At 50.4% G+C, this 86310-nt stretch carries 85 protein-coding genes, 2 pseudogenes and 1 other annotated feature (1 of these 88 running past the window's edge); of the genes and pseudogenes, 56 read left to right on the top strand and 31 right to left on the bottom strand.

The window, feature by feature from the left end; all coding sequences use genetic code 11:
* Nucleotides 1–198: 198 nt before the first annotated feature.
* Together H9644_RS12190 and mdtD are read left to right on the top strand one after the other, a co-directional pair.
* Nucleotides 199–891, top strand: a complete 693-nt coding sequence (locus H9644_RS12190) for a FadR/GntR family transcriptional regulator (protein WP_064525886.1) — start codon at nt 199–201, stop codon at nt 889–891.
* A gap of 22 nt (nt 892–913) precedes the next feature.
* Nucleotides 914–2341 (top strand): multidrug transporter subunit MdtD, encoded by a 1428-nt coding sequence (gene mdtD / locus H9644_RS12185; RefSeq protein WP_064525888.1) that lies wholly within the window; start codon nt 914–916, stop codon nt 2339–2341.
* On the opposite strand, the gene rbsR is transcribed toward mdtD, so the two are convergent.
* The 7 genes from rbsR to kup form a co-directional block, all read right to left on the bottom strand.
* Nucleotides 2307–3299, bottom strand: coding sequence for a ribose operon transcriptional repressor RbsR (rbsR, locus tag H9644_RS12180; protein WP_074399415.1), 993 nt, complete (start codon nt 3297–3299; stop codon nt 2307–2309). The genes mdtD and rbsR overlap by 35 nt on opposite strands.
* Nucleotides 3300–3302: 3 nt before the next feature.
* Nucleotides 3303–4232 carry a ribokinase gene (rbsK, locus tag H9644_RS12175; protein ID WP_064526096.1) on the bottom strand — a complete coding sequence of 310 codons (930 nt, stop codon included), beginning with the start codon at nt 4230–4232 and terminating at the stop codon, nt 3303–3305.
* Nucleotides 4233–4357: 125 nt separating this feature from the next.
* Nucleotides 4358–5248, bottom strand: coding sequence for a ribose ABC transporter substrate-binding protein RbsB (gene rbsB, locus H9644_RS12170; protein WP_001056273.1), 891 nt, complete (start codon nt 5246–5248; stop codon nt 4358–4360).
* A 24-nt stretch (nt 5249–5272) separates the two neighbouring features.
* Nucleotides 5273–6238, bottom strand: a complete 966-nt coding sequence (gene rbsC, locus H9644_RS12165) for a ribose ABC transporter permease (RefSeq protein WP_000211858.1) — start codon at nt 6236–6238, stop codon at nt 5273–5275.
* A 4-nt stretch (nt 6239–6242) separates the two neighbouring features.
* Entirely contained in the window at nt 6243–7748 is a 1506-nt protein-coding gene (rbsA, locus tag H9644_RS12160) for a ribose ABC transporter ATP-binding protein RbsA (RefSeq protein WP_064525894.1), read from the bottom strand.
* 7 nt (nt 7749–7755) lie between these two features.
* Nucleotides 7756–8175, bottom strand: a complete 420-nt coding sequence (gene rbsD / locus H9644_RS12155; protein WP_105289510.1) for a D-ribose pyranase — start codon at nt 8173–8175, stop codon at nt 7756–7758.
* 168 nt (nt 8176–8343) lie between these two features.
* Entirely contained in the window at nt 8344–10212 is a 1869-nt protein-coding gene (gene kup / locus H9644_RS12150; protein WP_000102319.1) for a low affinity potassium transporter Kup, read from the bottom strand.
* 222 nt (nt 10213–10434) lie between these two features.
* Here kup and ravA point away from each other — a divergent pair, with 222 nt between their 5' ends.
* Together ravA and viaA are read left to right on the top strand one after the other, a co-directional pair.
* Complete coding sequence (ravA, locus tag H9644_RS12145; RefSeq protein ID WP_064525897.1) at nt 10435–11931, top strand: ATPase RavA; 1497 nt, start codon at nt 10435–10437, stop codon at nt 11929–11931.
* Complete coding sequence (viaA, locus tag H9644_RS12140) at nt 11925–13376, top strand: ATPase RavA stimulator ViaA (RefSeq protein ID WP_064525899.1); 1452 nt, start codon at nt 11925–11927, stop codon at nt 13374–13376. The genes ravA and viaA overlap by 7 nt, the downstream gene beginning before the upstream one ends.
* A 4-nt stretch (nt 13377–13380) precedes the next feature.
* Here viaA and asnA read toward each other — a convergent pair whose 3' ends face one another.
* Nucleotides 13381–14373, bottom strand: coding sequence for an aspartate--ammonia ligase (asnA, locus tag H9644_RS12135; RefSeq protein WP_000845136.1), 993 nt, complete (start codon nt 14371–14373; stop codon nt 13381–13383).
* 151 nt (nt 14374–14524) lie between these two features.
* On the opposite strand from asnA, the gene asnC reads away from it, so the two are divergent.
* The 24 genes from asnC (at nt 14525) to phoU (ending at nt 39834) form a co-directional block, all read left to right on the top strand.
* On the top strand, nt 14525–14983 hold the full coding sequence (gene asnC / locus H9644_RS12130) for a transcriptional regulator AsnC (RefSeq protein WP_000432970.1): 459 nt from the start codon (nt 14525–14527) through the stop codon (nt 14981–14983).
* Between the two features lie 89 nt (nt 14984–15072).
* On the top strand, nt 15073–15516 hold the full coding sequence (gene mioC, locus H9644_RS12125; protein WP_064525903.1) for an FMN-binding protein MioC: 444 nt from the start codon (nt 15073–15075) through the stop codon (nt 15514–15516).
* Nucleotides 15517–15894: 378 nt separating this feature from the next.
* Complete coding sequence (gene mnmG, locus H9644_RS12120; RefSeq protein WP_191774703.1) at nt 15895–17784, top strand: tRNA uridine-5-carboxymethylaminomethyl(34) synthesis enzyme MnmG; 1890 nt, start codon at nt 15895–15897, stop codon at nt 17782–17784.
* A 63-nt stretch (nt 17785–17847) separates the two neighbouring features.
* Complete coding sequence (gene rsmG / locus H9644_RS12115; protein ID WP_191774701.1) at nt 17848–18471, top strand: 16S rRNA (guanine(527)-N(7))-methyltransferase RsmG; 624 nt, start codon at nt 17848–17850, stop codon at nt 18469–18471.
* Nucleotides 18472–19087: 616 nt separating this feature from the next.
* Nucleotides 19088–19468 carry a F0F1 ATP synthase subunit I gene (gene atpI, locus H9644_RS12110; protein ID WP_064525906.1) on the top strand — a complete coding sequence of 127 codons (381 nt, stop codon included), beginning with the start codon at nt 19088–19090 and terminating at the stop codon, nt 19466–19468.
* An 8-nt stretch (nt 19469–19476) separates the two neighbouring features.
* Nucleotides 19477–20292 carry a F0F1 ATP synthase subunit A gene (gene atpB / locus H9644_RS12105; RefSeq protein ID WP_064525908.1) on the top strand — a complete coding sequence of 272 codons (816 nt, stop codon included), beginning with the start codon at nt 19477–19479 and terminating at the stop codon, nt 20290–20292.
* Between the two features lie 46 nt (nt 20293–20338).
* Entirely contained in the window at nt 20339–20578 is a 240-nt protein-coding gene (gene atpE / locus H9644_RS12100; RefSeq protein WP_000429386.1) for a F0F1 ATP synthase subunit C, read from the top strand.
* Between the two features lie 61 nt (nt 20579–20639).
* A complete protein-coding gene (atpF, locus tag H9644_RS12095) occupies nt 20640–21110 on the top strand; it encodes a F0F1 ATP synthase subunit B (protein ID WP_001052219.1) in 471 nt (156 codons plus the stop codon).
* A gap of 14 nt (nt 21111–21124) precedes the next feature.
* Nucleotides 21125–21658 (top strand): F0F1 ATP synthase subunit delta, encoded by a 534-nt coding sequence (gene atpH, locus H9644_RS12090; protein WP_001288583.1) that lies wholly within the window; start codon nt 21125–21127, stop codon nt 21656–21658.
* Between the two features lie 12 nt (nt 21659–21670).
* Entirely contained in the window at nt 21671–23212 is a 1542-nt protein-coding gene (atpA, locus tag H9644_RS12085; RefSeq protein WP_001176745.1) for a F0F1 ATP synthase subunit alpha, read from the top strand.
* A gap of 50 nt (nt 23213–23262) precedes the next feature.
* The gene (gene atpG, locus H9644_RS12080; RefSeq protein WP_000896498.1) at nt 23263–24126 is read left to right on the top strand and encodes a F0F1 ATP synthase subunit gamma; all 864 of its coding nucleotides are present in this window, start codon (nt 23263–23265) and stop codon (nt 24124–24126) included.
* A 26-nt stretch (nt 24127–24152) separates the two neighbouring features.
* On the top strand, nt 24153–25535 hold the full coding sequence (atpD, locus tag H9644_RS12075; protein ID WP_000190506.1) for a F0F1 ATP synthase subunit beta: 1383 nt from the start codon (nt 24153–24155) through the stop codon (nt 25533–25535).
* A gap of 20 nt (nt 25536–25555) precedes the next feature.
* A complete protein-coding gene (locus tag H9644_RS12070; RefSeq protein ID WP_191774698.1) occupies nt 25556–25975 on the top strand; it encodes a F0F1 ATP synthase subunit epsilon in 420 nt (139 codons plus the stop codon).
* Nucleotides 25976–26360: 385 nt separating this feature from the next.
* The gene (glmU, locus tag H9644_RS12065) at nt 26361–27731 is read left to right on the top strand and encodes a bifunctional UDP-N-acetylglucosamine diphosphorylase/glucosamine-1-phosphate N-acetyltransferase GlmU (protein ID WP_064525914.1); all 1371 of its coding nucleotides are present in this window, start codon (nt 26361–26363) and stop codon (nt 27729–27731) included.
* A gap of 162 nt (nt 27732–27893) precedes the next feature.
* The gene (gene glmS / locus H9644_RS12060) at nt 27894–29723 is read left to right on the top strand and encodes a glutamine--fructose-6-phosphate transaminase (isomerizing) (protein ID WP_064525915.1); all 1830 of its coding nucleotides are present in this window, start codon (nt 27894–27896) and stop codon (nt 29721–29723) included.
* A 308-nt stretch (nt 29724–30031) separates the two neighbouring features.
* Nucleotides 30032–30604, top strand: coding sequence for a long polar fimbria major subunit LpfA-O113 (gene lpfA-O113 / locus H9644_RS12055; RefSeq protein WP_064525917.1), 573 nt, complete (start codon nt 30032–30034; stop codon nt 30602–30604).
* Nucleotides 30605–30650: 46 nt separating this feature from the next.
* Nucleotides 30651–31382 carry a long polar fimbrial chaperone LpfB-O113 gene (gene lpfB-O113, locus H9644_RS12050; protein WP_191774696.1) on the top strand — a complete coding sequence of 244 codons (732 nt, stop codon included), beginning with the start codon at nt 30651–30653 and terminating at the stop codon, nt 31380–31382.
* 24 nt (nt 31383–31406) lie between these two features.
* Entirely contained in the window at nt 31407–33929 is a 2523-nt protein-coding gene (lpfC-O113, locus tag H9644_RS12045) for a long polar fimbrial usher protein LpfC-O113 (RefSeq protein ID WP_191774694.1), read from the top strand.
* 10 nt (nt 33930–33939) lie between these two features.
* Nucleotides 33940–35007: a fimbrial protein gene (locus H9644_RS12040; protein ID WP_064525923.1), complete on the top strand. Its 1068-nt coding sequence runs from the start codon at nt 33940–33942 to the stop codon at nt 35005–35007.
* A 247-nt stretch (nt 35008–35254) separates the two neighbouring features.
* Nucleotides 35255–36295 carry a phosphate ABC transporter substrate-binding protein PstS gene (pstS, locus tag H9644_RS12035; protein WP_191774692.1) on the top strand — a complete coding sequence of 347 codons (1041 nt, stop codon included), beginning with the start codon at nt 35255–35257 and terminating at the stop codon, nt 36293–36295.
* An 85-nt stretch (nt 36296–36380) separates the two neighbouring features.
* Nucleotides 36381–37340, top strand: a complete 960-nt coding sequence (gene pstC, locus H9644_RS12030) for a phosphate ABC transporter permease PstC (RefSeq protein ID WP_000741620.1) — start codon at nt 36381–36383, stop codon at nt 37338–37340.
* The gene (gene pstA / locus H9644_RS12025; RefSeq protein ID WP_001251991.1) at nt 37340–38230 is read left to right on the top strand and encodes a phosphate ABC transporter permease PstA; all 891 of its coding nucleotides are present in this window, start codon (nt 37340–37342) and stop codon (nt 38228–38230) included. Before pstC ends, pstA begins: the two co-directional genes overlap by 1 nt.
* A gap of 90 nt (nt 38231–38320) precedes the next feature.
* Entirely contained in the window at nt 38321–39094 is a 774-nt protein-coding gene (gene pstB, locus H9644_RS12020) for a phosphate ABC transporter ATP-binding protein PstB (protein ID WP_000063126.1), read from the top strand.
* Between the two features lie 14 nt (nt 39095–39108).
* The gene (gene phoU / locus H9644_RS12015; RefSeq protein ID WP_064525926.1) at nt 39109–39834 is read left to right on the top strand and encodes a phosphate signaling complex protein PhoU; all 726 of its coding nucleotides are present in this window, start codon (nt 39109–39111) and stop codon (nt 39832–39834) included.
* A gap of 94 nt (nt 39835–39928) precedes the next feature.
* Here phoU and yieH read toward each other — a convergent pair whose 3' ends face one another.
* Nucleotides 39929–40594, bottom strand: coding sequence for a 6-phosphogluconate phosphatase (gene yieH / locus H9644_RS12010; protein ID WP_191774690.1), 666 nt, complete (start codon nt 40592–40594; stop codon nt 39929–39931).
* 166 nt (nt 40595–40760) lie between these two features.
* Here yieH and adeP point away from each other — a divergent pair, with 166 nt between their 5' ends.
* Entirely contained in the window at nt 40761–42098 is a 1338-nt protein-coding gene (gene adeP / locus H9644_RS12005; RefSeq protein WP_064525932.1) for an adenine permease AdeP, read from the top strand.
* Between the two features lie 54 nt (nt 42099–42152).
* Here adeP and yieF read toward each other — a convergent pair whose 3' ends face one another.
* The 13 genes from yieF to H9644_RS11940 all read right to left on the bottom strand — a co-directional run bounded on the left by yieF (nt 42153) and on the right by H9644_RS11940 (nt 53497).
* Entirely contained in the window at nt 42153–42719 is a 567-nt protein-coding gene (yieF, locus tag H9644_RS12000; protein ID WP_064525934.1) for a class I chromate reductase YieF, read from the bottom strand.
* A 21-nt stretch (nt 42720–42740) separates the two neighbouring features.
* Entirely contained in the window at nt 42741–43490 is a 750-nt protein-coding gene (locus H9644_RS11995) for a 4'-phosphopantetheinyl transferase family protein (RefSeq protein WP_191774688.1), read from the bottom strand.
* Between the two features lie 155 nt (nt 43491–43645).
* Nucleotides 43646–44605, bottom strand: a complete 960-nt coding sequence (yidZ, locus tag H9644_RS11990) for an HTH-type transcriptional regulator YidZ (RefSeq protein ID WP_064525938.1) — start codon at nt 44603–44605, stop codon at nt 43646–43648.
* Nucleotides 44580–45755, bottom strand: a complete 1176-nt coding sequence (mdtL, locus tag H9644_RS11985) for a multidrug efflux MFS transporter MdtL (protein WP_191774686.1) — start codon at nt 45753–45755, stop codon at nt 44580–44582. Before mdtL ends, yidZ begins: the two co-directional genes overlap by 26 nt.
* A 281-nt stretch (nt 45756–46036) precedes the next feature.
* Nucleotides 46037–47284 (bottom strand): low affinity tryptophan permease TnaB, encoded by a 1248-nt coding sequence (gene tnaB, locus H9644_RS11980; protein ID WP_191774684.1) that lies wholly within the window; start codon nt 47282–47284, stop codon nt 46037–46039.
* Nucleotides 47285–47375: 91 nt separating this feature from the next.
* Nucleotides 47376–48791, bottom strand: coding sequence for a tryptophanase (gene tnaA, locus H9644_RS11975; RefSeq protein WP_010347274.1), 1416 nt, complete (start codon nt 48789–48791; stop codon nt 47376–47378).
* A gap of 222 nt (nt 48792–49013) precedes the next feature.
* Nucleotides 49014–49088, bottom strand: coding sequence for a tryptophanase leader peptide (gene tnaC / locus H9644_RS11970; RefSeq protein ID WP_001364348.1), 75 nt, complete (start codon nt 49086–49088; stop codon nt 49014–49016).
* 242 nt (nt 49089–49330) lie between these two features.
* Entirely contained in the window at nt 49331–50695 is a 1365-nt protein-coding gene (gene mnmE / locus H9644_RS11965; RefSeq protein ID WP_064525944.1) for a tRNA uridine-5-carboxymethylaminomethyl(34) synthesis GTPase MnmE, read from the bottom strand.
* 105 nt (nt 50696–50800) lie between these two features.
* Entirely contained in the window at nt 50801–52447 is a 1647-nt protein-coding gene (gene yidC / locus H9644_RS11960) for a membrane protein insertase YidC (RefSeq protein ID WP_064525945.1), read from the bottom strand.
* A gap of 2 nt (nt 52448–52449) precedes the next feature.
* Nucleotides 52450–52707, bottom strand: a complete 258-nt coding sequence (gene yidD, locus H9644_RS11955) for a membrane protein insertion efficiency factor YidD (protein WP_001307474.1) — start codon at nt 52705–52707, stop codon at nt 52450–52452.
* A complete protein-coding gene (gene rnpA, locus H9644_RS11950; RefSeq protein WP_000239730.1) occupies nt 52671–53030 on the bottom strand; it encodes a ribonuclease P protein component in 360 nt (119 codons plus the stop codon). Before rnpA ends, yidD begins: the two co-directional genes overlap by 37 nt.
* A 16-nt stretch (nt 53031–53046) precedes the next feature.
* Nucleotides 53047–53187 (bottom strand): 50S ribosomal protein L34, encoded by a 141-nt coding sequence (gene rpmH, locus H9644_RS11945; RefSeq protein WP_000831330.1) that lies wholly within the window; start codon nt 53185–53187, stop codon nt 53047–53049.
* A 238-nt stretch (nt 53188–53425) separates the two neighbouring features.
* On the bottom strand, nt 53426–53497 hold the full coding sequence (locus H9644_RS11940) for a hypothetical protein (RefSeq protein ID WP_123057980.1): 72 nt from the start codon (nt 53495–53497) through the stop codon (nt 53426–53428).
* A gap of 296 nt (nt 53498–53793) precedes the next feature.
* On the opposite strand from H9644_RS11940, the gene dnaA reads away from it, so the two are divergent.
* From dnaA to gyrB, 5 genes are read left to right on the top strand one after another with little or no spacing between them, the layout of a single operon-like run.
* Nucleotides 53794–55194, top strand: a complete 1401-nt coding sequence (gene dnaA / locus H9644_RS11935) for a chromosomal replication initiator protein DnaA (protein WP_000059100.1) — start codon at nt 53794–53796, stop codon at nt 55192–55194.
* A gap of 4 nt (nt 55195–55198) precedes the next feature.
* Complete coding sequence (gene dnaN, locus H9644_RS11930) at nt 55199–56299, top strand: DNA polymerase III subunit beta (protein WP_000673456.1); 1101 nt, start codon at nt 55199–55201, stop codon at nt 56297–56299.
* 40 nt (nt 56300–56339) lie between these two features.
* Nucleotides 56340–56984 carry a DNA gyrase subunit B family protein gene (locus tag H9644_RS11925; protein WP_064525950.1) on the top strand — a complete coding sequence of 215 codons (645 nt, stop codon included), beginning with the start codon at nt 56340–56342 and terminating at the stop codon, nt 56982–56984.
* Complete coding sequence (gene recF / locus H9644_RS11920; RefSeq protein WP_064525957.1) at nt 56984–58057, top strand: DNA replication/repair protein RecF; 1074 nt, start codon at nt 56984–56986, stop codon at nt 58055–58057. Before H9644_RS11925 ends, recF begins: the two co-directional genes overlap by 1 nt.
* Before the next feature lie 28 nt (nt 58058–58085).
* Entirely contained in the window at nt 58086–60500 is a 2415-nt protein-coding gene (gyrB, locus tag H9644_RS11915; RefSeq protein ID WP_064525959.1) for a DNA topoisomerase (ATP-hydrolyzing) subunit B, read from the top strand.
* Nucleotides 60501–60866: 366 nt separating this feature from the next.
* On the opposite strand, the gene H9644_RS11910 is transcribed toward gyrB, so the two are convergent.
* A complete protein-coding gene (locus tag H9644_RS11910; protein WP_064525962.1) occupies nt 60867–61562 on the bottom strand; it encodes a YidX family protein in 696 nt (231 codons plus the stop codon).
* 410 nt (nt 61563–61972) lie between these two features.
* Here H9644_RS11910 and H9644_RS11905 point away from each other — a divergent pair, with 410 nt between their 5' ends.
* Together H9644_RS11905 and yidA are read left to right on the top strand one after the other, a co-directional pair.
* The gene (locus H9644_RS11905; RefSeq protein WP_064525964.1) at nt 61973–62371 is read left to right on the top strand and encodes a YidB family protein; all 399 of its coding nucleotides are present in this window, start codon (nt 61973–61975) and stop codon (nt 62369–62371) included.
* A 114-nt stretch (nt 62372–62485) separates the two neighbouring features.
* Nucleotides 62486–63298, top strand: coding sequence for a sugar-phosphatase (yidA, locus tag H9644_RS11900; RefSeq protein ID WP_191774682.1), 813 nt, complete (start codon nt 62486–62488; stop codon nt 63296–63298).
* A gap of 46 nt (nt 63299–63344) precedes the next feature.
* Here yidA and H9644_RS11895 read toward each other — a convergent pair whose 3' ends face one another.
* A complete protein-coding gene (locus H9644_RS11895; RefSeq protein ID WP_064525980.1) occupies nt 63345–64001 on the bottom strand; it encodes a YidX family protein in 657 nt (218 codons plus the stop codon).
* 277 nt (nt 64002–64278) lie between these two features.
* Between H9644_RS11895 and dgoR the strand changes: the two genes are divergently transcribed.
* The 5 genes and pseudogenes from dgoR to H9644_RS11870 all read left to right on the top strand — a co-directional run bounded on the left by dgoR (nt 64279) and on the right by H9644_RS11870 (nt 67720).
* The gene (gene dgoR, locus H9644_RS11890; protein WP_064525982.1) at nt 64279–64968 is read left to right on the top strand and encodes a D-galactonate utilization transcriptional regulator DgoR; all 690 of its coding nucleotides are present in this window, start codon (nt 64279–64281) and stop codon (nt 64966–64968) included.
* Nucleotides 64969–64996: 28 nt separating this feature from the next.
* Nucleotides 64997–65089 (top strand): annotated as a pseudogene (locus H9644_RS11885) (2-dehydro-3-deoxygalactonokinase); the annotation flags it as partial.
* Nucleotides 65089–65163: pseudogene (locus tag H9644_RS11880) on the top strand (2-dehydro-3-deoxy-6-phosphogalactonate aldolase); the annotation flags it as partial. The pseudogenes H9644_RS11885 and H9644_RS11880, both read left to right, overlap by 1 nt.
* On the top strand, nt 65160–66308 hold the full coding sequence (dgoD, locus tag H9644_RS11875) for a galactonate dehydratase (RefSeq protein WP_064525985.1): 1149 nt from the start codon (nt 65160–65162) through the stop codon (nt 66306–66308). The pseudogene H9644_RS11880 and the gene dgoD, both read left to right, overlap by 4 nt.
* Before the next feature lie 74 nt (nt 66309–66382).
* The gene (locus tag H9644_RS11870) at nt 66383–67720 is read left to right on the top strand and encodes an MFS transporter (protein WP_165383157.1); all 1338 of its coding nucleotides are present in this window, start codon (nt 66383–66385) and stop codon (nt 67718–67720) included.
* Here the strand turns inward: H9644_RS11870 and cbrA are convergent.
* Nucleotides 67681–68781, bottom strand: a complete 1101-nt coding sequence (gene cbrA / locus H9644_RS11865) for a colicin M resistance lipid reductase CbrA (protein WP_064526100.1) — start codon at nt 68779–68781, stop codon at nt 67681–67683. The genes H9644_RS11870 and cbrA overlap by 40 nt on opposite strands.
* 100 nt (nt 68782–68881) lie before the next feature.
* Between cbrA and H9644_RS11860 the strand changes: the two genes are divergently transcribed.
* Nucleotides 68882–70096, top strand: coding sequence for a DUF3748 domain-containing protein (locus H9644_RS11860; RefSeq protein ID WP_064525987.1), 1215 nt, complete (start codon nt 68882–68884; stop codon nt 70094–70096).
* Between the two features lies 1 nt (nt 70097).
* Here the strand turns inward: H9644_RS11860 and H9644_RS11855 are convergent, their stop codons facing one another.
* A complete protein-coding gene (locus H9644_RS11855; RefSeq protein ID WP_064525989.1) occupies nt 70098–70430 on the bottom strand; it encodes a YceK/YidQ family lipoprotein in 333 nt (110 codons plus the stop codon).
* Nucleotides 70431–70668: 238 nt separating this feature from the next.
* Nucleotides 70669–70741: a sequence feature (ROSE (Repression Of Heat Shock gene Expression) occurs in the 5'-region of heat shock genes and acts as an RNA thermometer to modulate expression.), on the top strand.
* Here H9644_RS11855 and ibpA point away from each other — a divergent pair.
* On the top strand, nt 70735–71148 hold the full coding sequence (gene ibpA, locus H9644_RS11850; protein ID WP_001243437.1) for a small heat shock chaperone IbpA: 414 nt from the start codon (nt 70735–70737) through the stop codon (nt 71146–71148). Its footprint overlaps the feature before it by 7 nt.
* A 110-nt stretch (nt 71149–71258) precedes the next feature.
* A complete protein-coding gene (gene ibpB, locus H9644_RS11845) occupies nt 71259–71687 on the top strand; it encodes a small heat shock chaperone IbpB (RefSeq protein WP_064526102.1) in 429 nt (142 codons plus the stop codon).
* 4 nt (nt 71688–71691) lie between these two features.
* Here ibpB and H9644_RS11840 read toward each other — a convergent pair whose 3' ends face one another.
* Nucleotides 71692–71841, bottom strand: a complete 150-nt coding sequence (locus tag H9644_RS11840) for a hypothetical protein (RefSeq protein WP_074399419.1) — start codon at nt 71839–71841, stop codon at nt 71692–71694.
* A 41-nt stretch (nt 71842–71882) separates the two neighbouring features.
* Here H9644_RS11840 and H9644_RS11835 point away from each other — a divergent pair, with 41 nt between their 5' ends.
* Nucleotides 71883–73544, top strand: coding sequence for a putative transporter (locus H9644_RS11835; protein WP_064526105.1), 1662 nt, complete (start codon nt 71883–71885; stop codon nt 73542–73544).
* 89 nt (nt 73545–73633) lie between these two features.
* On the opposite strand, the gene H9644_RS11830 is transcribed toward H9644_RS11835, so the two are convergent.
* Nucleotides 73634–74500, bottom strand: a complete 867-nt coding sequence (locus tag H9644_RS11830; RefSeq protein WP_191774680.1) for a helix-turn-helix transcriptional regulator — start codon at nt 74498–74500, stop codon at nt 73634–73636.
* A gap of 166 nt (nt 74501–74666) precedes the next feature.
* Between H9644_RS11830 and H9644_RS11825 the strand changes: the two genes are divergently transcribed.
* Nucleotides 74667–76382, top strand: coding sequence for a solute:sodium symporter family transporter (locus tag H9644_RS11825; RefSeq protein WP_191774678.1), 1716 nt, complete (start codon nt 74667–74669; stop codon nt 76380–76382).
* The gene (locus H9644_RS11820) at nt 76379–77872 is read left to right on the top strand and encodes a sulfatase-like hydrolase/transferase (protein ID WP_191774676.1); all 1494 of its coding nucleotides are present in this window, start codon (nt 76379–76381) and stop codon (nt 77870–77872) included. Before H9644_RS11825 ends, H9644_RS11820 begins: the two co-directional genes overlap by 4 nt.
* Before the next feature lie 46 nt (nt 77873–77918).
* Here H9644_RS11820 and yidI read toward each other — a convergent pair whose 3' ends face one another.
* Nucleotides 77919–78368: a protein YidI gene (yidI, locus tag H9644_RS11815; RefSeq protein ID WP_064525997.1), complete on the bottom strand. Its 450-nt coding sequence runs from the start codon at nt 78366–78368 to the stop codon at nt 77919–77921.
* 105 nt (nt 78369–78473) lie between these two features.
* On the opposite strand from yidI, the gene H9644_RS11810 reads away from it, so the two are divergent.
* The 3 genes from H9644_RS11810 to H9644_RS11800 are packed head-to-tail and all read left to right on the top strand — an operon-like array spanning nt 78474 to nt 79667.
* On the top strand, nt 78474–78821 hold the full coding sequence (locus tag H9644_RS11810) for a YidH family protein (RefSeq protein ID WP_000703955.1): 348 nt from the start codon (nt 78474–78476) through the stop codon (nt 78819–78821).
* Entirely contained in the window at nt 78811–79173 is a 363-nt protein-coding gene (locus tag H9644_RS11805) for a DUF202 domain-containing protein (protein ID WP_064525999.1), read from the top strand. Before H9644_RS11810 ends, H9644_RS11805 begins: the two co-directional genes overlap by 11 nt.
* Entirely contained in the window at nt 79170–79667 is a 498-nt protein-coding gene (locus H9644_RS11800; protein WP_105289498.1) for a radical SAM protein, read from the top strand. Before H9644_RS11805 ends, H9644_RS11800 begins: the two co-directional genes overlap by 4 nt.
* Nucleotides 79668–79674: 7 nt before the next feature.
* On the opposite strand, the gene emrD is transcribed toward H9644_RS11800, so the two are convergent.
* Together emrD and tisB are read right to left on the bottom strand one after the other, a co-directional pair.
* Nucleotides 79675–80859 carry a multidrug efflux MFS transporter EmrD gene (emrD, locus tag H9644_RS11795; protein WP_105289497.1) on the bottom strand — a complete coding sequence of 395 codons (1185 nt, stop codon included), beginning with the start codon at nt 80857–80859 and terminating at the stop codon, nt 79675–79677.
* 297 nt (nt 80860–81156) lie between these two features.
* Nucleotides 81157–81246, bottom strand: coding sequence for a type I toxin-antitoxin system toxin TisB (tisB, locus tag H9644_RS11790; RefSeq protein WP_000060506.1), 90 nt, complete (start codon nt 81244–81246; stop codon nt 81157–81159).
* Between the two features lie 563 nt (nt 81247–81809).
* Between tisB and ivbL the strand changes: the two genes are divergently transcribed.
* The 6 genes from ivbL to uhpC form a co-directional block, all read left to right on the top strand.
* The gene (gene ivbL, locus H9644_RS11785) at nt 81810–81908 is read left to right on the top strand and encodes an ilvB operon leader peptide IvbL (protein WP_016159932.1); all 99 of its coding nucleotides are present in this window, start codon (nt 81810–81812) and stop codon (nt 81906–81908) included.
* 105 nt (nt 81909–82013) lie between these two features.
* Nucleotides 82014–83702 (top strand): acetolactate synthase large subunit, encoded by a 1689-nt coding sequence (gene ilvB, locus H9644_RS11780; RefSeq protein WP_191774674.1) that lies wholly within the window; start codon nt 82014–82016, stop codon nt 83700–83702.
* A 3-nt stretch (nt 83703–83705) separates the two neighbouring features.
* Entirely contained in the window at nt 83706–83996 is a 291-nt protein-coding gene (gene ilvN, locus H9644_RS11775; RefSeq protein ID WP_001181706.1) for an acetolactate synthase small subunit, read from the top strand.
* A gap of 73 nt (nt 83997–84069) precedes the next feature.
* Nucleotides 84070–84660, top strand: a complete 591-nt coding sequence (gene uhpA, locus H9644_RS11770; RefSeq protein WP_064526009.1) for a transcriptional regulator UhpA — start codon at nt 84070–84072, stop codon at nt 84658–84660.
* Nucleotides 84660–86168, top strand: a complete 1509-nt coding sequence (gene uhpB, locus H9644_RS11765; RefSeq protein ID WP_064526011.1) for a signal transduction histidine-protein kinase/phosphatase UhpB — start codon at nt 84660–84662, stop codon at nt 86166–86168. Before uhpA ends, uhpB begins: the two co-directional genes overlap by 1 nt.
* A gap of 9 nt (nt 86169–86177) precedes the next feature.
* Nucleotides 86178–86310, top strand: partial view of an MFS transporter family glucose-6-phosphate receptor UhpC gene (gene uhpC, locus H9644_RS11760; protein ID WP_191774704.1) — the 5' portion only. It continues 1187 nt past the right edge of the window; the window shows 133 of its 1320 coding nt (coding positions 1–133); its start codon is at nt 86178–86180; its stop codon lies off the right edge, out of view.

Below are 86310 nucleotides of genomic sequence, written 5' to 3'. Positions count from 1 at the left end.
CCGTGTCAGTGGTGGCGCATTATAGGGAGTTATTCTGAGCTGACAAGAGGAAATTTAAAATAATTTTCCGAATGCGCGTTTTTTCAGCAAAACACCTGTAAGTGTGCCATAAAACAAGCAATTTGCCGTTTTTGCAACCGCAATCACACATCCAGGTGGCATACTAAAGAGGAATAAAAAGAAAAAGGAAGATAAGTAATGCCTTTAAGCGCACAACAGTTAGCTGCACAGAAAAACCTTTCATATGTTCTGGCTGAGAAGCTGGCACAACGAATCTTAAAAGGTGAATACGCACCTGGCGCCATTTTGCCAGGTGAAATTGAACTGGGTGAGCAATTTGGTGTGAGTCGTACTGCGGTACGCGAAGCGGTCAAGACGTTAACGGCAAAAGGGATGGTTTTACCGCGTCCACGAATTGGTACCCGGGTCATGCCACAATCCAACTGGAACTTTCTTGATCAGGAATTGCTCACCTGGTGGATGACAGAAGAGAACTTTCATCAGGTCATTGATCACTTTCTGGTTATGCGTATCTGTCTGGAGCCGCAAGCCTGTTTACTGGCTGCAACGGTGGGAACAGCAGAACAAAAGGCGCGTCTCAACACGCTAATGGCCGAAATGGTCGCATTAAAAGATAATTTTCGCCGAGAACGTTGGGTTGAGGTCGATATGGCCTGGCATGAGCACATCTATGAAATGAGCGCCAATCCGTTTTTGACCTCTTTCGCCTCACTATTCCATTCGGTTTATCACACTTACTTCACGTCAATAACCAGCGACACCGTGATAAAGCTGGATCTGCACCAGGCGATCGTCGATGCGATTATCCAAAGCGATGGCGACGCGGCATTTAAAGCTTGTAAGGCGCTGCTACACACTCCGGATAAGTGATAACCAGACAAAGGGACATTGAATGAGCGAGAAAAAGAAACTCAGTATGGCGGGTTTGCCATGGATTGCGGCAATGGCTTTCTTCATGCAGGCACTTGATGCCACTATCCTGAATACCGCCCTACCCGATATCGCTCATAGTCTTAATCGCTCCCCTCTCGCTATGCAATCAGCCATCATCAGTTACACGCTGACGGTGGCGATGCTTATTCCGGTCAGCGGATGGCTGGCCGATCGCTTCGGCACGCGCCGCATTTTTACCATTGCCGTTAGCTTGTTCACGTTGGGCTCTCTGGCCTGCGCACTCTCAAACTCGCTGCCACAACTGGTTGTCTTCCGTGTTATTCAGGGGATAGGCGGCGCAATGATGATGCCGGTCGCTCGCCTGGCGTTACTGCGCGCATACCCACGCAATGAACTTCTCCCCGTACTGAATTTTGTCGCCATGCCGGGTCTGGTAGGGCCGATTTTAGGGCCAGTTCTTGGGGGCATGTTGGTCACCTGGGCAACATGGCACTGGATCTTTTTAATCAATATCCCCATTGGTATTGCGGGCCTTCTCTACGCTCGCAAACATATGCCCAACTTCACCACAGCACGTCGAAAATTTGATATCACTGGTTTCTTACTGTTTGGTCTTAGCCTTGTGCTCTTCTCAAGTGGAATCGAGCTGTTTGGTGAGAAAATTGTTGAAACCTGGATTGCCTTGACAGTCATAGTAACCAGCATAGTGTTACTGCTTGTCTATATCCTCCATGCCCGACGCACACAAAACCCATTAATCTCATTAGATTTATTTAAAACACGCACCTTCTCGATCGGTATCGTTGGTAATATCGCAACCCGTCTGGGGACCGGCTGTGTACCATTTCTTATGCCATTGATGTTACAGGTAGGATTTGGTTATCAGGCGTTTATTGCCGGCTGCATGATGGCACCGATAGCGTTAGGCTCCATTATTGCAAAATCGATGGTTACGCAGATTTTACGGCGTCTGGGCTATCGCCATACGTTAGTGGGAATTACGGTGATTATTGGTCTGATGATCGCCCAGTTCTCATTGCAATCACAGGCAATGGCGATATGGATGCTAATTTTGCCGTTGTTTATTTTAGGGATGGCGATGTCGACGCAATTTACCGCGATGAATACCATAACACTTGCCGATCTGACAGATAACAACGCCAGTAGTGGTAACAGCGTCCTGGCGGTTACGCAACAGTTGTCGATCAGTCTAGGCGTTGCCGTTAGTGCAGCCGTTCTTCGCATTTATGAAGGGATGGAAGGCTCGACGATTATCGAACAATTCCACTATACGTTTATTACGATGGGGATTATCACGGTTGCTTCAGCAGCGATGTTCATGCTCCTGAAGGTTACTGATGGTAATAACTTGATTAAACGCCAGCAAAAATCTAAGCCGAGCCGCGCGCCATCAGTATCGGAGTAAGTTGTAATCGTTGTTGTTGTAAGGTTGGCTGCGCCATTCGGTGGATGAGTACATCAACCGCCAGCTCCCCCAGTTCATCTTTTGGCTGATGGATAGTGGTGAGCGGTGGCGTCATAAAGCTTGCCAATTCAATATCGTCATACCCAATCACCGCAATATCTTGCGGGACATGCAATCCAGCCTGGTACAACGCCTGGTAAACACCCACTGCCATTGCGTCATTTCCGGTAAAGACCGCCTGAGGACGCAGCGGATGTGATAACAGTTGACGCATGGCGTCAAACCCGCCGTTAAATTCAAAATCACCAGTCACTTCATAGCCATCGGGAATGTCGAGGCCAGCACGTTTCATCGCCGTCCGATAACCTTCCAGCCGCAAACGTGCAGGCGTTTTATCCAGAGGTCCGGTAATACAGGCGATACGAGTATGACCTTTGTCGATCAGATACTGCGTTGCTAAATCGCCCCCCAGCAATGAGTTATCCTGAATGAGATCGCTGTCACCATCGAACGGCGCCCAGTCCATCATCACGGTAGGCACTGTAGGATAACGTTGCATGATTTCACGCGAAGGCTGATGCGTTTCGGTGCAGAGTAACAGCAAGCCATCGACGCGTTTTTGCATCAGCGTTTCCAGATTACGATTCATTCGCTGCTCATCGCCTTCAGTATTACAAAGGACAAGACTATAGCCACGTTCGAAGCAACTGCGCTCAACACCACGCACCAGTTCAGAATAGAAAGGATTGGTACTGGCGGTGATCAACATGCCAATGGTATGTGTTTGATTAAGCTTGAGGCTACGCGCCAGGGCCGATGGCGCGTAATTGAGTTCTTTAATCGCCGCTTCAACTTTGGCGGTAATGGCTTCACTAACGAAGCGATCTTTATTGATGACGTGAGAAACTGTTGAGGTAGAAACGCCCGCCAGGCGGGCAACATCTTTCATTGTAGCCAAGCGTCACCTCTGCCTATCTAAAAACGCGTCGATCTCTTCACGCCACGGTACTGACGGTTGTGCGCCTTTACGCGTTACGGCAATAGCAGCGGCGGCATGAGCAAAACGAATCGCCTCTGGCAACGGTTTTTCTTCCAGCAACGCCGTGATTAACGCGCCGTTAAAAGTATCTCCGGCAGCAATGGTATCGACAGCCTGAACACGAAAACCAGGAACACGCTGACCTTCGCCATTCACGCTAGCCCACACGCCACGACTCCCTAAGGTAATCAGGACGGTACGGATACCTTTCTCATGCAGTACCTGCGCAGCTTTCGCCGCATCTTCATCATTTTCAACACGAATACCGGTAAGTTTTTCTGCTTCCGTTTCGTTTGGCGTAATGATGTCCACCAGCGCCAACAATTCATCGGGTAATTCGCGAGCCGGAGCCGGGTTAAGAGCAACGATAGTCTTATTTTGATGGGCAATTTTCGCTGCTGCCATCACACTTTCGAGTGGTGATTCCAGCTGCATTAATAATGCTGAGGCATTCGCAATACGCTCGCGTTGTGCTTCTACCAGCACAGGGGAAAGGGCAGCGTTAGCTCCAGAATGAATACCGATGACGTTCTCGCCTTCACTATTAACAAAAATCAGCGCTACACCTGTTGATTCACCGTTGATCACGCTTACAGGTGAAATATCAATGTTATCAGTAGCGAGCTGCTGGCGTACGCTCTCGCCAATGCTGTCATCACCAGTACAGGCTATAAACGAGATATTCGCGCCGCTACGCCCTGCTGCCACAGCCTGATTCGCACCTTTGCCGCCAAATGCGACTTGATAGTGGTTACCGGTTACGGTTTCGCCTGGAGTAGGAAAAGATTGAAGATTAAGGATATGGTCAGCATTAATGCTGCCAAGAACAACGAGGCTGCCTGCGTTTTGCATATTCGGGATGTCCATAAAATGCGCCACCGGGTTAGGGTGGCGCGTGCCCTGCTTTTCTTTATATTACACGTTCATCTGTCGATGACGTATTAATGCCACTATCAGGTTATAAAACCTGACTAAGACTACTGCTTAACAACCAGTTTCAGATCAACCGGATATTTCGCCTGAACTTTTTCGCCTTTCAGAACTTTATCAGCGGTTTCGACACCTTTTGCGCCAATCTGATCGGGTAACTGAGCGATAGTCGCTGCCAGTTTGCCATCATTTACTGCTTTTTCGCCATCAGGTGTACCGTCAAATCCGACGACCATCACATCTGATTTACCTGCAGTTTGCAGCGCACGCAGTGCGCCCAGCGCCATTTCATCGTTCTGCGCGAACACTGCCTGTACATCCGGATGAGCGGTCAGCAGGTTCTGCATTACGTTCAAACCTTTGGTGCGGTCGAAGTCTGCGGGCTGGCTGGCAAGGACGTTAAATTTGTGAGCAGCAACAGCCTGCTGGAAACCTTCGCCACGTTCACGAGCTGCGGATGTACCGGCAATGCCTTGCAGTTCGATAACTTTCGCACCTTCACCTGCTTTCTTCGCGATGTAATCACCTGCGATTTTACCGCCCAGTACGTTGTCAGAAGCAATATGGCTCACCACTTCGCCTTTCGTTGCCTGACGGTCAAGGGTGATAACCGGGATGTTCGCCTGGTTTGCCATCTTCACGGCGTTACCCACCGCGTCGGAGTCGGTCGGGTTAATCAGCAGAATTTTGGTGCCGCGAACGGTTAAGTCCTGCACGTTCGCCAGCTCTTTTGCGGGGTTGTTCTGGGAATCCAACACCACCAGGTTATAGCCGAGTTTATCTGCCTCTTTCTGCGCGCCATCTTTCAGCGATACAAAGAACGGGTTATTGAGCGTGGAAACCACCAGCGCAATGGTGTCTTTTGCCATTGCATTCGCACTAACGGTGGCGCTTAACGCAACAGCAGAAACCAGGGTAGCCAGTTTTTTCATGTTCATATTCAAGATGTCCTGTAGTCGTTATTACTGCTTTTTGTTGTCTACCAGCACCGCCAGCAAAATCACCACAGCTTTGACGATCATCTGGTAATAGGAGGAAACACCTAACAAATTCAATCCATTATTTAGGAAGCCAAGAATTAATGCGCCGATCAACGTCCCAACAATGCGACCTTTACCGCCCGCCAGACTCGTACCACCCAGAACCACTGCCGCAATGGCATCCAGTTCATAGCCCGTCCCCGCCGTCGGTTGCGCGGAGGAGAGGCGTGCCACTTCAATAATCCCAGCCAGCGACGCCAACAGACCACAAAGAGAATAGACGATGATTTTGATTTTATTGACGTTGATACCAGAAAGACGCGTTGCCGCTTCATTGCCGCCCAGCGCGTAGATGTAACGTCCCAAACGCGTGTGGTGCAGCATGTACCAGGCCGCGAGGAAGACAATCCCCATGATCCATACAGGCGTAGGTACACCCAGCGGACGACCAATACCAAACCAGCCAAACAGATCGGCGTTCTCGGTAAAGCCTGTATTCACCGGGCTACCGTTGGTGTAAACCATGGTCACACCACGCAGTAAAAGCATCATAACCAGCGTGGCGATAAACGCCTGGACGCGACCTTTCGCCACTATCACCCCGGTTACCGCGCCAATTGCGGCACCTAACGCGAGAGCGGCTGCGACAGCCACCAGTGCGTTAACTTCAATACCGACGATAGATGCAGCGACAGCGCCGGTCAGCGCCAACAGAGAACCTACAGACAGGTCGATGCCCGACGTCAGGATCACCAGCGTCATCCCGACCGCCATTATGGCGTTCACCGAGGTTTGCTGGAGAATATTGAATAAGTTATTGATGGTGAAAAAGTTCGGGCTTAACGTCGAGACAATCGCGATCAGCACCAGCAGAGCGATAAGCGATTTCTGCTCCATCAGCCACGCTTTCGTGAAATAACGGCGACCAGAGACAGTCTGGGTTGTCATTTTTTTACTCCTGATTCACGCGATTAAGCTTGCCCACAGCGGCAGCCATTAACACTTCCTGGGTGGCCTGCTCACGAGTAAATTCCCCGCTGAGATGCCCTTCATGCATGACGATGATGCGATCGCTCATGCCTAATACTTCTGGCATTTCCGATGACACCAGAATGATACTCAGGCCATCGGCTTTGAACTGGTTAATCAGCTGATAGATCTCTTTTTTCGCGCCGACATCTACGCCACGGGTAGGTTCATCAAGGATAAGCACTTTTGGGCGCGTCATCAGGCCACGGGCAATCGCCACCTTTTGCTGATTGCCACCGGAGAGCAGGCCAATCGCCTGTTCCATTGACGGCGTTTTCACATTGAACAGGCGAATAAAATCACTCACGGCCTGCTGTTCATCGGCATGCTTCAAACTGCCGCCAGTACGGCTGAAGTAGCGCAGCGCAGTCAGCGACATATTTTCTTTTACTGACATGCCCAGCACTAAACCGTCGCGTTTACGGTCTTCAGAGATATACACAATGCCGTTCGCCAGGCCATCCTGCGGTGAACGGGTAATAACTTCATGCCCATCCAGCGTGACATAGCCGCTGGTGCGCGGGAGGGCGCCGTAGAGCACTTTCATCAATTCGGTACGCCCCGCGCCCATCAAACCAGAGACGCCAAGGATTTCGCCATTGCGTAGGGTAAAAGAGACATTGTTAACACCAGGTCCGCAGAGATTATCGACTTTCAGGCGGATATCTCCCGGCACTTTGTCCAGGTGTGGATACTGCTCTTCCAGTTTGCGGCCCACCATCATCTCAATCAGCGAATCTTCGGTCAGTGATGCCACTTCACGCTCGGCAATAAATTGCCCGTCACGAAAAACGGTAACGTCATCGCAAATCTCGAAGATTTCTTTCATGCGGTGGGAAATATAGACAATGCCGCGCCCTTGCGATTTCAGCTCGCGAATGACCCGGAACAGGGATTCGGTTTCGGTATCAGTCAGCGCATCTGTCGGTTCATCCATAATGATGACTTTCGACTCAAAGCTTAATACCTTCGCGATTTCAACCATTTGCTGGTCACCGATCGAAAGATCACCCACCAGCTTGTCGCTTTTAAAACGCAGGTTAAGTTTTGCCAGCAATTTATCCGCTTCGGCATACATGGTTTTCCAGTCAATTTTGCCAAAGCGATTCACAAACTCACGACCGAGGAAAATGTTTTCCGCAATGGTCAACTGCGGGATCAGGTTCAGTTCCTGATGGATAATACCAATTCCGGCTTCCTGGGAAGATTTCGGCCCGGTAAACGTCGTTTCTTTACCCAACCATAAAAGCGTACCGGCATCGCGAGTATAGATACCGGTAAGCACTTTCATCATGGTGGATTTACCCGCGCCGTTTTCGCCTACCAGCGCCATCACGCGGCCCGGATAGACATTTAACGCGGCGCCCGAGAGGGCTTTTACGCCCGGGAAGGCTTTATCAATACCTTTAAGCTGTAGTAATGCTTCCATGACGGCCTCAGAACGTCACGCCAGCACAGAGAATGATATTCGCATACGGAGAACATTCTCCGCTGCGAATTACCGCCTGACTTTCGGCAGTTAGTTGTTTGAATTGTTCATGCGTGGTGTAACGAATTTCAATGGTGTTTCCCTGGTGTTGTTGCAGCTGCTCAAGGTGAGTGAGCAACGTTTCGTGGAGTTGCGGATTATGTTGTTTGATCTCTTCCGCAATAATGGCTGCCTCAACCTGCATTTCACTCGTAACAACTTCCAGCACCTGCATAAAAGAAGGTACACCCTGGGTTAATGCCATATCGATACGCGTTGTCGTTTTAGGGATGGGTAAACCAGCATCACACACCACCAGCGTATCGGTATGCCCCAGACGGGAGATCACCGATGAAATATCAGAATTAAGAACGGCGCCTTTTTTCATTTTTTTCTCCATCAGCGAAACGTTTCGCTGACCAGCAGTTTAATCCTGACTGAACAGAGAAAACCATCGCAACGTTACTGAAATGTGATCAACATCGAAACGTTTTACATCGTGATTAAGCATGAAAAACAAAAACGCCTCCTTTATGGAGAAAGGAGGCGTCTGGCGTTAGATTTCGACCTGAGTACCCAGCTCGATAACCCGGTTTGGTGGGATTTCAAACTGATCCGGTGCGCGCAGTGCATTACGCTGCAACAGCAAGTACAGTTTGCCACGCAAACGTAAGTACCACGGGCGTTTGCCGAGGATCAGCGACTCATGGGACATAAAGAATGAGGTTTCCATCATCCGGCAACTTAACCCTTCCAGGCCACAGCGGTGGAAGACTTCTTCCACGTTTGGTGTTTCCCGCCAGCCGTAGCTTGCCACCACGCGCCAGAAAGTGGGCGACAGTTGTTCAATCTGTACCCGACGGACATTATGGACATATGGCGCGTCTTCGGTACGCAGAGTTAACAGAATCACCCGCTCATGCAATACCTTGTTATGTTTCAAGTTATGCATCAGCGCAAAGGGAATGACATTGATTGCACGCGACATATACACCGCTGTTCCGGGAACGCGAACAGGCGGTGATTTCTCCAGCGAAGCAATCATCGCTTCCAGAGAATTACCATGTTCGTGCATCCGCCGCAGCAGGCGGAAACGCTCGCTCTTCCAGGTGGTCATCACGATAAACATCACCGTACCGAGGCTCAATGGCAACCAGCCGCCGGAAAGCAGTTTATCGAGGTTAGCGGTGAATAGCGGAATATCGACACAAAGGAAAGCAATCAGGATCAGCGCAACAAAATACTTGTTCCAGTGCCAGTTCTGACGCGCCACTGTCGTCGAAAGAATAGACGTCAGTACCATTGTTCCGGTCACCGCAATCCCGTACGCCGCCGCCAGGTTACTGGAGTGCTCAAAGCTAACAATCACAATCACTACTGCGACATAGAGCATCCAGTTCACAAACGGAATGTAGATTTGCCCTGACTCCATTTCAGAAGTGTGAATGATGCGCATCGGCGACAGATATCCCAGACGTACAGCCTGACGCGTCAACGAGAAGACGCCAGATATAACCGCCTGCGAAGCTATTACCGTCGCCAGTGCGGCGATTATCAGCAGCGGGATCAGCGCCCAGTCCGGAGCCAACAGGAAAAACGGGTTCTTAATCGCTTCCGGATTCTTTAGCAGCAATGCTCCCTGACCAAAGTAGTTAAGGGTCAAAGACGGCAATACGACAGTGAACCACGCCAGACGAATCGGGAACTTACCAAAATGCCCCATATCGGCATACAGCGCCTCGACACCGGTAATCGACAGCACCACCGCCCCTAATGCAATAAAGGAAACGGTTTTATATTCAAGGAAGAAATGCACCGCCCACATCGGATTCAGCGCATGCAGCACTTCCGGGTTAGCAATAATGCTACGTAACCCCAGCCCTGCCAGAATCAAAAACCAGGTCAGCATGATTGGCGCAAACAGCTTACCAACCATAGCAGTGCCATGTTTTTGAATCATAAACAGTAACGTGAGAACAATTATTGAGAGGGGAACTATCCAGGTATCCAGTTGCGGGGCGACGATTTCCAAACCTTCGATGGCAGACATCACCGAAATGGCGGGTGTTATGACGACTTCGCCATAGAAAAAGCTGCCGCCGATCAGCCCCATAATCACTAACATTGAGGTCGTTCGAGCCGACGTATTACGCCCGGCAAGCGACATCAACGTCAGAATCCCCCCTTCTCCGGCGTTATCCGCGCGCATCACGAAGGTAAGATATTTGATGGAAACCACAAAGATTAACAGCCAGAAAATCAGCGATAGAAAGCCAAACACGGCATCGCGTTCAACGCCAAAACCAAACTGGCCAGACAAACATTCACGAAGCGTATATAACGGGCTGGTACCAATATCGCCGTAGACAACTCCAATCGCCGCGAGGGTAATCGCGGGCAACGATTGCTTATTATCAGTGCTCATAGACTAGTCTTTCGTTGAAATATGAAATGTGTGCGTAGTCCCTTGGCCCACAAAAAAGCGTTCAGTATGCACGATTAACGGCAAAATCGTACTCCTAAATGCGGCCACATTAACCTGGCTCAAAGAAAAATAGCCGTCCTTTGAGACTATTTTTGCCACCAGCAAGAAACGTCTATACTCGCAGTTTACGCAGAACTTTTGACGAAAGGATGCCACTTCATTATGGCTCACCCTCACTTATTAGCGGAAAGAATTTCCCGTCTAAGCAGTTCGCTGGAAAAGGGGCTTTATGAGCGTAGTCACGCCATCCGCCTTTGTTTGTTAGCGGCATTAAGTGGTGAAAGCGTGTTCCTGCTTGGCCCACCAGGTATTGCTAAAAGTTTGATTGCCCGACGCTTAAAATTCGCCTTTCAGAATGCGCGCGATTTTGAATATCTGATGACCCGCTTCTCCACCCCGGAAGAAGTTTTTGGCCCCCTTTCCATTCAGGCGTTAAAAGATGAGGGACGCTATGAACGCTTAACCAGCGGTTACCTGCCGGAAGCAGAAATCGTCTTTCTGGATGAAATCTGGAAAGCTGGCCCTGCGATTCTTAATACCTTGCTAACCGCCATTAACGAACGTCAATTCCGTAACGGCGCCCATGTCGAAAAAATCCCGATGCGCTTGCTGGTGGCGGCCTCCAACGAATTGCCAGAAGCAGACAGCAGCCTGGAAGCATTATATGACCGAATGCTGATTCGTCTGTGGTTAGATAAAGTGCAGGATAAAGCGAATTTCCGCTCCATGCTGACCAATCAACAAGATGAAAATAACAATCCGGTTCCTGCCGCCTTGCAGGTCACAGATGAAGAATATGAACGCTGGCAGAAAGAGATTGGTGAAATTACGCTACCCGATCATGTATTTGAGCTGATTTTTACGCTTCGCCAGCAACTGGATAAACTACCGGATGCGCCTTACGTCTCCGATCGTCGCTGGAAAAAAGCGATCCGTTTATTACAAGCCTGCGCCTTTTTTAGTGGTCGTGAGTCAGTAGCCCCGGTTGATCTTATCTTGCTGAAAGATTGCCTGTGGTATGACGCACAAAGCCTGAATTTGATTCAACAACAGATAGACGTATTGATGACCGGTCACGCCTGGCAACAGCAAAGTATGTTGACGCGCCTGAGCGCGATTGTGCAGCTTCGCCTGCAACTCCAGCAACAGCAAAGCGATAAAACGGCCTTCACGGTGATTCGTCAGGGCGGCATGTTCACCCGTCGTCCGCAATACCAACTTCCAGCCGACGTTACCGCGTCCACGCTGACGTTGCTGCTGCAAAAACCATTAAAACTGCATGACATAGAAGTGGTTCATATTTCCTTTGAGCGCAGTGCACTGGAACAGTGGTTGAACAAAGGCGGTGAAATTCGCGGCAAACTGAACGGTATCGGTTTTGCCCAGAAGCTGAATTTAGAAGTTGATAGCGCCCAACATCTTGTTGTACGCGATGTGAGTTTGCAGGGGGCAACTCTGGCGCTGCCCGGCACATCGACGGAAGGTCTGCCTGGCGAAATAAAACAACAACTGGAAGAGCTTGAAAGCGACTGGCGTAAGCAACACGTTTTATTTAGCGAACAGCAAAAATGTCTGTTTATCCCTGGCGACTGGTTAGGTCGTATTGAAGCCAGCCTACAGGATGTCGGCGCCCAGATTCGCCAGGCGCAACAATGCTAACTCTGGATACGCTTAATGTAATGCTGGCCGTCAGCGAAGAGGGGTTGATCGAAGAAATGATCATCGCGCTGTTGGCATCACCGCAACTGGCGATCTTCTTTGAAAAATTCCCGCGCCTCAAGACTGCAATCACGGATGATATTCCCCGCTGGCGTGAGGTGCTGCGTAGCCGTCTGAAAGATGCGCGTGTCCCGCCAGAACTCACTGAAGAGGTCATGTGCTACCAGCAAAGCCAGCTTCTCTCCACGCCGCAGTTTATTGTGCAGCTACCGCAGATTCTGGACTTACTGCATCGTCTAAATTCTCCGTGGGGCGAACAAGCCCGACAGCTGGTTGATGCTAACAGCACTATCACTCCGTCATTGCACACGCTTTTTCTCCAGCGTTGGCGCTTAAGTCTGATCGTGCAAGCAACGACGTTAAATCAACAGTTATTAGAAGAAGAACGCGAACAACTGTTGAGCGAAGTTCAGGAACGCATGACGCTAAGTGGGCAACTAGAACCGATTCTGGCAGAAAACAACACCGCAGCCGGTCGTCTGTGGGATATGAGCGCCGGTCAGCTTAAACGCGGCGACTATCAGTTGATTGTAAAATACGGTGAATTTCTTAACGAACAGCCAGAACTGAAACGCCTGGCGGAACAGCTGGGACGTTCGCGGGAGGCCAAATCAATACCCCGCAACGATGCACAGATGGAAACCTTCCGCACCATGGTGCGCGAACCGGCAACCGTTCCTGAGCAGGTTGATGGCCTGCAACAAAGCGATGATATTTTACGCCTTCTGCCGCCGGAACTGGCGACGCTGGGCATCACTGAACTGGAATATGAATTTTATCGTCGGCTGGTGGAAAAACAGTTGCTCACCTATCGTCTGCACGGTGAAGCGTGGCGTGAAAAAGTGATCGAGCGTCCGGTGGTGCATAAAGATTACGACGAACAGCCGCGCGGGCCGTTTATTGTCTGCGTGGATACTTCCGGATCAATGGGCGGTTTTAATGAACAGTGTGCGAAAGCGTTCTGCCTGGCATTAATGCGCATAGCCCTCGCTGAAAATCGACGCTGCTATATTATGTTATTTTCCACCGAGATCGTCCGTTACGAGCTTTCAGGCCCGCAAGGTATTGAACAAGCGATCCGCTTTTTAAGTCAGCAGTTTCGTGGCGGCACCGATCTTGCCAGTTGTTTTCGCGCCATTATGGAACGCTTGCAAAGTCGGGAATGGTTTGACGCCGATGCGGTGGTGATTTCTGATTTTATCGCCCAGCGGTTGCCTGACGACGTGACAAGTAAAGTGAAAGAGTTGCAGCGGGTACATCAGCATCGCTTTCATGCCGTGGCGATGTCGGCACACGGCAAACCCGGCATCATGCGCATTTTCGATCATATCTGGCGCTTTGATACCGGGATGCGAAGCCGCCTGCTCAGACGCTGGCGGCGATAGACAATTACAGCAGGGAAGGGACGCTCTCGCGAACAGCTGCTGGCCATACACCGCACTGAACCTGGCCGATATGTGGCAGTTGCAGCAGCAGCATGGTCAAACGAGACTGGCCGATACCGCCGCCGATGGTCTGCGGCATTTCACCACGCAGCAGCGCCTGATGCCACTCCAGCTGCAGACGATCTTCATCCCCGGTCAGCGCCAGTTGATGCTTCAGCGTGTCGGCATCCACACGGATCCCCATGGAAGAAAGTTCAAACGCATCTTCCAGCACCGGGTTCCACACCAGAATATCGCCGTTCAGCCCTGCATGACCCAGCTCTGACGGAGTGCTCCAGTCATCATAATCCGGTGCGCGCACGTCGTGACGATGACCATCGCTCAACTTGCCGCCAATCCCGACGAGGAATACCGCGCCAAGATCTTTCGCAATCGCCCGCTCACGCCCTTTGGCGTCGAGATCCGGATAACGAGACAGTAATTCCTGGCTGTGTACGAAGTGGATCTGATCCGGCAGGAACGGTGCCAGACCAAACTCTTCGCTAACAGCTGCTTCGGTTGCTTTAATTCCCGCCCAGATCGCCTCTACTGTGCTTTTCAGAGTGGAGAATTGACGCTCACCGTCGCCCATTACGCGTTCCCAGTCCCACTGGTCAACATAGACCGAGTGAAGCGGGGAAAGACGGTCTTCATCGGGGCGAAGGGCTTTCATGTGCGTGTACAGCCCTTCGCCCACGCTGAAGTCGTGTTGCCCTAATGTCTGACGTTTCCACTTCGCCAGTGAATGAACCACTTCGAACTGGGCATCAGGCAGAGCTTTCACTTTTACCTGTACCGCTTTTTCACAGCCCGACAAGTTATCCTGCGTGCCATCCCCCACACGGCTAAGAATAGGCGCCTGGACTTCAATCAGCCCTAAGCGTTCTTCCAGTTGACGAGAAAAGTGAGATTTCACGAAGCTAATTTGACGTTGTTTGGCAATGTAAGCGGTTTTCATTTTTTATACTCCTGCGTCCTGTTGATTATGATTAAGCAACAAAAACCAGCACACATGCAATATTCATTCAATAAAAAGCCTCACTCACTTTTGATTCATTAAAAAAGAAAGCTAAAATAGAGTGAATCATCAATACACATAAGAAAATCCTATGGAAAATTATCTGATCGACAATCTGGACCGCGGCATCCTGGAAGCGTTAATGGGTAATGCACGCACTGCTTACGCCGAACTGGCGAAACAATTTGGCGTCAGTCCGGGAACGATTCACGTTCGTGTAGAGAAAATGAAGCAGGCGGGGATCATTACCGGCGCCCGTATCGACGTCAGCCCGAAACAGCTCGGTTATGACGTAGGCTGTTTTATCGGCATTATCCTGAAGAGCGCAAAAGACTATCCTTCCGCGCTGGCAAAGCTGGAAAGTCTCGACGAAGTCACCGAAGCCTATTACACAACCGGCCACTACAGCATCTTTATAAAAGTAATGTGCCGCTCGATCGACGCTCTCCAGCATGTACTTATCAACAAGATCCAAACAATTGATGAAATTCAGTCCACTGAGACATTGATCGTCCTGCAGAACCCGATCATGCGTACCATCAAGCCATGATCAGCTTTTTTAATCCCATACTTTTCCACAGGTAGATCCCAGCGCGTTCACAGCGTACAATACGCCACTCTTAATAAAGGTGGCGGTTTATGGCAGATATCACTCTTATCAGCGGCAGCACTCTCGGCGGTGCCGAATATGTAGCAGAACACCTGGCTGAAAAGCTGGAAGAGGCAGGTTTTACCACCGAAACGCTGCACGGTCCGCTGTTAGAAGATTTATCTGCCTCTGGGATCTGGCTGGTTATCAGCTCAACCCACGGTGCCGGAGACATTCCAGACAACCTTTCTCCTTTCTATGAAGCATTGCAGAAACAAAAGCCCGATCTTTCTGCGGTACGCTTTGGCACAATCGGCATTGGCAGTCGTGAATACGACACTTTTTGTGGGGCTATCGATAAACTCGAGGCTGAACTCAAAAATTCCGGTGCAAAACAGATTGGCGAAACACTGAAGATCAACATCCTTGATCATGACATTCCGGAAGATCCGGCAGAAGAATGGCTGGGTTCTTGGATTAATTTACTCAAATAAGTATACAGATCGTGCGATCTACTGTGGATAACTCTGGTAGGAAGCTTGGATCAACCGGTAGTTATCCAAAGAACAACTGTTGTTTAGTTTTTGAGTTGTGTATAACCCCTCATTCTGATCCCAGCTTATACTGTCCAGGATCACCGATCATTCACAGTTAATGATCCTTTCCAGGTTGTTGATCTTAAAAGCCGGATCCTTGTTATCCACAGGACAGGGCGATCCTAATAAGAGATCACAATAGAACAGATCTCTAAATAAATAGATCTTCTTTTTAATACCCAGGATCCCGGGGCTTTCTCAAGCCGACAAAGTTGAGTAGAATCCACGGCCCGGGCTTCAATCCATTTTCATACCGCGTTATGCGAGGCAATCACCATGTTTTATCCGGATCCTTTTGACGTCATCATCATTGGCGGGGGTCATGCAGGCACCGAGGCCGCGATGGCTGCGGCGCGTATGGGTCAACAGACTCTGCTTTTGACACACAATATCGACACTCTGGGGCAGATGAGCTGCAACCCGGCGATCGGCGGTATTGGGAAGGGACATCTGGTAAAAGAAGTGGATGCACTCGGCGGTCTGATGGCGAAAGCGATCGATCAGGCTGGTATCCAGTTTAGGATACTAAACGCCAGCAAAGGGCCGGCGGTTCGCGCCACCCGAGCTCAGGCGGATCGCGTGCTCTATCGTCAGGCAGTACGTACTGCGCTGGAGAATCAACCAAATCTGATGATCTTCCAGCAGGCGGTTGAGGATCTTATTGTCGAAAACGATCGCGTAGTCGGCGCTGTCACCCAGATGGGTCTTAAGTTCCGTGCTAAAGCTGTCGTGCTCACTGTCGGAACTTTCCTTGACGGTAAAATTCATATCGGTCTGGATAATTACAGCGGTGGCCGTGCTGGCGATCCGCCGTCCATTCCGCTCTCACGCCGTTTGCGTGAGCTTCCGCTGCGTGTTGGTCGCCTGAAAACCGGGACGCCGCCGCGTATCGATGCGCGCACTATCGACTTCAGCGTGCTGGCGCAACAGCATGGCGATAACCCAATGCCGGTGTTCTCGTTCATGGGCAATGCGGCCCAGCATCCCCAGCAGGTACCGTGTTATATCACCCATACCAACGAGAAAACCCATGACGTGATCCGTAGTAACCTTGATCGCAGTCCAATGTACGCAGGGGTGATCGAAGGTGTTGGCCCACGCTACTGCCCGTCGATCGAAGACAAAGTCATGCGCTTCGCCGACAGAAATCAGCATCAGATCTTCCTTGAACCGGAAGGGCTGACGTCTAACGAAATTTATCCGAACGGTATCTCCACCAGCCTGCCGTTCGATGTGCAGATGCAAATCGTCCGCTCCATGCAGGGGATGGAAAATGCGAAGATCGTGCGTCCTGGTTATGCCATCGAATATGACTTCTTCGATCCGCGTGACCTGAAACCAACGCTGGAGAGCAAGTTTATCCAGGGGCTGTTCTTTGCCGGGCAGATTAACGGCACTACTGGTTACGAAGAAGCCGCTGCGCAAGGTTTGCTGGCCGGTCTTAACGCCGCTCGCCTGTCTGCTGACAAAGAAGGTTGGGCTCCGGCTCGTTCTCAGGCGTATCTCGGCGTACTGGTCGATGATCTGTGCACTTTAGGAACCAAAGAACCGTATCGTATGTTTACCTCGCGCGCAGAATATCGTCTGATGCTGCGCGAAGATAACGCGGATCTGCGTTTGACTGAAATCGGTCGTGAACTGGGTCTGGTGGATGACGAACGCTGGGCGCGCTTTAACGAAAAGCTTGAGAACATCGAGCGTGAGCGTCAGCGTCTGAAATCGACCTGGATAACCCCGTCGGCGGAAGCTGCAGCAGAAGTGAATGCTCACCTGACTGCGCCGCTTTCCCGTGAAGCCAGTGGTGAAGATCTGCTGCGTCGTCCGGAAATGACGTATGAAAAATTAACCATGCTGACGCCGTTTTCCCCTGCGTTGACAGACGAACAGGCGGCGGAACAGGTTGAGATTCAGGTTAAATACGAAGGTTATATTGCGCGCCAGCAAGATGAGATCGAAAAGCAACAGCGTAACGAGAACACGCTGCTGCCTGCGACGCTGGATTACCGCCAGGTATCCGGTCTGTCTAACGAAGTGATCGCCAAACTCAACGATCACAAACCGGCCTCTATTGGTCAGGCTTCGCGTATTTCTGGCGTCACACCTGCGGCCATCTCCATTCTACTGGTGTGGCTGAAAAAACAGGGTATGCTGCGTCGTAGCGCATAACGCATTAAAAATGCCTGGTAAGCACCCGCTTACTGGGCAACGCATCAAGAACAGGTAATCACCGTGCTCAACAAACTCTCTTCACTGCTGCAAGACGCAGGAATTTCGCTTACCGATCACCAGAAAAATCAGCTTATTGCCTACGTAAATATGCTGCATAAATGGAATAAGGCATACAACCTGACTTCGGTCCGCGATCCTAACGAGATGCTGGTACGCCATATTCTCGACAGCATTGTCGTTGCACCATATCTGCAAGGTGAGCGTTTTATCGATGTGGGAACCGGACCGGGACTGCCTGGCATACCGCTTTCCATCGTGCGTCCTGAAGCCCATTTCACGCTGCTGGATAGCCTCGGTAAACGTGTGCGTTTCCTCCGTCAGGTGCAACATGAACTGAAACTGGAAAACATTGAACCGGTACAGAGCAGGGTAGAAGAGTTTCCGTCAGAGCCGCCATTTGATGGCGTAATTAGTCGTGCTTTTGCCTCTCTGAACGATATGGTGAGCTGGTGCCACCACCTTCCTGGTGAGCAGGGCCGTTTCTATGCGCTGAAAGGCCAAATGCCAGAAGATGAAATCGCTTTGTTGCCCGAAGAATATCAGGTCGAATCAGTGGTTAAACTTCAGGTTCCAGCCCTGGATGGCGAACGTCATCTGGTGGTGATTAAAGCAAATAAAATTTAATTTTTATCAAAAAAATAATAAAAAATTGACCGGTTAGACTGTTAACAACAACCAGGTTTTCTACTGATATAACTGGTTACATTTAACGCCACGTTCACTTTTTTGCATCAACAAGCTAACGTGGCTTTTTTTGGTAAGCAGAAAATAAGTCATTAGCGAAAATATCAGGCTGCTAAAAATCGGCGCTAATAACCATAATTTGCTGTTAAAATTTTATTAAGAATGTCAATGGCTAGTTTTTGTTGTGTAAATGTCATTTGTGAAAACAGTATCTGTTTTTAGACTGAAATATCAGAAGCTTGCAATGGCATCATTTGCCAAGTAAATAAATATGCTACGAGTGAACATGCTCGATATGTGATCTGAAGCACGCTTTACCACTAGTGTTTACGCGTTATTTACAGTTTTTCATGATCCACCACGGTTAGCAGAAAAGTCGCAATTGTATGCACTGGAAAAATATTTAAACATTTATTCACCTTTTGGCTACTTATTGTTTGAAATCACGGGGGCGCACCGTATAATTTGACCGCTTTTTGATGCTTGACTCTAAGCCTTAAAGAAAGTTTTATACGACACGCGGCATACCTCGAAGGGAGCAGGAGTGAAAAACGTGATGTCTGTGTCGCTCTTGAGTCGAAACGTTGCTCGGAAGCTTCTGCTCGTTCAGTTACTGGCGGCGATAGCAAGTGGATTGCTGTTCAGCCTCAAAGACCCCTTTTGGGGCATCTCTGCGTTAAGTGGAGGCCTGGCAGTCTTTCTGCCTAACGTTTTTTTTATGATATTTGCCTGGCGTCACCAGGCGCATACACCAGCGAAAGGCCGGGTGGCCTGGACGTTCGCTTTCGGCGAAGCTTTCAAAGTTCTGGCGATGTTGGTGTTACTGGTGGTGGCGTTGGCGGTTTTAAAGGCGGTATTCTTGCCGCTGATCGTTACGTGGGTTTTGGTGCTGGTGGTTCAGATACTGGCGCCGGCTGTAATTAACAACAAAGGGTAAAAGGCATCATGGCTTCAGAAAATATGACGCCGCAGGATTACATAGGACACCACCTGAATAACCTTCAGCTGGACCTGCGTACATTCTCGCTGGTGGATCCGCATAACCCCCCAGCCACCTTCTGGACAATTAATATTGACTCCATGTTCTTCTCGGTGGTGCTGGGTCTGTTGTTCCTGGTTTTATTCCGTAGCGTAGCCAAAAAGGCAACCAGCGGCGTGCCAGGTAAGTTTCAGACCGCGATTGAGCTGATAATCGGCTTTGTTAATGGTAGCGTGAAAGACATGTACCATGGCAAAAGCAAGCTGATTGCTCCGCTAGCCCTGACGATTTTCGTCTGGGTGTTCCTGATGAACCTGATGGATTTACTGCCTATCGATCTGCTGCCGTACATTGCTGAACATGTACTGGGTCTGCCGGCACTGCGTGTGGTTCCGTCTGCGGACGTGAACGTAACGCTGTCTATGGCACTGGGCGTATTTATCCTGATTCTGTTCTACAGCATCAAAATGAAAGGCATCGGCGGCTTCACGAAAGAGTTGACGCTGCAGCCGTTCAATCACTGGGCGTTCATCCCTGTCAACTTAATCCTTGAAGGGGTAAGCCTGCTGTCCAAACCAGTTTCACTCGGTTTGCGACTGTTCGGTAACATGTACGCTGGTGAGCTGATTTTCATTCTGATTGCTGGTCTGTTGCCGTGGTGGTCACAGTGGATCCTGAATGTGCCGTGGGCCATTTTCCACATCCTGATCATTACGCTGCAAGCCTTCATCTTCATGGTTCTGACGATCGTCTATCTGTCGATGGCGTCTGAAGAACATTAATTTACCAACACTACTACGTTTTAACTGAAACAAACTGGAGACTGTCATGGAAAACCTGAATATGGATCTGCTGTACATGGCTGCCGCTGTGATGATGGGTCTGGCGGCAATCGGTGCTGCGATCGGTATCGGCATCCTCGGGGGTAAATTCCTGGAAGGCGCAGCGCGTCAACCTGATCTGATTCCTCTGCTGCGTACTCAGTTCTTTATCGTTATGGGTCTGGTGGATGCTATCCCGATGATCGCTGTAGGTCTGGGTCTGTACGTGATGTTCGCTGTCGCGTAGTAAGCGTTGCTTTTATTTAAAGAGCAATATCAGAACGTTAACTAAATAGAGGCATTGTGCTGTGAATCTTAACGCAACAATCCTCGGCCAGGCCATCGCGTTTGTCCTGTTCGTTCTGTTCTGCATGAAGTACGTATGGCCGCCATTAATGGCAGCCATCGAAAAACGTCAAAAAGAAATTGCTGACGGCCTTGCTTCCGCAGAACGAGCACATAAGGACCTTGACCTTGCAAAGGCCAGCGCGACCGACCAGCTGAAAAAAGCGAAAGCGGAAGCCCAGGTAATCATCGAGCAGGCGAACAAACGCCGCTCGCAGATTCTGGATGAAGCTAAAGCTGAGGCAGAACAGGAACGTACTAAAATCGTGGCCCAGGCTCAGGCGGAAATTGAAGCCGAGCGTAAACGTGCCCGTGAAGAGCTGCGTAAGCAAGTTGCTATCCTGGCTGTTGCTGGCGCCGAGAAGATCATCGAACGTTCCGTGGATGAAGCTGCTAACAGCGACATCGTGGATAAACTTGTCGCTGAACTGTAAGGAGGGAGGGGCTGATGTCTGAATTTATTACGGTAGCTCGCCCCTACGCCAAAGCAGCTTTTGACTTTGCCGTCGAACACCAAAGTGTAGAACGCTGGCAGGACATGCTGGCGTTTGCCGCCGAGGTAACCAAAAACGAACAGATGGCAGAGCTTCTCTCTGGCGCACTGGCGCCAGAAACGCTCGCCGAGTCGTTTATCGCAGTTTGTGGTGAGCAACTGGACGAAAACGGTCAGAACCTGATTCGGGTTATGGCTGAAAATGGTCGTCTTAAAGCGCTCCCGGATGTTCTGGAGCAGTTTATTCATCTGCGTGCCGTGAGTGAGGCTACCGCTGAGGTAGACGTCATTTCCGCTGCTGCATTGAGTGAACAACAGCTCGCGAAAATTTCTGCTGCGATGGAAAAACGTCTGTCACGCAAAGTTAAGCTGAATTGCAAAATCGATAAGTCTGTAATGGCAGGCGTTATCATCCGAGCGGGTGATATGGTCATTGATGGCAGCGTACGCGGTCGTCTTGAGCGCCTTGCAGACGTCTTGCAGTCTTAAGGGGACTGGAGCATGCAACTGAATTCCACCGAAATCAGCGAACTGATCAAGCAGCGCATTGCTCAGTTCAATGTTGTGAGTGAAGCTCACAACGAAGGTACTATTGTTTCTGTAAGTGACGGTGTTATCCGCATCCACGGCCTGGCCGATTGTATGCAGGGTGAAATGATCTCCCTGCCGGGTAACCGTTACGCTATCGCACTGAACCTCGAGCGCGACTCTGTAGGTGCGGTAGTTATGGGTCCGTACGCTGACCTTGCCGAAGGCATGAAAGTTAAGTGTACTGGTCGTATCCTGGAAGTTCCGGTTGGCCGTGGCCTGCTGGGCCGTGTGGTTAACACTCTGGGTGCGCCAATCGACGGTAAAGGTCCGCTGGATCACGACGGCTTCTCTGCTGTAGAAGCAATCGCTCCGGGCGTTATCGAACGTCAGTCCGTAGATCAGCCGGTACAGACCGGTTATAAAGCCGTTGACTCCATGATCCCAATCGGTCGTGGTCAACGTGAATTGATCATCGGTGACCGTCAGACCGGTAAAACCGCACTGGCTATCGATGCCATCATCAACCAGCGCGATTCCGGTATCAAATGTATCTATGTCGCTATCGGCCAGAAAGCGTCCACCATTTCTAACGTGGTACGTAAACTGGAAGAGCACGGCGCACTGGCTAACACCATCGTTGTGGTAGCAACCGCGTCTGAATCCGCTGCACTGCAATATCTGGCACCATATGCTGGTTGCGCAATGGGCGAATACTTCCGTGACCGCGGCGAAGATGCGCTGATTATTTATGATGACCTGTCTAAACAGGCTGTTGCTTACCGTCAGATCTCCCTGCTGCTCCGTCGTCCGCCTGGACGTGAAGCATTCCCGGGCGACGTATTCTACCTCCACTCTCGTCTGCTGGAGCGTGCTGCGCGTGTTAACGCCGAATACGTTGAAGCCTTCACCAAAGGTGAAGTGAAAGGGAAAACCGGTTCTCTGACCGCGCTGCCGATTATCGAAACTCAGGCAGGTGACGTTTCTGCGTTCGTTCCGACCAACGTAATCTCCATTACCGATGGTCAGATCTTCCTGGAAACCAACCTGTTCAACGCCGGTATTCGTCCTGCGGTTAACCCGGGTATCTCCGTATCCCGTGTTGGTGGTGCAGCACAGACCAAGATCATGAAAAAACTGTCCGGTGGTATCCGTACCGCTCTGGCACAGTATCGTGAACTGGCAGCGTTCTCTCAGTTTGCATCCGACCTTGACGATGCAACGCGTAAGCAGCTTGACCACGGTCAGAAAGTGACCGAACTGCTGAAACAGAAACAGTATGCGCCGATGTCCGTTGCGCAGCAGTCTCTGGTTCTGTTCGCAGCAGAACGTGGTTACCTGGCGGATGTTGAACTGTCGAAAATCGGCAGCTTCGAAGCCGCTCTGCTGGCTTACGTCGACCGTGATCACGCTCCGTTGATGCAAGAGATCAACCAGACCGGTGGCTACAACGACGAAATCGAAGGCAAGCTGAAAGGCATCCTCGATTCCTTCAAAGCAACCCAATCCTGGTAACGTCTGGCGGCTTGCCTTAGGGCAGGCCGCAAGGCATTGAGGAGAAGCTCATGGCCGGCGCAAAAGAGATACGTAGTAAGATCGCAAGCGTCCAGAACACGCAAAAGATCACTAAAGCGATGGAGATGGTCGCCGCTTCCAAAATGCGTAAATCGCAGGATCGCATGGCGGCCAGCCGTCCTTATGCAGAAACCATGCGCAAAGTGATTGGTCACCTTGCACACGGTAATCTGGAATATAAGCACCCATACCTGGAAGACCGCGACGTTAAACGCGTGGGCTACCTGGTGGTGTCGACCGACCGTGGTTTGTGCGGTGGTTTGAACATTAACTTGTTCAAAAAACTGCTGGCGGAAATGAAGACCTGGACCGACAAAGGCGTTCAATGCGACCTCGCAATGATCGGCTCGAAAGGCGTGTCGTTCTTCAACTCCGTGGGCGGCAATGTTGTTGCCCAGGTCACCGGCATGGGGGATAACCCTTCCCTGTCCGAACTGATCGGTCCGGTAAAAGTGATGTTGCAGGCCTACGACGAAGGCCGTCTGGACAAGCTTTACATTGTCAGCAACAAATTTATTAACACCATGTCTCAGGTTCCGACCATCAGCCAGCTGCTGCCGTTACCGGCGTCAGATGATGATGATCTGAAACATAAATCCTGGGATTACCTGTACGAACCCGATCCGAAGGCGTTGCTGGATACCCTGCTGCGTCGTTATGTCGAATCTCAGGTTTATCAGGGCGTGGTTGAAAACCTGGCCAGCGAGCAGGCCGCCCGTATGGTGGCGATGAAAGCTGCGACCGACAATGGCGGCAGCCTGATTAAAGAGCTGCAGTTGGTATACAACAAAGCTCGTCAGGCCAGCATTACTCAGGAACTCACCGAGATCGTCTCGGGGGCCGCCGCGGTTTAAACAGGTTATTTCGTAGAGGATTTAAGATGGCTACTGGAAAGATTGTCCAGGTAATCGGCGCCGTAGTTGACGTCGAATTCCCTCAGGATGCCGTACCGCGCGTGTACGATGCTCTTGAGGTGCAAAATGGTAATGAGCGTCTGGTGCTGGAAGTTCAGCAGCAGCTCGGCGGCGGTATCGTGCGTACCATCGCAATGGGTTCCTCCGACGGTCTGCGTCGCGGTCTGGATGTAAAAGACCTCGAACACCCGATCGAAGTCCCGGTAGGTAAAGCGACTCTGGGCCGTATCATGAACGTACTGGGCGAACCGGTCGACATGAAAGGCGAGATCGGTGAAGAAGAGCGTTGGGCGATTCACCGCGCAGCACCTTCCTACGAAGAGCTGTCAAACTCTCAGGAACTGCTGGAAACCGGTATCAAAGTTATCGACCTGATGTGTCCGTTCGCTAAGGGCGGTAAAGTTGGTCTGTTCGGTGGTGCGGGCGTAGGTAAAACCGTAAACATGATGGAGCTTATTCGTAACATCGCGATCGAGCACTCCGGTTACTCTGTGTTTGCGGGCGTAGGTGAACGTACTCGTGAGGGTAACGACTTCTACCACGAAATGACCGACTCCAACGTTATCGACAAAGTATCCCTGGTATATGGCCAGATGAACGAGCCGCCGGGAAACCGTCTGCGCGTTGCTCTGACCGGCCTGACCATGGCTGAGAAATTCCGTGACGAAGGTCGTGACGTACTGCTGTTCGTTGACAACATCTATCGTTATACCCTGGCCGGTACGGAAGTATCCGCACTGCTGGGCCGTATGCCTTCAGCGGTAGGTTACCAGCCGACCCTGGCGGAAGAGATGGGCGTTCTGCAGGAACGTATCACTTCCACCAAAACAGGTTCTATCACCTCCGTACAGGCAGTATACGTACCTGCGGATGACTTGACTGACCCGTCTCCGGCAACCACCTTTGCGCACCTTGACGCAACCGTGGTACTGAGCCGTCAGATCGCGTCTCTGGGTATCTACCCGGCCGTTGACCCGCTGGACTCCACCAGCCGTCAGCTGGACCCGCTGGTGGTTGGTCAGGAACACTACGACACCGCGCGTGGCGTACAGTCCATCCTGCAACGTTATCAGGAACTGAAAGACATCATCGCCATCCTGGGTATGGATGAACTGTCTGAAGAAGACAAACTGGTGGTAGCGCGCGCTCGTAAGATCCAGCGCTTCCTGTCCCAGCCGTTCTTCGTGGCAGAAGTATTCACCGGTTCTCCGGGTAAATACGTCTCCCTGAAAGACACCATCCGTGGCTTTAAAGGCATCATGGAAGGCGAATACGATCACCTGCCGGAGCAGGCGTTCTACATGGTCGGTTCCATCGAAGAAGCTGTGGAAAAAGCCAAAAAACTTTAACGCCTTAATCGGAGGGTGATATGGCAATGACTTACCACCTGGACGTCGTCAGCGCAGAGCAACAAATGTTCTCTGGTCTGGTCGAGAAAATCCAGGTAACGGGTAGCGAAGGTGAACTGGGAATTTACCCGGGCCACGCGCCGCTGCTCACCGCCATTAAGCCTGGTATGATTCGCATCGTGAAACAGCACGGCCACGAAGAGTTTATCTATCTGTCTGGCGGCATTCTTGAAGTGCAGCCTGGCAACGTGACCGTTCTGGCCGACACCGCAATTCGCGGCCAGGATCTCGACGAAGCGCGAGCCATGGAAGCGAAACGTAAGGCTGAAGAGCACATTCATAGCTCTCACGGCGACGTAGATTACGCTCAGGCGTCTGCGGAACTGGCCAAAGCGATCGCGCAGCTGCGCGTTATCGAGTTGACCAAAAAAGCGATGTAACACCGGCTTGAAAAGCACAAAAGCCAGTCTGGAAACAGGCTGGCTTTTTTTTGCGCGCCGCAGCGAGATTTGTTCTGCTATATCCTGCGCATTTTTATATCCCGCATTAAACTCGTTTTTATAACTCCTCGAAATCCTTTGCTGGTTTCCCTGTTTATTCATTGATCGAAATAAGAGCAAAAACATCAGCCTGACGCTTAAATGAAGGTGGTGTCTTACTTTTATGAAGACAAAAGGCGTGACGATGGTCGAAAATGGCTCTTTCGCCAGTGGGGATAATCCGTTATTGAGCAATTTATCCCCTGTCCATTTCACGATGAAAAAAATGTAGTTTTTTCAATGTGAAGCGGTTTAAATTCGTTCTCAAATTACAGTCAGGACGCGTATGTTGAATAATGCTATGAGCGTAGTGATCCTTGCAGCAGGCAAAGGCACTCGCATGTATTCCGATCTTCCTAAAGTGCTGCACACCCTTGCCGGGAAAGCGATGGTTCAGCATGTCATTGATGCTGCGAATGAATTAGGCGCTGCGCACGTTCACCTGGTTTACGGCCACGGCGGCGATCTGCTTAAACAGGCGCTGAAAGATGACAACCTGAATTGGGTGCTTCAGGCAGAGCAACTGGGTACTGGCCATGCAATGCAGCAAGCCGCACCTTTTTTCGCCGATGACGAAGACATTTTAATGCTCTACGGCGACGTGCCGCTGATCTCTGTTGAAACACTCCAACGCCTGCGTGATGCTAAACCACAGGGCGGCATTGGCTTGCTGACAGTGAAACTGGATGACCCGACCGGTTATGGTCGTATTACCCGCGAAAACGGCAAAGTTACTGGTATTGTTGAGCATAAAGATGCCACCGACGAACAGCGTCAAATCCAGGAAATCAACACCGGCATTCTGATCGCCAACGGCGCAGATATGAAACGTTGGCTGGCGAAGCTGACCAACAATAACGCTCAGGGCGAATACTACATCACCGACATTATTGCGTTGGCGTATCAGGAAGGACGTGAAATCGTTGCCGTTCATCCGCAACGTTTAAGCGAAGTTGAAGGCGTGAATAACCGCCTGCAACTCTCTCGTCTGGAGCGCGTTTACCAGTCCGAACAGGCTGAAAAACTGCTGCTGGCGGGCGTTATGTTGCGCGATCCGGCGCGTTTTGATCTGCGCGGTACGCTTAACCACGGGCGTGATGTTGAAATTGATACTAACGTTATCATCGAGGGCAACGTTACTCTCGGTAATCGCGTGAAAATCGGCACCGGTTGCGTGATTAAAAACAGCGTGATTGGCGATGATTGCGAAATTAGTCCGTATACCGTAGTGGAAGATGCTAATCTGGCAGCGGCCTGTACCATCGGCCCGTTTGCTCGTCTGCGCCCCGGTGCTGAGTTGCTGGAAGGCGCACATGTCGGTAACTTCGTTGAGATGAAAAAAGCGCGTCTGGGTAAAGGCTCGAAAGCTGGCCATCTGACTTACCTGGGCGATGCGGAAATCGGCGATAACGTTAACATCGGTGCGGGAACCATTACCTGCAACTATGACGGTGCGAATAAATTTAAAACCATTATTGGTGACGATGTTTTTGTTGGCTCTGACACTCAGCTGGTCGCCCCGGTAACGGTAGGCAAAGGCGCGACCATTGCTGCGGGTACAACTGTGACGCGTAATGTCGGCGAAAACGCATTAGCCATCAGTCGAGTGCCGCAGGCACAAAAAGAAGGCTGGCGTCGTCCGGTAAAGAAAAAATAATTCTGGCTGGGTAAATCCGGCCTCCTGGGATGAGGAGATAACATAATCTCCCTCCCACAAGCAGTAACTATAAAAATAACCCCACTCTCTACAAGGCTCGGGGCGCCCGAAAAAACGGGCATACAGGTTGACCGACAACGATATAAACCGGAATCAAAAACTATGTGTGGAATTGTTGGCGCGATCGCGCAACGTGATGTAGCAGAAATCCTTCTTGAAGGTTTACGTCGTCTGGAATACCGCGGTTATGACTCTGCTGGTCTGGCGGTTGTTGACGCAGAAGGTCATATGACCCGTCTGCGTCGTCTCGGTAAAGTACAGATGCTGGCTCAGGCTGTGGAAGAACATCCTCTGCATGGCGGTACGGGTATTGCTCATACTCGCTGGGCGACGCACGGCGAACCTTCAGAAGTGAATGCGCATCCGCATGTTTCTGAACACATTGTGGTGGTGCATAACGGCATCATCGAAAACCATGAACCGCTGCGCGAAGAGTTAAAAGCGCGTGGCTATACCTTCGTTTCTGAAACCGACACCGAAGTTATTGCTCACCTGGTGAACTGGGAACTGAAACAGGGCGGCACCCTGCGTGAAGCCGTGCTGCGCGCTATTCCGCAGCTGCGTGGCGCGTATGGCACAGTAATTATGGATACCCGTCACCCGGATACCCTGCTGGCGGCACGTTCTGGTAGTCCACTGGTGATTGGCCTCGGTATGGGCGAAAACTTTATCGCTTCTGACCAGCTGGCGCTGCTGCCGGTGACCCGTCGCTTTATCTTCCTCGAAGAGGGCGATATTGCTGAAGTGACTCGCCGTTCGGTAACCATCTTCGATAAATCTGGCGCGGAAGTGAAACGTCAGGATATCGAATCCAATCTGCAGTATGACGCGGGCGATAAAGGTATTTACCGTCACTACATGCAGAAAGAGATCTACGAACAGCCTAACGCGATCAAAAATACTCTTACCGGACGTATCAGCCACGGCCAGGTAGATTTAAGCGAGCTGGGACCGAACGCCGACGAACTGCTGTCTAAGGTTGAGCATATTCAGATCCTCGCCTGCGGTACTTCTTACAACTCCGGTATGGTTTCCCGTTACTGGTTTGAATCACTGGCAGGTATTCCGTGCGACGTTGAAATCGCCTCTGAATTCCGCTATCGCAAATCTGCTGTACGCCGCAATAGCCTGATGATCACCCTGTCGCAGTCTGGCGAAACCGCGGATACCCTGGCTGGTCTGCGTCTGTCGAAAGAGCTGGGATATCTCGGCTCGCTGGCAATCTGTAACGTTCCGGGTTCTTCTCTGGTGCGTGAATCCGATCTGGCGCTGATGACCAACGCAGGTACTGAAATTGGCGTGGCGTCTACCAAAGCCTTCACCACTCAGTTAACTGTGCTGTTGATGCTGGTGGCGAAACTGTCTCGCCTGAAAGGTCTGGATGCCTCCATTGAGCATGACATCGTCCATGGTCTGCAGACGCTGCCGAACCGTATTGAGCAGATGCTGTCTCAGGACAAACGTATTGAAGCTCTGGCAGAAGATTTCTCTGACAAACATCACGCGCTGTTCCTGGGTCGTGGCGATCAGTATCCAATCGCGCTGGAAGGCGCATTGAAGCTGAAAGAGATCTCTTACATTCACGCTGAAGCCTACGCTGCGGGCGAGCTGAAACACGGCCCGCTGGCGCTGATTGATGCGAATATGCCGGTTATCGTCGTTGCGCCGAACAACGAACTGCTGGAAAAACTAAAATCCAACATTGAAGAAGTTCGTGCGCGTGGCGGTCAACTGTACGTATTCGCCGATCAGGATGCTGGTTTTGTCGGTAGCGATAACATGCACATCATCGAGATGCCGCATGTGGAAGAGGTTATTGCACCGATCTTCTACACCGTTCCGCTGCAGTTACTGGCTTATCATGTCGCGCTGATCAAAGGCACCGACGTTGACCAGCCGCGTAACCTGGCGAAATCGGTTACGGTTGAGTAATAATATTCATTCGCTGAACGAAGGGCTGCCTTTTGGCGGCCCTTTTTATCAATAACGTCAATAATTGTTTTATCTATAAACTCAGGGATATGAATTTATTCTGATTTTTTATTAATGTCTGATTACACACTTGAAAAATTATCGATTTAATAATATTTAAATAATAAAAATATATTTAAATTTTAGTTTTTAATTTTATTTTTAGATAATTATATTTCGTTGATGTATTATATCCGCGAATCATAAGTACACTTATCAATATAAGTGATGATTCAGGATAAAGGATATATCATATCAATGGAGTTTCTATGAAGCGTAATATTATAGGCGGTGCATTCACTCTGGCATCTTTAATGCTAGCTGGACATGCACTGGCAGAAGATGGTGTTGTTCACTTCGTCGGTGAAATTGTCGACAGTACTTGTGAAGTTACCTCCGATACAGCGGATCAAACCGTTCCTCTTGGGAAAGTCAGTAAAAATGCATTTTCAGGCGTAGGCAGTATGGCATCGCCACAGCAGTTCAGTATTAAACTGGAAAAATGTCCGGCAACTTACACGCAGGCTGCGGTTCGTTTTGACGGTACTGAAGCGCCTGGCGGCGACGGTGACCTGAAAGTGGGTACCCCGATAACAGCTGCCGATCCGGGTGATTATACAGGCACAGGGGCAGCGATTGTGGCAACAGGTGTCGGTATCCGTATCTTTAACCAGACTGACAACTCTCAGGTCAAACTTTATAACGACTCAGCTTATACCTCTATCGCAGCTGACGGCACCGCAGAAATGAAGTTTATTGCACGCTATGTTGCAACAAATGCGGTCGTAACAGCGGGTACAGCGAACGCTGATTCACAATTTACTATCGAATATAAGAAATAATTTATCAGAGCCTTTTTATTCAGTTGGCTTTGGCCAGGGAGTTTTTATGTCCAGAAAAAGTTGTTTAATTAGGCTCTTTAAAACAACCATTTTGTACAAATTATTTATCGCGATTATGTTAAGCCTTTTTTTAGGCCAGTCAACATTAACCTATGCAGGCGTTGTCATTGGCGGTACACGGGTTGTTTACTTGAGTAATAATGCAGATAAATCCATTTCTGTATTCAGCAAGGAAGAGAAGATCCCTTATCTCATCCAGTCATGGGTAGACCCGTTTAATAAAGATGATAAAAGTAAAGCGCCCTTTACTGTTATACCTCCTGTATCCCGACTTGAACCCGGACAAGAAAAAGTATTACGTATTATTCACACCAAGGGAATGTCATTACCCGACGACCGTGAATCCGTCTTCTGGCTGAATATCAAAAATATTCCGCCTGCAGCAACCAATAAAGCGGCTAACTCTTTGGAAATTGCTGTTAAAACTCGTATCAAGCTGTTCTGGCGACCAGCAACTATTCGCCTTATTCCTGAAGATGCCGCGCCAAAGGTTAAGTGGCGTCGTGAAGGGAAAAATCTGATTGCTGAAAATCCAAACCCGATTCATATCAGTGTGATGGATGTCATTGTTGATGGCCATGATGTGCCTCTCAATATGATCCGTCCTTTCGAAACGCTCTCTTTACAGCTGCCTGCCAATTCTGCGGGTAACCAAATGACCTGGCGATTCATAAATGATTACGGTGCGATAAGCGAACCGATAAAAAACGCGCTGTAAGCATTGTATAAGGATAGGCATATTATGGTTACGACCAGAATAGCGGTTGGCCTGACGGCGGGGATGAGTCTGATATTCTCACCTGGTCTGATGGCTCAGGTCAGCGTATTTAATCCGGCGCTACTGGAAATAGACCATCAATCCGGGGTCGACATTCGTCAGTTTAACCGGGCAAATATGATGCCTCCCGGCGTTTATAGCGTTGATATTTTTATCAATGGGAAAATGTTTGAACGTCAGGATGTTACTTTTGTTCAGGATAATCCGGATTCTGATCTGCACGCCTGTTTTGTTGCCATTAAAAAAACACTGACTTCTTTTGGGGTAAAAGTTGACGCGCTGAAATCGCTCAATGGGGTGGATGAAACGGCCTGCCTGGATCCTGCGCCACGTATTGAAGGTTCATCCTGGCAACTGGACAGCGATAAACTTCAGCTGAATATCTCTATTCCCCAAATCTACATGGATGCGATGGCTTACGATTACATAAGCCCAACCCGTTGGGATGAGGGGATTAATGCGCTCACCATCAACTACGATTTTTCTGGTTCGCATACTCTCCGCTCGGATTATGGTTCACAAGAGACAAATACAAGCTATCTCAATCTGCGAAATGGGTTGAATATTGGACCGTGGCGATTACGCAATTACAGCACTTTAAACACCACCGATGGTCGTGCGGAATACAATTCCATCAGTACCTGGATACAGCGGGATATTGCGGCATTAAGAAGCCAGATTATGATCGGCGATACCTGGACGGCGAGCGATATTTTCGATAGTACGCAAATCCGCGGTGCTCGCTTGTATACCGATAACGATATGTTGCCTGCCAGCCAAAACGGATTTGCGCCCGTTGTGCGTGGTATTGCGAAGTCCAATGCTACCGTCATCATTCGTCAAAACGGCTATGTTATTTACCAATCTGCTGTTCCACAAGGTGCTTTTGAAATTACCGATCTGAATACCGCCAGCACAGGTGGTGATCTGGACGTAACCATCAAGGAGGAGGATGGTAGCGAGCAGAGATTTACCCAACCTTACGCCACTTTGGCAATCCTCAAACGTGAAGGTCAAACTGATGTAGATATCAGTGTGGGTGAATTACGCGATGAAGAAGGATTTACGCCGGACGTCCTTCAGGCGCAGATCCTTCATGGCCTACCGCACGGGTTTACATTGTATGGCGGCTTACAGGCTGCCGAAAATTATGGTTCAGCAGCTTTAGGGATGGGTAAAGATCTCGGTTCTCTGGGTGCTATTTCGTTCGATGTGACTCATGCTCGAGCGAAATTTAGTGATGATGATTCTGAAACCGGTCAGTCCTATCGCTTTCTTTATTCGAAACGTTTTGACGATACCGACACCAGCTTGCGCCTTGTTGGCTATCGTTATTCCACGGAAGGCTACTATACCCTCAACGAATGGGCATCACGACGCAATAGCCCTGATGATTTCTGGGAAACAGGTAACCGCCGCAGTCGCGTGGAAGGAACGCTAACACAGTCTCTGGGCAGAGATTATGGCAATTTATACCTGACATTAAGCCGCCAGCAGTACTGGCATACCGATGATGTCGAGCGATTAATGCAATTTGGTTACAGCAGTAGCTGGAAGCGTCTCTCTTGGAATGTCTCCTGGAGTTATTCCAATACTGCTCGTCAGGGGACGAGTAATAATCATGCCAGTGATAACACCAGCGAACAGATCTACATGCTCTCTTTATCTGTTCCTTTATCGGGCTGGTGGGGGAATAGCTATGCCACTTATTCCCTGTCGCAAAATGATAACTCCGGCAGTTCACATCAAGTCGGGCTAAGCGGAACGGCCCTGGAAAGAAATAATCTGTCCTGGAATTTAATGCAGTCTTATAACAGCCGTGATGATGAGGTTGGCGGTAATATGTCGCTGACCTATGACGGCACCTATGGCACGGTGAATGGCAGTTATAACTACAGCCAAAATTCTCAGCGACTCAATTACGGTATTAAGGGCGGCATTCTGGCACACAGCGAAGGGGTCACATTAAGCCAGGAGTTAGGTGAAACCATCGCGCTCGTTAAAGCCCCCGGTGCTGCAGGGCTGGAAATCGATAATATGCGAGGTGCCACAACTGACTGGCGTGGCTATACGGTCAAGACACAACTAAACCCATATGATGAAAACCGTGTGGCAATCAGTGATAACTATTTCTCGAAGTCAAATATCGAACTCGATAATACCGTCGTCACGATGATTCCTACGCGTGGCGCAGTGGTTAAAGCCGAGTTTGTTACGCATGTGGGTTACCGCGTTTTATTCAGAGTCATTAATGTAAAAGGTAAGCCAGTGCCATTTGGCGCGATTGCATCAGTACAAAATGCGTCCTCTGCAGATTCAGGGATTGTGGGAGAACATGGCGAGCTTTATCTCTCCGGTCTTCCTGAAAAGGGACTGGTGACATTATCCTGGGGCGAAAACGCGACCACAAAATGTACCTTCGATTACACCCTCTCATCACCTGCAAGTGAAAGTGGATTAATTGAGCAAGGTGTGACATGTCATTAAAAGGATTTTTATGAACAAGAATATTATACGATGGTGGCTGGCGGTTCTTATTATCTCTTTTAGTAGCACAATACTAGCTGCGCCTAAAGGTATTTGTACTTCAGATAATGGGGTTTTCCATAGTACGCTTAATTTTTCAGGCTATCTTATTACAGCGAACCAGAATAAGGTTGGATCGATATTTAATACCAGAGTGACCAATGGTGCCTCTTATCCTGGTCACTGCCATTGTGATACAGGGAACATAGGTCGATATCCCTATATTTACTATACGGCCAGAATAAATGATGCCTTAAGCTACGCTGGTGTTCATTCAAGTTTGAATTATTATAATCTTAATCCTAATCTCGATGTGGGCATTGCAATAGATATTCTCGGAGTTGGAATGGTTAATGCGCCTTTTGAATATCAGGCTAATCGGCCTTCTACCAGCTATGATTGCAGTCGTACTTCCCCTTTAAATGTTTCCAGTGGTGCTACAGCACAAATATATTTTTATATCAAAAAAACATTTGCAGGAAAAATAGTTATACCTGAAACACGAATTGTGTCCTTGTATGGTACTATAAGTCGTGATACACCTGTTGACTATTCTCAACCGATGGCCGATGTTTACATTCGTGGTGATATCACGGCGCCGCAAAGCTGTGAGATTAATAGTTTGCAGCCGATTTATTTTGATTTTGAAGACATACCAGCCGCAGATTTTTCATCTGTTGCCGGGAGTGCGGTAACAACGCATAAAATCACTAAAACCGTCACTATTGAGTGTGAAAACTTAGGATTACTGAATACAGACGATATCACCACATCATTTTATGCTACAGAATCCAGTACCGATAACTCAATGGTTGTAACGTCAAACCCCAACGTGGGGGTAAAAATCTACGATAAAAATAATAAGGAAATCAAAGTAAACGGAGGCGAATTGTCGACAGATATGGGCAAAACAACCGTCTATGGCGAGAAAGCTGGCAACGTCACTTTTTCTGCCGCACCTGCAAGCCTCACTGGAGCTCGCCCTGCGCCAGGAACATTTACCGCGACTGCAACCATAACAATTGAGATTGTTCGCTAACCGAACTGACAGCGGTGCTCCTCACACCGTTGTCATTTTACGCATTTTTGCTTGCATATTTTCATTCGACATGACAAAACGATGACATCGCTTTTCTTTTTCTTCTTCAAATAAATCAAATAGTTAAATAATAACTCTGATTTGTCATAAAACTGTCATATTCCTTACATATAACTGTCACCTGTTTGTCCTATTTTGCTTCTCGTAGCCAACAAACAATGCTTTATGAATCCTCCCAGGAGACATTATGAAAGTTATGCGTACCACCGTCGCAACTGTTGTCGCCGCGACCTTATCGATGAGCGCTTTCTCTGTATTTGCAGAAGCAAGCCTGACAGGCGCAGGTGCAACCTTCCCTGCGCCGGTGTATGCCAAATGGGCTGACACTTACCAGAAAGAAACCGGTAATAAAGTTAACTACCAGGGTATCGGTTCTTCCGGTGGCGTAAAACAGATTATCGCCAATACCGTTGATTTTGGTGCTTCTGACGCGCCGCTGTCTGATGAAAAACTGGCTCAGGAAGGTCTGTTCCAGTTCCCGACCGTAATTGGCGGCGTGGTGCTGGCGGTTAACTTGCCGGGGCTGAAATCAGGTGAACTGGTACTGGACGGTAAAACCCTCGGCGACATCTACCTGGGCAAAATTAAAAAGTGGGATGATGAAGCCATCGCCAAACTGAACCCGGGCCTGAAACTGCCTTCACAGAACATCGCCGTAGTGCGCCGCGCAGATGGCTCCGGGACTTCCTTCGTCTTCACCAGCTACCTGGCGAAAGTGAACGAAGAGTGGAAAAACAACGTTGGTACTGGCTCTACCGTAAAATGGCCGATCGGTCTGGGCGGTAAAGGTAACGACGGTATCGCCGCGTTCGTTCAGCGTCTACCGGGTGCAATTGGTTACGTTGAATATGCTTACGCGAAGCAGAACAACCTGGCGTACACCAAACTGATCTCCGCTGATGGCAAACCGGTTAGTCCGACCGAAGAAAACTTCGCCAATGCGGCAAAAGGCGCAGACTGGAGCAAAACATTCGCTCAGGATCTGACTAACCAAAAAGGCGAAGATGCGTGGCCTATCACCTCTACCACGTTCATTCTGGTCCACAAAGAACAGAAGAAGCCAGAGCAGGGCGCAGAAGTGCTGAAGTTCTTCGACTGGGCGTACAAAACCGGGGCTAAACAGGCGAATGACCTGGATTATGCCAGCCTGCCGGATAGCGTAGTTGAACAAGTTCGCGCTGCGTGGAAGACCAATATTAAAGACAGTAGCGGTAAGCCGCTGTACTAATAAAACTCCAGGCCGGATAAGGCGTTAACCCCTTATCCGGCATTACAAAATGACTTTGTAAACGCGTTTAACTGAAGAGTAACTTATGGCTGCAACCAAGCCTGCTTTTAACCCACCGGGTAAAAAGGGCGACATAATTTTCAGCGTGCTGGTAAAACTGGCGGCGCTGATTGTGCTATTGATGTTGGGTGGCATTATTGTCTCTCTGATCATCTCCTCCTGGCCGAGCATTCAGAAATTTGGTCTGGCTTTCCTGTGGACCAAAGAGTGGGATGCGCCGAACGATATCTACGGGGCACTGGTGCCAATCTACGGTACGCTGGTGACCTCGTTTATCGCGCTGCTGATTGCCGTTCCGGTGAGTTTCGGTATCGCCCTGTTCCTGACCGAGCTTGCTCCTGGTTGGCTGAAACGCCCGCTGGGTATCGCTATTGAGCTGCTGGCGGCTATTCCAAGTATCGTTTACGGCATGTGGGGCTTGTTTATCTTCGCACCGCTGTTTGCCGTCTATTTCCAGGAACCGGTCGGCAATATCATGTCGAATATCCCGATTGTTGGCGCGCTGTTCTCCGGCCCGGCATTTGGTATCGGTATCCTCGCGGCAGGCGTGATCCTCGCCATCATGATTATTCCGTACATTGCGGCGGTAATGCGCGATGTGTTCGAACAAACCCCGGTGATGATGAAAGAGTCGGCCTACGGTATCGGCTGCACCACCTGGGAAGTTATCTGGCGTATCGTTCTTCCGTTCACCAAAAATGGTGTTATTGGCGGCATTATGCTGGGGCTGGGGCGTGCGCTCGGTGAAACCATGGCGGTGACCTTTATCATTGGTAACACCTACCAGCTCGACAGCGCCTCGCTGTACATGCCGGGCAACAGTATCACCTCTGCGCTGGCCAATGAATTTGCTGAGGCGGAATCTGGTCTGCACGTTGCTGCACTGATGGAACTCGGCCTGATCCTGTTTGTGATTACCTTCATCGTCCTCGCCGCATCGAAGTTTATGATAATGCGCCTGGCTAAGAATGAGGGGGCACGCTAATGGCTATGGTTGAAATGCAAACCACTGCGGCGCTGGCAGAATCTCGCCGCAAAATGCAGGCGCGTCGTCGCCTCAAAAACCGTATTGCGCTGACGCTCTCGATGGCGACGATGGCCTTCGGCCTGTTCTGGCTGATCTGGATTTTAATGTCCACCATCACTCGCGGTATCGACGGTATGTCGCTGGCGCTGTTCACCGAAATGACGCCGCCGCCAAATACCGAAGGCGGTGGTCTGGCGAACGCCCTGGCGGGCAGCGGCCTGTTAATTTTGTGGGCTACGGTATTCGGTACGCCGCTGGGCATTATGGCGGGGATTTATCTGGCGGAATATGGCCGTAAATCCTGGTTGGCAGAAGTTATTCGCTTCATTAACGACATTCTGCTCTCCGCACCGTCGATTGTGGTTGGTCTGTTTGTTTACACCATCGTGGTGGCGCAGATGGAGCACTTCTCCGGTTGGGCTGGCGTGATTGCCCTGGCGCTGTTGCAGGTACCGATTGTTATCCGCACCACCGAGAACATGCTGAAACTGGTGCCGGACAGCTTGCGTGAAGCGGCTTATGCGCTGGGTACGCCGAAATGGAAGATGATCTCCGCGATTACGCTGAAAGCGTCGGTGTCCGGGATCATGACCGGTATCCTGCTGGCGATTGCCCGTATTGCCGGTGAAACCGCACCGCTGCTGTTTACCGCGCTCTCCAACCAGTTCTGGAGCACGGACATGATGCAGCCGATCGCCAACCTGCCGGTGACTATCTTTAAATTTGCGATGAGCCCGTTTGCAGAATGGCAGCAACTGGCCTGGGCCGGGGTGTTGATTATTACCCTGTGCGTCCTGCTGCTGAATATTCTGGCGCGCGTTGTTTTTGCGAAGAATAAACACGGTTAACACTTTGCCGGATGCGGCGTGAGCGCCTTATCCGGCCTACGGTAAGCCTGATTAGCGAAGTGCATCAGGCACGATGAGGAAAAGATTGCAATGAGTATGGTTGAAACTGCCCCGAGTAAAATTCAGGTTCGTAATTTGAACTTCTACTACGGCAAATTCCATGCCCTGAAAAACATCAACCTGGATATCGCCAAAAACCAGGTTACGGCGTTTATCGGGCCGTCCGGCTGCGGTAAATCGACGCTGCTGCGTACCTTCAACAAAATGTTTGAACTGTATCCGGAGCAGCGCGCGGAAGGTGAGATTCTGCTCGATGGCGACAACATCCTGACCAACACCCAGGATATCGCCCTGCTGCGTGCAAAAGTGGGCATGGTGTTCCAGAAGCCTACACCGTTCCCGATGTCCATTTACGACAACATCGCCTTTGGCGTCCGTCTGTTTGAGAAGCTCTCCCGTGCTGACATGGACGAGCGCGTACAGTGGGCATTGACCAAGGCCGCATTGTGGAACGAAACCAAAGATAAATTGCACCAGAGCGGTTACTCTCTCTCTGGTGGTCAGCAACAGCGTCTGTGCATCGCGCGTGGTATCGCCATTCGCCCGGAAGTGCTGCTGCTCGACGAACCGTGTTCGGCGCTCGACCCCATCTCCACTGGGCGTATTGAAGAGCTGATCACCGAACTGAAGCAGGATTACACCGTGGTGATCGTTACCCACAACATGCAGCAGGCTGCGCGTTGTTCCGACCACACGGCGTTTATGTATCTGGGCGAATTGATTGAGTTCAGCAACACGGACGATCTGTTCACCAAGCCAGCGAAGAAACAAACAGAAGACTACATCACCGGTCGTTACGGTTGATTCAGGAGTGCGTTATGGACAGTCTCAATCTTAATAAACATATTTCCGGCCAGTTCAATGCCGAACTGGAAAGCATCCGCACGCAGGTGATGACCATGGGCGGCATGGTGGAGCAGCAGCTAACTGATGCCATCACCGCCATGCACAACCAGGACAGCGATCTGGCGAAGCGCGTGATCGAAGGCGACAGAAACGTCAACATGATGGAAGTGGCGATCGATGAAGCCTGCGTGCGCATTATCGCTAAACGTCAGCCGACGGCGAGCGATCTGCGTCTGGTGATGGTTATCAGCAAAACCATCGCCGAACTGGAGCGTATTGGCGACGTTGCGGATAAAATCTGCCGCACTGCGCTTGAGAAATTCTCCCAGCAACATCAGCCGCTACTGGTAAGCCTGGAGTCGTTGGGCCGTCATACCATCCAGATGCTGCATGACGTGCTGGATGCGTTTGCGCGCATGGACATTGACGAAGCGGTGCGAATCTATCGTGAAGATAAAAAAGTCGATCAGGAGTACGAAGGTATCGTGCGCCAGTTGATGACATACATGATGGAAGATTCACGCACGATTCCGAGCGTTCTCACCGCGCTGTTCTGTGCGCGTTCAATCGAACGTATCGGTGACCGTTGCCAGAATATCTGCGAATACATCTTCTACTACGTGAAGGGGCAGGATTTCCGTCACGTTGGCGGTGATGAGCTGGATAAACTGCTGGCAGAAAAAGATCCGAAAGCGTAACGCTAACCGTTGGCCGGATAAGGCGTTTACGCCGCATCCGGCAACCTGCGAGTACGAAATCAGCCCGGTGAAATACGTCACCGGGTTTCTTTATTTATCGCGTAATATCCCAGCCGCGTGCTTTCCACAGTTCCGGTAACTGTGAAAGATGGGTAAAGGTGGTGACTTTCGGGTGAACGATCGGTTTATTGTGCGGATCTGCGCAGAAGTAGAAGACTTCCATACCCGCATCGATTCCTGACTGCGCACCGGCGCTGGAATCATCGACCAGAATGCAGTTTTCAACGTTCACATTCATCGCTTTTGCCGCATGGAACATTAACGCCGGATCGGGCTTCCAGCGTTGGATGTCATAGCCGCTGAACAACTTTTCCGGGAAATAGTGCAGCATATTGAGTTTACCAAGCGAATGCTGCATCTTGCTGACCGGACCGTTAGAGACGACGCACATCGGCACTTTTACGCTTTCCAGCAAAGCATTTGCGCCTGCAATCACCTCAAGTTCGCTATCAAACAGGCGCGCCACTTCCGCACGGTAAACGTGTTCGGCATCGGCCTGGACCATCGTTACGCCCTGCTCTTTACTGATGATGTCGATGATTTCGTAGAGTTTTACGCCTTTAAAGCGGGTAAAAATTTCTTCAAGGTCAACGTTAATGCCAAATTCCCTGAACATCGTGACATAGGCACGAGAGCAAATGACCTCACTGTCGACAAGCGTACCGTCGCAGTCGAAAAATACCGCTTCTATCTGGGACATGTCTTTCCTTTATCGTTAGTTTAACGTTTTCGTCAGGCATATTCGCATGACGCAATCGTTGCCGTATAAGCAAATACAATGAAAAAAAGTTATCTTCAGCCGTCCATATTGTCTCATTTTGGTATACGATAGCGACGTATTTTCCCTCCTTGTTCGGAAATAGATAATGAGTCAACAACACACAACCCAGGCTTCTGGCCAGGGGATGCTGGAACGCGTGTTTAAACTGCGCGAACATGGCACGACGGCACGGACCGAAGTGATCGCCGGTTTTACCACCTTCCTGACGATGGTTTACATCGTTTTTGTTAACCCGCAAATTCTCGGCGTTGCTGGCATGGACACCAGCGCCGTCTTCGTCACCACCTGTCTGATTGCTGCGTTCGGCAGTATTCTGATGGGGCTGTTTGCTAACCTGCCAGTCGCGCTGGCTCCCGCTATGGGTCTGAATGCGTTCTTCGCTTTTGTCGTTGTGCAGGCGATGGGCTTGCCATGGCAGGTCGGGATGGGCGCCATTTTCTGGGGCGCAATTGGTCTGCTGCTACTGACAATCTTCCGCGTTCGCTACTGGATGATTGCCAACATTCCGGTGAGCTTGCGTGTGGGCATCACCAGCGGTATCGGCCTGTTTATCGGCATGATGGGGCTGAAAAACGCTGGTGTCATTGTCGCTAATCCGGAAACGCTGGTGAGCATCGGTAATCTGACGTCTCACAGTGTGCTGCTGGGTATCCTCGGCTTCTTCATCATCGCCATTCTGGCCTCGCGCAACATTCACGCCGCAGTGCTGGTTTCCATTGTGGTGACTACGCTTCTGGGCTGGATGCTGGGTGATGTGCACTACAACGGCATTGTCTCCGCGCCGCCGAGCGTGATGACCGTGGTGGGGCATGTGGATTTAGCCGGGTCGTTTAACCTCGGACTGGCAGGCGTGATTTTCTCTTTCATGCTGGTCAACCTGTTTGACTCCTCCGGTACGCTAATCGGCGTGACCGATAAAGCGGGTCTGGCGGATGAAAAAGGTAAATTCCCGCGCATGAAGCAGGCGCTGTATGTCGACAGTATCTCTTCTGTAACCGGTTCGTTTATCGGTACATCTTCCGTTACTGCGTATATTGAATCTTCTTCCGGCGTTTCTGTTGGCGGTCGTACCGGTCTGACGGCAGTGGTTGTTGGCCTGCTGTTCCTGCTGGTTATCTTCCTGTCGCCGCTGGCGGGGATGGTGCCTGGCTATGCCGCGGCTGGCGCGCTGATTTACGTTGGCGTATTGATGACCTCAAGTCTTGCGCGCGTGAAATGGCAGGATCTTACTGAATCTGTTCCGGCGTTTATAACCGCGGTGATGATGCCGTTCAGCTTCTCGATTACTGAAGGTATTGCGCTGGGCTTTATCTCTTACTGCGTGATGAAAATCGGTACAGGCCGTCTGCGCGACCTTAGCCCGTGCGTGATTATCGTGGCGTTGCTGTTTGTGTTGAAAATTGTCTTTATCGACGCCCATTAAAATCGATAGCACGCTAAAAAACCCGCCATGCGTTATTGCTGGCGGGTTTTTTATTTAGATTTTCACCCGCTGAATAAACTCGCCAAATGCGGTCAACTGCCCGGTCAGGTGGTCCAGCGTTCCCTGATCAATCACTTCTCCGATTTGTGGATCGACTTTGTTCTGAATCACGCCGCCCATAAACTCTGGTTTGTTCATTACCATGGCATCGAGGAAAACCAGAATCTGGCGCAGGTGATACTGACAGCGCGCGCCGCCAATCACGCCCATTGAGCTGGTCTGAATCAACACCGGTTTACCGGCCAGCGGTTGATCCGGCAGGCGGGAAAGCCAGTCGATGGCATTTTTCAGTCCACCCGGTACCGAGTAGTTATATTCCGGCGTCACGATCACCACACCATCCGCCTGACGAATCTGTTCCGCCAGAGCTTCAACCGTTGCTGGAAAACCGTCTTCCTGCTGAACGTCTGCGTCATATAAGGGAATGTCAGCAATGGATGGCAACGCGTTAACTTCCATACCCGCCGGAGCAATTTTCGGCAGCGTACGTGCAACCATGCCATTAAATGAACCTTTGCGCAGGCTTCCCAATAACGTAACCACCTTCAATTTTTCAGACATGATGACTCCTGTGGTTGTCTATCAATTTGGCAAAAATGACTTCACGGTAGAGAGCTGGGCAAAACGCATCATCCGACTGGTAGGATTATTGGCGCGGCTGTGAATATCCGGCAGGCTTTTCCAGCCTTGTTTGCCATCAAACGCCCAGACATTGAGCTTTTCAATCGCTGGGCTGACCGCCACGGACCATACCAGTACCTCCTCTGCGTCGCATATCGCTTCTACATGATTTACATGGGCACATTTCAGGCGTCCCGCAATGGGCATCAACTGCAGATTACGCGGGTCGTCATTCAAAATATCACCGGTAAGTTTTAGCACGCTTCGGCGCAGCGTGATGAGCTGCGCTCGCGCTTCGTTGGGATCATTTTGCTTACTGATCCATAGTGATTCATTGCTGGAAAAAGCATGGTTATCGGGCGCGTGAGGGCTATGAAACCCGCGAGTCGCGCGCTGTAGTTCCATATCGAGGCCACATTCACCTTCGGTTGTTAATGCTATTCCGACCATGTTTCCGGCATAAGATATTGAAAATGAGGGTAAATTTTTATCGTGGAAAACCGGCTTTCCTTTAGCCTGGGTGACGATTTCCGGCAATTCGCTAATGCCGTACAGCAAGAACATCAGTTCTGCGAGTAAACCTCTGGACGCCAGGAAACGACTTTGACGATGAGGGGGAAGATTTAGGGCTTCTTGATGACACTGGGAGGGTAGACGAACAGATATCAGGTGTCCTTCCGTTAAAATCCCTCGGGCAAAGTGAGTCGCCATTTTTCGCTCCATGCTTAATGGTCCATTATGAATACAGAGTAATCATTTACTGAATTTATGGACAGACTAAAGCAGCGAAAAGTTCGATTCAGACAAGATTATTACATGCTTTTTACATTTAATCGCGAAATGTGGTCATGTTTCATACGAATTAATTATGCCATCGAGGCGTAAAGATTTTTAATGGTTTCCCGTAACCAGACGATCTTCGGGTTATGGCTGTTCCGTTTGTGCCACAGCAGAGTAAACGGCACTTCCAGCTTTTTTTGCTGGATTTCGTCAAACGGGAGAGGGAGTGCAACCAGCGGAAGCTGGTGGAGTTGGTTGTAGTACTGACAGTAGCGCGGTGCGGTCGCCAGTAGCAGATTGTCAGGTTGCGCCGCCATAAACAGCGACTGCTCGAATTCCGGCAGACTCATGGCAATCGTGCGTTCGCGTCCTGATTCCTGCAACACATTGTCCAGCGCCCAGGTATCGCTCTGTTCCCAGCAAATGCTGATATGCGGATAACGTAAAAAAGTCTCCAGATCCCATGCTTCACGCAGCGCCGGATGATCTTTGCGCAACCAGACGCACGGTAAGTCTGTAAATAAGACTTCATAATCAATAGACAACGGCAGAAGACTAAGCTGTTCTCGCGAGCGTGGATGGCTTTCTCGTCCGGTAAAACCGATATCCACTTCGCCACGAATAATTGCATCCAACGAGTCGTAATCCCAGTTGCGCAGTTTAATCGTCGCCTGTGGGTAACGCTGGTAAATATGTGTCGACAGCGCATTAAACATGATCATCATCAGCGGCGATTCTGCTGCCAGCTCAAACTTCAGGCCGCGCGGCGTTTGGTGGTGCGGTTTATCCAGCAGCAGATTGCTCATTTGCATCCACTCCGCCAGATTTTGCTCCATGCTGACCATTAGCGGCGTTGGCATCAGGCCCAGCGGTGAGTTCACAAAGAGCTGGTCATCAAACCATATCCGAAGCTTTGCCAGAGATTTACTCACCGCCGAAGGTGTCACGTTCATCCGCTTCGCCGCTTTGGTCACGCTGCGCTCCTGCATCAGCAGTTGCAGGCAGAGCAGCAAATTCAGATCAAGTGTGGTGATGGATTTCTTCATGAGTGGCAACGGGGCGTCCAGGCGCGACGAGCATAATCAGCAACAGGCTCACTATGCTACAGGCAATCAGAATCCCGATCAGCATATTCCATGCGCCTACGCCGACTACCGCCGCCAGCCAAATCCACAGTGATGAACCGCAAACCTGTGCAATGCCCAGGGTCGAACTGGCCACGCCAGCGCGTAACGAAAACGGGCCTAACGCCTGACTCATTGCCACGCCGAATCCCACTGAAAAACCAGCGCAAATCAACGTGATGCCAAACAGTGAAACAGCATGGGAAGGTGAAATCGCAAGGATGATTCCCGCAGCCAGAAATAACACTTGCGAGGCTATCATCAATGTACGTGGCTTAAAAATCCCCAACGCAAATGGCGTGGAGAACGATACAGTCATGCTGACACCTGCGGTCAACGCCATAATGGTGGCGTATTCTCCGCGCGCAAAGCCCATGATTTCCATCAGCAATACTGGCGACGTATTCACGAAGGTAAGGATGACGGAGACGCTGAGAGTGGTGATAAGCACTCGGCTGAGGAAAAAGCGGTTAAGTAGCGACTCGGTATTCTCTCGTGGTTTGCCCGAAGCGGCAGGTGCCGCAGGGCGGGTTTCTTTTAAAATAAACAATGACAACATGAGTACTGCGACACCCATCAGCGCCATTACCCAGAACAGGCTCTGCCACGGGAACTTAAGCATAATCAGGTGGCCGAGCACCGGAGCTAACACCGGAATGATGCAGGTAATGCCGTTGAGTAATGACAGCACTTTTGCCCGACGTCGATCGTCCAGCGTGTCGCGTAAAATCGCGAACGCCACCACGTAACAACAGCCCGCGCCGAGTCCCTGCAGAAAGCGTCCTGCAAGAAATAACGTGCTGGTTTCAGTCAGTGAGCAGAGCACAGAGGCGATAATAAATAGCGCCGCGCCGAGTATGGCGACCGGTTTTCTTCCTGAATGATCGGCCACTTTACCGGCAAATAACATTGCTGCCGCCATCCCCGCAAGGTAAACGGAGAACGCAATATGCAATTGCGCCTCGCTGGCATTGAGATCGACGGCGATGCGCGGTAAGCCAACCAGGTACATATCAATACCTGCGGGATAAAGTAAAACCAGGGCAAAACTACAAATTAAAAAGCGGGACATGGGATAAAGCGTCCTGACGGGAAGGTGACGCAAAGCATACGTGGTGAAGGAGAATCAGGCGAGTTGCCATTTGGACAAAAGAGATTTCCTGTCAGGCAAGAAGCCAGCGAAATGGCTGGCTTCAGGTTGTTGACAAAGTGCACTTTATTCATGCCGGATGCGGCGTGGACGCCTTATCCGGCCTACGAAAATACGCAAATTCAAAACATTACAGAGATCAGGCAATTTTACGTTTGTCATCAGTCTTAAGCCAGCGAATGACCGCTGACTTCTTGAAGGGCTTAACCAAATTTAGGTAACACGTTAAAGACGTTGCCGAACCAGCACAAAATTACGGTTATGCCAAAGAGAATAACAATCGCCGGAATAATATTACCGCCCCAAACCGTGAACATCTGATTGGGAAACTTATTACGGGCTTTGATTGCCAGCACCGCGGGGATAATGACCGCCCAGATGGTGGCGCACAGTCCTGCACCGCCAATCCCGTAAATAAAGCCATTAGGGAAGACGAGATACAACAACGCGGGTGGCAGGAAGGTTAACAGCACGGTTTTGAAGCGCCCGCCGTGGGAGTTATCAATCTTAAACAGATCCGCCAGGTAATCGAACAGCCCAAGCGTGACGCCAAAGAACGAACTGGCGACAGCTAAGTTGGAGAATACCAGTAGGCAAAACTCGATAATGCCATGCTGTTTGGTGCCGAGGAACGTTTTTACCAGTGAATCAACGTTGCCGCCCGAGGAGATTATCGCTTTGAAACTTTCTCGCGAGATATTCCCCATCGTGCAATAGAGCCAGAAGAGATAAATCACCATTGCCAGCAGCGAACCGAAGACCACGCTTTTGATTAGTTTATCTTTCTTTTTTCCATAGCAAATAATCAGACTGGGAATATTGCCGTGGAAACCAAATGACGCCAGACACACCGGCAAAGCCATAAAGATATACGGGAAGTAAGACGTTCCCGCAGTCGTGCTGGTGGCATCACGTAGAATGGAATAATCGACCTGGAAGAAGAAAGAACCAAATACGATCACAAAGGAGATAATCTTCAGCCCGAGGAACAAAGAGGTAATACGACTGGCGGCTAAAGAGCTTATCCACAATACGCTGGCAACGAAAATGGCCGTACAGATCCCGACAATGCGTGGATTAGCGTGATAGCCCAAATTCATCGATATCGTTTCGCTAATGATTGCGCCGTTAGCAGAGATATAGGCATAAGTGAGAATATAGAGAACGAAGGCAACGGTAATGCCGCTAATAATGTTCCAGGTGTTACCAATTAAATCTTTGGTGATGGTGTTAAAACTGGAGCCGACGGGATAATTTAAGTTTGCTTCTAATAATAATAGCCCTGAATGCAACATTGAAAACCAGGCGATAATAAGAATAAAAGCGCCCCAAAAAAACCAGGCACCGGCAAGGTCAACAGGTAAAGCAAACATCCCACCGCCAATTACTGTACCGGCTATAACCATAACACCCCAAAATGCAGAGTGCTTTTTTTCTGATTGATCAGTCATGATGCCACCTTTAGAGGAAGGCTATTTTTGTTATTGAGGATGTAGGGGAAATAGAGTGGCTATTTTCCCTCTAGCCACTCTGTAGTATTAATTAAACTTCTTTCAGTTTTGCGGTGAAATGACGCAATACTTTTGGTTCGTAGGTAAAGGTTAATCCTTTAATATTTGCCGCGTTCTCTTTTACATGCTTGAAGGCTTCAATAATGAAGTCCATATGCGTTTGCGTGTAAGTTGCGCGTGGAATGGTTAAACGCAACAGTTCCGCCGGGCAAGGCAGTTGTTTACCGGTTTTCGGATCGCGACCTAACAGGAAGGAACCAATTTCTACCGCACGGATACCGGCAACTTTATACAATTCGCACGCCAGCGCCTGTGCCGGGAATTGATCTGCCGGGATATGCGGCAACAGTTTACCTGCATCAACGAACGCCGCGTGGCCGCCCGCCTGCTGGCATACTACACCAATTTCCTCCAGACCATCGACCAGATACTGCACCTGCGCAATACGATAAGCCAGCCAGTCATGGTTCATGCCGTCATACAGACCCACCGCCAGACGCTCCATCGCACCACCTTCCAGACCACCATAAGTCGGGAAGCCTTCCTGCACTACGCACAGCGTTCTGCATTCGGTGTACACATCGAAGAAGCTGTCGTCTTTTACACACAGCAAGCCGCCCATTGGTACCATCGCATCTTTCTTGGCGGACATTGCCAGCATATCGGCATATTTATAGGTTTCGCGAGTGATTTGCTCGATAGTCCAGTCTTTATATTCCGCTTCACGCTGTTTGATGAAATAGGCGTTTTCGGCAAAGCGCGCGGAGTCCATCACTACCGGAATATCGTATTTCTTCGCAATGCTGTACATCGCTTTCATATTTGCCAGTGAAACCGGCTGGCCGCCTGCGGAGTTGCTGGTAATGGTCGCAACGATATACGGCACGTTATTCGGGCCAACTTCTTCAATACCGCGTTCTAATCCCTCGAGGTCAAAGTTGCCTTTAAAGTCGTAACGTACGCCAGTATCGAAGGCTTCTTTAATATAGACGTTACGCACGGTACAGCCGTTAATCTGGCTATGGCCCTGAGTGGTATCGAAGAAATAGTTAGAGAACGCCACCATTTTGCTGCGATCCAGACCTTTTTCCTGCTCGCGTTTTTTAATCAGTACCGGAATATAGATTTGCTCTGCGCCACGGCCCTGGTGAGTTGGAATGGTGTATTGATAACCAAAGATATTTTTTACTGACTCGGCTAACGCGTAGTAGCTGCGGCTGCCACTGTAGGCTTCGTCGCCGCGCATCATCGCTGCCTGCATACTTTGAGTTACCGCCCCGGTGCCGCTGTCAGTCAGTAAATCGATAAACACATCTTCGCTATCCAGCAGGAACGGGTTCATACCAGATTTAATAATCGCTTCTTCACGGTAAGCGCGGGTCGTACGTTTTACTGGCTCAATAACACGAATACGGAACGGTTCAGGGAGATGTTTAAAGTTTTCCATTGCATAATCCTTCATTTATTTTAATTACAGTGATCCCTGTGAATATTGCGTCTGCAATAACCATTAATTCACCATGTTTATGTATGCGAGTACATTTATTTAGACGAGCAAATAGATAAAGCAATAATGGCTTGTCTAAAAGGCAAAATTAAGGCATGGCAAACTAATAGATCACATTGAATCTAATTGGTTTGGCTCTGGTGATGACTACAGAAGGGCAAATTAAGGGCGGTGATCGACAATCTTATTGTCAATATTGAACCACTTTGAGGTCACACATATATGTAAGATATTCATAATGCACTTATCCTCGAAAGACATGTTGCTACACTATTACATTAAGATTTTTATATCTATTCCTAAGTTTATTAAATGTGAATCGAATCACAATCGTTCGAGAGGCATTATTTAATGCTTTTTTCAGAAAAATACGCCGCATTAAAATTTTAATGTTTATAAGATGAATTGATTAATAAAAAGTATGCAAACAGGAAAACAAAGCCGCATCCTGATTACCAGATGCGGCTTCGTAAGTGCGGTTACTTACCGATACAGAAGCTGGAGAAAATCCGCCCCAGTAGGTCGTCAGAGGTAAACTCCCCGGTGATCTCGCTTAAGTTCTGCTGCGCCAGGCGCAGCTCTTCCGCCAGCAATTCGCCCGCCCATGCGCCTAACAGTTGTGCTTTACCCTGTTGCAGGTGCTCCGCCGCCTGTTCCAGCGCCTGTAGGTGACGACGGCGCGCCAGGAAGCCGCCTTCCATATTGGTGTCAAAGCCCATGCTCTGTTTTAGATGGTTACGCAGCACATCCACGCCTTCGCCAGTCCTTGCCGAGAGACGAATTAACGCGTGACCGTTCACTTCGCTCATCCCCAACGTTTCGCCGGTGATATCGGCTTTATTGCGCACCACGGTGATTGGCAGTTTTGCAGGCAGACGGGCGATAAATTCCGGCCAGATCTCTGCCGGATCAACGGCATCTGTCGTGGTGCCATCGACCATAAACAGCACGCGATCGGCCTGCTCAATTTCCTGCCACGCGCGTTCGATACCAATACGTTCAACTTCGTCGCTGGCTTCACGTAGCCCGGCGGTGTCGATGATATGCAGAGGCATCCCGTCAATGTGGATATGCTCACGCAGCACGTCACGCGTGGTTCCGGCGATATCCGTCACGATTGCCGCTTCACGCCCCGCCAGCGCGTTTAACAGGCTCGATTTACCGGCGTTTGGACGCCCGGCAATCACCACTTTCATCCCTTCGCGCAACAGGCTGCCCTGACGAGCTTCGGCGCGTACCGCATCGAGATCGGCAATCACGTCATTGAGCTGGGCTTCAATTTTGCCGTCAGAGAGGAAATCGATCTCTTCATCGGGGAAATCAATCGCCGCTTCGACGTAAATACGCAAGTGGGTGAGGGCTTCTACCAGATGATTAACCCGTGCGGAGAACGCGCCTTGCAGCGAATTAAGCGCCGAACGGGCCGCCTGTTCCGAGCTGGCATCGATCAGATCGGCAATCGCTTCGGCCTGGGCTAAATCGAGTTTATCGTTAAGAAACGCGCGTTCTGAAAACTCACCAGGGCGGGCAATCCGCAGGCCGGGAATGGTCAGAATACGTTTTAACAGCAGGTCGAGGATCACCGGACCGCCATGACCTTGCAGTTCCAGCACATCTTCGCCAGTGAACGAGTTCGGGCCAGGGAACCATAGCGCAATCCCCTGATCGAGCACGCTGCCGTCTGCGTCTTTAAATGGCAAATAGTCGGCGTAGCGTGGCTTAGGCAGTTTACCCAGCACGATTTCGGCAACTTCGCGTGCTTTGAGGCCGGAGATGCGCAGGATGCCAACGCCGCCACGTCCTGGAGGCGTGGCCTGGGCTACGATAGTGTCATTATCGCTCATGATGTTCCTGTTGCTTTGTTTGGCGGATGCACTGTGCTTATCCGCCCTACGAAAAGAAAAAAGGCGGTCAACTGACCGCCCTTATTTTAGCGAAAACTCACCGAATCAGGATTTTTTCTTCTCGCGGCTATGCAGGCCACGTTTTTCCAGACCACGGTAAATCAGCTGCTGCTGAATAATGGTTACCAGGTTGCTGACGATATAGTACAGCACCAGACCTGACGGGAACCACAGGAAGAACACGGTGAAGATGACCGGCATAAAGGTCATGATCTTCTGCTGCATCGGGTCGGTCACAGTGGTCGGCGACATCTTCTGAATGAAGAACATCGTTACGCCCATCAGGATCGGCAGGATGTAGTACGGGTCCTGTGCAGACAGGTCGTGGATCCACAGTGCAAACGGCGCCTGACGCAGTTCAACGGAACCCATCAGCATGTAGTACAACGCCAGGAAGATTGGCATCTGGATAATCAGCGGGAAGCAGCCGCCCAGCGGGTTAACCTTCTCAGCTTTGTACAGCGCCATCATTTCCTGGCTGATACGCTGTTTGTCATCGCCCAGACGCTCACGCATGGCCTGAATCTTCGGCTGCAGCATACGCATCTTCGCCATGGAGGTGTACTGCGCTTTGGTCAGCGGGTACATGATGCCACGAACGATAAAGGTGATGATGATAATGGAGAAGCCCCAGTTACCCACGAAGCTATGGATCCATTTCAGCAGTTTGAACAGCGGCTGAGAGATGAACCACAACCAACCGTAATCAACGGTCAGATCCAGGTGCGGAGCAACGGCCGCCATTTTGTCCTGGATTTCCGGGCCAACCCACAGGGTGCTGTTCATCGCGCCAGTCTGACCAGGCTGAACCAGTACCGGCTGAGATTTATAGCCGATAGCGGCGATGCCGTTACCCAGATTAGCGGTGTAGAAGTTGTTGGTACCGTCGTTATGCGGGATCCACGCAGTCGCGAAATACTGTTGCAGCATCGCTACCCAACCACCTTTCGAAGAGATGTTCAGGTTTTCGTTATCGGCAATGGTATCGAACTTGTATTTCTCGTACTTCTCGTCAGGCGTGGAATATGCCGCGCCACGGAAAGTATGCAGCGCAAAGTTGCTGCTTCCGGTGTCGAGATGCGGTGGCAAATTGATGGATTGCTTCAACTGACCAAAGGTGGAGATTTCCAGCGGTTTTTCGCCAGCGTTCTGCACGTTGTAGTTGACGTTGACAGCGTAATCACCACGTTTCAGGACAAACGTTTTGGTAAACGTGTTGCCTGCCGCGTCGGTATACGTCATCGGCACCTGCAGTTCGTTTTGGCCTTCAGCCAGCACATAAGCGTCTTTTTCAACGTTATACAGCGGACGCGGGCCGTTAGCCGGGTTATCCGGGCCATCACGACCGGTCAGACCGCTCTGTGCCTGATAAATAAACTGCGGTGAAGTTTCCAGCAGCTGGAACGGCTGGGTAGAGTTCAGCTCTTTCGGGTAAGCCGGCAGCAGAGCCTGTTCAACATCACCACCACGGGTGTTGATGGTCAGATCAAGCACGTCGGTCTTAACAGAAATCAGTTTCCCCTGGCCACTGGCCGGTACGCCCTGGTCGGCGGCGCTACCCGCTGCGGTGGTCGTTGTCTGCGTGGTCTGTTGAGCTTGAGGTTGCGGATTTTTATCCTGCTCCCAGGCTTGCCAGATCATGAAAGACACGAACAGCAAAGCGATGACTAAAAGATTGCGTTGCGAATCCATCGTTAGTGTTCTCTGGTATCAAATGGTCCGGGCGGGACGGGATCGTCACCACCAGGGTGTAAAGGGTGGCATTTTAATACGCGTTTCACCGTCAACCAACTGCCTTTTATCACTCCAAACCTGCGCAATGCCTCAATTCCGTAGCTTGAACAGGTTGGAGTGAAACGACAATGCGGCCCGAGTAGCGGACTAATCAGGCGTTGATAGACCCGAATGAGGGCTATCAGGACCCGCGAGCCAGGCGACAGTGGCGGCGCCATAATTTTTCCAACGCTTCCGAGAGAGCACGGTTATCGAGGTCGGCAACCCCTTTTTTCGCCACCACCACGAAATCCATAGCCGGGAGTTCATGTTGGCGCAGACGGAAGCTTTCACGCGTCAGACGTTTAATCCGATTGCGTTCATGGGCGCGTCGAACGTTTTTCTTGGCGACTGTAAGACCGATACGGGGATGCCCCAGCGAATTCAGGCGGCCGAGAATAGTAATTTGCGGCGTGCCAGCCCGTTGTGGCTGCTGGAAGACGAATGTGAATTGACTGGGAGTTAACAAACGTAACTCCCTGGGAAATGCGAGCTTAACCACGCAGGGGTTAGCTATATTACTTAGAAACGGTCAGACGAGCGCGGCCTTTAGCACGACGACGTGCCAGAACCTGACGACCATTTTTAGTAGCCATACGAGCACGGAAGCCGTGAGAACGGTTGCGCTTCAGTACAGACGGTTGAAAAGTGCGTTTCATGGCGATTTCTACCTAAACTTGAATAAATTCAATGGCTTTATTGGATATCCGCCGAAAAATGAAACGATGGACACCGAAGCCATGGGTGATTAAAGAGGCCGGATTGTAATAATTGTACACTCCGGAGTCAATTCTCTTTCCTTATTTACCGCGCTTTTCCGCACCTTTTCGCTGGGAAAATGTACGGCCTCACACCAGTTAAAACCAGCATGGCGCGCCGGGGGGAGGATTATACGGGCTACCGAGTAAAGCGCAAGGATCGTCCAGGATCTTTATTAGATCGATTAAGCCTAATTTTGTCTAAGGTCATTAAATTTTCCAATATGCGGCGTAAATCGTGCCCGCCTTGCGGCAGGATCGTTTACACTTAGCGAGTTCTGGAAAGCCCTGTGGATAAATCGGGAAAATCTGTGAGAAACAGAAGATCTCTTACGCAGTTTAGGCTATGATCCGCGGTCCCGATCGTTTTGCAGGATCTTGATCGGGCATATAACCGCAGACAGCGGTTCGTGCGTCACCCTCATGCAGGGTCTTTTCGACGTGCGTCAACAATCATGAATGTTTCAGCCTTAGTCATAATCGACTTTTGTTCGAGTGGAGTCCGCCGTGTCACTTTCGCTTTGGCAGCAATGTCTTGCCCGATTGCAGGATGAGTTACCAGCCACAGAATTCAGTATGTGGATACGCCCGTTGCAGGCGGAACTGAGCGATAACACGCTGGCCTTGTACGCGCCAAACCGTTTTGTCCTCGATTGGGTACGGGACAAGTACCTCAATAATATCAATGGACTGCTAACCAGTTTCTGCGGAGCGGATGCCCCACAGCTGCGTTTTGAAGTGGGTACAAAGCCCGTGACACAAACGCTGAAAGTCCCTGCCAGCAACACAGTTGCACCGGCTCAGGCTGCTCAGGTGCAACCGCAACGTGCTGCGCCTTCTACGCGCTCAGGTTGGGATAACGTTCCGGCTCCGGCAGAACCGACCTATCGTTCCAACGTTAACGTCAAACATACGTTTGATAACTTCGTCGAAGGTAAATCTAACCAACTGGCGCGCGCGGCGGCTCGCCAGGTGGCAGACAACCCGGGCGGCGCCTATAACCCGCTGTTCCTTTATGGCGGCACGGGGCTGGGTAAAACTCACCTGCTGCATGCGGTGGGTAATGGCATCATGGCGCGCAAGCCAAATGCCAAAGTGGTTTATATGCACTCCGAACGCTTTGTTCAGGACATGGTAAAAGCCCTGCAAAACAATGCGATCGAAGAGTTTAAACGCTACTACCGTTCCGTTGATGCGCTGCTGATCGACGATATTCAGTTTTTCGCCAATAAAGAACGATCCCAGGAAGAGTTTTTCCATACCTTTAACGCCCTGCTGGAAGGTAATCAGCAGATCATCCTCACGTCGGATCGTTATCCGAAAGAGATCAACGGCGTTGAGGATCGTTTGAAATCTCGCTTCGGTTGGGGGCTGACTGTGGCGATCGAACCGCCAGAGCTGGAAACCCGCGTGGCGATCCTGATGAAAAAGGCCGACGAAAACGACATTCGTTTGCCGGGCGAAGTGGCGTTCTTTATCGCCAAGCGTCTACGATCTAACGTACGTGAGCTGGAAGGGGCGCTGAACCGCGTCATTGCTAACGCTAACTTTACCGGACGGGCGATCACCATCGACTTCGTACGTGAGGCGCTGCGCGACTTACTGGCTTTGCAGGAAAAACTGGTCACCATCGACAATATTCAAAAGACGGTGGCGGAGTACTACAAGATCAAAGTTGCGGATCTCCTTTCCAAGCGTCGTTCTCGCTCGGTAGCGCGTCCACGCCAGATGGCGATGGCGCTGGCGAAAGAGCTGACTAACCACAGTCTGCCGGAGATTGGCGATGCGTTTGGTGGTCGTGACCACACGACGGTACTTCATGCCTGCCGTAAGATCGAGCAGTTGCGTGAAGAGAGCCACGATATCAAAGAAGATTTCTCTAATTTAATCAGAACATTGTCATCGTAAACCTATGAAATTTACCGTAGAACGTGAGCATTTATTAAAACCGCTACAACAGGTGAGCGGTCCGTTAGGTGGTCGTCCTACGCTACCGATTCTCGGTAATCTGCTGTTACAGGTTGCTGACGGTACGTTGTCGCTGACCGGTACTGATCTCGAGATGGAAATGGTGGCACGTGTTGCGCTGATTCAGCCGCATGAACCAGGGGCGACGACCGTTCCGGCGCGCAAATTCTTTGATATCTGCCGTGGTCTGCCTGAGGGCGCGGAAATTGCCGTGCAACTGGAAGGTGAGCGAATGCTGGTGCGCTCCGGGCGTAGCCGTTTTTCGCTTTCTACCCTGCCAGCGGCGGATTTCCCGAACCTTGATGACTGGCAGAGCGAAGTTGAATTTACCCTGCCGCAGGCGACGATGAAGCGTCTGATTGAAGCAACCCAGTTTTCAATGGCGCATCAGGACGTTCGCTATTATTTAAACGGTATGCTGTTCGAAACCGAAGGTGAAGAGCTGCGCACCGTGGCGACTGACGGCCACCGCCTGGCGGTCTGTTCCATGCCAATTGGTCAGTCTTTGCCAAGCCATTCGGTGATCGTTCCGCGTAAAGGCGTGATTGAACTGATGCGTATGCTCGACGGCGGCGATAATCCGCTGCGCGTGCAGATTGGCAGCAACAACATTCGCGCCCACGTCGGTGACTTTATCTTCACTTCCAAACTGGTGGACGGTCGCTTCCCGGATTACCGTCGCGTTCTGCCGAAGAACCCGGACAAACATCTGGAAGCTGGCTGCGATCTGCTCAAGCAGGCGTTTGCCCGTGCAGCGATTCTCTCTAACGAGAAATTCCGCGGCGTGCGTCTGTATGTCAGCGAGAATCAGCTGAAGATCACTGCCAATAACCCGGAACAGGAAGAAGCGGAAGAGATCCTCGACGTCACCTACAGCGGTGCGGAGATGGAAATCGGCTTCAACGTCAGCTATGTGCTGGATGTCCTGAACGCGTTGAAATGCGAAAACGTCCGCATGATGCTGACCGATTCAGTTTCCAGCGTGCAGATTGAAGATGCGGCCAGCCAGAGTGCGGCTTACGTTGTCATGCCAATGAGACTGTAATGTCGCGCAGCACCCGTAATACAAGGCACGAGGGGCGTTAATGCACTCGTTCGATATCCAGGTTGTCAAACCGCAACGCGAGGTGCGAGCCTGCGCCTCACGGTATATCGGTGAGACAAATAACGGCGCTGGCTTACATAATATGGCGTTCTGGATCATTGATCGCGCTATAGAAGAAGCACGCACGGGCGGTGAGAGAAATATTTTTATCACCATTCATGAAGATAACTCGGTTGCAGTACGTCATTACGGACATATTGTTGTCAACTCGTTCCTTCAGGAAGAGGGTACGCTCGCAGTGGAAGCTACCCTGACCCAGTTTTGTGCCGGTGTGAAACAGCCGCTTTTCGTGGTGAATGTGTTATCACAAAAACTGGATATCGAAATCCATTATGCAGGCAGGGTTTATCGGCAGAGTTATGAAAACGGTGAACCAAAAACGCCGTTGATGCTTTCAGCCTGTGGCGAGAAAACAGGCACCATGATACGTTTCTGGCCCGCCAGGGAGATCTTTACCCATGTCGTTGATTTTGACTTTGCGACTCTGGCAACACGCTTGCATGAATCTTCCCGCCTTAATCCTGACGTGGCGCTTTTTTTGCAGGACCGGCGTGTCGGTAAAGAAGCCCATTTTTGCGGTATCAGTAACAATGCGCTGCCTCTTGCGAAATCGTTGAGTCACTGATGTCGCTCTCCCGATTACTTATTAAAGATTTCCGCAACATTGAAAACGCGGATCTCGCTTTATCTCCCGGCTTTAACTTTCTGGTGGGGGCCAACGGCAGTGGCAAAACCAGCGTACTGGAAGCCATCTATACGCTCGGCCACGGTCGGGCGTTTCGCAGTTTGCAGATTGGTCGCGTCATTCGCCACGAGCAGGAGGCGTTTGTTCTCCACGGGCGGTTACAGGGCGAAGAGCGCGAGACGGCGATTGGTTTAACCAAAGACAAACAGGGCGACAGCAAAGTCCGCATTGATGGTACTGACGGGCATAAAGTCGCGGAGCTGGCGCACCTGATGCCGATGCAGCTGATAACGCCAGAAGGGTTTACTTTACTCAACGGTGGCCCCAAATACAGAAGAGCATTCCTCGACTGGGGATGCTTTCACAACGAACCTGGATTTTTCACCGCCTGGAGCAATCTCAAGCGGTTGCTCAAGCAGCGTAATGCGGCGCTGCGCCAGGTGACACGTTACGAACAGCTACGTCCGTGGGATAAAGAACTGATCCCGCTGGCGGAGCAAATCAGCACCTGGCGCGCCCAGTATAGCGCCGGTATCGCGGCTGATATGGCCGATACCTGTAAGCAATTTCTCCCTGAGTTTTCTCTGACTTTCTCTTTCCAGCGCGGCTGGGAGAAAGAGACAGAGTACGCTGAGGTGCTGGAACGTAATTTTGAACGCGATCGCCAGCTAACCTACACCGCGCACGGCCCGCATAAAGCGGACTTACGCATTCGCGCCGACGGTGCGCCGGTGGAAGATACCTTATCGCGTGGGCAGCTAAAGCTGCTGATGTGCGCCTTACGTCTGGCGCAAGGAGAGTTCCTCACCCGTGAAAGCGGGCGGCGGTGTCTCTACCTGATAGATGATTTTGCCTCTGAGCTTGATGATGAACGTCGCGGACTGCTTGCCAGCCGCTTAAAAGCGACGCAATCACAGGTCTTTGTCAGCGCGATCAGTGCTGAACACGTTATAGACATGTCGGACGAAAATTCGAAGATGTTTACCGTGGAAAAGGGTAAAATAACGGATTAACCCAAGTATAAATGAGCGAGAAACGTTGATGTCGAATTCTTATGACTCCTCCAGTATCAAAGTCCTGAAAGGGCTGGATGCGGTGCGTAAGCGCCCGGGTATGTATATCGGCGACACGGATGACGGCACCGGTCTGCACCACATGGTATTCGAGGTGGTAGATAACGCTATCGACGAAGCGCTCGCGGGTCACTGTAAAGAAATTATCGTTACTATTCATGCCGATAACTCTGTCTCCGTACAGGATGACGGGCGCGGTATTCCGACCGGTATTCACCCGGAAGAGGGCGTATCGGCGGCGGAAGTAATCATGACCGTCCTGCACGCAGGCGGTAAATTTGACGATAACTCCTATAAAGTGTCCGGCGGTCTGCACGGCGTTGGTGTTTCGGTAGTAAACGCCCTGTCGCAAAAACTGGAGCTGGTTATCCAGCGCGAGGGTAAAATTCACCGTCAGATCTACGAACACGGTGTACCGCAGGCTCCGCTGGCGGTTACCGGCGAGACTGAAAAAACAGGCACCATGGTGCGTTTCTGGCCAAGCCTCGAAACCTTCACCAATGTAACCGAGTTCGAATATGAAATTCTGGCGAAACGTCTGCGTGAGTTGTCGTTCCTTAACTCCGGCGTTTCCATTCGTCTGCGCGACAAGCGTGACGGCAAAGAAGACCACTTCCACTATGAAGGTGGTATCAGGGCGTTCGTTGAGTATCTGAACAAGAACAAAACGCCAATTCACCCGAATATTTTCTATTTCTCCACCGAAAAAGACGGTATTGGCGTCGAAGTGGCATTGCAGTGGAACGATGGCTTCCAGGAAAATATCTACTGCTTTACCAACAACATTCCACAGCGTGACGGCGGTACTCACCTGGCAGGCTTCCGTGCGGCGATGACCCGTACTCTGAACGCCTACATGGACAAAGAAGGCTACAGCAAAAAAGCCAAAGTCAGCGCCACCGGCGACGATGCGCGTGAAGGCCTGATTGCGGTTGTGTCCGTGAAAGTACCAGACCCGAAATTCTCCTCCCAGACCAAAGACAAACTGGTTTCTTCTGAGGTGAAATCGGCGGTTGAACAGCAGATGAACGAACTGCTGGCGGAATACCTGCTGGAAAACCCAACCGACGCGAAAATCGTGGTTGGCAAAATTATTGATGCTGCCCGTGCGCGTGAAGCTGCACGTCGTGCCCGTGAAATGACCCGTCGTAAAGGTGCGCTGGACTTAGCAGGCCTGCCGGGCAAACTGGCGGACTGCCAGGAACGCGACCCGGCGCTCTCCGAACTGTACCTTGTGGAAGGGGACTCTGCGGGCGGCTCTGCGAAGCAGGGGCGTAACCGCAAGAACCAGGCGATTCTGCCGTTGAAAGGTAAAATCCTCAACGTTGAGAAAGCCCGTTTCGATAAGATGCTGGCTTCCCAGGAAGTGGCGACGCTTATCACCGCGCTTGGCTGCGGGATTGGTCGTGACGAATACAACCCGGATAAACTGCGTTATCACAGCATCATCATCATGACCGATGCGGACGTCGACGGCTCGCACATTCGTACGTTGCTGTTGACCTTCTTCTATCGTCAGATGCCGGAAATCATCGAACGCGGTCACGTCTATATTGCCCAGCCGCCGCTGTACAAAGTGAAGAAAGGTAAGCAGGAACAGTACATTAAAGACGATGAAGCGATGGATCAGTACCAAATCTCCATCGCACTGGATGGTGCTTCTTTACACACCAACGCTAGTGCACCTGCCCTGGCTGGCGAAGCGTTAGAAAAACTGGTGTCTGAGTACAATGCGGCGCAGAAAATGATCGTGCGTATGGAGCGTCGTTACCCGAAAGCAATGCTGAAAGAACTTATCTATCAGCCGACGCTGACGGAAGCCGACCTTTCCAACGAGCAGACTGTTACCCGTTGGGTGAATGCGCTGGTCAGCGAACTGAACGACAAAGAACAGCACGGCAGCCAGTGGAAGTTTGATGTCCACGCTAATGTCGAACAAAACCTGTTCGAGCCGATTGTTCGCGTGCGTACTCACGGTGTGGATACTGACTATCCGCTGGATCACGAGTTTATCACCGGCGGCGAATATCGCCGTATCTGCACGCTGGGCGAGAAACTGCGTGGTTTGCTGGAAGAAGATGCGTTTATCGAACGTGGTGAGCGTCGTCAGCCGGTAGCCAGCTTCGAGCAGGCGCTGGACTGGCTGGTGAAAGAGTCCCGTCGCGGCCTCTCCATCCAGCGTTATAAAGGTCTGGGCGAGATGAACCCGGAACAGTTGTGGGAAACCACCATGGACCCGGAAAGCCGCCGTATGCTGCGCGTTACCGTTAAGGATGCGATTGCCGCCGACCAGCTGTTCACCACGCTGATGGGCGACGCCGTTGAACCGCGTCGTGCGTTTATCGAAGAAAACGCCCTGAAGGCGGCGAATATCGATATTTAATGGCATTAGCAATGCGCTTTTGCCTGATGCGCTACGCTTATCAGGCCTACGAAATTCCTGCAATATATTGAATTTGCACGATTTTGTAGGCCGGATAAGGCGTTCACGCCGCATCCGGCATGAACAAAGCGCACTTCGTCGACAACCTGATCGTTCCCTTATATAAGGGAACGGTTTTTTTATTAGTAACGCATTGCGGGTAGCGAGTGTAATAAAATGGCGTAGCCAATCCCTAATATAACGGCCACTATAAATATTATTAAAATCAATATATCTATAAACTTTTTCATACGATATCCTTGATGAGTTTCCATGTTTGGCATTTAATCTTGTTTTTAGAATGACTAATATAGTTACACCGCTATATTAGTAGCGCATTGCCGGTAGTGAGTTAATGATAATAAGATACCCAATAGCCTGAAATGGTGCAGTGATAACATCAGCAACCACAGAAAATGGCACAAGTAAATATTTGGCAGAAAAAGACGATTTATCTTTATTAATTACAAGAGTACTTTTGTTTTTAAACGGGATAACGACAGCATTATCTTCATTATTAGATTTTATCGAACCTGATAGAAGAAGCATTACGCTAGTACCAGGATCGTTTTTATTTAGATTAAAAGCTTTTTTTAAACTGTTTTTTTGCTGTGGTGTGACCTCGTCTGGATAACGATAGAAGATATTAACGTCGTAGCACATGAAATCATTGCTATGATTCTTTTGGCTGTAACATTGAATCCACGAAGAAATTTCTATTGCCTGAGGCGAAAGTTCGGGATTGTTTAGAAAGGTGGTAAAGTTCCTGTTGATTTTGCCTTGGCTGGTTTCATCGCTAAGTTGATAGTTATTGTTTTTACCGATGAGTGTCCAGGTTTTAACACCAGTATTTGTTGTTGATTGGCTTACACCGCGGATTTCATCTTTTTTCCAGATTACTGTACCGCTCTGGTCTTCATCTATACTCTTTATAAGAGATTTTGTAACGCAGCCAGTTAAACCAAATCCAGAGAAACAACTCACTATTGTTATAGAACATAGTGCTTTAATAAATTTCTTCATGGCAATCATCCTGATAGTATTATTACCTCTTGGTAGTCGCAATGTGATAATACATTTGCATTATGATTAATAGTCTGTTTGTGGACATTTCATAAAAGAAAAACAATTAAAAATGTTATAAAATTATTCACATTATTAAATTTACAACTATCAAATAGAACTTTACATAAATATTAGTGTGTAAACATATAAGCTGAAGTAATAAAAAATATTGATGCTATAAGAAAACGTCAGACTCAGCGTTTGGTTGGCAAAAAATTACTGATGATATTGAGTATAATATCTTGAAAAGATGAATAAAATAAAAAACGGCGGAGAACATCTGTACCTTTTTGCTTTCACAATTCCAACAATTGTCCCGCAGAACTATACTTTTTGAGTCAACACGTAACGCTTTACAGGTGATTATCATGGGGCTTTTTGATGAAGTTGTAGGTGCCTTTCTGAAAGGCGATGCGGGGAAATATCAGGCTATTTTAAGTTGGGTTGAGGAGCAGGGCGGCATTCAGGTGCTGCTGGAAAAACTGCAAAGTGGCGGTTTAGGTGCCATTCTCTCAACCTGGTTGAGTAATCAACAGGGTAATCAACCCGTTAGCGGCGAGCAACTGGAGTCGGCGCTCGGCACAAACGCGGTGTCCGATCTTGGACAAAAACTCGGCGTGGATACCAGTGCTGCTTCTAACATGCTGGCGGAACAATTGCCGAAGATTATTGATGCTCTCTCGCCGCAGGGCGAAGTTTCACCGCAAGCTAATAACGATCTGCTTTCCGCAGGTATGGAACTGCTGAAAGGGAAACTTTTCCGTTAAGCAAAAGGGGAGCACGCCATGCGCGTTGCATCCCCCTTTTCCCTCAGGTGTTGTACTGATTTTTGAGCGGAATCGCGTTAGCATGGGTCAGGAACCAATCTACCTGGGGAACTCATGGCTATCAAACTCATTGCTATCGATATGGATGGCACACTTCTGCTGCCCGATCACACCATTTCTCCCGCCGTTAAAAATGCGATTGCCGCAGCTCGCGCCCGTGGCGTGAATGTTGTGCTAACGACGGGCCGCCCTTATGCAGGCGTTCACAGCTACCTGAAAGAGCTGCATATGGAACAACCTGGCGACTACTGCATTACTTACAATGGCGCGCTGGTGCAGAAGGCCGCCGATGGCAGCACCGTGGCGCAAACAGCATTGAGCTATGACGACTATCGTTTCCTGGAAAAACTCTCTCGCGAAGTCGGTTCCCATTTCCACGCGCTGGATCGCACCACGCTGTATACCGCCAACCGCGATATCAGCTATTACACGGTGCATGAATCTTTCGTTGCCACCATTCCGCTGGTGTTCTGCGAAGCGGAGAAAATGGACCCCAATACCCAGTTCCTGAAAGTGATGATGATTGATGAACCCGCCATCCTCGACCAGGCCATCGCGCGCATTCCGCAGGAAGTGAAAGAAAAATACACCGTGCTGAAAAGCGCGCCGTACTTCCTCGAAATTCTCGATAAACGCGTCAATAAAGGTACAGGCGTGAAATCGCTGGCTGACGTGTTGGGCATTAACCTGGAAGAAATCATGGCGATTGGCGATCAGGAAAACGACATCGCAATGATTGAATACGCAGGCGTCGGTGTGGCAATGGATAACGCTATTCCTTCGGTGAAAGAAGCGGCGAACTTTGTCACCAAATCCAACCTCGAAGATGGCGTGGCGTTTGCTATTGAAAAGTATGTGCTGAATTAATTAGTGGGCGGGCAAAGTGTGTTGTTGCATTTGCCCGTTTCTATGATTATTTGCTTACTGAGCTGGCAACGATTAATTGCAGCGGTGAAGTGATGATATCCAACGTCAAAGTCACTGGCAGCAAAGCATTGACGGCGCCTTTGGGAATACCGCCTGACGAATAGCGTTTATAAAAAACCACTTTAAATGGATGGTAAAACGCCATCACATTTGAGTAATTCATTTTTTTGTTTTTCTCATGGATTGTTCCTTTCAGGTTTTCCAGTGTCCAGGTACAATTCTGAACGCCACAGGCAAATCCATAATGTATTGCCAGAGCTTTTTCTTCTTCCGTGGTCCAGTTGTAATAGAGTGATATCTTGCCGGTAAATTTCTTTTCCCCGCTTTCAATGACAAATATCGCATCATCGGCGGTATGAATATTATGCCGATTAATTGCTGGATCATTGAGCATAACGACGACATCGTCCCCTCCGTCGGTTATCAAATAATCCAGAGATTCCCCTACAAAAACATAACCTTTGGTCCCATTACTATCTTTTGCCAGCGATAACCCTCTGATGGTGTCGGACTGATACTGATACGTTCCGGATGTTCTTTTACCCGTATTAGAAACAAGAGCATAAGATAGACACCCCGAAAGCATTAGCGCTAGTGAAAACAAACCGAAAAATTTAAATAATCCCTTAAAATTCAACTTCATGATTAATCCTTTAAACGAGTAGCTAAACCATTGAAAGCATACTCTTCTTTCCCTCCTTATTAGCGCCTGACATCCCTTTTCAGATTTCTGCCTGATGCATGTCATCTTTTCACTTATTGTTCTTTTTGTGATCTAAATTGTAGTACAACAACAATAAATTGTACTACATTATGGCTATGGAAATGGCGAACGGTTTCACGCTGGTACTACAAAGTTGCCGTATTGTGCAGCGATCAAGGTAAAGTAGAGAAGAACATACAGAGCACAAGGACTCTCCATGACTCTCAATAAAACCGATCGCATCGTCATTACGCTGGGTAAGCAGATTGTGAGCGGCAAATACGTACCCGGTTCGCCGCTTCCGGCTGAGGCAGAACTCTGTGAGGAGTTTGAAACCTCGCGCAACATCATTCGCGAAGTATTCCGCTCGCTGATGGCGAAGCGGCTGATTGAAATGAAACGCTATCGCGGCGCGTTTGTGGCACCGCGCAACCAGTGGAATTACCTCGACACTGACGTACTGCAATGGGTTCTGGAAAACGACTACGACCCACGGCTTATCAGTGCAATGAGCGAAGTACGAAATCTGGTGGAACCAGCGATTGCCCGTTGGGCGGCGGAGCGCGCGACCTCCAGCGATCTGGCGCAGATTGAGTCCGCGCTGAACGAGATGATTGCCAACAATCAGGATCGCGAGGCGTTTAACGAAGCGGATATTCGCTACCACGAAGCGGTGCTGCAGTCGGTGCATAACCCGGTGTTACAGCAACTTAGCATTGCGATCAGTTCGCTGCAGCGGGCGGTTTTTGAACGAACCTGGATGGGCGATGAAGCCAATATGCCGCAAACGCTTCAGGAACATAAGGCGCTGTTCGATGCGATACGGCATCAGGACGGCGATGCGGCAGAGCAGGCGGCACTCAGCATGATTGCCAGTTCGACACGAAGATTAAAGGAAATCACATGACAGTGTGCTACATCGCAATTGACCGGGGAATATCTCCATAATCCCCAGCGAGTGCCTCTCTCATGACGATAACCACAATGTTATGCGTGGTGAAGAAAGCCAATTGCACGGTGCGCAAGCGCCGGGCAAACAGTAGAACGTATCACGCAGCAGGCAGCAGCATTTGTTAAGGCGTATCGAGAGGCAGAGCAATGAAAATCACCAAAATTACCACGTATCGTTTACCTCCCCGTTGGATGTTCCTGAAAATTGAAACCGATGAAGGTGTGGTCGGTTGGGGCGAGCCAGTGATTGAAGGCCGCGCGCGCACGGTTGAAGCGGCAGTTCATGAGCTGGGCGACTATCTGATTGGTCAGGACCCTTCGCGCATCAATGACTTATGGCAAGTGATGTATCGCGCCGGTTTTTATCGCGGTGGCCCGATTCTGATGAGCGCTATCGCCGGAATCGACCAGGCGTTATGGGATATCAAAGGCAAAGTGCTGAATGCGCCGGTCTGGCAACTGATGGGCGGCCTGGTTCGCGACAAAATTAAAGCCTACAGTTGGGTCGGCGGCGATCGTCCGGCGGATGTTATCGACGGTATTAAAACGCTGCGTGAAATCGGCTTCGATACCTTCAAGTTGAATGGTTGCGAAGAACTGGGGCTGATTGATAACTCCCGCGCGGTGGATGCGGCGGTCAACACCGTGGCACAAATTCGTGAAGCTTTTGGCAATCAGATTGAGTTTGGCCTTGATTTCCACGGTCGCGTCAGCGCGCCGATGGCGAAAGTGCTGATTAAAGAACTGGAACCGTATCGTCCGCTGTTTATTGAAGAACCGGTATTAGCAGAACAAGCCGAATACTACCCGAAACTGGCGGCACAGACGCATATTCCACTGGCGGCGGGCGAACGAATGTTCTCACGCTTCGAGTTTAAGCGCGTGCTGGAAGCGGGTGGGATTTCGATTCTGCAACCGGATCTCTCCCACGCAGGCGGTATTACCGAATGCTACAAAATTGCCGGAATGGCAGAAGCCTATGACGTAACTCTTGCGCCGCACTGCCCACTCGGGCCGATTGCACTGGCGGCTTGCCTGCATATCGACTTTGTTTCCTATAACGCGGTACTTCAGGAGCAAAGTATGGGCATTCACTACAACAAAGGCGCGGAGTTACTCGACTTTGTGAAAAACAAAGAAGACTTCAACATGGTCGGCGGTTTCTTTAAACCATTGACGAAACCGGGCTTAGGCGTGGAAATCGACGAAGCCAAAGTCATTGAGTTCAGTAAACATGCCCCGGACTGGCGTAATCCGCTCTGGCGTCATGAAGATAACAGCGTAGCAGAGTGGTAATTCCTGCAACGTAAGCCCCTCATCGGGCAATAAAACTTTAATACAAAAATATAACCCTCTGTACATTACAGGGCATGGTGAGCGGCTTCGCTATGCCCAAAATCTGGAGACAGCTCGCTATGGATATTCCCGTTAATGCAGCAAAGCCGGGGCGTCGGCGCTATCTGACGCTGGTGATGATCTTTATTACGGTGGTCATTTGTTATGTCGACCGCGCCAACCTGGCCGTGGCTTCCGCCCATATTCAGGAAGAGTTCGGTATTACTAAAGCGCAAATGGGCTATGTATTTTCGGCCTTCGCCTGGCTTTATACACTATGCCAGATCCCCGGTGGTTGGTTTTTAGATCGCGTAGGTTCACGCGTGACTTATTTTATTGCGATATTTGGCTGGTCAGTGGCGACTTTATTCCAGGGCTTTGCCACGGGATTAATGTCATTAATTGGGCTGCGTGCGATAACCGGTATTTTCGAAGCGCCCGCTTTTCCGACCAATAACCGTATGGTGACCAGTTGGTTCCCGGAACATGAACGCGCTTCAGCCGTTGGTTTTTATACCTCTGGCCAGTTTGTCGGTCTGGCGTTTCTGACCCCGCTGCTGATCTGGATTCAGGAGATGTTGAGCTGGCACTGGGTGTTCATTGTCACTGGTGGTATCGGCATTATCTGGTCGCTGATTTGGTTTAAAGTTTATCAGCCGCCGCGCCTGACCAAAGGCATCAGCAAAGCTGAACTGGATTACATTCGTGATGGCGGCGGCCTGGTGGATGGTGATGCGCCGGTGAAAAAAGAGGCGCGTCAGCCGTTAACAGCAAAAGACTGGAAGCTGGTGTTTCATCGTAAACTGATTGGCGTCTATCTCGGGCAATTTGCGGTGGCTTCTACACTGTGGTTCTTCTTAACCTGGTTCCCGAACTATTTAACCCAGGAAAAAGGAATAACGGCGCTAAAAGCGGGCTTTATGACCACGGTGCCATTTCTTGCCGCATTTGTTGGCGTATTGCTCTCCGGCTGGGTAGCGGATCTGCTGGTGCGTAAGGGATTTTCGCTGGGCTTTGCGCGTAAAACACCAATTATCTGCGGTTTGCTGATCTCTACCTGCATTATGGGCGCTAACTACACCAATGACCCGATGATGATTATGTGCCTGATGGCGCTGGCTTTCTTCGGCAACGGTTTTGCTTCTATTACCTGGTCGCTAGTGTCTTCTTTAGCACCGATGCGCCTGATTGGTTTAACCGGCGGCGTGTTTAACTTCGCCGGTGGTTTGGGCGGTATTACTGTACCTTTGGTGGTCGGTTACCTGGCACAGGGTTACGGTTTCGCACCTGCACTGGTTTATATCTCCGCCGTCGCGTTGATTGGCGCACTTTCTTACATCCTGCTGGTGGGCGATGTGAAGCGCGTTGGGTAATCCTTTATCTGTGGAATATGCGCTATGCCACTGCGCATAATCCACTTTCTTAAGGCCGGTGCAGTTAAGCATCGGCTTTTTACTATCTTGCCGTAGAGCTTTAACCGCAGTTTGCGAGTGGCGCGCCAGTAAGCGGCGTTGATCTTCTCTGGCTGCTTCAGTAACACTGAACGCAGAATATCTGCGCTATCCAGCGCATAGCTAATCCCCTCCAGCGAGCTGGCGCTGATAAATCCCGCCGCTTCGCCAATAAGAAAGGCATTGTCCTTACCACAGATAAAATCCTGCCAGCGTGAGGGAAATAACACGGTGCATTTCTCGCTTTTTACCGCTTTGCCAAACTGGAACTGAAAGGCAGTCATTTTCTCTTTCAGCGCTGCGAAACGCGTCTGGCCGTCTTTCATCGGATAGGCGCCGCCAAAAATAAAATAACCGTCTTTGCTAATACTCCATGAATAACAGTCGGTTATTTCATTATCAAAGATGCAGGAGTAGAACGGTACCGGATGTTTCTCGGCGAACCACTGCTGGATAGCGACATATTTACGTATCTGGTGATCCGGGTAGAGATGTCGCCGCACCATCGAGTTTGCACCGTCAGCACCAACCAGATAGCGGGCAGTAATGTGCTGCTCCCAGCCGTCCGCCCGGAAGATGACATGCCATTTATCATCCTCACGCCAGATTTTCCGGCACAGACTATCGTGGTAAACGTCAACGCTCGCGGGGATCAGCGACTTCATCCACAAGTCGAAGGCATGGCGATTGATATTGATATAACTTCGCTGGTAGTTACGTGTGAGCGATGCTGCTACATCAACGGTTTTCACGCTGAAAATCTGCGGGTTGGCGATCACATCGACAGGAAGCGTCAGCCCATCACGAATAAAAGAACGCTGCGCGTCCGGTGCCAGCAGACCACCACAAGGCTTGCTGAAGCCTTCTGTACCGTACTGGTGTTTTTTATCCAGCGCGATCACCTGCATTTTGCCTGCTAACTGCCGCGCCAGAGCAGAACCAGCCGGGCCGAGGCCAATAATCGCCACGTCGAAATGTTCCATCTTTTCACTCACATTCATCACGATGGCAAAAGACTATTGTCTGAAAGTGAAGTCCTTGTGAAGTATGATGGCGGGAATCGTTTTGTATCAGGACCGCGCCATGAAACAGATAACCTTTGCTCCCCGTAATCACTTGCTCACCAATACCAACACCTGGACACCCGACAGCCAGTGGCTGGTGTTTGACGTGCGGCCTTCTGGCGCGTCGTTTACCGGTGAGACAATTGAGCGCGTGAATATCCATACTGGCGAGGTCGAGGTTATCTACCGGGCGTCAGAGGGAGCGCACGTCGGCGTGGTGACCGTTCATCCGAAGTCAGAGAAATATGTCTTTATCCACGGACCTGAAAATCCTGATGAAACATGGCATTACGATTTCCATCACCGTCGCGGCGTGATTGTTGAAGGCGGCAAGATGAGCAATCTCGATGCAATGGATATTACCATTCCGTACACATCAGGGGCGTTGCGTGGCGGCAGCCATGTGCATGTTTTTAGCCCGAACGGCGAAATGGTGAGTTTTACCTATAACGACCACGTGCTGCATGAACGCGATCCTGCGTTGGATTTGCGTAACGTCGGGGTTGCGGCGCCGTTTGGTCCGGTCAATGTGCAAAAGCAGCATCCGCGTGAATACAGCGGTAGCCACTGGTGCGTGCTGGTCAGCAAAACAACGCCCACGCCGCAGCCGGGCAGTGATGAAATCAATCGCGCTTATGAAGAAGGATGGGTAGGAAACCACGCTTTGGCGTTTATTGGCGATACGCTTTCGCAAAAGGGTGAGAAAGTGCCGGAGCTGTTTATTGTCGAGTTGCCGAAAGATGAAAACGGCTGGAAATTGCCGGGCGACGCGCCGTTAAGCGGAACAGAATCAACTCTGCCCGCGCCGCCGCGTGGCGTTATGCAGCGACGATTAACCTTTACGCACCATCGTACTTATCCGGGCTTAGTCAACGCCCCGCGCCATTGGGTGCGGTGTAACCCTCAAGGAACGCAAATCGCGTTTTTGATGCGGGATGATAACGGCATTGTGCAACTGTGGCTTATCTCGCCACAGGGCGGCGAACTGCGCCAGTTAACCAATAACAAAACGGATATTCAGTCGGCGTTTAACTGGCATCCGTCAGGAGAATGGCTGGGCTTTGTGCTGGATAATCGGATTGCCTGCGCACACGCGCAAAGCGGTAAGGTTGAATATTTAACCGAAAATCACGCCAACTCACCTTCGGCGGACGCGGTGGTCTTCTCGCCGGATGGTCAATGGCTGGCGTGGATGGAAGCCGGCCAGCTGTGGATCACCAAAACTGGCCGCTAAATCAGTTCACGGGCATTCTGGCGGGGGGAATAACGGCATTGGTGGCTTGCGTATCGGTCTCGCTTTTTTCAACGCGAGAGCGCAACGAACTGTCTTTACGGAACATATCCCATGGCAGAAGTAGCGTATCCACGACTGCGGTAAATGGCATGTCGAGAACTGCCAGCGATTTCGTACCCCAGTTGGTGTCACTGTCGCCAATCATGGTGGCACTGGCGCGGGTGCCGGGATACGTTCCCTCCTTCCCCCCGGTATGGGACATTACGCTGGAGCATCCTCCGAGTAATGTCATTCCGCTGCATATCATGAGCGCTAACAACACATTTCTTATCATAATAAATTCATCTGTTGATCGTGGGTGTTGGCATGATGTGTTATAGCGATCCCTTGCTGAAAATAACATCATCATCATGTCGCACTGTGGCGGCTATCGCACTTTAACGTTTCGTGCTGCCCCTCAGTCTATGCAATAGACCACAAACTGCAAAAAAAAGTCCGTCGAAAAGACTTGAAAAGTGCATATCCAGACCCATTTTTATACCGTAGCCAATGAGAACGCGCCTGATGGGTGTTCTGGCTATCCGACCTGTCCATTGTGGAAGGTCTTACATTCTCGCTGATTTCAGGAGCTATTAATTATGCGTAACTTTGATTTATCCCCGCTTTACCGTTCTGCTATTGGATTTGATCGTTTGTTTAACCACTTAGAAAACAACCAGAGCCAGAGTAATGGCGGCTACCCTCCGTACAATGTTGAACTGGTAGACGAAAACCATTACCGCATTGCTATCGCGGTGGCTGGCTTTGCCGAAAGTGAACTGGAAATTACCGCCCAGGACAATCTGCTGGTGGTGAAAGGTGCTCACGCCGACGAACAAAAAGAGCGCACCTATCTGTACCAGGGCATCGCTGAACGCAACTTTGAACGTAAATTCCAGTTAGCCGAGAACATTCATGTTCGTGGCGCTAACCTGGTGAACGGCCTGCTGTATATCGATCTCGAACGCGTGATTCCAGAAGCGAAAAAACCGCGCCGTATCGAAATCAACTAATTCTCTAAGGCCGCAGTGCGCGGCCTGACATTTGATGCTCGCCGTCAGGGAGCATATGCGAATCTTCGGATTTGCAGGTACTTACTCGCTTCTTAGAAGGAGAAATGATTATGCGTAATTTCGATTTATCCCCACTGATGCGTCAATGGATCGGTTTTGACAAACTGGCCAACGCACTGCAAAACGCCGGTGAAAGCCAGAGCTTCCCGCCGTACAACATTGAGAAAAGCGACGATAACCACTACCGCATTACCCTTGCGCTGGCAGGTTTTCGTCAGGAAGATTTAGATATTCAACTGGAAGGTACCCGCCTGAGCGTAAAAGGCACGCCGGAGCAGCCAAAAGAAGAGAAAAAATGGCTGCATCAAGGGCTTATGAATCAGCCGTTTAACCTGAGCTTTACGCTGGCTGAAAATATGGAAGTCTCTGGCGCAACCTTCGTTAATGGTTTACTGCATATTGATTTAATTCGTAATGAGCCTGAACCCATCGCAGCGCAGCGTATCGCTATCAGCGAACGTCCCGCGTTAAATAGCTAATTAGCTATTCTCTTTGCCCCGCCAGTTTGGTGGGGCTTTTTTTGTCTGCAATCTTCAGCAATGTTTTAATTTTCGCCAGTTTAAGAGGTTCCGGCACTCTCTTTCCCGTGATAATGTGCGCCATAAGGCAAATCTGCTTCACCGATTCAGCCATAATCCCCGGTAATTAAAATGTTATTTCAAGAGAAATGGACGATGAGTGATATAGCATTAACAGTCAGTATTCTGGCTTTGGTGGCGGTCGTCGGTTTGTTTATCGGCAACGTCAAGTTTCGCGGCGTTGGATTGGGCATTGGCGGCGTACTGTTCGGCGGGATTATCGTCGGTCATTTTGTGTCACAGGCGGGGATGACATTAAGTAGCGATATGCTGCATGTTATCCAGGAATTTGGTCTTATCCTTTTCGTGTATACCATCGGGATTCAGGTGGGGCCGGGCTTCTTTGCCTCGTTGCGTGTCTCCGGGTTGCGCCTCAATTTGTTTGCTGTTTTGGTTGTTATCCTCGGTGGTCTGGTCACGGCCATCTTACATAAACTGTTCGATATCCCACTTCCAGTGGTGCTGGGGATTTTCTCTGGCGCGGTTACCAATACGCCAGCACTGGGGGCAGGTCAGCAAATCTTACGCGACCTGGGCACACCGATGGAGATGGTTGACCAGATGGGGATGAGTTACGCGATGGCGTATCCATTTGGGATTTGTGGGATTTTGTTCACCATGTGGATGCTACGGGTTATTTTCCGTGTCAATGTTGAGACGGAAGCCCAGCAGCACGAGTCCACGCGAACCAACGGCGGTGCGCTAATCAGGACGATTAACATCCGTGTTGAGAACCCTAATTTGCATAATTTAGCCATTAAAGATGTGCCGATTCTCAATGGCGATAAAGTTATCTGCTCACGATTGAAACGAGAAGAAACCTTAAAAGTGCCTTCGCCAGAGACCGTTATTCAACTGGGCGATTTGCTGCATCTGGTGGGGCAGCCTGCAGATTTGCATAATGCACAATTGGTGATTGGGCAGGAAGTGGATACTTCGCTATCAACGAAAGGCACAGATTTACGCGTCGAACGCGTGGTGGTCACCAATGAGAATGTGCTCGGTAAACGTATTCGCGACCTGCACTTTAAGGAGCGCTATGACGTCGTTATCTCGCGCCTGAACCGTGCTGGAGTTGAATTAGTTGCAAGTAGCGATATTAGCCTGCAATTTGGCGATATTCTCAACCTGGTTGGACGCCCGTCCGCGATTGATGCCGTGGCTAATGTATTAGGTAATGCGCAGCAAAAATTACAACAGGTGCAGATGTTACCGGTGTTTATTGGTATTGGGCTTGGCGTATTGTTGGGCTCCATTCCGGTGTTTGTGCCTGGATTCCCGGCTGCATTGAAGTTGGGGCTGGCGGGGGGGCCGCTAATTATGGCGCTTATCCTCGGGCGTATCGGCAGCATTGGTAAGCTTTACTGGTTTATGCCGCCAAGTGCCAACCTGGCGCTGCGCGAACTGGGTATCGTACTGTTTCTCTCGGTAGTTGGTCTGAAATCCGGCGGCGATTTTATCCATACACTGGTGGATGGTGAAGGGTTAAGCTGGATAGGCTATGGTGCATTGATTACCGCAATTCCGCTGATCACGGCTGGCATTTTGGCGCGGATGTTAGTCAAAATGAATTATCTCACGATGTGCGGGATGCTCGCGGGTTCAATGACCGATCCTCCGGCGCTGGCGTTTGCCAATAATCTTCATCCTACCAGTGGCGCGGCGGCGCTCTCTTACGCCACGGTGTATCCGTTAGTCATGTTCCTGCGCATTATCACACCGCAATTACTGGCGGTGCTTTTCTGGAGTATCGGTTAACGCCTTTTTGGGTGGAGTTACCGTCAATGGTACTCCACCTGGTATTTCTGAACATCATCGAGTCATTTACACACTCGCCATTCTGGTTATTACTGGTTTGTATTCTTCAGTACGGCTGACGGCGCATAACCAAATTTATGCTTAAAGGCTTTGCTAAAATGAAAGGAGTCGAAGAAGTTGAGCGTATCAGCGACTTCGCCAACCGAGTTCCCTTCTTGCTTTAATAGTGAGAGCGCCAGATCCAGACGTGCATCAAGGTAATATTCTTTCGGTGTCTTGCCGGTGTAGCGTAAAAACAGGCGACGCAACCAGGTTTCGCTACAGGGGATGGTGGCGGCCATATCGGCAACACTCCAGCGTTGTTGCAGGCTGGCATGTAAAGTGGCAATTAATTTTTCAATTTGCCGCCGTTGTGGATCTTTTTTGCCGTCTGCGTGCATAAGACAAATCCACTGATAAATAATTTTCGTCAGAAAAGCGACTGCCAGATTATTTTTTATCGCCTCTACCGAAGTAATTAATTCAGCAACTTCTGTGAGTTCTTGATTATAAACTTCGCCATTATAAATAACGCTCTGTTGACCGACAGGAATATCCATCATGCTGGTGGGGGTAAATTCCATCCAGTACTGTTCCCAGACTAAACCTTCACAGTGATAAGAGTGAATATCCATCGGTTTTAAAAATATAATACAGTTGCCATGCAGTGTTATTTGCTCACCATTCTTTAAAAGAATTTTTCCACATCCTTGTACGGTATACACCGCCACCCAGGAGTTGGCGATAAGCGGTTTCTTCTTGTCTCGCGGCCAGATTACGCGGTAATGCTCATCGGCATAGGTATGCCAGAGTGAGATCAGAGAAATTCCGCTGGAGATCACATTTTCGTTAATCAATAAGGGAATATTGTATGGAGTATCGTTTTTTACATCCGAACTTTGCAATTTTCCATTCATTTTAATATCCCTCCGGCGAATTATGCTCACAACCTGAACTTAACAGAAAACAATCCGTTCAGGGATATGACGTTTGTATTTTAAGAATCTGACTGCCTGACCCGACGCATTTTACCTCTCCCTATATTCATGCGTCCGGGACATAAACATAAATAAGGGCTATGAGATGAATTCGTTACAAATCTTGAGTTTTGTCGGTTTTACGCTGCTGGTGGCGGTCATCACCTGGTGGAAGGTCCGCAATACAGATACTGGATCGCAACAAGGCTATTTTCTTGCCGGACGTTCACTAAAAGCGCCGGTCATCGCCGCTTCGTTAATGTTAACCAACCTTTCCACGGAACAACTGGTCGGCCTTTCCGGGCAGGCCTACAAAAGCGGCATGTCGGTAATGGGCTGGGAAGTCACTTCTGCGGTGACGCTGATCTTCCTTGCGCTAATCTTTTTGCCGCGCTACCTGAAGCGCGGAATTGCCACCATCCCCGATTTCCTTGAGGAACGTTATGATAAAACTACGCGTATTATCATCGACTTCTGCTTCCTCATTGCCACCGGTGTCTGCTTTCTGCCGATTGTTCTCTACTCCGGCGCGTTGGCGCTCAACAGCTTGTTTCACGTGGGTGAATCGCTACAACTTTCCGATGGCGCGGCTATCTGGTTGTTGGTGATTTTGCTCGGTCTGGCGGGGATTCTGTATGCGGTGATTGGCGGGCTGCGCGCAATGGCGGTGGCGGACTCCATCAACGGTATTGGGCTGGTTATCGGTGGATTGATGGTTCCAGTATTCGGCCTGATCGCGATGGGTAAAGGTAGCTTTTTGCAAGGTATTGAACAACTCACGACTGTCCATGCCGAGAAACTAAACTCAGTAGGCGGCCCGACCGATCCCTTGCCGATAGGTGCCGCATTTACCGGTTTGATTCTGGTAAATACCTTTTACTGGTGTACTAATCAGGGCATCGTGCAACGCACGTTGGCGTCAAAAAGTCTGGCGGAAGGGCAGAAAGGGGCGCTGTTAACGGCGGTACTGAAAATGCTCGACCCGCTGGTGTTGGTGCTGCCTGGGCTGATTGCGTTTCACCTGTATCAGGATTTACCGAAAGCTGATATGGCTTATCCAACGCTGGTAAATAACGTTCTGCCGGTACCGTTGGTGGGTTTCTTCGGTGCAGTATTGTTTGGTGCGGTGATCAGTACCTTCAACGGTTTTCTGAATAGCGCCAGTACATTATTTAGTATGGGCATTTACCGGCGCATCATTAACCAAAATGCCGAGCCACAACAACTGGTCACTGTCGGGCGTAAATTTGGCTTTTTTATTGCCATCGTTTCGGTGCTGGTCGCGCCGTGGATCGCCAATGCGCCGCAAGGGCTATATAGCTGGATGAAGCAACTCAACGGCATCTACAACGTGCCGTTGGTCACCATCATCATTATGGGCTTTTTCTTCCCACGTATTCCGGCACTGGCGGCAAAAGTGGCGATGGGGATTGGCATTATCAGCTACATCACCATCAACTATCTGGTGAAGTTCGATTTCCATTTCCTCTATGTGCTGGCCTGTACGTTCTGTATCAACGTGGTGGTGATGTTGGTGATTGGTTTCATTAAACCTCGCGCTACGCCATTTACTTTCAAAGATGCATTCGCAGTGGACATGAAGCCGTGGAAAAACGTCAAGATCGCGTCAGTTGGCATCCTGTTCGCGATGATTGGCGTCTATGCAGGGTTGGCGGAATTCGGTGGCTATGGTACGCGCTGGTTAGCGATAGTCAGTTATTTCATTGCCGCCGTGGTCATTGTCTACCTGATTTTTGATAGCTGGCGTCATCGCCATGATCCAGCCGCAACGTTCACTTCCGACGCTAAGGATAGTCTATGAAACGCCCCAATTTTCTGTTCATTATGACCGACACACAGGCCACCAATATGGTCGGTTGCTATAGCGGTAAGCCGCTGAATACACAAAATATTGATAGTCTGGCGGCGGAAGGTATTCGCTTTAATTCCGCCTACACCTGTTCACCGGTCTGTACGCCAGCACGCGCCGGACTGTTTACTGGTATCTACGCTAACCAGTCCGGGCCGTGGACCAACAACATCGCGCCGGGCAAAAACATCTCCACCATGGGGCGCTACTTTAAGGATGCGGGCTATCACACCTGTTACATCGGCAAATGGCATCTCGACGGCCATGATTATTTTGGCACTGGCGAATGTCCGCCGGAGTGGGACGCCGATTACTGGTATGACGGGGCGAACTACCTTAGCGAACTGACTGAAAGAGAGATCAGCCTGTGGCGCAATGGCTTAAATAGCGTTGAGGATTTAAAGGCGAACCATATCGACGAAACCTTTACCTGGGCGCATCGCATCAGCAACCGGGCAGTGGATTTTCTGCAACAGCCCGCGCGCGCCGAGGAACCTTTTCTGATGGTGGTTTCGTATGACGAGCCGCATCACCCGTTCACCTGTCCGGTGGAGTATTTAGAGAGATATGAAGACTTTTACTACGAACTGGGCGAGAAAGCGCAGGATGATCTGGTGAACAAACCGGAACATCACCGTTTATGGTCACAGGCAATGCCATCGCCAGTCGGTGATGATGGGCTTTATCACCATCCGCTCTATTTTGCCTGCAACGACTTTGTTGATGACCAGATCGGACGGGTTATCAATGCGTTAACGCCGGAGCAACGTGAAAATACGTGGGTCATTTATACTTCCGATCACGGTGAAATGATGGGCGCGCATAAGCTCATCAGCAAAGGAGCGGCGATGTATGACGACATTACTCGTATTCCGCTGATCATCCGTTCGCCGCAAGGGGAGTCGCGACAGGTTGATACGCCAGTCAGCCATATTGATTTACTACCGACAATGATGGCGCTGGCGGATATTGAAAAACCTGACATTTTGCCAGGGGAAAATATCCTCGCAGCGAAAGAACCACGTGGCGTAATGGTGGAATTTAACCGTTATGAGATTGAGCATGACAGCTTTGGCGGCTTTATCCCGGTCCGTTGTTGGGTGACAGATGACTATAAACTGGTGCTCAACCTCTTCACCAGTGATGAACTTTACGATCGCCGTAACGACCCAAATGAATTGCAAAACGTGATTGATGATATCCATTTTGCCGACGTTCGCAGCAAGTTGCATGACGCCTTACTGGATTATATGGACAAAATTCGCGATCCGTTCCGCAGTTATCAATGGAGCCTGCGTCCGTGGCGCAAAGATGCGCAACCGCGCTGGATGGGGGCGTTCCGTCCACGCCCACAGGATGGTTATTCTCCGGTGGTACGCGACTATGACACCGGTTTACCGACGCAAGGGGTGAAAGTCGAGGATAAAAAACAGAAGTTCTGACGATGATGCCCGCTGGCGGAAACCTGGCGGGCAATATTCAGGCCGCTTAAACCAGTGAACCGCCGGTCAGAAAGGAAAAGATAAGGAATATCAGCAAAATGCTGCACACGATGCCGATACCAAAAAGCAAGGTATGGAAAGCCAGCGTCCCGCCGCCAAATACCAGTGCGCCGCGAATGCCCCAGCGATTTTCCTTACGCATACCGCCAACAAACGCGCAGAGTAGCGCGGCAATGGCCAGTGCGATACCGCCTTTATCGAGGATTTTATCGACATCAACCGTCTCTTTTTTTTCCACCGTAGTGATTTTTTCACCTTTAATTCCGGCGAGAAGACCTCTTTTAATTTCCGCCGTTTTGTCAGCCACGATGCTTTCCAGCGTTGGTGGCGGCGCGGCAAAAGGGCCGAATGAAAAGTGGATAATACCCATCAATAAAGCGATGGCGCCGAACAGCATGCCCAGTGAACTGCTTTTATTTTGCGCTATGATACCCATCAGACCTCCTTGTAGCGGATGGCAAAAGCATATCAGGAAATGGACGGACGAAATTCTTAAAAAACCGCTAAGGCAAAGCGTTAGTGGAAGTGCAAAGGAGCAACAATGAAAATTTCCCGCCTCGGAGAAGCGCCGGATTACCGCTTCTCGCTGGCTAATGAGCGTACTTTTTTGGCCTGGATCCGTACCGCGTTGGGATTTCTGGCAGCGGGCGTCGGGCTGGATCAACTTGCGCCAGACTTCGCCACGCCCGTCATTCGTGAACTGCTGGCGTTATTGTTATGCCTGTTTTCCGGCGGGTTAGCGATGTATGGCTACCTGCGCTGGTTACGCAATGAAAAAGCGATGCGTCTGAAAGAAGACTTACCCTATACCAACAGCTTATTAATCATCAGCTTAATATTGATGATCGTGGCGGTAATCGTCATGGGGCTGGTGCTGTATGCCGGATAGTCGCAAAGCCAGACGCATTGCTGATCCCGGGCTTCAGCCAGAACGTACATCGCTGGCGTGGTTTCGCACCATGCTGGGCTATGGCGCGCTGATGGCGCTGGCAATTAAACACAACTGGCATCAGGCCGGCGCGTTGTTCTGGATTTCTATTGGCATCCTCGCCATTGTGGCGCTAATACTTTGGCGCTATACCCGTAATCGTAATTTAATGGATGTGACTAATAGTGATTTTTCTCAATTTAACGTAATCCGTGACAAATTTATGATCTCTCTCGCGGTGTTATCTCTTGCAATACTGTTTGCTGTAACGCATATACATCAACTAATCGTATTGATTGAGAGAGTTGTATGACAGGAAGTCAGGTTGTAAATGCTGAAGAGGACAGACATAAACTGGTTGTAGAGTATAAAGATGCGCTACAACCTGCCGATTTTTATCAAAATTTCAAACAGCAGGGTCTTCGCTCCGTGCAACTTATTCCCCATATAGAATTTGATGACCGGGGCGAGCTGACCGCTTCTTCGGTGACAGCTGAACTGTGGGGGCAATTTTTAATCGCTCTGTTCGAGCGTTGGGTGCGTGCAGATATTGGTCGTATATCTGTCGAACTTTTTGACGCCACGCTGCAAAAATGGTGCAGGAGCGAAAACGTACAACTTCGGCGGGAGTGTCAGGTGTGCGGCTGGCATCGCTTGTGCCTACATTCCCAGGCGGATTGTCCTGACAACGTACTTTGTGTTGGCTATCAAGCTTTTTATTCCCACTCTGCGCCGCACATGCGGGTGATGCGTGACTTGATAAAGCAGCATCGTTCTCCCATGGAGTTAATGACGATGCTGCGGTGACGTGAGCTTAAACGGGCTGCCCCTGATGCGACATCCGCGTCGCCAGCGGTAGCCAGCACAGCACGATCAATAATCCCATTAAGGTCATCAACAACCCCAGGCTGCCCTGACCGGTTTGCGGCAACATCGCGGAGAGCGACGCCAGCACGCCGGAACCAATGTTTTGCAGGCCGCCGACCAGCGCGCCAGCCGTGCCAGCCAGGAAGGGGAACGGCTCCATTGCGCCGCTGGTTGCCAGCGGAAACAGCATCCCGGCACCGAAAAAGAACAGCGCGGCGGGAACGAGCAGCGTCCAGACATTCATCACGCTAAACCAGCCGGGGATCCACATCATCAGTCCTGCCAACAGGCAGCAGATAACCGACTGCCACATTAACGTAGAGAAGCGTTTATTCGGTCGACCAGCAAACCATGCGCCGAAGAATGCCGCTGGAATTGGCAGAATAAACAAAATACTGACTGTCATGCTGCTTAACCCTAACACAGCCCCCATCAACACACCGGAACAGGCTTCGAAAGCGGCAATCCCTGCCAGACCGCCAATTAACATCAGCAAATAGCAGTTAAAGCCGCCATTGCCAAAGAGTGTTTTATAGCTGGTGAGCAGGCGCGTACGCGGCGCATCGGCAGGGCGTGTTTCTGGCATCCAGCGCGCCATGCTGAACGTCACACCAGCACAAAGCACCAGTAAAAACAGATAACAAGCTCGCCAGTTCCACATGGTATCCAGCAGGCCGCCAATGAGTGGTGCGAGCAAAGGGCTGACGAGAATACCCATATTTAACATGCTATTAGCGTGACGTAGCTGTGTCCGTTCATACAAATCACGCGGCAATGTACGCGCCATGACGCCGCCGACACCGGTTCCCATCCCCTGCATCGCGCTGGCAGCAATCAATACCGTCAGGCTGGAGGTGGTGACCGCAACCAGCGTCGCTAACATAAAAATGGACATTCCGACGAGGATCACCGGGCGACGACCTACCCTGTCGGAAATTGGGCCATAAAATAGTTGTGAGACACCGTAGGTCAGCAGATAAGCGCCCATTACGCTCTGCACCGCCCCTTCACGGACGTTGAGATCGCGCGCCATATCGGCAATAGCAGGAATATAAATAGTTTGTGCCATCTGACCGACGGCCACGAGTAATACCAACATCAATAACAAATTGACGTTTCTATGCCTTTTCATTATCACAGACGCTTTTAAAAAAATATTTAGAATAAGTTGCTACGCATTTCAATAAATGCGGGAGAGGAATCTATCACATTGATAAATGTTAGCCAGATATATATACGGAATGATGAATAACGAAGCGGCAGAATATATAAACAACAGCGGCAATAAATGTTGCCGGAAGGGACTTTAGATTAAATAAATTCTGTGGGTCGGATAAGATGCATCAGCAACGCATCCGACACGAGTCAGCCAGCAGAATATGAAAGGGGAGCGGTTTCCCACTCCCCTTAAGTGCGGCTTGAATCTGAATTACTTAAGATATTTCAGAACAGCATCAAGCAGTTGCAGTGCAGCAACAATGAGTTTGAGGATAAGAATGGCAATATCCACCAGGCTCATACGCGTCTCCTGTGGTTCAGGAGCACTGCCAGCTGACGTACCTTTCCGCTGCCTGTTGCCAGCTGTTGCGCACGCAGCTTCTTCAGAAGAAACGTTGTGCTTGTTGACATAACACAGTGTGCTCACGCGGGGTTAAGGCGCTGACGGCACCACCCGTTTCAGCCAGGACTTAGTGCGCCGGGTAACGATGCGGCCCCGCATAACACATTGCGTACAGTGATATTATAGAAGTTTGCTGTATAAATAAACAGTGATTTTTGGACAAAACGCAAACTGTGACCGATACTCAACTATGCAGTAAATAAGTCAAAATTCGTGCCGAAATTGCGCGTTCTGCGCGGAACACGTATACTTTCTATGTTGACATAATACAGTGTGCTTTGCGGTTACCAGCCGTGGGCGGCTGAAGAAACCTCGCTCCGGCGGGGTTTTTTGTTACCTGCGTTTCAGTACAAAACGTGATCAACCCCCCAATTATTCCTTGATGAAAAATTTTCCATTGTCTCCCCTGTAAAGCTGTGCTTGTATAAATATTGTTAAACACAAAACCAACAAGGTCCCCAATGACTATTTCCATGCTCAACGCAAAACTACTACCAACTGCGCCATCCGCCGCAGTGGTCGTCGTGCGTGTGGTGGTGGTCGTCGGCAATGCGCCGTAGGGACTGGAACAACACACGATTCCAAAACCCCGCCGGCGCAAACCGGGCGGGGTTTTTCGTTTAAGCACCTCCCGGAAAGTCGGCCCAGAAGAAAAGGACTGGAGCATGGCAAGTTCGGGCACAACATCGACACGTAAGCGTTTTACTGGCGCAGAATTTATCGTTCATTTCCTGGAACAGCAGGGCATTAAGATTGTGACGGGGATACCTGGTGGCTCGATTCTCCCTGTCTATGACGCCTTAAGCCAAAGCACGCAAATCCGCCATATTCTGGCCCGTCATGAACAGGGCGCGGGATTTATCGCCCAGGGGATGGCGCGTACCGACGGCAAACCAGCGGTTTGCATGGCCTGTAGCGGGCCTGGCGCGACCAACCTGGTGACCGCCATTGCCGATGCGCGGCTGGACTCCATTCCGCTGATTTGCATCACCGGTCAGGTTCCCGCCTCGATGATTGGCACAGATGCCTTCCAGGAAGTGGACACCTACGGCATTTCTATCCCCATCACTAAACACAACTATCTGGTCAGACATATCGAAGAACTCCCGCAGGTCATGAGCGATGCCTTCCGCATTGCGCAATCAGGCCGCCCTGGCCCGGTGTGGATAGACATTCCTAAGGATGTGCAAACGGCGGTTTTTGAGATTGAAGAACAGCCCGTGATGGCAGAAAAAGCCGCAACGCCTGCCTTTAGCGAAGAAAGCATTCGTAACGCTGCGGCAATGATTAACGCCGCCAAACGCCCGGTGCTTTATCTGGGCGGCGGCGTCATTAACGCGCCCGCGCGGGTGCGTGAACTGGCTGAGAAAGCGCAGCTGCCCACCACCATGACCTTAATGGCGCTGGGCATGTTGCCAAAAGCACATCCGCTGTCGCTGGGTATGCTGGGGATGCACGGCGTGCGCAGCACCAACTTTATCTTGCAGGAGGCGGACCTGTTGATTGTGCTCGGTGCACGTTTTGATGATCGGGCGATTGGCAAAACAGAGGAGTTCTGCCCGAACGCCAAAATCATCCATGTGGATATCGACCGCGCGGAGCTGGGCAAAGTTAAGCAACCGCACGTGGCGATTCAGGCGGATGTCGATGACGTGCTGGCGCAACTGATCCCGCGGGTGGAAGTCCATCCGCGTACAGAGTGGCACCAACAGGTGGCTGATTTACAACGTGAATTCCCGTGTCCTATTCCGAAAGCGTGCGATCCATTAACACATTACGGGCTGATTAACGCCGTTGCCGCCTGTGTCGATGACAACGCGATTATCACTACCGACGTGGGTCAGCACCAGATGTGGACGGCGCAAGCCTATCCGCTCAATCGCCCACGCCAGTGGCTGACTTCTGGTGGGCTGGGTACGATGGGCTTCGGCCTGCCTGCGGCGATTGGCGCGGCGCTGGCGAACCCCGATCGCAAAGTGTTGTGTTTTTCCGGTGACGGCAGTCTGATGATGAATATTCAGGAGATGGCCACCGCCAGCGAAAACCAGCTGGATGTCAAAATCATTCTGATGAATAACGAAGCACTGGGACTGGTGCATCAGCAACAGAGCCTGTTCTACAAGCAGGGCGTTTTTGCCGCCACCTATCCGGGAAAAATCAACTTTATGCAAATTGCTGCCGGATTCGGCCTCGAAACCTGTGATTTGAATAATGAAACCGATCCGCAGGCGGCATTACAGGAAATTATCAACCGCCCTGGTCCGGCGCTGATCCATGTACGCATTGATGCCGAAGAAAAAGTGTACCCTATGGTGCCGCCAGGCGCGGCAAATACTGAGATGGTGGGGGAATAAGCCATGCAAAACACAACTCATGACAACGTGATTCTGGAACTCACCGTTCGCAACCATCCCGGTGTAATGACCCACGTTTGTGGGCTTTTTGCCCGCCGTGCTTTTAACGTCGAAGGCATTCTTTGTCTACCGATTCAGGACAGTGATAAAAGCCACATCTGGCTACTGGTCAATGACGATCAGCGACTGGAACAAATGATAAGCCAGATAGACAAACTGGAGGATGTGGTGAAAGTGCAGCGTAACCAGTCCGACCCGACCATGTTTAACAAGATTGCTGTGTTCTTTCAGTAACCGCTCAAGGCTTGAACAGCGGCGCGCTTATCGTTAAGGTAAGCGCGTTTTTTTTACCCGCCAGGACAAGACCATGATAACCGTTGCCCTTATAGACGATCACCTTATCGTCCGCTCCGGCTTTGCACAGCTGCTGGGGCTGGAACCTGATTTGCAGGTAGTTGCCGAGTTTGGTTCCGGGCGTGAGGCGCTGACTGGCTTGCCTGGGCGTGGTGTGCAGGTGTGTATTTGCGATATCTCAATGCCGGATATTTCTGGGCTGGAGCTGTTAAGCCAGCTACCGAAAGGTATGGCGACAATTATGCTCTCCGTTCACGACAGTCCGGCGCTGGTTGAACAGGCGCTTAACGCGGGGGCGCGCGGTTTTCTCTCTAAACGCTGTAGTCCGGACGAGCTGATCGCGGCCGTGCATACGGTTGCAACTGGCGGCTGTTATCTGACACCGGATATCGCTATTAAACTGGCATCGGGTCGTCAGGACCCGCTAACCAAACGCGAACGCCAGGTGGCGGAAAAACTGGCGCAAGGGATGGCGGTGAAAGAGATTGCCGCCGAACTGGGTTTGTCGCCGAAAACGGTGCATGTACATCGTGCCAATCTGATGGAAAAACTGGGCGTCAGCAACGACGTTGAACTGGCGCGCTGCATGTTTGATGGCTGGTGATGAAGAGATTGTTCTCCCGCTTAAATACTGTAATTTCCTGCTTTTTTATTTTCTCTGCCGCATGGTTTTGCCTGTGGAGTATCAGCCTGCACCTGGTTGAACGACCGGATCTGGCGGTATTGCTGTTTCCGTTTGGTCTGCGACTGGGGCTGATGTTGCAATGCCCGCGCAGATACTGGCTGGTGCTGATGGGCGCAGAATGGCTGCTGATTTACTGGCTGACGCAGGCGGTTGGGTTAACGCATTATCCGTTATTGATGATCGGTAGTTTACTGACGTTACTGCCTGTGGCGTTGATTTCCCGTTATCGCCACCAGCGCGACTGGCGTACGTTGCTGTTACAGGGGGCGGCATTGACGGCGGCGGCATTATTACAGTCGTCACCCTGGCTTTGGCATGGGTACGGAAACGAGCCCTGGAACGCCCTGCTGATGACCTTAACCGGCGGTCTGACGCTGGCCCCCATTTGCCTGGTGTTCTGGCACTATCTGGCGAATAACACCTGGCTGCCGCTGGGGCCATCGCTGGTTTCCCAGCCGATCAACTGGCGTGGGCGGCATCTGGTCTGGTATTTGCTGTTGTTTGTTATCAGCCTGTGGTTGCAACTGGGGCTGCCGAACGAACTCTCGCGCTTTACTCCGTTTTGCCTGGCGCTGCCGATTATCGCCCTGGCCTGGCACTATGGCTGGCAAGGGGCGCTGATTGCGACGCTGATGAACGCCATCGCGCTGATCGCCAGTCAGACCTGGCGCGATCATCCGGTCGATTTATTGCTTTCGCTGCTGGTGCAAAGCCTCACAGGCCTGTTACTGGGCGCGGGCATCCAGCGGTTGCGTGAGCTTAACCAGTCGCTGCAGAAGGAACTGGCGCGTAATCAACATCTTGCCGAGCGGTTGCTTGAAACCGAAGAGAGTGTGCGTCGCGACGTAGCGCGTGAACTGCACGACGATATCGGCCAGACCATCACCGCCATTCGTACTCAGGCAGGTATTGTCCAGCGGCTGGCGGCGGATAACGCCAGTGTGAAACAGAGCGGACAGCTAATCGAACAACTGTCGCTTGGCGTTTACGACGCGGTGCGCCGCTTGTTAGGGCGGTTACGTCCACGCCAGTTGGATGATCTGACCCTGGAGCAGGCCATCCGTTCATTGATGCGGGAAATGGAGCTGGAAGGGCGCGGAATTGTCAGTCATCTCGAATGGCGGATCGATGAATCAGCATTAAGTGAAAACCAGCGCGTAACCCTGTTTCGTATCTGTCAGGAGGGGCTGAACAACATTGTGAAACATGCCGATGCTAGTGCGGTCACGCTGCAAGGCTGGCAGCAGGATGAGCGTTTAATGCTAGTGATTGAAGACGATGGTAGCGGTCTGCCGCCAGGTTCCGGGCAGCAAGGTTTTGGCCTCACCGGAATGCGCGAACGCGTAACCGCGCTGGGCGGCACCTTGACCATCTCCTGCCTGCACGGTACGCGTGTCAGTGTCTCTCTACCTCAACGTTATGTCTAAGGCTTGATGATGTTGCCTTTTCTGAAAGCGCCTGCCGACGCACCGCTGATCAGCGATAAAAGTGAAATTGATGCCCGCTACCGCTACTGGCGTCGGCATATTTTGCTGACCATCTGGCTGGGCTATGCGCTGTTTTACTTCA

It is taken from the genome of Escherichia whittamii, from assembly GCF_014836715.1.
Classification (GTDB): domain Bacteria; phylum Pseudomonadota; class Gammaproteobacteria; order Enterobacterales; family Enterobacteriaceae; genus Escherichia; species Escherichia whittamii.
This window is presented reverse-complemented; position numbering and strand designations above follow the sequence as displayed.

Bases quoted from the DNA above. Each gene is read 5' to 3' on its own strand.
- rpmH (WP_000831330.1), bottom strand. From the start codon at position 53,187: ATGAAACGCACTTTTCAACCGTCTGTACTGAAGCGCAACCGTTCTCAC.
- yidC (WP_064525945.1), bottom strand. From the start codon at position 52,447: ATGGATTCGCAACGCAATCTTTTAGTCATCGCTTTGCTGTTCGTGTCT.
- H9644_RS11925 (WP_064525950.1), top strand. From the start codon at position 56,340: ATGCACTCGTTCGATATCCAGGTTGTCAAACCGCAACGCGAGGTGCGA.
- rbsD (WP_105289510.1), bottom strand. From the start codon at position 8,175: ATGAAAAAAGGCGCCGTTCTTAATTCTGATATTTCATCGGTGATCTCC.
- dgoR (WP_064525982.1), top strand. From the start codon at position 64,279: ATGACTCTCAATAAAACCGATCGCATCGTCATTACGCTGGGTAAGCAG.
- mioC (WP_064525903.1), top strand. From the start codon at position 15,073: ATGGCAGATATCACTCTTATCAGCGGCAGCACTCTCGGCGGTGCCGAA.
- yidI (WP_064525997.1), bottom strand. From the start codon at position 78,368: ATGGGTATCATAGCGCAAAATAAAAGCAGTTCACTGGGCATGCTGTTC.
- lpfC-O113 (WP_191774694.1), top strand. From the start codon at position 31,407: ATGGTTACGACCAGAATAGCGGTTGGCCTGACGGCGGGGATGAGTCTG.
- tisB (WP_000060506.1), bottom strand. From the start codon at position 81,246: ATGAGCCTGGTGGATATTGCCATTCTTATCCTCAAACTCATTGTTGCT.
- rbsB (WP_001056273.1), bottom strand. From the start codon at position 5,248: ATGAACATGAAAAAACTGGCTACCCTGGTTTCTGCTGTTGCGTTAAGC.
- yidZ (WP_064525938.1), bottom strand. From the start codon at position 44,605: ATGAAGAAATCCATCACCACACTTGATCTGAATTTGCTGCTCTGCCTG.
- kup (WP_000102319.1), bottom strand. From the start codon at position 10,212: ATGAGCACTGATAATAAGCAATCGTTGCCCGCGATTACCCTCGCGGCG.
- mdtL (WP_191774686.1), bottom strand. From the start codon at position 45,755: ATGTCCCGCTTTTTAATTTGTAGTTTTGCCCTGGTTTTACTTTATCCC.
- H9644_RS11840 (WP_074399419.1), bottom strand. From the start codon at position 71,841: ATGGCTGAATCGGTGAAGCAGATTTGCCTTATGGCGCACATTATCACG.
- pstC (WP_000741620.1), top strand. From the start codon at position 36,381: ATGGCTGCAACCAAGCCTGCTTTTAACCCACCGGGTAAAAAGGGCGAC.
- ilvN (WP_001181706.1), top strand. From the start codon at position 83,706: ATGCAAAACACAACTCATGACAACGTGATTCTGGAACTCACCGTTCGC.
- pstA (WP_001251991.1), top strand. From the start codon at position 37,340: ATGGCTATGGTTGAAATGCAAACCACTGCGGCGCTGGCAGAATCTCGC.
- H9644_RS11905 (WP_064525964.1), top strand. From the start codon at position 61,973: ATGGGGCTTTTTGATGAAGTTGTAGGTGCCTTTCTGAAAGGCGATGCG.
- H9644_RS11805 (WP_064525999.1), top strand. From the start codon at position 78,811: ATGCCGGATAGTCGCAAAGCCAGACGCATTGCTGATCCCGGGCTTCAG.
- adeP (WP_064525932.1), top strand. From the start codon at position 40,761: ATGAGTCAACAACACACAACCCAGGCTTCTGGCCAGGGGATGCTGGAA.
- yieH (WP_191774690.1), bottom strand. From the start codon at position 40,594: ATGTCCCAGATAGAAGCGGTATTTTTCGACTGCGACGGTACGCTTGTC.
- viaA (WP_064525899.1), top strand. From the start codon at position 11,925: ATGCTAACTCTGGATACGCTTAATGTAATGCTGGCCGTCAGCGAAGAG.
- atpB (WP_064525908.1), top strand. From the start codon at position 19,477: ATGGCTTCAGAAAATATGACGCCGCAGGATTACATAGGACACCACCTG.
- glmS (WP_064525915.1), top strand. From the start codon at position 27,894: ATGTGTGGAATTGTTGGCGCGATCGCGCAACGTGATGTAGCAGAAATC.
- pstB (WP_000063126.1), top strand. From the start codon at position 38,321: ATGAGTATGGTTGAAACTGCCCCGAGTAAAATTCAGGTTCGTAATTTG.
- H9644_RS11810 (WP_000703955.1), top strand. From the start codon at position 78,474: ATGAAAATTTCCCGCCTCGGAGAAGCGCCGGATTACCGCTTCTCGCTG.
- tnaB (WP_191774684.1), bottom strand. From the start codon at position 47,284: ATGACTGATCAATCAGAAAAAAAGCACTCTGCATTTTGGGGTGTTATG.
- ibpA (WP_001243437.1), top strand. From the start codon at position 70,735: ATGCGTAACTTTGATTTATCCCCGCTTTACCGTTCTGCTATTGGATTT.
- mdtD (WP_064525888.1), top strand. From the start codon at position 914: ATGAGCGAGAAAAAGAAACTCAGTATGGCGGGTTTGCCATGGATTGCG.
- ilvB (WP_191774674.1), top strand. From the start codon at position 82,014: ATGGCAAGTTCGGGCACAACATCGACACGTAAGCGTTTTACTGGCGCA.
- atpG (WP_000896498.1), top strand. From the start codon at position 23,263: ATGGCCGGCGCAAAAGAGATACGTAGTAAGATCGCAAGCGTCCAGAAC.
- gyrB (WP_064525959.1), top strand. From the start codon at position 58,086: ATGTCGAATTCTTATGACTCCTCCAGTATCAAAGTCCTGAAAGGGCTG.
- atpE (WP_000429386.1), top strand. From the start codon at position 20,339: ATGGAAAACCTGAATATGGATCTGCTGTACATGGCTGCCGCTGTGATG.
- H9644_RS11835 (WP_064526105.1), top strand. From the start codon at position 71,883: ATGAGTGATATAGCATTAACAGTCAGTATTCTGGCTTTGGTGGCGGTC.
- pstS (WP_191774692.1), top strand. From the start codon at position 35,255: ATGAAAGTTATGCGTACCACCGTCGCAACTGTTGTCGCCGCGACCTTA.
- atpH (WP_001288583.1), top strand. From the start codon at position 21,125: ATGTCTGAATTTATTACGGTAGCTCGCCCCTACGCCAAAGCAGCTTTT.
- H9644_RS12190 (WP_064525886.1), top strand. From the start codon at position 199: ATGCCTTTAAGCGCACAACAGTTAGCTGCACAGAAAAACCTTTCATAT.
- atpA (WP_001176745.1), top strand. From the start codon at position 21,671: ATGCAACTGAATTCCACCGAAATCAGCGAACTGATCAAGCAGCGCATT.
- H9644_RS11820 (WP_191774676.1), top strand. From the start codon at position 76,379: ATGAAACGCCCCAATTTTCTGTTCATTATGACCGACACACAGGCCACC.
- uhpB (WP_064526011.1), top strand. From the start codon at position 84,660: ATGAAGAGATTGTTCTCCCGCTTAAATACTGTAATTTCCTGCTTTTTT.
- ravA (WP_064525897.1), top strand. From the start codon at position 10,435: ATGGCTCACCCTCACTTATTAGCGGAAAGAATTTCCCGTCTAAGCAGT.
- rbsC (WP_000211858.1), bottom strand. From the start codon at position 6,238: ATGACAACCCAGACTGTCTCTGGTCGCCGTTATTTCACGAAAGCGTGG.
- H9644_RS11825 (WP_191774678.1), top strand. From the start codon at position 74,667: ATGAATTCGTTACAAATCTTGAGTTTTGTCGGTTTTACGCTGCTGGTG.
- dnaN (WP_000673456.1), top strand. From the start codon at position 55,199: ATGAAATTTACCGTAGAACGTGAGCATTTATTAAAACCGCTACAACAG.
- uhpA (WP_064526009.1), top strand. From the start codon at position 84,070: ATGATAACCGTTGCCCTTATAGACGATCACCTTATCGTCCGCTCCGGC.
- H9644_RS11870 (WP_165383157.1), top strand. From the start codon at position 66,383: ATGGTGAGCGGCTTCGCTATGCCCAAAATCTGGAGACAGCTCGCTATG.
- H9644_RS12040 (WP_064525923.1), top strand. From the start codon at position 33,940: ATGAACAAGAATATTATACGATGGTGGCTGGCGGTTCTTATTATCTCT.
- H9644_RS11830 (WP_191774680.1), bottom strand. From the start codon at position 74,500: ATGAATGGAAAATTGCAAAGTTCGGATGTAAAAAACGATACTCCATAC.
- H9644_RS12070 (WP_191774698.1), top strand. From the start codon at position 25,556: ATGGCAATGACTTACCACCTGGACGTCGTCAGCGCAGAGCAACAAATG.
- tnaA (WP_010347274.1), bottom strand. From the start codon at position 48,791: ATGGAAAACTTTAAACATCTCCCTGAACCGTTCCGTATTCGTGTTATT.
- yidD (WP_001307474.1), bottom strand. From the start codon at position 52,707: ATGGCGCCGCCACTGTCGCCTGGCTCGCGGGTCCTGATAGCCCTCATT.
- mnmE (WP_064525944.1), bottom strand. From the start codon at position 50,695: ATGAGCGATAATGACACTATCGTAGCCCAGGCCACGCCTCCAGGACGT.
- H9644_RS11910 (WP_064525962.1), bottom strand. From the start codon at position 61,562: ATGAAGAAATTTATTAAAGCACTATGTTCTATAACAATAGTGAGTTGT.
- atpD (WP_000190506.1), top strand. From the start codon at position 24,153: ATGGCTACTGGAAAGATTGTCCAGGTAATCGGCGCCGTAGTTGACGTC.
- ivbL (WP_016159932.1), top strand. From the start codon at position 81,810: ATGACTATTTCCATGCTCAACGCAAAACTACTACCAACTGCGCCATCC.
- H9644_RS11895 (WP_064525980.1), bottom strand. From the start codon at position 64,001: ATGAAGTTGAATTTTAAGGGATTATTTAAATTTTTCGGTTTGTTTTCA.
- emrD (WP_105289497.1), bottom strand. From the start codon at position 80,859: ATGAAAAGGCATAGAAACGTCAATTTGTTATTGATGTTGGTATTACTC.
- dgoD (WP_064525985.1), top strand. From the start codon at position 65,160: ATGAAAATCACCAAAATTACCACGTATCGTTTACCTCCCCGTTGGATG.
- asnA (WP_000845136.1), bottom strand. From the start codon at position 14,373: ATGAAAACCGCTTACATTGCCAAACAACGTCAAATTAGCTTCGTGAAA.
- recF (WP_064525957.1), top strand. From the start codon at position 56,984: ATGTCGCTCTCCCGATTACTTATTAAAGATTTCCGCAACATTGAAAAC.
- yidA (WP_191774682.1), top strand. From the start codon at position 62,486: ATGGCTATCAAACTCATTGCTATCGATATGGATGGCACACTTCTGCTG.
- asnC (WP_000432970.1), top strand. From the start codon at position 14,525: ATGGAAAATTATCTGATCGACAATCTGGACCGCGGCATCCTGGAAGCG.
- cbrA (WP_064526100.1), bottom strand. From the start codon at position 68,781: ATGGAACATTTCGACGTGGCGATTATTGGCCTCGGCCCGGCTGGTTCT.
- glmU (WP_064525914.1), top strand. From the start codon at position 26,361: ATGTTGAATAATGCTATGAGCGTAGTGATCCTTGCAGCAGGCAAAGGC.
- H9644_RS11860 (WP_064525987.1), top strand. From the start codon at position 68,882: ATGAAACAGATAACCTTTGCTCCCCGTAATCACTTGCTCACCAATACC.
- phoU (WP_064525926.1), top strand. From the start codon at position 39,109: ATGGACAGTCTCAATCTTAATAAACATATTTCCGGCCAGTTCAATGCC.
- H9644_RS11855 (WP_064525989.1), bottom strand. From the start codon at position 70,430: ATGATAAGAAATGTGTTGTTAGCGCTCATGATATGCAGCGGAATGACA.
- atpI (WP_064525906.1), top strand. From the start codon at position 19,088: ATGTCTGTGTCGCTCTTGAGTCGAAACGTTGCTCGGAAGCTTCTGCTC.
- yieF (WP_064525934.1), bottom strand. From the start codon at position 42,719: ATGTCTGAAAAATTGAAGGTGGTTACGTTATTGGGAAGCCTGCGCAAA.
- ibpB (WP_064526102.1), top strand. From the start codon at position 71,259: ATGCGTAATTTCGATTTATCCCCACTGATGCGTCAATGGATCGGTTTT.
- mnmG (WP_191774703.1), top strand. From the start codon at position 15,895: ATGTTTTATCCGGATCCTTTTGACGTCATCATCATTGGCGGGGGTCAT.
- rbsK (WP_064526096.1), bottom strand. From the start codon at position 4,232: ATGCAAAACGCAGGCAGCCTCGTTGTTCTTGGCAGCATTAATGCTGAC.
- H9644_RS11800 (WP_105289498.1), top strand. From the start codon at position 79,170: ATGACAGGAAGTCAGGTTGTAAATGCTGAAGAGGACAGACATAAACTG.
- lpfB-O113 (WP_191774696.1), top strand. From the start codon at position 30,651: ATGTCCAGAAAAAGTTGTTTAATTAGGCTCTTTAAAACAACCATTTTG.
- H9644_RS11995 (WP_191774688.1), bottom strand. From the start codon at position 43,490: ATGGCGACTCACTTTGCCCGAGGGATTTTAACGGAAGGACACCTGATA.
- lpfA-O113 (WP_064525917.1), top strand. From the start codon at position 30,032: ATGAAGCGTAATATTATAGGCGGTGCATTCACTCTGGCATCTTTAATG.
- rbsA (WP_064525894.1), bottom strand. From the start codon at position 7,748: ATGGAAGCATTACTACAGCTTAAAGGTATTGATAAAGCCTTCCCGGGC.